The organism is Idiomarina piscisalsi, assembly GCF_002211765.1.
Classification (GTDB): Bacteria; Pseudomonadota; Gammaproteobacteria; order Enterobacterales; family Alteromonadaceae; genus Idiomarina; species Idiomarina piscisalsi_A.
This window is the reverse complement of sequence record NZ_CP022133.1, coordinates 2,129,223-2,244,109: the sequence shown is the minus strand read 5'-3', so window position 1 is coordinate 2,244,109 and position 114,887 is coordinate 2,129,223. Positions and strand designations below refer to the sequence as shown.

110 protein-coding genes and 1 other RNA gene (2 of these 111 cut by a window edge) are annotated in these 114,887 nt (G+C 47.5%); 69 read left to right on the top strand and 42 right to left on the bottom strand.

Going from position 1 to position 114,887, the window contains the following annotated elements; genetic code table 11:
• The 9 genes in view from rapZ to CEW91_RS10665 are tightly spaced (at most 26 nt apart) and all read right to left on the bottom strand, a layout consistent with a single transcriptional unit that may run on beyond the window.
• Positions 1–536 carry the 5' portion of an RNase adapter RapZ gene (rapZ, locus tag CEW91_RS10705; RefSeq protein ID WP_088768938.1) on the bottom strand. It extends 316 nt beyond the left edge of the window, so only the first 536 of its 852 coding nucleotides appear in the window; it begins with the start codon at positions 534–536; its stop codon lies off the left edge, out of view.
• A complete protein-coding gene (gene ptsN / locus CEW91_RS10700; RefSeq protein WP_088768936.1) occupies positions 527–997 on the bottom strand; it encodes a PTS IIA-like nitrogen regulatory protein PtsN in 471 nt (156 codons plus the stop codon). The genes rapZ and ptsN overlap by 10 nt, the downstream gene beginning before the upstream one ends.
• A gap of 3 nt (positions 998–1,000) precedes the next feature.
• Positions 1,001–1,288 (bottom strand): ribosome hibernation promoting factor, encoded by a 288-nt coding sequence (gene hpf, locus CEW91_RS10695; RefSeq protein WP_053953073.1) that lies wholly within the window; start codon positions 1,286–1,288, stop codon positions 1,001–1,003.
• 26 nt (positions 1,289–1,314) lie between these two features.
• Entirely contained in the window at positions 1,315–2,775 is a 1,461-nt protein-coding gene (locus CEW91_RS10690; RefSeq protein WP_088768934.1) for an RNA polymerase factor sigma-54, read from the bottom strand.
• Positions 2,776–2,796: 21 nt separating this feature from the next.
• The gene (gene lptB / locus CEW91_RS10685) at positions 2,797–3,522 is read right to left on the bottom strand and encodes an LPS export ABC transporter ATP-binding protein (RefSeq protein WP_088768932.1); all 726 of its coding nucleotides are present in this window, start codon (positions 3,520–3,522) and stop codon (positions 2,797–2,799) included.
• A gap of 2 nt (positions 3,523–3,524) precedes the next feature.
• Positions 3,525–4,061 (bottom strand): lipopolysaccharide transport periplasmic protein LptA, encoded by a 537-nt coding sequence (gene lptA / locus CEW91_RS10680; RefSeq protein WP_088768931.1) that lies wholly within the window; start codon positions 4,059–4,061, stop codon positions 3,525–3,527.
• The gene (gene lptC, locus CEW91_RS10675; protein WP_088768930.1) at positions 4,030–4,593 is read right to left on the bottom strand and encodes an LPS export ABC transporter periplasmic protein LptC; all 564 of its coding nucleotides are present in this window, start codon (positions 4,591–4,593) and stop codon (positions 4,030–4,032) included. Before lptC ends, lptA begins: the two co-directional genes overlap by 32 nt.
• A complete protein-coding gene (gene kdsC, locus CEW91_RS10670) occupies positions 4,590–5,144 on the bottom strand; it encodes a 3-deoxy-manno-octulosonate-8-phosphatase KdsC (protein WP_088768928.1) in 555 nt (184 codons plus the stop codon). Before kdsC ends, lptC begins: the two co-directional genes overlap by 4 nt.
• 1 nt (position 5,145) lies before the next feature.
• Entirely contained in the window at positions 5,146–6,123 is a 978-nt protein-coding gene (locus CEW91_RS10665) for a KpsF/GutQ family sugar-phosphate isomerase (protein WP_088768926.1), read from the bottom strand.
• Positions 6,124–6,263: 140 nt separating this feature from the next.
• Between CEW91_RS10665 and CEW91_RS10660 the strand changes: the two genes are divergently transcribed.
• The 8 genes from CEW91_RS10660 (at position 6,264) to murA (ending at position 11,555) form a co-directional block, all read left to right on the top strand.
• Entirely contained in the window at positions 6,264–6,851 is a 588-nt protein-coding gene (locus CEW91_RS10660; RefSeq protein ID WP_088768924.1) for a TetR/AcrR family transcriptional regulator, read from the top strand.
• Positions 6,852–6,950: 99 nt separating this feature from the next.
• Positions 6,951–7,751, top strand: coding sequence for an ATP-binding cassette domain-containing protein (locus CEW91_RS10655; protein ID WP_088768922.1), 801 nt, complete (start codon positions 6,951–6,953; stop codon positions 7,749–7,751).
• On the top strand, positions 7,748–8,527 hold the full coding sequence (gene mlaE, locus CEW91_RS10650) for a lipid asymmetry maintenance ABC transporter permease subunit MlaE (protein ID WP_088768921.1): 780 nt from the start codon (positions 7,748–7,750) through the stop codon (positions 8,525–8,527). The genes CEW91_RS10655 and mlaE overlap by 4 nt, the downstream gene beginning before the upstream one ends.
• 2 nt (positions 8,528–8,529) lie before the next feature.
• Positions 8,530–8,997, top strand: coding sequence for an outer membrane lipid asymmetry maintenance protein MlaD (gene mlaD, locus CEW91_RS10645; RefSeq protein ID WP_088768920.1), 468 nt, complete (start codon positions 8,530–8,532; stop codon positions 8,995–8,997).
• A 16-nt stretch (positions 8,998–9,013) separates the two neighbouring features.
• A complete protein-coding gene (locus tag CEW91_RS10640) occupies positions 9,014–9,685 on the top strand; it encodes an ABC transporter substrate-binding protein (protein WP_088768919.1) in 672 nt (223 codons plus the stop codon).
• A complete protein-coding gene (locus CEW91_RS10635; RefSeq protein ID WP_088768918.1) occupies positions 9,685–9,987 on the top strand; it encodes an STAS domain-containing protein in 303 nt (100 codons plus the stop codon). Before CEW91_RS10640 ends, CEW91_RS10635 begins: the two co-directional genes overlap by 1 nt.
• Before the next feature lie 37 nt (positions 9,988–10,024).
• Positions 10,025–10,279 (top strand): BolA family protein, encoded by a 255-nt coding sequence (locus tag CEW91_RS10630; RefSeq protein WP_088768917.1) that lies wholly within the window; start codon positions 10,025–10,027, stop codon positions 10,277–10,279.
• 13 nt (positions 10,280–10,292) lie between these two features.
• On the top strand, positions 10,293–11,555 hold the full coding sequence (gene murA, locus CEW91_RS10625; RefSeq protein ID WP_088768916.1) for a UDP-N-acetylglucosamine 1-carboxyvinyltransferase: 1,263 nt from the start codon (positions 10,293–10,295) through the stop codon (positions 11,553–11,555).
• A gap of 1 nt (position 11,556) precedes the next feature.
• Here murA and CEW91_RS10620 read toward each other — a convergent pair whose 3' ends face one another.
• The 3 genes from CEW91_RS10620 to CEW91_RS10610 all read right to left on the bottom strand — a co-directional run bounded on the left by CEW91_RS10620 (position 11,557) and on the right by CEW91_RS10610 (position 14,578).
• Entirely contained in the window at positions 11,557–12,597 is a 1,041-nt protein-coding gene (locus tag CEW91_RS10620; RefSeq protein WP_198400868.1) for a trypsin-like peptidase domain-containing protein, read from the bottom strand.
• Between the two features lie 70 nt (positions 12,598–12,667).
• On the bottom strand, positions 12,668–14,029 hold the full coding sequence (locus tag CEW91_RS10615; RefSeq protein WP_088768915.1) for a DegQ family serine endoprotease: 1,362 nt from the start codon (positions 14,027–14,029) through the stop codon (positions 12,668–12,670).
• A gap of 87 nt (positions 14,030–14,116) precedes the next feature.
• Positions 14,117–14,578, bottom strand: a complete 462-nt coding sequence (locus tag CEW91_RS10610) for a YhcB family protein (protein ID WP_088768914.1) — start codon at positions 14,576–14,578, stop codon at positions 14,117–14,119.
• A gap of 120 nt (positions 14,579–14,698) precedes the next feature.
• Here CEW91_RS10610 and zapE point away from each other — a divergent pair, with 120 nt between their 5' ends.
• The 8 genes from zapE to CEW91_RS10570 all read left to right on the top strand — a co-directional run bounded on the left by zapE (position 14,699) and on the right by CEW91_RS10570 (position 20,820).
• The gene (zapE, locus tag CEW91_RS10605; protein WP_088768913.1) at positions 14,699–15,793 is read left to right on the top strand and encodes a cell division protein ZapE; all 1,095 of its coding nucleotides are present in this window, start codon (positions 14,699–14,701) and stop codon (positions 15,791–15,793) included.
• A 197-nt stretch (positions 15,794–15,990) separates the two neighbouring features.
• Positions 15,991–16,419 carry a 50S ribosomal protein L13 gene (gene rplM / locus CEW91_RS10600; protein WP_053953056.1) on the top strand — a complete coding sequence of 143 codons (429 nt, stop codon included), beginning with the start codon at positions 15,991–15,993 and terminating at the stop codon, positions 16,417–16,419.
• A 17-nt stretch (positions 16,420–16,436) separates the two neighbouring features.
• Positions 16,437–16,829: a 30S ribosomal protein S9 gene (gene rpsI, locus CEW91_RS10595; protein WP_088768912.1), complete on the top strand. Its 393-nt coding sequence runs from the start codon at positions 16,437–16,439 to the stop codon at positions 16,827–16,829.
• Between the two features lie 225 nt (positions 16,830–17,054).
• Entirely contained in the window at positions 17,055–17,645 is a 591-nt protein-coding gene (gene petA / locus CEW91_RS10590) for a ubiquinol-cytochrome c reductase iron-sulfur subunit (RefSeq protein WP_088768911.1), read from the top strand.
• Positions 17,645–18,913, top strand: coding sequence for a cytochrome b (locus tag CEW91_RS10585; protein ID WP_088768910.1), 1,269 nt, complete (start codon positions 17,645–17,647; stop codon positions 18,911–18,913). The genes petA and CEW91_RS10585 overlap by 1 nt, the downstream gene beginning before the upstream one ends.
• Positions 18,910–19,644 (top strand): cytochrome c1, encoded by a 735-nt coding sequence (locus CEW91_RS10580; RefSeq protein WP_053953052.1) that lies wholly within the window; start codon positions 18,910–18,912, stop codon positions 19,642–19,644. Before CEW91_RS10585 ends, CEW91_RS10580 begins: the two co-directional genes overlap by 4 nt.
• 81 nt (positions 19,645–19,725) lie before the next feature.
• Positions 19,726–20,349: a stringent starvation protein SspA gene (gene sspA / locus CEW91_RS10575; RefSeq protein WP_088768909.1), complete on the top strand. Its 624-nt coding sequence runs from the start codon at positions 19,726–19,728 to the stop codon at positions 20,347–20,349.
• Positions 20,350–20,388: 39 nt separating this feature from the next.
• On the top strand, positions 20,389–20,820 hold the full coding sequence (locus tag CEW91_RS10570) for a ClpXP protease specificity-enhancing factor (RefSeq protein ID WP_088768908.1): 432 nt from the start codon (positions 20,389–20,391) through the stop codon (positions 20,818–20,820).
• A 12-nt stretch (positions 20,821–20,832) separates the two neighbouring features.
• Here the strand turns inward: CEW91_RS10570 and dolP are convergent, their stop codons facing one another.
• Genes dolP through CEW91_RS10550 form a run of 4 tightly spaced genes read right to left on the bottom strand, consistent with a single transcriptional unit; the run spans position 20,833 to position 24,151 of the window.
• On the bottom strand, positions 20,833–21,411 hold the full coding sequence (gene dolP, locus CEW91_RS10565) for a division/outer membrane stress-associated lipid-binding lipoprotein (protein WP_088768907.1): 579 nt from the start codon (positions 21,409–21,411) through the stop codon (positions 20,833–20,835).
• 1 nt (position 21,412) lies between these two features.
• On the bottom strand, positions 21,413–21,955 hold the full coding sequence (locus tag CEW91_RS10560) for an SIS domain-containing protein (RefSeq protein ID WP_232506962.1): 543 nt from the start codon (positions 21,953–21,955) through the stop codon (positions 21,413–21,415).
• Between the two features lie 2 nt (positions 21,956–21,957).
• The gene (locus tag CEW91_RS10555) at positions 21,958–22,308 is read right to left on the bottom strand and encodes a YraN family protein (protein WP_088768906.1); all 351 of its coding nucleotides are present in this window, start codon (positions 22,306–22,308) and stop codon (positions 21,958–21,960) included.
• Positions 22,283–24,151 carry a penicillin-binding protein activator gene (locus CEW91_RS10550; protein ID WP_088768905.1) on the bottom strand — a complete coding sequence of 623 codons (1,869 nt, stop codon included), beginning with the start codon at positions 24,149–24,151 and terminating at the stop codon, positions 22,283–22,285. The genes CEW91_RS10555 and CEW91_RS10550 overlap by 26 nt, the downstream gene beginning before the upstream one ends.
• A gap of 76 nt (positions 24,152–24,227) precedes the next feature.
• On the opposite strand from CEW91_RS10550, the gene rsmI reads away from it, so the two are divergent.
• Positions 24,228–25,079 (top strand): 16S rRNA (cytidine(1402)-2'-O)-methyltransferase, encoded by an 852-nt coding sequence (rsmI, locus tag CEW91_RS10545; RefSeq protein WP_088768904.1) that lies wholly within the window; start codon positions 24,228–24,230, stop codon positions 25,077–25,079.
• Positions 25,080–25,114: 35 nt separating this feature from the next.
• An RNA gene (rnpB, locus tag CEW91_RS10540) (RNase P RNA component class A) lies at positions 25,115–25,464 on the top strand.
• A 29-nt stretch (positions 25,465–25,493) separates the two neighbouring features.
• Here the strand turns inward: rnpB and CEW91_RS10535 are convergent.
• On the bottom strand, positions 25,494–27,635 hold the full coding sequence (locus CEW91_RS10535) for a putative bifunctional diguanylate cyclase/phosphodiesterase (RefSeq protein WP_088768903.1): 2,142 nt from the start codon (positions 27,633–27,635) through the stop codon (positions 25,494–25,496).
• Positions 27,636–27,855: 220 nt separating this feature from the next.
• On the opposite strand from CEW91_RS10535, the gene mraZ reads away from it, so the two are divergent.
• The 16 genes from mraZ to lpxC all read left to right on the top strand — a co-directional run bounded on the left by mraZ (position 27,856) and on the right by lpxC (position 45,580).
• Positions 27,856–28,314 (top strand): division/cell wall cluster transcriptional repressor MraZ, encoded by a 459-nt coding sequence (gene mraZ / locus CEW91_RS10530; RefSeq protein WP_088768902.1) that lies wholly within the window; start codon positions 27,856–27,858, stop codon positions 28,312–28,314.
• On the top strand, positions 28,314–29,261 hold the full coding sequence (rsmH, locus tag CEW91_RS10525; RefSeq protein ID WP_088768901.1) for a 16S rRNA (cytosine(1402)-N(4))-methyltransferase RsmH: 948 nt from the start codon (positions 28,314–28,316) through the stop codon (positions 29,259–29,261). Before mraZ ends, rsmH begins: the two co-directional genes overlap by 1 nt.
• Positions 29,254–29,568, top strand: coding sequence for a cell division protein FtsL (gene ftsL, locus CEW91_RS10520; RefSeq protein WP_088768900.1), 315 nt, complete (start codon positions 29,254–29,256; stop codon positions 29,566–29,568). The genes rsmH and ftsL overlap by 8 nt, the downstream gene beginning before the upstream one ends.
• Positions 29,562–31,295 (top strand): peptidoglycan D,D-transpeptidase FtsI family protein, encoded by a 1,734-nt coding sequence (locus CEW91_RS10515; RefSeq protein WP_088768899.1) that lies wholly within the window; start codon positions 29,562–29,564, stop codon positions 31,293–31,295. The genes ftsL and CEW91_RS10515 overlap by 7 nt, the downstream gene beginning before the upstream one ends.
• Positions 31,292–32,758, top strand: a complete 1,467-nt coding sequence (gene murE / locus CEW91_RS10510) for a UDP-N-acetylmuramoyl-L-alanyl-D-glutamate--2,6-diaminopimelate ligase (protein ID WP_088768898.1) — start codon at positions 31,292–31,294, stop codon at positions 32,756–32,758. The genes CEW91_RS10515 and murE overlap by 4 nt, the downstream gene beginning before the upstream one ends.
• Positions 32,755–34,158: a UDP-N-acetylmuramoyl-tripeptide--D-alanyl-D-alanine ligase gene (locus CEW91_RS10505; RefSeq protein WP_088768897.1), complete on the top strand. Its 1,404-nt coding sequence runs from the start codon at positions 32,755–32,757 to the stop codon at positions 34,156–34,158. The genes murE and CEW91_RS10505 overlap by 4 nt, the downstream gene beginning before the upstream one ends.
• Positions 34,152–35,234 carry a phospho-N-acetylmuramoyl-pentapeptide-transferase gene (mraY, locus tag CEW91_RS10500; protein WP_088768896.1) on the top strand — a complete coding sequence of 361 codons (1,083 nt, stop codon included), beginning with the start codon at positions 34,152–34,154 and terminating at the stop codon, positions 35,232–35,234. Before CEW91_RS10505 ends, mraY begins: the two co-directional genes overlap by 7 nt.
• 5 nt (positions 35,235–35,239) lie before the next feature.
• Positions 35,240–36,616 (top strand): UDP-N-acetylmuramoyl-L-alanine--D-glutamate ligase, encoded by a 1,377-nt coding sequence (gene murD / locus CEW91_RS10495; protein ID WP_088768895.1) that lies wholly within the window; start codon positions 35,240–35,242, stop codon positions 36,614–36,616.
• Positions 36,600–37,826, top strand: coding sequence for a cell division protein FtsW (ftsW, locus tag CEW91_RS10490; protein ID WP_088768894.1), 1,227 nt, complete (start codon positions 36,600–36,602; stop codon positions 37,824–37,826). Before murD ends, ftsW begins: the two co-directional genes overlap by 17 nt.
• Positions 37,823–38,911: an undecaprenyldiphospho-muramoylpentapeptide beta-N-acetylglucosaminyltransferase gene (gene murG / locus CEW91_RS10485; protein ID WP_088768893.1), complete on the top strand. Its 1,089-nt coding sequence runs from the start codon at positions 37,823–37,825 to the stop codon at positions 38,909–38,911. The genes ftsW and murG overlap by 4 nt, the downstream gene beginning before the upstream one ends.
• Positions 38,904–40,370 (top strand): UDP-N-acetylmuramate--L-alanine ligase, encoded by a 1,467-nt coding sequence (gene murC / locus CEW91_RS10480; RefSeq protein WP_088768892.1) that lies wholly within the window; start codon positions 38,904–38,906, stop codon positions 40,368–40,370. Before murG ends, murC begins: the two co-directional genes overlap by 8 nt.
• Positions 40,360–41,289 carry a D-alanine--D-alanine ligase gene (locus tag CEW91_RS10475; protein ID WP_088768891.1) on the top strand — a complete coding sequence of 310 codons (930 nt, stop codon included), beginning with the start codon at positions 40,360–40,362 and terminating at the stop codon, positions 41,287–41,289. The genes murC and CEW91_RS10475 overlap by 11 nt, the downstream gene beginning before the upstream one ends.
• A gap of 2 nt (positions 41,290–41,291) precedes the next feature.
• Entirely contained in the window at positions 41,292–42,038 is a 747-nt protein-coding gene (locus CEW91_RS10470) for an FtsQ-type POTRA domain-containing protein (protein ID WP_088768890.1), read from the top strand.
• Positions 42,039–42,044: 6 nt separating this feature from the next.
• Complete coding sequence (ftsA, locus tag CEW91_RS10465) at positions 42,045–43,277, top strand: cell division protein FtsA (RefSeq protein WP_088768889.1); 1,233 nt, start codon at positions 42,045–42,047, stop codon at positions 43,275–43,277.
• 37 nt (positions 43,278–43,314) lie between these two features.
• The gene (ftsZ, locus tag CEW91_RS10460) at positions 43,315–44,508 is read left to right on the top strand and encodes a cell division protein FtsZ (protein ID WP_088768888.1); all 1,194 of its coding nucleotides are present in this window, start codon (positions 43,315–43,317) and stop codon (positions 44,506–44,508) included.
• A gap of 151 nt (positions 44,509–44,659) precedes the next feature.
• Complete coding sequence (gene lpxC, locus CEW91_RS10455; RefSeq protein ID WP_088768887.1) at positions 44,660–45,580, top strand: UDP-3-O-acyl-N-acetylglucosamine deacetylase; 921 nt, start codon at positions 44,660–44,662, stop codon at positions 45,578–45,580.
• Here lpxC and CEW91_RS10450 read toward each other — a convergent pair whose 3' ends face one another.
• Entirely contained in the window at positions 45,581–46,021 is a 441-nt protein-coding gene (locus tag CEW91_RS10450) for a DUF721 domain-containing protein (RefSeq protein WP_088768886.1), read from the bottom strand.
• A gap of 35 nt (positions 46,022–46,056) precedes the next feature.
• On the opposite strand from CEW91_RS10450, the gene CEW91_RS10445 reads away from it, so the two are divergent.
• From CEW91_RS10445 to mutT, 3 genes are all read left to right on the top strand, one after another.
• On the top strand, positions 46,057–46,983 hold the full coding sequence (locus CEW91_RS10445) for a M23 family metallopeptidase (RefSeq protein WP_088768885.1): 927 nt from the start codon (positions 46,057–46,059) through the stop codon (positions 46,981–46,983).
• Between the two features lie 84 nt (positions 46,984–47,067).
• Positions 47,068–49,785, top strand: coding sequence for a preprotein translocase subunit SecA (gene secA / locus CEW91_RS10440; RefSeq protein WP_088768884.1), 2,718 nt, complete (start codon positions 47,068–47,070; stop codon positions 49,783–49,785).
• A 6-nt stretch (positions 49,786–49,791) separates the two neighbouring features.
• On the top strand, positions 49,792–50,208 hold the full coding sequence (gene mutT / locus CEW91_RS10435) for an 8-oxo-dGTP diphosphatase MutT (protein ID WP_088768883.1): 417 nt from the start codon (positions 49,792–49,794) through the stop codon (positions 50,206–50,208).
• 10 nt (positions 50,209–50,218) lie between these two features.
• On the opposite strand, the gene yacG is transcribed toward mutT, so the two are convergent.
• From yacG to CEW91_RS10405, 6 genes are read right to left on the bottom strand one after another with little or no spacing between them, the layout of a single operon-like run.
• Positions 50,219–50,413 (bottom strand): DNA gyrase inhibitor YacG, encoded by a 195-nt coding sequence (gene yacG / locus CEW91_RS10430; protein WP_088768882.1) that lies wholly within the window; start codon positions 50,411–50,413, stop codon positions 50,219–50,221.
• Positions 50,410–51,174, bottom strand: a complete 765-nt coding sequence (zapD, locus tag CEW91_RS10425) for a cell division protein ZapD (protein ID WP_088768881.1) — start codon at positions 51,172–51,174, stop codon at positions 50,410–50,412. Before zapD ends, yacG begins: the two co-directional genes overlap by 4 nt.
• Before the next feature lie 40 nt (positions 51,175–51,214).
• The gene (gene coaE, locus CEW91_RS10420) at positions 51,215–51,823 is read right to left on the bottom strand and encodes a dephospho-CoA kinase (protein ID WP_088768880.1); all 609 of its coding nucleotides are present in this window, start codon (positions 51,821–51,823) and stop codon (positions 51,215–51,217) included.
• Entirely contained in the window at positions 51,823–52,686 is an 864-nt protein-coding gene (locus tag CEW91_RS10415; RefSeq protein WP_088768879.1) for a prepilin peptidase, read from the bottom strand. The genes coaE and CEW91_RS10415 overlap by 1 nt, the downstream gene beginning before the upstream one ends.
• 19 nt (positions 52,687–52,705) lie before the next feature.
• Complete coding sequence (locus tag CEW91_RS10410) at positions 52,706–53,878, bottom strand: type II secretion system F family protein (RefSeq protein ID WP_088768878.1); 1,173 nt, start codon at positions 53,876–53,878, stop codon at positions 52,706–52,708.
• Entirely contained in the window at positions 53,871–54,767 is an 897-nt protein-coding gene (locus CEW91_RS10405) for a GspE/PulE family protein (RefSeq protein WP_269766175.1), read from the bottom strand. The genes CEW91_RS10410 and CEW91_RS10405 overlap by 8 nt, the downstream gene beginning before the upstream one ends.
• A gap of 64 nt (positions 54,768–54,831) precedes the next feature.
• On the opposite strand from CEW91_RS10405, the gene CEW91_RS10400 reads away from it, so the two are divergent.
• From CEW91_RS10400 to CEW91_RS10385, 4 genes are read left to right on the top strand one after another with little or no spacing between them, the layout of a single operon-like run.
• On the top strand, positions 54,832–55,998 hold the full coding sequence (locus CEW91_RS10400) for a tyrosine-type recombinase/integrase (protein WP_088768250.1): 1,167 nt from the start codon (positions 54,832–54,834) through the stop codon (positions 55,996–55,998).
• Positions 55,995–57,593, top strand: coding sequence for a phage integrase SAM-like domain-containing protein (locus CEW91_RS10395; RefSeq protein ID WP_088768251.1), 1,599 nt, complete (start codon positions 55,995–55,997; stop codon positions 57,591–57,593). The genes CEW91_RS10400 and CEW91_RS10395 overlap by 4 nt, the downstream gene beginning before the upstream one ends.
• Positions 57,590–59,464 carry a tyrosine-type recombinase/integrase gene (locus tag CEW91_RS10390; protein WP_088768252.1) on the top strand — a complete coding sequence of 625 codons (1,875 nt, stop codon included), beginning with the start codon at positions 57,590–57,592 and terminating at the stop codon, positions 59,462–59,464. The genes CEW91_RS10395 and CEW91_RS10390 overlap by 4 nt, the downstream gene beginning before the upstream one ends.
• Positions 59,457–59,852, top strand: a complete 396-nt coding sequence (locus CEW91_RS10385; RefSeq protein ID WP_088768253.1) for a TetR family transcriptional regulator — start codon at positions 59,457–59,459, stop codon at positions 59,850–59,852. The genes CEW91_RS10390 and CEW91_RS10385 overlap by 8 nt, the downstream gene beginning before the upstream one ends.
• On the opposite strand, the gene CEW91_RS10380 is transcribed toward CEW91_RS10385, so the two are convergent.
• A complete protein-coding gene (locus CEW91_RS10380) occupies positions 59,849–60,697 on the bottom strand; it encodes a hypothetical protein (RefSeq protein ID WP_157776074.1) in 849 nt (282 codons plus the stop codon). The two genes, CEW91_RS10385 and CEW91_RS10380, sit on opposite strands and share 4 nt — an antisense overlap.
• 445 nt (positions 60,698–61,142) lie before the next feature.
• Positions 61,143–61,373 (bottom strand): hypothetical protein, encoded by a 231-nt coding sequence (locus CEW91_RS10375; RefSeq protein ID WP_088768255.1) that lies wholly within the window; start codon positions 61,371–61,373, stop codon positions 61,143–61,145.
• Positions 61,374–61,597: 224 nt separating this feature from the next.
• Between CEW91_RS10375 and gapS1 the strand changes: the two genes are divergently transcribed.
• From gapS1 to CEW91_RS10360, 3 genes are all read left to right on the top strand, one after another.
• The gene (gene gapS1 / locus CEW91_RS10370) at positions 61,598–63,229 is read left to right on the top strand and encodes a GapS1 family protein (protein WP_420038559.1); all 1,632 of its coding nucleotides are present in this window, start codon (positions 61,598–61,600) and stop codon (positions 63,227–63,229) included.
• Between the two features lie 383 nt (positions 63,230–63,612).
• On the top strand, positions 63,613–63,978 hold the full coding sequence (locus tag CEW91_RS10365) for a hypothetical protein (protein WP_088768257.1): 366 nt from the start codon (positions 63,613–63,615) through the stop codon (positions 63,976–63,978).
• Between the two features lie 86 nt (positions 63,979–64,064).
• A complete protein-coding gene (locus tag CEW91_RS10360; RefSeq protein ID WP_088768258.1) occupies positions 64,065–65,228 on the top strand; it encodes an AlbA family DNA-binding domain-containing protein in 1,164 nt (387 codons plus the stop codon).
• A gap of 96 nt (positions 65,229–65,324) precedes the next feature.
• Here the strand turns inward: CEW91_RS10360 and CEW91_RS10355 are convergent, their stop codons facing one another.
• The 5 genes from CEW91_RS10355 to nadC all read right to left on the bottom strand — a co-directional run bounded on the left by CEW91_RS10355 (position 65,325) and on the right by nadC (position 70,261).
• Complete coding sequence (locus CEW91_RS10355; protein WP_088768259.1) at positions 65,325–66,068, bottom strand: GNAT family N-acetyltransferase; 744 nt, start codon at positions 66,066–66,068, stop codon at positions 65,325–65,327.
• Between the two features lie 40 nt (positions 66,069–66,108).
• Positions 66,109–67,251, bottom strand: coding sequence for a hypothetical protein (locus CEW91_RS10350; RefSeq protein ID WP_088768260.1), 1,143 nt, complete (start codon positions 67,249–67,251; stop codon positions 66,109–66,111).
• Positions 67,252–67,693: 442 nt separating this feature from the next.
• The gene (locus CEW91_RS10340) at positions 67,694–68,122 is read right to left on the bottom strand and encodes a hypothetical protein (RefSeq protein WP_088768262.1); all 429 of its coding nucleotides are present in this window, start codon (positions 68,120–68,122) and stop codon (positions 67,694–67,696) included.
• Positions 68,123–68,858: 736 nt separating this feature from the next.
• A complete protein-coding gene (locus tag CEW91_RS10330; RefSeq protein ID WP_088768875.1) occupies positions 68,859–69,317 on the bottom strand; it encodes a pilin in 459 nt (152 codons plus the stop codon).
• An 86-nt stretch (positions 69,318–69,403) separates the two neighbouring features.
• Positions 69,404–70,261: a carboxylating nicotinate-nucleotide diphosphorylase gene (nadC, locus tag CEW91_RS10325; RefSeq protein WP_088768874.1), complete on the bottom strand. Its 858-nt coding sequence runs from the start codon at positions 70,259–70,261 to the stop codon at positions 69,404–69,406.
• Positions 70,262–70,327: 66 nt separating this feature from the next.
• Between nadC and ampD the strand changes: the two genes are divergently transcribed.
• From ampD to CEW91_RS10275, 10 genes are all read left to right on the top strand, one after another.
• Positions 70,328–70,876 (top strand): 1,6-anhydro-N-acetylmuramyl-L-alanine amidase AmpD, encoded by a 549-nt coding sequence (ampD, locus tag CEW91_RS10320; protein ID WP_088769407.1) that lies wholly within the window; start codon positions 70,328–70,330, stop codon positions 70,874–70,876.
• Between the two features lie 12 nt (positions 70,877–70,888).
• Positions 70,889–71,725, top strand: a complete 837-nt coding sequence (gene ampE, locus CEW91_RS10315) for a beta-lactamase regulator AmpE (RefSeq protein WP_088768873.1) — start codon at positions 70,889–70,891, stop codon at positions 71,723–71,725.
• A gap of 86 nt (positions 71,726–71,811) precedes the next feature.
• The gene (gene pdhR / locus CEW91_RS10310; RefSeq protein ID WP_088768872.1) at positions 71,812–72,558 is read left to right on the top strand and encodes a pyruvate dehydrogenase complex transcriptional repressor PdhR; all 747 of its coding nucleotides are present in this window, start codon (positions 71,812–71,814) and stop codon (positions 72,556–72,558) included.
• A 25-nt stretch (positions 72,559–72,583) separates the two neighbouring features.
• Positions 72,584–75,256 carry a pyruvate dehydrogenase (acetyl-transferring), homodimeric type gene (gene aceE / locus CEW91_RS10305; RefSeq protein ID WP_088768871.1) on the top strand — a complete coding sequence of 891 codons (2,673 nt, stop codon included), beginning with the start codon at positions 72,584–72,586 and terminating at the stop codon, positions 75,254–75,256.
• 12 nt (positions 75,257–75,268) lie between these two features.
• The gene (gene aceF, locus CEW91_RS10300; RefSeq protein WP_088768870.1) at positions 75,269–77,029 is read left to right on the top strand and encodes a dihydrolipoyllysine-residue acetyltransferase; all 1,761 of its coding nucleotides are present in this window, start codon (positions 75,269–75,271) and stop codon (positions 77,027–77,029) included.
• A gap of 111 nt (positions 77,030–77,140) precedes the next feature.
• Positions 77,141–78,568, top strand: coding sequence for a dihydrolipoyl dehydrogenase (lpdA, locus tag CEW91_RS10295; RefSeq protein WP_088768869.1), 1,428 nt, complete (start codon positions 77,141–77,143; stop codon positions 78,566–78,568).
• Between the two features lie 133 nt (positions 78,569–78,701).
• Positions 78,702–80,771 carry a M13 family metallopeptidase gene (locus CEW91_RS10290; protein ID WP_088768868.1) on the top strand — a complete coding sequence of 690 codons (2,070 nt, stop codon included), beginning with the start codon at positions 78,702–78,704 and terminating at the stop codon, positions 80,769–80,771.
• Complete coding sequence (locus CEW91_RS10285) at positions 80,771–81,127, top strand: hypothetical protein (RefSeq protein ID WP_157776085.1); 357 nt, start codon at positions 80,771–80,773, stop codon at positions 81,125–81,127. Before CEW91_RS10290 ends, CEW91_RS10285 begins: the two co-directional genes overlap by 1 nt.
• A gap of 57 nt (positions 81,128–81,184) precedes the next feature.
• Positions 81,185–82,504, top strand: a complete 1,320-nt coding sequence (locus tag CEW91_RS10280; protein WP_232506961.1) for an efflux RND transporter periplasmic adaptor subunit — start codon at positions 81,185–81,187, stop codon at positions 82,502–82,504.
• Positions 82,504–85,602: an efflux RND transporter permease subunit gene (locus CEW91_RS10275; RefSeq protein WP_088768866.1), complete on the top strand. Its 3,099-nt coding sequence runs from the start codon at positions 82,504–82,506 to the stop codon at positions 85,600–85,602. The genes CEW91_RS10280 and CEW91_RS10275 overlap by 1 nt, the downstream gene beginning before the upstream one ends.
• Before the next feature lie 193 nt (positions 85,603–85,795).
• On the opposite strand, the gene CEW91_RS10270 is transcribed toward CEW91_RS10275, so the two are convergent.
• On the bottom strand, positions 85,796–86,674 hold the full coding sequence (locus tag CEW91_RS10270) for a LysR family transcriptional regulator (RefSeq protein ID WP_088768865.1): 879 nt from the start codon (positions 86,672–86,674) through the stop codon (positions 85,796–85,798).
• 102 nt (positions 86,675–86,776) lie between these two features.
• On the opposite strand from CEW91_RS10270, the gene CEW91_RS10265 reads away from it, so the two are divergent.
• From CEW91_RS10265 to CEW91_RS12310, 4 genes are all read left to right on the top strand, one after another.
• The gene (locus tag CEW91_RS10265; RefSeq protein ID WP_088768864.1) at positions 86,777–87,850 is read left to right on the top strand and encodes an efflux RND transporter periplasmic adaptor subunit; all 1,074 of its coding nucleotides are present in this window, start codon (positions 86,777–86,779) and stop codon (positions 87,848–87,850) included.
• Positions 87,850–90,900 carry an efflux RND transporter permease subunit gene (locus CEW91_RS10260; protein WP_088768863.1) on the top strand — a complete coding sequence of 1,017 codons (3,051 nt, stop codon included), beginning with the start codon at positions 87,850–87,852 and terminating at the stop codon, positions 90,898–90,900. Before CEW91_RS10265 ends, CEW91_RS10260 begins: the two co-directional genes overlap by 1 nt.
• A gap of 151 nt (positions 90,901–91,051) precedes the next feature.
• Complete coding sequence (acnB, locus tag CEW91_RS10255; RefSeq protein WP_088768862.1) at positions 91,052–93,640, top strand: bifunctional aconitate hydratase 2/2-methylisocitrate dehydratase; 2,589 nt, start codon at positions 91,052–91,054, stop codon at positions 93,638–93,640.
• A 233-nt stretch (positions 93,641–93,873) separates the two neighbouring features.
• On the top strand, positions 93,874–94,035 hold the full coding sequence (locus CEW91_RS12310) for a hypothetical protein (RefSeq protein ID WP_157776084.1): 162 nt from the start codon (positions 93,874–93,876) through the stop codon (positions 94,033–94,035).
• A 189-nt stretch (positions 94,036–94,224) separates the two neighbouring features.
• On the opposite strand, the gene CEW91_RS10250 is transcribed toward CEW91_RS12310, so the two are convergent.
• The gene (locus CEW91_RS10250) at positions 94,225–95,967 is read right to left on the bottom strand and encodes a DUF885 domain-containing protein (RefSeq protein WP_088768861.1); all 1,743 of its coding nucleotides are present in this window, start codon (positions 95,965–95,967) and stop codon (positions 94,225–94,227) included.
• Positions 95,968–96,083: 116 nt separating this feature from the next.
• On the opposite strand from CEW91_RS10250, the gene CEW91_RS10245 reads away from it, so the two are divergent.
• A complete protein-coding gene (locus tag CEW91_RS10245) occupies positions 96,084–97,040 on the top strand; it encodes a Dyp-type peroxidase (protein WP_088768860.1) in 957 nt (318 codons plus the stop codon).
• Here CEW91_RS10245 and argR read toward each other — a convergent pair.
• Positions 97,016–97,489, bottom strand: a complete 474-nt coding sequence (argR, locus tag CEW91_RS10240) for a transcriptional regulator ArgR (protein WP_088768859.1) — start codon at positions 97,487–97,489, stop codon at positions 97,016–97,018. The genes CEW91_RS10245 and argR overlap by 25 nt on opposite strands.
• A gap of 185 nt (positions 97,490–97,674) precedes the next feature.
• Here argR and mdh point away from each other — a divergent pair, with 185 nt between their 5' ends.
• A complete protein-coding gene (mdh, locus tag CEW91_RS10235; protein WP_088768858.1) occupies positions 97,675–98,607 on the top strand; it encodes a malate dehydrogenase in 933 nt (310 codons plus the stop codon).
• 584 nt (positions 98,608–99,191) lie between these two features.
• Here mdh and ispB read toward each other — a convergent pair.
• Complete coding sequence (gene ispB, locus CEW91_RS10230) at positions 99,192–100,163, bottom strand: octaprenyl diphosphate synthase (RefSeq protein ID WP_088768857.1); 972 nt, start codon at positions 100,161–100,163, stop codon at positions 99,192–99,194.
• A gap of 169 nt (positions 100,164–100,332) precedes the next feature.
• Between ispB and rplU the strand changes: the two genes are divergently transcribed.
• The 8 genes from rplU to CEW91_RS10190 all read left to right on the top strand — a co-directional run bounded on the left by rplU (position 100,333) and on the right by CEW91_RS10190 (position 106,752).
• A complete protein-coding gene (gene rplU / locus CEW91_RS10225) occupies positions 100,333–100,644 on the top strand; it encodes a 50S ribosomal protein L21 (RefSeq protein WP_053954620.1) in 312 nt (103 codons plus the stop codon).
• 15 nt (positions 100,645–100,659) lie between these two features.
• Positions 100,660–100,917, top strand: coding sequence for a 50S ribosomal protein L27 (gene rpmA, locus CEW91_RS10220; protein ID WP_053954619.1), 258 nt, complete (start codon positions 100,660–100,662; stop codon positions 100,915–100,917).
• A 116-nt stretch (positions 100,918–101,033) separates the two neighbouring features.
• Positions 101,034–102,188, top strand: coding sequence for an Obg family GTPase CgtA (cgtA, locus tag CEW91_RS10215; RefSeq protein WP_088768856.1), 1,155 nt, complete (start codon positions 101,034–101,036; stop codon positions 102,186–102,188).
• A gap of 84 nt (positions 102,189–102,272) precedes the next feature.
• The gene (folA, locus tag CEW91_RS10210) at positions 102,273–102,773 is read left to right on the top strand and encodes a type 3 dihydrofolate reductase (protein WP_088768855.1); all 501 of its coding nucleotides are present in this window, start codon (positions 102,273–102,275) and stop codon (positions 102,771–102,773) included.
• 110 nt (positions 102,774–102,883) lie between these two features.
• Entirely contained in the window at positions 102,884–103,258 is a 375-nt protein-coding gene (locus tag CEW91_RS10205) for a DUF3718 domain-containing protein (protein WP_088768854.1), read from the top strand.
• Between the two features lie 149 nt (positions 103,259–103,407).
• Entirely contained in the window at positions 103,408–104,871 is a 1,464-nt protein-coding gene (locus CEW91_RS10200; protein ID WP_088768853.1) for an alpha/beta hydrolase, read from the top strand.
• A 1-nt stretch (position 104,872) separates the two neighbouring features.
• Entirely contained in the window at positions 104,873–105,607 is a 735-nt protein-coding gene (locus tag CEW91_RS10195; protein ID WP_088768852.1) for an ABC transporter ATP-binding protein, read from the top strand.
• Entirely contained in the window at positions 105,607–106,752 is a 1,146-nt protein-coding gene (locus CEW91_RS10190; RefSeq protein WP_088768851.1) for an ABC transporter permease, read from the top strand. Before CEW91_RS10195 ends, CEW91_RS10190 begins: the two co-directional genes overlap by 1 nt.
• Before the next feature lie 327 nt (positions 106,753–107,079).
• On the opposite strand, the gene CEW91_RS10185 is transcribed toward CEW91_RS10190, so the two are convergent.
• The 7 genes from CEW91_RS10185 to folE2 form a co-directional block, all read right to left on the bottom strand.
• The gene (locus tag CEW91_RS10185; RefSeq protein ID WP_088768850.1) at positions 107,080–108,402 is read right to left on the bottom strand and encodes an NAD(P)/FAD-dependent oxidoreductase; all 1,323 of its coding nucleotides are present in this window, start codon (positions 108,400–108,402) and stop codon (positions 107,080–107,082) included.
• Positions 108,403–108,794: 392 nt separating this feature from the next.
• Positions 108,795–109,364: a GNAT family N-acetyltransferase gene (locus tag CEW91_RS10180; protein ID WP_088768849.1), complete on the bottom strand. Its 570-nt coding sequence runs from the start codon at positions 109,362–109,364 to the stop codon at positions 108,795–108,797.
• A complete protein-coding gene (gene ahcY, locus CEW91_RS10175) occupies positions 109,364–110,743 on the bottom strand; it encodes an adenosylhomocysteinase (RefSeq protein WP_058575990.1) in 1,380 nt (459 codons plus the stop codon). The genes CEW91_RS10180 and ahcY overlap by 1 nt, the downstream gene beginning before the upstream one ends.
• A gap of 32 nt (positions 110,744–110,775) precedes the next feature.
• A complete protein-coding gene (locus CEW91_RS10170) occupies positions 110,776–111,786 on the bottom strand; it encodes an adenosine kinase (protein ID WP_088768848.1) in 1,011 nt (336 codons plus the stop codon).
• A gap of 50 nt (positions 111,787–111,836) precedes the next feature.
• A complete protein-coding gene (locus CEW91_RS10165) occupies positions 111,837–112,793 on the bottom strand; it encodes a cobalamin biosynthesis protein CobD/CbiB (RefSeq protein ID WP_088768847.1) in 957 nt (318 codons plus the stop codon).
• Between the two features lie 24 nt (positions 112,794–112,817).
• A complete protein-coding gene (locus tag CEW91_RS10160; protein ID WP_088768846.1) occupies positions 112,818–113,369 on the bottom strand; it encodes a DUF2726 domain-containing protein in 552 nt (183 codons plus the stop codon).
• Between the two features lie 81 nt (positions 113,370–113,450).
• On the bottom strand, positions 113,451–114,377 hold the full coding sequence (gene folE2 / locus CEW91_RS10155; protein ID WP_088768845.1) for a GTP cyclohydrolase FolE2: 927 nt from the start codon (positions 114,375–114,377) through the stop codon (positions 113,451–113,453).
• Positions 114,378–114,587: 210 nt separating this feature from the next.
• Between folE2 and CEW91_RS10150 the strand changes: the two genes are divergently transcribed.
• Positions 114,588–114,887: the 5' portion of an Hpt domain-containing protein gene (locus tag CEW91_RS10150; protein ID WP_088768844.1), read on the top strand. The gene runs 51 nt beyond the window's last position; only the first 300 of its 351 coding nucleotides appear in the window; its start codon is at positions 114,588–114,590; its stop codon lies beyond the right edge, outside the window.

The window sequence follows — 114,887 nt, the reverse complement described above, 5'->3', positions numbered from 1 at the left end:
AAATCAGCGTCTTTCGGCAGTCCATACTTAAAACCAAAAGACTGAAAAACGATAATCAGTTTTTTGTCTGCCCGGCCGAGCACACGCTCGCGCACTTCTTCACTTAACTGGTGTAACGATAAGTCACTGCTGTCCAGGCGCCATGTGGCGCGCTCCATAATTGGTTCGAGCAACTTTCGTTCTGCCTGAAGCGCATCAACTAAAGGTAACTCTTTTTGTGAGAGCGGGTGCAAACGGCGTGTTTCACCAAAGCGCTTCAGTAAGGTGTTGTCGTCGGCATCAATGAACAGTACTTCTGGTTCGACCCCTTTGGGTAAAAAATTCAGCGAGTCGAGCAGCTCTTCCGAATGTTCAGGCAGGTTTCTAACGTCAATGCTGATGGCAATTTTTGAATATTGCTCCATGACCGCATGAACCAGCGTGGGGAGTAGGCTAATGGGTAAGTTGTCGACGCAGTAAAAGCCAAGATCCTCGAGTACTCGAAGGGCGATTGTTTTACCCGATCCCGAGCGACCACTGACAATAATCAGTTGCATGGCTTATCTTCACCTTCCCCAATAAATAATTGATAGAGTGCGTTGTCACTGTCAGCGTTCCGAAGTGCGCGGGTGCAGTCTTTGTCATTCATGCGACGGGCAACGGCTGCTAATGTCTGCAAATGATTTTCATGCTCTGATTCTGGCACTAACAGCGCAAAAATAATGTCCACAGGTTGGTTATCAATCGCGTCAAACTCGATTGGTTCGTCTAACGTCAATAATACGGCAACCGGATGGCTGGCTTTAGCGAGTCGTCCATGGGGTATCGCAATACCTAAACCAATGCCGGTACTTCCCAAGCGCTCGCGGTTTATAAGGCTTTCAAAAATGTCATGACGAGTAATGCCTGACAGTTTTGGCGCAACAATTTGGCTAATGGTTTCTAATAATCGCTTTTTACTTGCACCCTCGACTGCACACTTGGTGCAGTCGGGGCTTAACAACTCACTTATTTGCATGGACTAATGCTTTTTCATTTTTTCTTTGTGTTTAATAACCTGACGGTCAAGCTTATCGATTAAACCATCAATGGCTGCGTACATATCATCGTGAACAGAGTCAGCGAAAATCTCGCCGCCGTTCAGGTGCACTGTAGCTTCCGCTTTTTGATTCGTTTTTTCAACATTAAGGATGACGTGAACGTTGGTGATATGGTCAAAATGGCGCTCTAACTTAGCAAATTTTGTGTCCACATACTCACGCAGAGACTCAGTGATATCGATATGATGACCAGTAAGATTAATTTGCATAACGTCTTCCTTCTGCAGTTTACAAGTTATAAAAGACTCTTGCGTTGACTCGATGAGGGAATATTCAGTGATTCCCGGTACTTCGCAATTGTCCTCCTCGCTACTTTGATGCCTTGCTCGGCTATCAGTTCAGCGATTTTGCTGTCGCTTAATGGTTTGCTACGGTTTTCTGCAGCGACTAACTTCTTAATTAAAGCACGTATTGCGGTACTTGAACACTCACCTCCACCTTCTGTACTGACATGGCTAGAGAAAAAGTATTTTAATTCAAAAATGCCTCGTGGGCAGTGCAGAAACTTCTGCGTTGTTACCCGTGAAATGGTGCTTTCATGCATTTCCACGGCTTCAGCGACATCATTGAGTACCATCGGTTTCATGGCCTCTTCACCGTACTCAAAAAAGCCCTGCTGGCGCTGAACAATACAGTTGGCAACTTTCAACAGCGTTTCATTGCGACTCTCCAGACTTTTAATAAACCAACGCGCTTCCTGTGTATGGTTTTTAATGTACTGACTGTCTGCCGAGGACTTCGCCGCTTTACTCAGTGCCGCGTATTCTTCATTGACCTTTAATTTAGGTACGCTATCCGGGTTTAATTCGACCACCCAGCGACCATTCTTTTTCATGACCGCAACGTCAGGAATCACGTACTCAACTTCTTGTTGAGCAACTTGTTCGCCCGGGTGCGGGTGCATTTGCTGAATCAGCCGCATGACTTCACGTAAGTCATTTTCGGTTAATTTGAGCTTTTTCTGGATATTGCGGAAGTCTCGGTTGCCCAGCAAGTCCATATGCTCGCTAACCAGAGTGATAGCAGCGAGCTTAAACGGCGTGCTGTCGTCCAGTTGTCGTAATTGAATCGCCAGGCACTCGCTGACGGTACGTGCGCCGACACCGACTGGGTCAAAGTGTTGGATGCGCTTGAGTACCATGCAGACTTCTTCTTCACCAACCTCGGGCAAGTGCACAGACTCAATAATGTCTTCAATATCCGTTGTTAAATAACCATTGTCGTCAATGGCTTCGATAATGGCTTCGCCAATCGCAGTGTCTTCTTCAGAAAAGTGCGACAGTTGCATTTGCCAAATCAGATGGTCTTGCAAAGACTCGCTCGTTGAGCCTTGGTACACCTCATAGTCACCGTCGTAGGATTTGCCGTTTGAGGCCGCTCCGGTAGCAGGAGTCGGCGATGAATAGGTATCATCCCATGTGCTGTCCACAGGGAGATCTTCTGGCATTTCCTGAGTTTTTATAACATCGGAGGTTTCACGCTGACTGTCGTCTTTATTTGACGAGTGAAGGGAATCGGTGCTGTCACCGTCATGAGGTTGTTCGCTTTCAACTTCCAGTAACGGGTTATTGTCCAGCGCGTCCTGAATTTCAGCCTGTAAGTCGAGCGAAGAAAGCTGCAGCAAGCGTATCGCTTGTTGTAACTGAGGCGTCATGGTCAGTTGCTGACCAATTTTTAGCTGCAGACTTTGTCTCATGGTTATCGTCCCGGTATCACGTTAAAGGGTGAACTGCTCACCGAGGTAAACATCTTTAACCTGTTGATTCGATAATATACTTTCTGCATCTCCGCTGGCAATAAGTTCTCCGTGACTAACAATGTACGCATGCTCACAAACGGACAAGGTTTCTCTGACATTGTGGTCTGTAATAAGTACACCAATACCACGCTGCTTTAAATGTTCAACAATTTTCTTAATGTCGATAACCGAAATTGGGTCGACGCCTGCAAAGGGCTCATCCAGAAGAATAAACGTGGGCTCTGCGGCAAGGGCGCGGGCAATTTCGACACGACGTCTCTCACCGCCGGATAAGCTCATCCCCAGACTGTTCGCGATATGACCAATATTGAACTCTTCAAGAAGCGAGTCGAGCTGTTCTTCGCGAGCGTCCGCTGAAAGCTCTTTACGGGTTTCTAATATCGCCATGAGGTTATCGCGCACGGTCAGCTTTCTGAAAATCGATGCTTCTTGCGGTAGATAACCAATTCCGCGGCGAGCGCGCTCATGCATTGGCAGAGACGTTAGGTCGTCTTTGTCTAGTGAAATCTGGCCTTTGTCGCTGTTGATTAAGCCGACAATCATATAAAACGTCGTTGTTTTTCCCGCACCATTGGGTCCTAAGAGCCCAATAATCTGGCCCTGACTGACCTCCAGGCTAACGTCCTTTACAACCTGACGACGCTTAAAGCTTTTGGCAAGATGTTTGACTCGTAAGGTGGCCATAATTAACGGTTCTCGTTGTCGGTTTTGTCGTCTTTTGTTTTCGGCGTAAATATCGTAATTACGCGCCCGTTATCGGCATCAGAGCTGCTTGCAGAGATCGTCTGTGCGGCTAAGTCGTAGACGATCGTATCTCCGCTTGAACTGCTTGTGCCCTGAGAGATTCTCGCGTCCCCGCTGAGCTCGAGACGCTGTTCGACTTGGAAATAGGTTATTTTATTTGCCTGAGCGCTAATATCGTTGCCGTTTTCCAGGGTCTGCGTGTAGGTTGCCGGTGAACCTTCAGCAATAAAGGTGTCCGCCTGCTCGCCGCTTTCGCTGGCAGAGGCTTCGAGTCGATCCGCCTTAATAAGTAGTGTGCCCTGACGGATAACAACATTGTCAGTAAGTACTAACTTATTGTTCTTTATGTCGAATTGCTCGTGGCTTGACTCGACTTCCATCGGCTTTTTAAAGTCAGCCTTTCCTTGCGCCATCGCCGTCAAAGGCAATGCGATAAGCACAAAAAAGCTAAGACTTAGGCTGGAAAACCGTTTTAACATGTCGTTTTAACTCCATCATTTCTGCGCTCATGTCGGCGCTTAAACCATCTCCGCGAACTTCCACTTGCGGACCTCGCATTAATACCGGGTATTCAGTGCTCATTGATTCATTGGCTAAGTCGATAACCAGATATTCTGTCATAACGCGCTGTATGGGAGAACTTTCCTGCAATGCTAATATTTCAACGCTACGCTCCAGAATCAGCGTTTTATCATCGTAAAAGGTACCCTGCTCGGCGGTGACTTGCCAGGTCTCTGTGCCGTCTTCCGAAAATATTGAGTATTGAGGCTGCTTGAGCTCGGTTAAACCTATTTGGTTGTAATGAGCCATTTCTTCTGAGCGAATCTTATGCGCCAGGACGCCATCACTTTCAAATATTTTGGTTTCAAGTCCGTAGGCGGTAAAATCTGGCTGCATCAGTTTTGTCGCCGTGGCAGCGCTTTCTCTGCCATCGTCACTAAAGGGACGCAGAACGAGCAATAGCCCGGCACCAAACAGAAGAACGATAATACCGACGATGCGCCAATTCACACACTGGCTCCTTTGGCATCATGCAAAAGCCCCTGACTTAACATAATCAAGTCACACACCTCACGAACCGCGCCAAAGCCACCGGCACAGCGGGTAATGTATTGAGCCTGCTGCTGAATGGAAGGGTGTGCATCTTTTACAGCAACACCAATGCCGGCTTGCTGTATCAGCGGAAGATCGGGTGTGTCGTCTCCGACATAGGCAGTCTGTTCAGCATTCACGCCGTGATGAGTCAGAAGCTCATTATATGCCTGGGTTTTGTCGGCTTGTCCCTGATAGATGTCAGACACGTCTAAATGCTGCATTCGACGCTCAACGATGTTCGATTGGCGACCGGTGATGACAGCTGTCTGTATGCCCGCATTCTTAAGTGCTTTCATACCAAAGCCGTCCCGAGTGTGGAAAGCTTTCAGCTCTTCACCATCGTTGCCAAGGTATATTCGACCGTCCGAAAAAACACCATCGACGTCGAGAATTAACAGCCGAACCTTTGAGAAGCGCTCAAACAATTGCTTTTCAATGTCCCCATACCAGGTATTAATACACTCCATGTTACAGAACCCCCGCTTGCAGTAAGTCATGCATATTCATTGCGCCGCAAGGACGACCTTCATGGTCGGTAATAATCAGTCCGTTTATTTTGCGATCTTGCATTAGTTTTAATGCTTCGGCAGCCAGCATATCCGCATTCGCGGTTGTGCATGAACGCGTCATCACATCAGCAATAGAGGTGCTGTGCACATCGACTTGATTATCCAGAATACGGCGTAAATCACCATCGGTAAAAATGCCGGCTAATCGGCCCTGGGTATCTGTAATTGCGGTCATGCCCAGACCTTTACGAGACATCTCCAATAAGGCGTCACGAATAATATCGGTTTCTGACACCAGTGGAATACGTTCGCCAGTGTGCATAATATCGTGCAGGCGCAGTAATAAGCGCTTTCCTAGTGAGCCACCTGGATGCGACAAAGCAAAGTCGTCGGCGGTAAAACCTCGCGCATTTAGGAGTGCGACGGCTAACGCGTCTCCCATGACCAATGTTGCGGTAGTGGACGCTGTTGGCGCCAAACCTAATGGACAGGCTTCCTGAGCGACCGCAATGCACACGTGGGTATCTGCAAGCCGAGCCAGAGTGGATTCAGGCTTGCCTGTCATGGCAATCAGTGGCACACCAAGGCGTTTAATCACCGGTAAAATGTTCAGAACCTCTGACGTTTCACCACTGTTTGAAATAGCAATAACCACATCTTGAGCCGCAACCATGCCTAAGTCGCCGTGACTGGCTTCGCCTGGGTGCACGAAGAACGATGGTGTCCCCGTTGATGCCAATGTGGCGGCTATTTTCCCGCCAATGTGCCCTGATTTACCCATACCGGTCACAATAACCCGGCCTTTGCAGTTAAATAATGTCTGACAGGCCGCATCGAAGTTATCATCGAGGTACTCATAAAGCCCTTCAATGGCTTGCTTCTCAATATCCAGGACTTGTTGCCCTAGTTGGCGAAAGTTCTGGGTCACTTGCTTCATTGCTTTTTCCCAATCTTAAGTCTACTGGGGCTATAATACGTTATTCGTTTGGGTTATGCCTACCGCCAAGGCGGAAATCTTGCGATTTTGCCTAAAATTAATTACTATACCAACCAGACGGTTTAGAAAAGGTGTTGTGTATGCAAACCCCAAATGATTCTCAGAACAAAGTCGGTCGCCCCAGTAACAAAGCGCTGATTTTGGATGCTGCGGATAGCTTAGTTGCTAGTGAGGGAGCTTCACACCTGACGTTTGATGCGTTGAGTCAGAAAACCGGTATCAGTAAAGGCGGTTTGCTTTACCACTTCGCCAATAAAGACGCTTTGCTTCAAGCCATGTTGCAGCGTCGTGTTGAGCGTTTTGAGTCGTTGAGAAAAGAGCATCTCAAGCGTCTTGATAGTGACCCAAATAAAGCCCCCAAGAGTATATTATTGGCCGCTTTGGATACGGATGCTGAGTGCGCCCGTTTAGGAAGTGGAATGCTGGCAGCTGCAGCGAGCAACCCTGAATTGCTGGAACCGTTAAAGCGCCATGTTAACGATACCATAAAGCAGATGGAACAGCATTTGGGTGAGCAAGTCGGACGAATGCTTTTTTATTCGGTGCATGGCGCCCGATTGTTCGAGCAATTGAACTTATGCGAGCAGTGTGTAACTGAAAGAGAGCAATTTGCGGAATATTTACTGAATCAAATCGATAAATTAACGGAAACCCACACCGGTAACTGATAAACTTTGCAACAATTATTACGGTGCAGGATGTAACCGGAAACCGTTATACTCTTCAGCTTTAATGAAGCTTAGCGGTCGAGAGAAACAGGAAAGCGTGTGACACAGTTAGTTGAGTTAAAAGACGTTCATTTTGGCCATGGTAACAGACCGCTATACAAAGGTTTGTCGTTAAGTGTGCCAAAAGGAAAAGTGATAGCGGTGATGGGCCCCAGCGGTATCGGCAAAACCACACTGCTGAAACTTATTGGCGGCCAGCTCAAGCCAAGTAAAGGCAGTATTAAAGTGGCTGGTGAAGAGGTGCCTCAGTTAAGCCGGGACAAGCTTTATGAGCTTAGAAAACGCATGAGCATGCTGTTTCAAAGCGGTGCGTTGTTTACCGATATGTCGGTGTTTGACAATGTTGCTTTCCCTTTGCGTGAGCACACTGAGCTTTCAGAAGACATTATTCGCAGCGTTGTTTTGATGAAACTGGAAGCGGTTGGGTTGCGCGGAGCAAGAGATTTAATGCCCTCTGAGTTATCCGGGGGGATGGCACGACGCGCGGCACTGGCCCGGGCTATCGCTCTCGATCCTGAATTAATTATGTACGACGAGCCCTTCGCCGGGCAGGATCCCATTTCAATGGGCGTGATCGTGAAACTGATTAAGTCACTGAATGAATCCTTAGGTTTAACCTCCATCGTGGTCTCTCACGACGTCAAAGAAGTGCTGTCTATCGCTGATTATGCGTACGTCATTGCGAACAAAAAAATTGTTGGTGAAGGTACGCCGGACGAGCTGAGAAATAACAACACCGATATTATTCAGCAGTTTTTACAAGGCAATGCAGATGGTCCTGTGGCGTTTCATTATTCCAATGACGACTTTACGACGGACTTACTGGGGGGCGATAAATGATCCAGTTTTTAGAGAATGTCGGTCGTCGTGTATTAGATAGCGTGGCGGGTATTGGTTTTGCTTTAGCTATGTTTGTCAGCGCTATCATTGGTAAGCCTCAACCGCGCAAATCCTGGCCGTTGTTCATTAAGCAAATGTATGTCGTTGGCGTATTGTCAATGGTCATTATTATTGTCAGTGGCTTGTTTATTGGCATGGTTTTAGGACTCCAGGGCTACACGATATTAGTCGATTACGGTGCCGAACAGAGTCTAGGGCCAATGGTGGCGCTCTCATTGTTGCGTGAATTAGGGCCGGTTGTTACTGGTCTATTGTTTGCCGGCCGGGCCGGCTCAGCGTTGACCGCAGAAATAGGGTTAATGAAGGCGACGGAGCAGTTATCGAGCTTAGAAATGATGGCTGTTGATCCATTACGCCGAGTTATCGCACCGCGGTTCTGGGCCGGTTTAATTAGTATGCCATTGCTGGCACTTATGTTCTCAGCCGTCGGCATTTATGGCGGCTACTTAGTTGGGTCGGGTTGGCTCGGCGTTGACGAAGGTGCGTTTTGGTCTGTCATGCAATCAGCTGTCGACTGGCAGGATGATTTATTAAACGGTGTCATCAAGTCCATTGTTTTTGCTTTTGTTGTTACCTGGATAGCCCTCTACAAGGGGTATCGGGCCGTGCCGACATCCGCAGGTATTAGTGCAGCGACAACCTCAACCGTTGTGACTGCGTCCTTAGCCGTTTTAGGTCTAGACTTTATTCTTACAGCTATCATGTTTGGTGGGTAACCATGGAATCAAGAAAAACACAGTTATGGGTAGGTATTTTTGTTGTACTGGGCGTGTTGGCGCTGTCTTTTATTGCGTTGCGAGCGGCCAGTGGCACCATGACCACATCGGGTGAAACCTACACGCTTTATGCAAAATTCGACAATATTGGTAGCTTGAAAGTACGTTCGCCGGTGAAAGTGGGGGGCGTTGTTGTTGGCCGAGTGACCAATATTTCATTGACCGGAGACTATTACGAGCCGTTAGTTGAAATGTCTATCAGCAAAGAATACGACGAATTTTCCGAGACCAGCTCTGTCTCTGTTCTGACTTCGGGCTTGCTGGGTGAACAGTATTTAGGCTTACAACCGGGTTTTATTGATGACAGTGTCAGCATGCTGGAAGACGGCGATTCAATTACGGATACCAAGTCAGCATTAGTGTTAGAGAACTTAATTGGTCAATTCTTATTTAGTCAGGGCAATGATTAGTATTAAGGAGTCAATCATGTCATTTAAAAAGTGGCTGTTAGCGCTTGTCGCCATGGTGGTTGTGAGCTCAGCAGCAAATGCGGAACTTATTCGTAATGACGACCCGCATGAACTCTTAAAAGAAGTGGCTGAAGTCACGTTTGAACGGATTGAAAACGAGCGAGCCAAAATTGATGAAGATCCAAATTACTTAAAGGTCATTGTGAAAGAAGAGCTCATGCCTTATGTGGATAGCTTGTATGCCTCTAAAAAAGTACTGGGCCGCTACTTAAGAGATACTACCCAAGAGCAGCGGGAAGCCTTTTATCGTGCTTTTTACGACTATTTAGTGGCGACGTATGCGAGAGCCTTTACTCAGTACGATGAGAGCAAACACACGGTATCTTTTGAACCCGCAGCAGAGCTTCCGGATGATGCACGGACGGCGGTTGTAAAAACGCGGGTTAAGGAAACTGGGCGCCCTGAGATACGCCTCGATTTTCGTATTCGTTATGATCGTGATGAAGATATCTGGAAGGCTTATGACTTAGTTGTTGAAGGTATTAGTTTGTTAAATAGCAAACAAAGTGAAATTTCTGCGGTGATTCGCTCCAATGGCATTGATAAAACAATTGAACTTATTGAACAAAAGGCGCAAGAACCTATCAAAGCTGACGAAGAAGTTGATAATCCAGCTGAGGGAATATAATGAGCACGGCACAGGCATCGGTGAGTCGAACAGAAGATAGTGTTATTGCTTTTAAAGGCTCGCTGACGCGTAACAGCGTCCCGGCTTTATGGAAGACCCGCGGACAGTGGCTTGGCGATGAGTTAGTGTCTGTTGATGTCAGCCAGGTTGAGGTTATTGATACTGCCGGTGTTGCGTTTCTGCTGGAAGTAATGAAAGCAACGCAAGGCACTAATGCGCCACTAAAATGCATCGGTGCCTCTGAACAATTGAAGCAAATTGCGTCAGTCAGTGGCGTTGAGTCTCTGCTTTCGTTAAGCTAGTCGCCTTTTGAACAGAACATAAGCGGTCAAATTACAAATGAATGAAGAACAGTTAAAAACATTACTCAACGACGCACTCGATCTCAGTGAACTCTACGTTAAAGTTGACGGCGCCAATGTTGAGATTATTGCCGTCAGTGAAGCGTTCGAAAGCATGAACAAAGTGAAGCGTCAGCAAGCTATTTACGCACCACTGAACCCTCATATTGCCAGTGGTGAAATCCACGCGGTATCCATAAAAGCGTACACGCCGGATGACTGGGCGCGTGATAAAAAACTGATGATGCCTTAAGGCTTGACTGTTGATGGATAAGTTTAAAATCAGAGGTGGGCAGACGTTGTCCGGCACCGTTACTATTTCTGGTGCCAAAAACGCTGCGTTACCTATTCTTATGGCAACCGTATTGCCCTCCGATAAAGTAACACTTTCAAATGTGCCTAACTTGCACGATGTGGATACCTCATTAGAGCTCTTGGATTGCCTTGGTGTCACTCACTCTCGGGTGGGTGAAACAGCAGTGTGCATTGATCCAACCACACTCAATCACTTTAAAGCGCCATATGAGCTGGTGAAGACGATGCGCGCATCCATTTTGGTGCTCGGTCCATTGTTGGCTAAAACAGGTAAGGCCGAAGTCTCTTTACCCGGTGGATGCGCAATAGGCGCTCGACCGGTCAACTTGCACATTGAGGGCCTGCGCAAAATGGGTGCTCATATTGATGTGGAAAATGGCTACATAAAAGCTTCGGTGGATGGGCGTCTTAAAGGCGCTGAGATACTGCTTGATACGGTCAGTGTGACAGGCACTGAAAACTTAATGATGGCGGCGGTATTAGCAGAAGGCCAAACGGTCATAGAGAACGCTGCTCGCGAGCCGGAAATTGTGGATTTGGCGAATTTCCTGAATGCGCTGGGAGCCGATGTCCAGGGCGCTGGTAACGACACCATTTATATTAACGGTGTTGAAACGCTTTCAGGTGGCGAGTACAGCGTCATGCCTGACCGTATCGAAACGGGGACGTTTTTGGTGGCGGCGTTGGCAACGGGCAGTTCAGTTCGCTGCGAGAAAACGGATCCATCCGCCTTGGATGCGGTTATCAAGAAGCTTGAAGAAGCCGGGGCGACCATTGAAAAAGGTGATGACTGGATATCGTTAAAAAGCCCAAAACGGCCAAAAGCGGTCAATATTATTACCGCACCCCACCCAGGCTTCCCGACGGACATGCAAGCGCAATTTTGTACACTCAATACGATTGCTGACGGAACGGCTAATATTCGTGAAACGATTTTTGAAAACCGGTTTATGCATATTCCCGAACTGAGACGCATGGGTGCCAACGTCGACTCTGAAGGTAATACAGCCATTTGTCATGGCATTGATAAATTGACGGGCGCTGAAGTCATGTGTACTGACTTGCGAGCGTCAGCGTCTCTGGTAATTGCCGGACTGGTAGCGACCGGAGAAACCACGGTTGAACGTATTTATCATATTGACCGTGGCTATGAGTCTATTGAGAAAAAGCTACAAGCGCTCGGTGCTGATATTGTTCGCGTCAGCGAAAAGTAAGTTATTTGGGGAGTGCAGCAACGGTGACAGTGGTAACCATTTTCTGTTCTCCCCGGTAAAACTCAACTTCTAACGCTTCGCCGGGCTCAGCATTCGCGACTTTATCGAGCCCCTCTGGTGCTGAATGAACCGGCTGTCCTCCAATAGAAACAATGAAGTCATTACGTCTTAAGCCCGCTAACGCAGCAGGGCTGCCTCTTTCCACCCCAGTCACGTAAATTCCGGATAATGACTGTTGCTCACTAAAATTGGGGTTAACCGTGATGCCGATGTAACCTCTCACTACTTCGCCTTCACGAATTAATGTATCCATAACGGATTGAGCGGTGGCGTAGGGCACGGCAAAATAAATGCCTTCTCCGCCATCGTCGAATGATGAGTTATAGCGAGCGTTATTAATACCGATGAGCTCCCCGGCTGTATTGACTAATGCACCGCCAGACGCACCTTGGTTGATGACGGCATCCATTTGTATCAGATCGGAATAGGAGTTACTCACGCCAACGCGGCCGCCGGTTGCACTAATAATGCCCTGAGTAATGGTTTGGCCAATATTGTAGGGATTACCAATAGCTAACACGATATCGCCAACTTGTACGCGACGATTTGACTGAACCGGAATAACGGGTAAATTATTGGCGTCTATTTTCAACACGGCAAGGTCGGTGTAGCGGTCACTGCCGATGAGTTGCGCTGCGTATCGTCGCCCATCCTGAAGAGCCACTTCAATTTTATCGACGTTGTCGACGACGTGATGTGCCGTCAGAATATAGCCATTTGAGTCCATAATAACGCCAGAGCCAAGCCGCCAAACGCGAGATGACTGAGGCTGGTAGTATGAGCCCTGAATTTCACCCATGCTGTAGATGTTAACAACAGCTGGCGCAGCTTTTTTTACCGCCTGACTAAACGAGATGACGTCGTCCTGAGACTGTCGGAAAGAATTATTCTGACTCCATAAAGGTTGAGTCAGTAACACAATGGCGGCAACGACAAGGCCTAAACCAACCGATTGAAACAAAAACCGTAGTATTGGAGACACGCGTTACTCGCCTTTTATTTATTATTAGGTGGCATCAGCATAGCACTGATGCCACTACAATGTCACAACCTCAGTTAGCGTTACGCAGCACAATGAAGAGTGAGCTGTCGTCACGTTTGACATTCAAAGCGATGACGCCCTGTTTGTCTTCAATAGCCTCTCTTAAATCAGAGACACTCGTAACACGCTTGCGGTTCACGCCTTGAATAATATCACCCTCCTCAAGACCAATACGCGCTGCAGGAGAGCGTTCCTCAAGCTCTGTCACTTCTATACCTTGTTGACCGCTGGCCACCGCTAAGGTTGCCCCTTCAAGCGCCGGGTGAATTGCAGCTGCAGTTACTGAAGTATCCTGAGAGCCTAAAGTGACATCAATGGTCATCTCTTCGCCTTCGCGAATAATGCCCAACTCAATCGCCTGACCAGAGCCAATCGAACCGACTAATGCACCCAGTTCAGAGAATGAGCGAATGGATTGGCCGTTAATTTCAACAATCACATCGCCCGACTCAATACCTGCGTCCGAGGCTGCACTTCCTGGAATAACCTGAGACACAAAAGCACCCCGGTTAACTGGAATATTCAGCGCTTGTGCAACATCGTGAGTGAGGTCGTTACCGCGCACGCCAAGAACACCTCGACGGACTTCGCCGAATTCAATCAATTGCTGAACTAAGTTGTTCATCATGTCAGAAGGAATAGCGAAACCAATACCGATGTTGCCGCCGTTAGGACCTAAAATTGCGGTGTTGATGCCTATGAGCTTGCCATCTAGCGTAACCAGGGCGCCGCCGGAGTTACCACTGTTAATAGCCGCATCGGTTTGAATGAAGTTTTCCAGCTCTTCAATACCAAGGCCGGCACGACCTAATGCGCTGACAATACCTGACGTGACGGTTTGCCCTAATCCAAATGGGTTGCCGATAGCAACAACAAAATCACCAACTCGTAGCTCCGATGATTTACCCAGTTGAATTTCGGTAAGGTTTTTTCCGTTTTCAATTTTCAGTAGCGCAACATCGGAGCGCTCGTCTGTGCCTATCACTTTGGCATCGAACTCGCGTCCGTCTTTTAACGTGACTAAAATTTCGCTTGCATCATCAATGACGTGATTATTAGTAACAACATACCCATTTTCAGCATCAATAATGACGCCCGAACCTAAGCCCTGGAATGGACGTTCACGGACTTGTTCATGAGGGGCGTTTGGGCCAAAGAAGAAGCGCAATGCATCGGGTAGACGCTGTCGGACTTCCCGCTTTCCTTTAACTGAGATGTTGACAACGGCTGGTGTGACTTCTTCAAGCATTGGAGCAAGTGTTGGTTGCTCGTCGTCTTTATCAAAAAATGGAATGCCGGCGTTGGCTGGAGAGCTCAAGGCTGTTGATGCAACAATAACAAGAGCACTGAATAAGGCTAAGACTCGCTTCATGATTAGAGTAACTCCTTAAATAATCACTGACAAACGGTTCCACTTTATGACCGCTTGTCAGTGATATGAGTTCACTCTAAAAATGTTTCAAGATATGTTAGACGGATCTTTTTTGTCTGACTCACGTCGGTCGTCAGAGAAAAGACCGCTAGGTCCTTCCGTATAGTCGCGTGGGATTTGCTCGGCTTCACGACCATCGCGACCCGAACGATGATCTTGATTTAATGAATTCGCAACCCGCAACTGTTTAATTGTGTCTTCCGAGAAGAACGGCAAGTCTCCTTGAGAACCTGGCTGCTGGAGAAGCTCGGCACTTTGGTTCAGGTAGCTTTGTAACTTCTGCTGAGTGTCAGACAGTTGTTCCATCATAGCGTTAGCGGTAGCGAAGTGTTCTGCGACTTCGCGCTGATATTCACCAAGTTGTTGTTGGCTTTTCTCTACCTGCTCTTCAAGATTACCGGACTGACCATTTGTTTGCGTGTAGCGTGCAATGAAAAAGCCAATAATGGCTCCAGCTATCACTAATAAAACTCCAATAATCCAGCTCATAATTGACTCCTCAGCAAATAACAACAGCGTTTTCTTGATTGCTGCATAACACCTTCATGGTAACATAATATTTATTAGGATAATCGCAACTGGGGTGAAGTGGTAGTGCCACAACAGCAAATGTCGCCAATTGATCGTTACCGTTATGACATTGAGCACAATGGTTTTTCAGAGGATGCGGCACAGCTTAACGCTGTCGAGCATTTACAAAGACTTTACGAGGAGCTCTGCGCCTGGAATGACTACCAGCAGGGCTCAGCGTTGAAGCGTTGGTTTTCAAAAGCGCCACCGAAACCAAAAGGGCTTTATTTTTGGGGTGGGGTAGGTCGCGGTAAAACGTATTTGGTGGACACTTTTTTTGAAAGCCTGCCATTTGATGAAAAGTGGCGTATTCACTTTCATCGCTTTATGCATCGTGTCCACAATGAATTAAAGCAGTTAGAGCAGAAAAGCGATCCGTTAGAAATTATTGCGGACAAAATTGCGGATGAAACTCAACTTGTTTGTTTTGATGAGTTTTTCGTGCAGGACATTACTGATGCAATGTTGCTTGGAAAGCTGTTTGAATACTTGTTCGAGCGCGGTGTCATTTTGGTGGCAACATCAAATATTGTCCCGGATGACCTCTATAAAAATGGCCTGCAGCGAGCACGCTTTATTCCGGCAATTAAACTGATAAAAGCAAACTGTGAAGTAGTGAATGTCGATAGCGGAATCGACTACCGGTTGCGTACACTGACTCAGGCCGAGATTTTTCATTCACCGTTAGACCCCCAGGCGGATGATAATCTTTGGCAATATTTTAAGGATCTTGCGCCTGAATGCCGCGATGACTATGAGTCAGACAGTATTGATATCGAAGGTCGGAGGATTGGAATAAGAGCCGAGTGCGATGATGTCGTGTTCTTTGACTTTGAGGATATTTGTAAAACAGCCCGTAGTCAGAATGATTATATGGAAATAGCGCAGCTGTACCACGCCGTATTAGTCAGCAATGTTGAACAAATGGGCGCTGGTAAAGATGATATTGCTCGCCGCTTTATTGCATTAGTTGATGAGTTTTATGAGCGTAAAGTTAAGCTGATTTTGTCAGCAGAAGTACCCATTGAGTCACTTTATACTGAAGGCCAACTGAGCTTTGAATTTCGCCGCTGTGTGAGTCGCCTACAGGAAATGCAGAGCCGTGAATATTTAGCCATGGCACACAAAGCATAAATTTCAAAAAATGCGTGATCTTTGAGCGCATTTTTCCTATAATCCGCGCAGCCCACGTTACAGTCCATTACGTTAACTTCGGTTAAGTAATGGTTGCAGCAAGTAAATTAATGATTTTATTCATTATTTTATTGTTGTGATTCGCGGGGAAGCCCGGAATTACTGTCCGTGAACTTTTAAAATGTAGGTTTTATACAATGAAAACATTTGTAGCCAAGCCAGAAACGGTAAAACGCGACTGGTACGTAGTAGACGCTGAAGGCAAAACTTTGGGTCGTTTAGCTACTGAAATCGCTCGTCGCCTGCGCGGCAAGCACAAGCCTGAGTACACACCTCACGTTGACACTGGCGATTACATCGTTGTTGTTAACGCTGAGAAAGTTGCTGTAACTGGTAACAAAGCTCAGGACAAGATGTACTACTCGCACACTGGATTTCCGGGTGGTATCAAATCAATCAGTTTTGAAAAGCTGATTGCTAAGAAACCAGAAATGGTCATTCAGAAAGCGGTTAAAGGTATGTTACCCCGTGGTCCATTGGGTCGTGCCATGTTCCGTAAACTGAAAGTGTACGCAGGTGCTGAGCATAACCATAATGCTCAACAGCCGAAACAACTGGATATATAATACGGAGCAAGAACACTATGGCAGATAATCAATACTACGGTACTGGTCGTCGCAAAAATTCCACGGCTCGCGTATTTTTGCGTCCTGGTAGCGGCAACATTAAAATTAATCAACGTGAACTGAATGAGTACTTTGGTCGTGAAACCGCACAAATGGTTGTTCGTCAGCCTTTAGAAGCGGTAGAAATGACTGAGAAGTTTGACCTTTACATCACGGTAAGTGGTGGTGGTACTACTGGTCAGGCTGGTGCGATTCGTCACGGTATCACTCGTGCATTAATGCAATACGACGAAGCGCTGCGTTCAACGCTGCGTAAAGAAGGTTACGTTACTCGTGACGCACGTCAGGTTGAACGTAAGAAAATCGGCTTGCATAAAGCACGTAAACGCCCACAATTCTCGAAGCGTTAATCTGCTTTTTGTGTGGTGTCAAAAACCCAGCTTCGGCTGGGTTTTTTTATGCGTACTCCAACAGGGTTACACCTCAGTTGTCGACGCATTACTCTTGTAAAAAGTGTGTCTTTTCTTTATTATCTCAAAGCATTTTCTGTGATCCGCTAAAGCGGACAAAAGCAGCAGCTAATTCCGACTTCGCGGCAATGAATCGTGAAGCGTCCAAAACTGGAGAATAGATGGATGAGCAATGCGCCTGTAGATAAAGGTCGCCGTCGTTTTTTGACTGTCGCAACCTCAGTGGTTGGCGGCGCTGGTGCGGTGGGTGTCGCCGTTCCTTTTATAGCGTCGTGGAACCCGAGTGCGAAAGCGAAAAACGCGGGCGCACCTGTAGAAGTGAATATTCGTAAAGCTGAGCCGGGTCAGTTAATCCGTGTGAAGTGGCGTGGCAAACCTGTATGGGTTGTGCGTCGTACACAGGATATGCTCGATGGGCTGTCGAAAATAGAAGACAGACTTCGTGATCCTAATTCAGAAGAACCACAACAGCCCCCTTACGCACAGAATCAATACCGTTCAATTAAAGAAGAGTTCTTCGTTGCGGTTGGTATTTGTACTCACCTGGGCTGTTCTCCATCTTATTTGCCGAGCGGAATGGGCGAACACGTAGAGGGTGTGGAATCAGGCTTTTTCTGTCCATGCCATGGCTCTAAGTTTGATATCGCCGGACGTGTATTCCAAAGCGTCCCTGCACCATTAAACTTGGTTGTACCGCCGCATTACTTTGTCGACGAGAACACCATTTTGGTGGGTGAAGATAAGGGGCAAGCATAATGTTTAAGCGATTTGTAGAGTGGATGGATGCTCGCATCCCAATGACAAAAACCTGGAACATCCACCTGGCGCAGTACCCAGCTCCAAAAAACTTCAATATGTGGTATGTTTTTGGTTTTTTGGCAACAATAGTTCTTATTAACCAAATACTGACCGGTGTTTGGCTGACAATGAATTATGTACCAAGTGCCGAAGGTGCGTTTGCGTCAGTTGAATACATTATGCGTGACGTTGAATACGGCTGGTTATTGCGTTACATGCACTCAACCGGTGCTTCCGCGTTCTTCGTCGTTGTCTATCTGCATATGTTCCGCGGCATGATGTACGGTTCGTACCAGAAGCCCAGAGAGCTTATCTGGTTGTTCGGTATGTTCATCTTCCTGGTACTTATGGCAGAAGCCTTCATGGGTTACTTATTGCCTTGGGGACAAATGTCCTACTGGGGTGCACAGGTCATCATTTCATTGTTTGGCGCCATCCCGGTTATCGGTGACGACCTGACATTATGGATTCGTGGTGACTACGTTATTTCCGGCGCAACCCTGAACCGATTCTTCGCATTGCATGTTATTGCATTGCCATTAGTGCTGGTTATTTTGGTGTTTTTACACATTGTCGCGTTGCACGAAGTTGGCTCAAACAACCCTGATGGGATTGATACTAAAAAGCCAAAAGGTTCTGTGCCTGACGAAGAAAAACCAAAATTCAAATTCCACGAGCGCTTTACAAGTAAGAAAGACATTGTCGACTCAATACCGTTCTTTCCTTATTACATTATTAAAGATATGTTCGGTTTCGGTGTGTTTCTGTTTGTTTTCTGCTACGTCATTTTCTTTAATCCGGAAATGGGCGGATTTTTCCTGGAGCCACCAAACTTTGAGCCAGCGAACCCTCTGAAGACACCAGAGCATATTGCGCCTGTTTGGTATTTCACTCCGTTCTACGCAATTTTGCGTGCGGTACCCGACAAGTTATTCGGCGTTATTTTAATGTTCGCAGCGATTGTTTTCCTGGCGCTGTTGCCATGGATAGATCGTGGTAAAGTTCGCTCAATTCGCTTCCGTAGCGTATTGCACAAACTGAACTTAACCGTATTTGCGATTAGCTTCATTGTGCTTGGCTATTTAGGTACTCAGCCAGCGACGCCTGTAGCGACTATTTTTGCGCAAATATTTACGTTCCTATACTTCGCTTTCTTCGGGTTACTGTGGTTTTACAGTAAACGTGAGAAGACGAAACCGGTTCCAGAAAGGGTGACGTCGAAATGAAAAAATTGTTAATCGCTCTTATGACTTTGGTCCCGTCGCTGGTTTTCGCGGCGGGTCCAACCGTACCTTTGGACGAAGCTGAGGTTGACCTGCACGATAAAGCATCACTGCAACGTGGCGCACAGTTATACATGAATTACTGCTTGGGTTGTCACCAATTGCAGTATCATCGTTATAACCGAACCTTTGAAGATCTTGGCATTCCACAGGAGCTGGGTGAAGAAAACCTGCAGTTTACTGGTCAAAAAGCGGGTGATCGTATTACCAATAATATGAGCACCGAAGCAGCATCTAACTGGTTCGGCACTGCAGCACCGGATTTAACCAACGTGGCTCGTGTACGTGGAGCGGATTGGATATATACGTATCTGCGTTCGTTCTATACAGACGACAGCCGTCCGTTTGGTGTGAATAATGCCGTGTTCCCGAATGTGGGCATGCCGCACGTATTGCAAGAGCTTCAAGGTGTACCGGAGAAAACATACGAAGAACGTATGATCGACGGGAAGATGAAGGACGTTTATGTAGGAATTAAAACCGATGGTAGCGGTCGCTTATCAGAGAGCGAATATGATCAGGCGGCGCTTGATTTGACCTCGTTCCTGGTTTACATGGGCGAGCCAATGCTATTAGAGCAACGTCGTATTGGATGGTTTGTATTCGGATTCCTACTTATATTTACGCTTTTAGCCTGGTTCTTGAAAAAAGAGTTTTGGAAAGATCTTAAGTAATTGGGTCTGTTTGTCCGCAAAAGCGGAGTTTAAAAGGGTGGCTTGCCACCCTTTTGCCGTTGATATTATCTGGAGAAAGGAATGGCTGTAACAGCAAATAAACGCTCAGTAATGACGTTATATTCAGGAAAAGATGATTTAAAAAGTCATCAGGTGCGTTTGGTTTTGGCTGAAAAAGGTGTTGGTGTTGAAATCACGTTTGTGACGGAAGACTATACACCGGAAGATCTATTGCAGCTTAATCCATATCCCGAGGCGGCGCCCACGCTTGTTGACCGTGATTTAGTGCTTTATAACGCACAAATCATTATGGAGTATTTGGATGAGCGTTTCCCACACCCGCCGCTTATGCCGGTTTACCCTGTCGCACGAGGCACTAGCCGTTTAATGATGTACCGTATCGAGAGAGATTGGTACTCGTTAGCGGACAAAATAGCGGATGGTGATGCACAAGCTAAGCAAGAGTTGAAAGAAGGCATTCTGTCGTTGGCGCCTGTTTTCGCTGACGCACCTTACTTCATGAGTGAAGAGTTCAGCTTAGTCGATTGCTACCTTGCACCGCTACTTTGGCGCTTGCCGGCATATGGCATTGAGCTGGAAGGTCAGGGAGCGAAAGAAATCAAACAATATATGGTGCGCCTGTTTGAGCGTAAGACGTTCCAGGACTCTTTGACTGAAGCTGAAAGAGAGCTTGCGCGCGCTTAATAAACGCGACCATTTGCTTCAAAGGTGGAGGAAGTAACGATGACACCGAAACGTCCTTACTTATTGCGGGCACTGTATGAGTGGATCGTTGACAATGAGCTCACTCCCCATTTGGTGGTTGACGCTACTATTGTGGGGACGGTCGTGCCTCAAAACTTCGTTAGCGACGGACAAATAGTTCTCAATATATCGTCATCTGCAGTACAAGGATTGCAGTTGGGTGATGCTGAAGTTAGGTTTAACGCCCGCTTTGGTGGAAAGCCGATGCAGGTTGTTGTTCCTATGACCGCGGCGTTAGCGATTTATGCGCGTGAAAATGGCGCTGGCGCCATGTTCGAAGCAGAGCCTGAGCTTGACAATATGCCTGAACTTGACGAAGAAGCTGAAGCGTCAACGTCTTCGTCAAAGGAGAGCAGTGACGGCAGCTCAGATAAGCCTAAAAAGCGCAGTCATCTGAAAGTTGTAAAATAAAGTGTTAAGGTATTAACCCTTTATTGTTAATGCCTTAATGACCCTTTCTACACCATCAACATTTCTGGCTATTTCTATAGCCGCATTTGCCTGTTGCTGAGTGACATTACCTAATAAGAAAACTTCCGCGTTCTCAGTCACTACCTTAATACTAGTGGCTGGTACGGCGTCGTTACTGGCGAACTTTAGCTTAATTTTACTGGTTATCCAGCTATCGCCGGCTAACACCCCTGCGCTTGCTTTAGAGCCAATGCGAATTTGATTAAATATCTGATTAATGCCGTTGGTATCGCGAATGGTCTCTTCAGCAAGGCGCTTCAACGCTTCTGTCGGTGCCTGCCCAATAAGAAGGACATTGTTGTTATAACTCACTGCAACCACTCGCGCTTTATTGAGTCTTTCTTCATTACCTAATTTAGCGTTGGCTTTCATTTCAATGGTTTGATCATCGATTTGTGTGCCAATAGTGCGAGGATCGCTGGCAGAGCTAACTCCTACGGCAGCGGCACCAACAGCTACTGCGGCGCAGCCTTGAAGGAGACCTAAACAAAGTGCTGCAATAATTAAACTATGACGACTTTGACTCACCATCTTAATGCTCCTCAGGAAAAATAGTCGACTCAATTTGCTCGCACAGGCTGTGCAGTATGAATAACTGTGTTTCTAGCACTCTGGCTGCGTTTAAACTTGGGACGCGCAGCTCAACATCGTTAGGCCCGAGTAACCCTGATACTAACTCGTTTCCTTCGCCAGTTAGTGCAATAATGATCATCTCCCGGCTAATCGCACTTTCCATGACGCCGGTCAGTTGTTCTGAATCTTTATCCGCAATAACCAGTAGTATATCCCCCGACTGACCAAGTGCCGCCAGTTGCTTTTTGGGATTGGCAGACAAGCTCATGACAGGAAAAGGAGGACGCTCCAACTTCATTCCTTCTGTCATTAAGTGTACAAAATGATCGGCTAACGAGCTGCTTGTATCGGTTCCTGAGATAAAAACACGTTGGCCATTAAGCAAATGCCCAACAAGCAATTCAACAGTTCCCCGCATGTCTTCAGAAAGACTTTCAACTGCTGATATTTGGGTTTGAATGCTCTGTGTAAAAAGCGCTTTTACAGACTCGTCAGTCATCATTGTTAAAATGCGTCCTTAATCCATTCTATTTCAGTAGAGCTTCCGCTAATACCAATCACATCAAACCGAATGGCAGAGGTGTGTTCATCGATATTATGAGTCATTAAATAATGGCGCGCAGTATAGCGAATTCTACGACATTGTTGGGGAGTGATTTGTTCCAGAATTGACGCAAACTTTTCATTCGTCCGATACTTCACTTCAACAAATACCCAGTAGTTTTTGTCTCTCGCGATGAGGTCAACCTCACCGCCGTCAATTCGATAATTTTCCTGTATGGTATCGATGTCATGTTGAGACAGAAACGTTTTCGCCAACGCTTCGGCTTTATTGCCTGCGACTTTTTCCTGCACTGGGCTGTTCCTCTAATACGGTCAGACGTCCATTTCTAAATGCAGCCCATTGTAACTGCCTCTGCACAATTTGTTGCTCCACATTCAGGGTACCGCTTAGACCGTTCAATTGCGTCCCCGGCATGCGTTGCATGATAGTCAGACGCTGTACTAAGTCGACACTGTCGTAGCCCATAGCCGCTAATCTGGCTTGCGACAGACCCCACCCAGGGCGAGCCTCAAGCCATTGATTAAGTAGCACATTTTTCCCATTATTTTGAACTAGCCAAGGAGTCTCGGAAAATATGAGACCGTTCAAATCGTTGTCGCCCAGTTGATTGCTGAGCTCATGCGCAGATGAGGTTCCGTAAACCAGAATACGCTGAGCAAACGGTGATATACTTACATCAATAAAGGGTTTTAACAGACGAACTTGTTGGAGATTACCCGGCAAGTAAATACCACTTATATCACGGCGACTCCGCTCTTGCTCGTCAACGATGATTTTACCTGCCGCAATTTTTACTGCGCGAATACGTTCTTTACTGCCAATAAGCCCCAGCGACGTTTCAACCGCCGACTTCATGTCATCGCGCTGACTAAATAAGCTGACTGAAGGCTCATTAATACCTGACCAGCTTGCCTTGTATCGTTCAACCATTCGCTTTGAACTTGGCGTGTCTGCGGCCAGGACCAGCGGACGCTTAGTTTGGCTCGATGCCGAACTCATAAATTCCGACGCTTGCTCTGCTTCTGTTTCAGGGTTTAGTGCAAAGAAAAGGGCTGTGTCGCCTTCAGCCGATTGAGGTGTATTGTTGTCAAGTTGATTAAGGAATACTTGAGGAATCGCTGAATTTGTCTGGTTGACCCAATGAGTAACAGACTCTTTTAAAAGGGGCCCAATAATGCCGGCCGGCTTTAGCTCTTGTACTTTTGACTGCTGTTGTTCGAAGCTTAATGCATTTGTATCAATAAAGACCAGTTCAGACGAGGTGCTTTCACTGACCTTTGCAATGATACCGTCGCGCACGGCCAAACCTTGAGCTTCATATTGACCGGACAGTGGCAGCAATACCGCAATGGTTTTAGCTGTGTTCATTTCCGGTTCAGCCTGTTCACTATTCGCCTGTTTCCATGAGCGAACCAGTTCTTGTGCAGGATGATTCGGAAAACTGTTTTGCCAGTTATCCAGTAACCTTGCGAAAGACTCCGGCGATGTCATTGCCTGGTGGTGATTATCAATGAGCCGCCACCAACCCGCTAAAATCAGGTCTCTGGGGCGCGCTTCCGGCAGTTGCGATTGGGTAACCCAGCGAGCTGTCTGCCATAACAATTGCGGTGAGGGGTCGTCGGAATAGCGTTGGGCTTCCACTTGCCATATCAGCGCTTGCCAGTACTGCTTCCTCTCGCTGGCGGCAAACGCAAGCAATTCAAGGGTTAAACGTTTGTATTCTTTTTGAGTGAAACGTTCGGGAAGCCCGTTCAGAACGTCGTAAACCAAAGACCATTGCTCATTGTGCGCGTACCAACGACCCTTAGCCAAACGATAATAGCGGTTTGCATCGTTAGTGAGTTGGCTTTTATCTAAGCGGGACAGTATTGCTGCTGACTTTTGCCATTGCTTTTCATCTTGTAGGGTTAATGCTGCCTGCACAAGAGCCGAGTTTTTAGCGATGTCATTGGAAGCCTGCCAAGCGTCATCGAGCCAATCGGCGGAACGTTTAGCGTCTTCTAAATCAAGAGTTTGCTGTTGAACGTCCGGACGCTCTTGCGGCGCCTGGGTGCGTTTAGGCGCTGACGTGCATTGTGTCAGAGCAAAGCAGGCAATAATGGCGATATAAACAAAACGATACGCTTTAAACACAGTAAGATTCCGCATTGACGACTATTCGGTGATACTATAAACCGCATTGCACATGGACACAAACGAAGGCACTCTTATGTCGGATACGGGCACACTCTATATTGTACCCACACCAATTGGAAACCTCTCTGATATTACTGAACGGGCACTATCGGTGTTCAGGGAAGTTGATGCAATTGCCGCGGAAGACACACGTCATACCCGTAAATTACTTGAGCACTATGGAATACAAGTTCCCGTATTTGCATTTCACGATCATAATGAAAAAGCAAAAGCTGAACAGCTTATTGAACGTGTGAAAGGAGGCGATTCTATCGCGTTGGTGTCTGATGCGGGTACGCCGTTGATCAGTGATCCGGGCTATGCGCTGGTGAACTTGTGTCGACAGCAGAATGTAAAAGTCACGTCTTTACCGGGTGCGTGTGCACTGACGGTTGCATTGTCTGGTGCCGGCCTTCCAACGGATAGCTTTCAGTTCGAAGGTTTTTTACCATCGAAGCCAACGCAGCGTCGTGCGACACTGGAAAGTTTAGCGACTGTGGTGAGGACATTGGTGTTTTATGAAAGTCCGCACCGTATTCTCCATACCCTTGAGGATATGCGAGAAATTTTTCAGGAAGACCGGAAAGTGGTGTTAGCGCGAGAGCTAACCAAACAGTTTGAAACGTATTTAACGGGCTCGGCGAGTGAGCTCGTCAAGCGCCTAACTGACGACCCAAATCAACAGCGTGGTGAAATGGTCCTGTTAGTGGAACCTTTTGAAGCGCCAAAGGAAACCTCTGGTCCTGGAGAGGATGCGAAACGAACGTTGCAAATATTGCTTGAAGAGCTGCCGTTGAAAAAAGCCGCTGCATTATGTGCGAAGCTCCACGGTGAGCGTAAAAACGAGTTGTATCAGTGGGCACTCAGCCAGAAAAACAACGATTGAGTTAGTGGACGACACAGCGTAGAATCCGTCGCCGGAGAGTTGGCCAGACAATCGCTGCCTGTTTACAGGGGGAGGAAAGTCCGGGCTCCATAGGGCAGGGTGCCAGATAACGTCTGGGCGGCGTAAGTCGACGACTAGTGCAACAGAGAGCAAACCGCCGATGGCTGCTTGCAGCACAGGTAAGGGTGAAAGGGTGCGGTAAGAGCGCACCGCGCGGCTGGCAACAGTTCGCGGCACGGTAAACTCCACCCGGAGCAAGGTCAAATAGGGGTTCATTGGCGCGGCCCGCGTTGAACCCGGGTAGACTGCTTGAGGGTCAGGGCAACCTGATCACTAGATGAATGATTGTCCACGACAGAACCCGGCTTATCGGCCGACTCTCCCCTTCTTTTCTTATGTCGTTGCCTGATTCTACTAGAACTGCCACTTTTTCAGGAAAGTAATAAGTTCGTCGAGGCTCAAGCCATGGCTGATGTAAAAGCCTTGTGCAAAATCGCATTGCTGGCGTTGCAAGAACTCCCACTGCGCTTTGTTTTCCACCCCCTCCGCAATGACATCAATATCCAGAGCTCGGGCGACACGCAATAGCGCTTCAGTTAACGCCACTTGAATCCGATTCTCTGGTGCGTTATTCAAAAAACTGCGGTCAATTTTAAGATAGTCAACCGGATAACGTTGTAAGTAATTAATGCTTGAATAACCTGTACCGAAGTCGTCGATGGCTATTTTCACGCCGTGGGAGCGTAAGTAGTGAAGAATTTGGATTTGCCGCTGCTTGTTGCTCATAAGCAGTGACTCAGTAATTTCAAACGTTACTTTTTCCGTTGGTAATTGGTGCTGGCTAATACATTCAAGCCATTGTTTTGCTGCGTTTAGGTCGTTTAGTTCGCGTTCGGATCGGTTAATAGATAAGCCGATACGCATGTTGCCCTTATGCAATAAACTCCAATCGGCACATGCCTGCTCCAGAACAAATTGACCAAGCTCGTGTATTAACCCCGTACTCTCAGCGACGGGAATGAATTCAGCAGGAGATACCGTATCGCCGTTATCATCTGTCCAGCGTAAGAGCGCTTCGCATTTTTCTATTTTTCCGTTGGTCAAATTAACAATAGGTTGGTACACCAAACGGAACTCGTTATTTTTTAACCCAAGACGCATGCGGTTATGTATGGAGTTTTGATGCTCGGTGCGTTGGCGTAATTCGTCATTAAAGAAGTAATGGGTACGGCGACCGGCGGCTTTTGCTGCGTACATTGCCAGGTCAGCGTTCTTAAGTAATTGCTCTGTATTAAGGCCATCATCGGGATACAAGGCAATGCCAATGCTACAAGACGTTTGTGTTTGGCTGTGTTTTAACAGGAACGGTTTGGTTAACGCACTATTAAGTTTGAGGGCTAATTGGTTAATGACCTCTTTTGATTTAAGGCGATTAATCACCACGACGAACTCATCACCACCCAACCGAGCGATAAAGTCTTCCGTCCTAAGTTGCTGCTTTAAACGCGAACCAGCAACTTTTAGTAACTCGTCTCCAAAGTCATGGCCTAAGCTGTCATTCACTTCTTTAAAATGATCGAGGTCGATAAATAGTACGGCAAAGCTGTTGTATTTTGAGTCTTTACTCGTTAAACGGTTTAATTGTTTAATGAAAGAGCGGCGGTTGTGTAATTGAGTTAGCGAATCAAAGTTGGCTTGCTCATCTATCGTTTTGAGAGCGGCGCGGAGCCTCACCTGTGTATGAAGCAAGTAGTACATAAAAGCGTTCATGATTAACGCTAATAGCAGTCCTATGCTAACAATACTCCAGTAAAGCGGCCCCCGGGAGACCCAGCCTCCGCTTATCGGGGCTGTTGCGAGTAACCAGCGACCGGAGGTCAGAACGACATTACTGGTCACATGATTTTTATTCCAGACCGATGGATCACCAAATTCAAAATCCCGTTTGCCGGACTCTGATACCTTAGCTAAAGCGCTTGTATAAATACCATTACTGGCGTTAACGCCGCTGTTTTCCATCAATTCGTCAATTTGAATGACAACAGCGATAACTCCCCATAAGTTGTTATCAATAACCACCGGAGCACGTGCTATGAGCGCTAATCCCCCCTGGACCAACTGAACCGGCCCATCAATGACCACGTCACCATTTTCAATGGCTTTTTGCACTCCGGCAAACTGAGCCTCTGAATCCCGGTAATTAAACCCCAGTGCATCTTTGTTGCCTTTAAGGGGGTGCACATATTGAATGATGAGGTTTGGGGCAAGAGCGACGTGGCGGATTGGTAGGTCCGTTGTCATGAGCTCCTGCATTAATGCGACAAAGCGATCGCTGGAAATATTCGGGGAAAGTTTAATTTCGGCGCGTAAGGCGCGCACAGTCACCAAAGAGGAATTGACTTGCCCTTCTAGTGCGGCTCGCAACTTACCCAATCGCTCTGTTGCCGTGCGCTTACGAGCTTCAACCGTCTGGGCATGTTGGTTTTCTGCAAACCAAATGACTCCGGCACTAGATAACGCAAAGCTCAAAATTATAAAAAGCCAAAACCGCTTCATTTGCAACCTTACCCCAAAGTGTCTCGCTCGAGTATTACATAAATTTATTCAACGCTCTATCAGATAGATTTCATATGCTTCTTCAATAGCTTAGTGATTATCGGCCAGAAACCCTGACAAATAGAGCGGTTTTTTCTTGACAGTGGGAAACAGTGGAACCTAGACTGTAACATTGTGGGGATTTGTGGATAATAGTGGATCTTAATGATCAGGTGGGATCATGTTCCGAGGAGCAACAACACTCAGTCTTGACAGTAAGGGGCGCTTAGCAATCCCAGCTAAGTATCGCCAGTCCTTGTCTTTAGACTGTGAAGGGAAAATGGTATGCACGATTGATATTAAACAACCGTGCCTGTTGTTGTACCCGCTTCCCGAGTGGCAAATCATTGAGCAGAAACTCACCCGTTTATCGAGTATGAACCCCGCAGAACGCCGCTTACAGCGGTTGTTACTCGGTCATGCAGACGACTGTGAAATGGATAAAAACGGCCGTTTACTGATATCAGCACCGTTAAGACAACATGCAGGGCTCGAGAAGAAGCTCATGTTGGTTGGTCAGCTGAACAAATTTGAATTGTGGGATGAAGGCGCCTGGCATGACCAAGTGGCTCAGGATATGGACGTTGAGCGCGAGGGCGACTTCACCCTGAATGAAAGACTGGAAGACTTCTCTTTATAATGATAACAACGTCACCGCAACACGTTTCGGTGCTACTGCAAGAGTCCATCAACGCTTTAGTGACTGATACAGCAGGCACCTATATTGACGCCACATTTGGACGTGGTGGTCACACGCGTGCGTTGTTAGAAAAGCTAGGCAGTGACGCTAAAGTTATTGCCTTAGACCAAGATCCGCAAGCCATTGAAGCCGCTAAACCACTGCAAAGCGACCCACGTTTTGATATTGTTCACACCCCTTTCTCAAACCTGCAACAGGTACTGGAACAGCGGCGACTAACCGGAAAAGTCACCGGTATTTTATTTGACCTTGGCGTGTCGTCCCCACAACTTGATGACGCCGAACGAGGTTTTAGCTTCATGCGCGACGGACCGCTCGACATGAGAATGGATACCACGCGCGGTGAAACCGCTGCCGAATGGCTTAACCGAGCCGAAAAAGATGAAATAAGCTGGGTTCTTAAAGAATACGGGGAAGAGCGCTTTGCCCGTAAAATTGCCAGCGCTATTGTGATGGATCGTGAAAAAGAGCCGTTTGTGCGCACTAAGCAGCTAGCGGACATGATCGCTCGTGTTAGCCCTGTCAAAGAGAAACATAAGCACCCGGCAACGCGGACATTTCAGGCCATTCGCATTCATGTGAATAAAGAGCTGGAACAAATAGAGCAAGCTTTAGAAGCTTCTCTGTCAGCTTTGAAGCAAGACGGACGCTTAGTTGTCATTAGTTTCCATAGCCTGGAAGATCGCTTGGTGAAACGCTTTATTCGCAAACACAGTGAAGGCAAGCAAGTGCCGGCGGGCTTACCGGTCACAGACGCAGAACTGAATAAAGACAAATCCTTAGAAAAAGTCGGTAAGGCAATTAAACCCGGTAAAGAGGAAGTGTCGGCTAACCCTCGCGCACGCAGCTCGGTGCTGCGCATAGCACGGAGGGTTTATCATGACTAAACAACGTTATCCAAGCTTAACCAAAATGGTGTTGCAAGATTTAGTGCAGCACAAGTGGGTTGTTTTATTAGGCGCTGTGGTCGTTATGAATGCGCTTAGCATTGTCTATGTTGCTCACTTAAATCGCCAGTTGACGGCAGAGCGTGACGATCTGCTGTCATACCGTGACACGCTGGATCGTGAGTGGCGACACCTGGTCATCGAGCAAAACGCTTTGACGGAACACAGCCGTGTGGAGCGCATAGCACAAGAACAACTCGGTATGCGCGACGTCACATCTGACACGGAGGTTATGGTCTCATGGTAATGGCGAAGCGTAAAAAGCGGACAGAGCCAGCTGGCACTCGCTGGCGCTTTTACACTGCCGTTATCGTATTATTTGGGGTGTTTACCGTTCTGGTCGCACGCGCCGCCTACATTCAAGTTATCAGCCCTGATAGGTTTTCATTGCAAGGCGATATGCGTAGCTTGCGTTCTGATAGCTTGCCGGTTCAGCGCGGCAGCATTGTTGATCGTCACGGCCGCGAACTTGCGGTCAGTGTTCCTGTTGAAACGGTCTGGGCCGATCCGAAACGAATTGATGAACACAATGCACTGGCAGATAGCCGCCGCTGGCAGGCGTTAGCTGAAACGTTCCGTATGAACCGTGAAGCGTTGGTTGAAAAAGTGGATGATCCCAGTAAGCGTTTTGTGTACTTACAGCGAAAAGTGACGCCGTCGGAAGCTGACTACGTCAAGCAACTGAACATTCCCGGGGTTTATTTAAAAACAGAGTCTCGCCGTTACTATCCAACCGGCGAAATTGCGGCGCACGTAGTGGGTTTGACTAACATTGATGGTGAGGGCCAGGAAGGGCTTGAATTACTGTATGACGAACATTTAACCGGGCAACCGGGTAAACGAGTTTATCGCAAGGACGCGCAAGGACGGGTTGTTGAGGAAATTAGCCAGACAGAGGCACAACAACCAAAACAATTGACCTTGAGTATTGATCAGCGGATCCAGGCGACTGCCTATACAGAGCTAAAAAAAGCCGTGCGCTACAATCAGGCAACGTCTGGCTCTGCTATTGTACTCGATGTTGATACTGGCGAAATCCTGGCAATGGTCAACAGCCCGTCCTTTAATCCTAACAATCGCGCCGATTTACAGTCTTATAAAATGAGGAATCGGGCGATTACTGACAGCTATGAACCAGGCTCTACAGTCAAACCCTTAGTGGTACTGAGTGCGCTGGAAAATGGTCGTCACAAAGCGGGTGACGTTATCGACACCAGCCCCGGGTGGCTGCGCCTGGGCGGCCGTCGAGTCAGTGACCCGCGTAACCGCGGAGAACTGACTCTGACAGAAGTGCTTAAGCATTCATCGAACGTTGGGGTGACAAAAATGGCGCTCGATTTAGGCGTTGACCCACTACTACAAACCTATGCTGACGCTGGCTTCGGCAGCGACACAGGAGTGGCTTTATTGGGTGAAGGTATGGGGCTTTTGAGCGATCGTCGCCGTTGGTCCGAGTTTGAACTGGCCACACTTTCTTATGGTTATGGTTTGTCCGTTACAACCTTACAGCTGGCTAAAGCGTACAGTATTATCGCTTCAGGCGGTATCAAACGACCACTGACCATATTCCGACAGGAGTCGCCCCTCCCGGGTGAACAAGTCTTTAATCCGGATAACACGCGTGCGGTCTTGCATATGATGGAAGAAGTGGTGAGTGACGGTACGGCAAAACAAGCCCAAGTTCCAGGCTATCGTATTGCCGGAAAAACGGGAACCACCCGCAAAACCAAAGCAACCGGTGGTTATGGTGACGAATATGTAGCGTTATTTGCCGGCATTGCGCCGGTGAGTAACCCTGAAGTGGTGGTTGTGGTAACAATTAACGAGCCCGGAACGGATGACTATTACGGTGGTACAGCAGCGGCACCCGTATTTTCTAGTATCGTGGCGCAAACGATGCGTTTGCTCAATGTCCCGCCTGATAACCCGAATGATACTGAAATTAGAGCCGCAGGCTTTGGAGGTCAGCAATGAAAGCATTGTCTGAACTTCTAACCATGTTGCCGGCCTCGCTGAACATTCCGGAGGTCACTGTTTCGGGTGTTAAACTGGATAGCCGTCAAATCGCCAATGGCGACTTGTTTATTGCTGTTCCTGGTTATGAAACTGACGGACGCGCCTATATTGATGCAGCAATTGACCAAGGTGCAGTTGCCGTTGTTGCTGAATCTCCGGGGTTGGCCGTAGAGCAGCGGCGAGGTGCCGTTGTTGTCGGCTTTAGTGGGGTTCGTGAGCACTTATCTGAAATTGCCGGCAACTTTTTTGATCACCCTTCAAAAGAGATGACCGTTGTTGGCGTTACCGGTACTAACGGTAAAACCTCTGTGACTCATATTATTGCGCAGCTGGCTCAGCGAATTGGAAAAGAATCTGCCGTTATCGGAACAACCGGCAGTGGCTTAATTGGTCGACTGCTGCCGGAACGGCACACGACGCCTGACGCCGTTACCATTCAACAGCGATTAGCCACGTTAAAAGCAGAAGGCGCAGAGTTAGTGGCCATGGAGGTGTCTTCGCATGCGTTAGTGCAGCGTCGGGTCGACGCTCTGAAATTTGCCGCTGCGGCCATCACAAATATCAGTCGTGACCATTTGGATTATCACGGCACTATGGACAATTATATTGCCGCGAAGCAGCGTTTATTTACCGATTTTGGTGTTCAGCACCGAATTGTCAATGCCGATGACGCTGTGCTGACCCGTTGGCACAAAGACAACGGTGCAGAGCTTTGGGTGACATTAAACCCGTCATCGTTAGCGCCATCGCTAACAGCATCTGGGCTGCAATTCCATGAACAAGGTTCGACGTTTGATATCAGTTGGCAAGGCCTGTCGTATGCCGTTGAGACACCGCTATTAGGTCGTTTCAATGTCTATAACGTGTTAACGGCTGTGGCAACGTTGCTTTCGCTTGGGTATGAGCTGAGCGAATTAGCTGGTGCCTGCAAACAGTTAATGCCGGTGCCGGGACGGATGGAAGCTTTCCATAATCAGCATTCGCCACTTGTCGTTGTGGATTACGCGCATACACCGGATGCGCTCGATCAAGTGCTAAAAGCGCTGCGCTTGCATTGTAAAGGGCAGCTTTGGTGTGTGTTTGGTTGTGGTGGTGACAGAGACCGAGGCAAACGACCTCAGATGGGGAAAGTGGCTGCTGACTCGGCCGATGTTGTTGTTGTCACGGATGATAATCCACGCACAGAGCCCAGCGAACAAATTATTGATGACATCCTTGCCGGTATTGCTGAAAAAGACAAAGTTAAGGTATGGCCTGGCCGTCGTGAAGCGGTGCTTAAAGCCATGCATGAGGCGAAGCCGGATGATGTTGTCCTCCTGGCCGGAAAAGGGCATGAAGATTATCAAGTCATTGGTACACAACGTATTGATTACAACGAACGAGCGGTTGTCAGCGAGTGGCTGCAAGGAGACTGCGCATGATTTCTGTAACCTTAGCCTGGATAGCGGAAAAAGTTGGTGGACGTCTTGTCGGTGAAGACAAAACCATTAATAAGGTATCAACGGATACGCGTGACGACTTAACCGGGGCGCTATTTATTGCGTTAAAAGGGCTGAACTTCGATGCGCATCGATTTACCGAACAAGCCAGACAAGGTGGTGCTGAAGCCTTACTTGTTGAGAAGCCGCAGCAAACCGAATTAAGCCAAATTGTCGTTGAAGATACGCGTTATGCACTGGGGTTGCTCGGTGCGGCAGTGAAAGCAGAAGTCGCTCCGAAAACCGTTGCTATTACGGGCAGCAACGGGAAAACCACCGTTAAAGAAATGCTGTCGTCAATACTGTCTTTGAAAGCCAGCACCCTGGCGACCGCGGGCAACTTTAATAACGATATTGGTGTGCCACTGACCCTGTTGCGCCTGGAAGAGCATCACCAGTACGCGGTCATTGAATTGGGAGCGAATCATCCCGGAGAAATAGGCTATACCACCAATTTAACCAAACCGGACGTGGCAATATTAAACAATGTCAGTGCTGCGCATGTCGAAGGTTTTGGCAGTGTGCATGGCGTTGCACGAGCCAAAACTGAGATTTTCCGTGGTCTGGGGTGCCAGGGAGTGGCGATTACCCCACTAGAGTCTGAATACAGCTCGAGCTGGGAGTCAGTATGCGCTAACTATCGCTGGCAGACGTTTGGTTTATTAGAAGAAGCCGATGTATACGCAACGGATATTACATTGAATGAAGAGGGTCAGCCAACCTTCAAATTACATGTTAACGGCGAGGCTGAGACCGTCACCTTACAGCTAAGCGGCCATCATAATGTGCTCAATGCGCTGTCAGCCACAGCGGCAGCTTATCAGTTGGGTATCTCGGTAAAAGATATTGTTCGCGGCTTAAATCAGGTGACGCCAGCGAAAGGGCGCCTAACTATTCTTAAGGTAAGTGAACACTTACGTATCATTGACGATACGTACAATGCGAGTGTCGCCTCAACCAAAGCCGCGCTCGACTTACTCGGTAGCTACAGCGGCTATCGAATTTTTGTGTTGGGCGATATGGGCGAACTCGGCGCTGATGCTCGAGCTTATCATGAAGAAATAGGCGAGCATGCTATAGGCACCGGCATTGATAATTTATACAGCCTGGGAGTGCTTAGTCAGAGTGCTAGCGAGGTATTCAATGGTCATGGTGGTAAGCACTTCAGTCAATTAGATGCGTTAGTTCAGGCGATTTTACACAGACTTACAGAACAACAAGGAACGCAGCCGGTCACAGTGCTGGTTAAAGGCTCACGTTCGGCGCATATGGAGCGCGTCGTCGCTGCGTTGCAAAGCGCAGTAGCGAGCCACAGCAGTATAGGGGATAAACACGCATGTTAGTTTGGTTGGCCGAGTACCTAATGCAATTTGAAAGCGCGTTTAACGTGTTTTCTTACCTGACGTTGAGAGCCATTTTAAGCATCTTGACGGCATTGGTACTGTCGCTCTGGTTAGGTCCAACATTGATTCGTCGCCTGCAGCGTTTGCAAATCGGCCAAACAGTGCGTGACGACGGTCCGCAAAGTCACTTAAGCAAAAGTGGAACACCGACTATGGGCGGGGTTCTGATTCTCGCGGCGGTGCTTGGCTCTTCGCTGCTTTGGGCTGACTTAGAAAACCGTTACGTTTGGGTTGTGTTACTGGTCATTACAGGCTTCGGCATTATTGGATTTATCGACGACTATCGCAAAGTCGTGCGTAAAGATCCGAAAGGACTCATTGCTAAATGGAAGTATTTTTGGCAGTCCGTTATTGCCAGCGCGGCGGCGGTTTACCTGTACTGGAGCAGCACAATGGGGGCTGAGACCGCGCTGCTCGTTCCGTTTTTTAAAGATGTGATGCCGCAATTGGGCATGCTTTATATCTTGATGGCGTACTTCGTCATGGTAGGCACCAGTAACGCAGTAAACTTAACCGATGGACTTGATGGCTTAGCAATTATGCCAACGGTAATGGTTGCGGCAGCCTTGGGTATATTTGCCTACGCCTCGGGTAACGTGAATTTTGCCGATTATTTGCAAATTCCTTATTTACCATTAACCGCAGAGCTATTGGTCGTGTGCGCTGCCATTGTTGGCGCCGGGCTTGGCTTTTTATGGTTTAACACCTACCCGGCATTGGTCTTTATGGGCGATGTCGGCTCGCTGGCGCTTGGTGCTGCGCTTGGCATTATCGCGATTCTGGTACGTCAGGAGCTGGTTTTATTTATTATGGGTGGCGTGTTCGTCATGGAAACGGTGTCGGTCATGCTCCAGGTTGGCTCCTACAAGCTCAGAGGAAAGCGAGTTTTCCGTATGGCGCCAATTCATCACCATTATGAACTGAAAGGCTGGCCAGAGCCGCGAGTTATCGTGCGCTTTTGGATATTGTCTTTAATTTTCGTGCTAATTGGTTTAGCAACACTGAAACTTCGGTAACAACAATGACAACAATAAACTGGCAGAAAATAAAACACATTGTGGTACTCGGTCTTGGTAAGACGGGTGTCTCAGTTGTGCGTTTTCTTGCCAGTAAGCCATCGTTGATTGCGGATGTGCGAGTGTTTGACTCACGCGAAAATCCGCCCGGTCTGGAAGATGCGAAAGCGATAATGCCAGGCGCTGAATTCAACACGCGCCACTGGGAAATAGAGGACACGTTAGCCGCCGACTTAATTATCACGAGTCCGGGCATTGATTCTCGAGAAGAGCCGCTGACGTTAGCTCGAGACGCGGGTATCCCTGTCGTTGGTGATATCGAGATATTTGCTCAAAATGTCGATTTCCCGTTGGTTGCTGTGACCGGCTCAAATGGTAAGTCGACCGTCACCCGATTAGTTGAGTTTATTGGTCAGCAAACTGGGAAAAATATCGTTGCAGCGGGCAACATTGGGTTACCGGTGTTAGACCTGCTGCAGCTTGATAGTAAACCTGATGCGGTTGTACTTGAGCTATCGAGTTTCCAGCTGGAGCTAACTGAAAAATTAAGACTAAAAGCGGCGGCGTTGCTGAATATTAGTGCCGATCACCTTGATCGCTATAATGCGCTTGAAGACTATATTGCCGCTAAGCAACGCATATTTTACAACGCTGATACCTGGGTACTGAATCGTCAACAGCAGGATACCTGGCCTCACCCCATCACGGGGAACGTATTGAGCATTGGCAAAGATGCGCATCCAAACGATTTTGGTTTGCTGGGAGGCAATGTCGATAAGTCGAGCGGTCCTGTTGCTATTACCTATGCAGGAGAAGTGGTTTTAAGGGCAGACCAGCTTCAGTTACAAGGCGTTCATAATTTATTAAACGTACAAGCGGCACTGGGTCTGGCATTGTCACTTGGTATCTCTATAGAAGACGCCGTAGAAGCGGCGAAAAGCTTTGATGGTTTAGCGCACCGTTGTCAGTTAGTAAGCCAGGAATTGGGTGTGCTTTGGGTTAATGATTCAAAAGCTACCAATATTGGTGCAACGGCTGCGGCTGTGGAAGGTCTGCGTCCCGCAATTACCGGACGGCTGTTACTGATTGCCGGTGGCGATGGTAAAGGGGCGGACTTTAAAGAATTAGCCGGCACATTAGACAAAGTCGACATACTGCTGACCATCGGGAAAGATGGTCCGAAAATCGGTCAGCTGTTTAATGGGTCGAGGCAGGTTAACGATCTTGTGCAGGCGGTAGAACTTGCTAAATCACTGGTACAGCCCGGAGACATGGTATTGCTATCGCCAGCGTGTGCAAGTTTTGATCAGTTCGATAACTTCGAGCATCGTGGTGACGTATTCTGTCAAGCGGTGGAGGCAGCGAATGGCAACCGTGCGTGAAGAACAGTTAGCGCTTGATATGCCAGCCGCAGCAATGCCGCGGTGGCAGCAGCTGGTTGAATGGCTTAAGCCATCAACGAGCCAGGCCCTTTATGATCGCGTGTTGCTGACGGTATCGCTGGCGTTGTTGGCGTTTGGATTTATTATGGTATCTTCGGCCTCATTACCGACCGCTGATCGCTTGACCGGTAACCCCTTTCATTTTGCGATCCGTCATGGCATTTACATTACGATAAGCCTATTCGTTATGTTGGTGTCGTTGCGCATTCCAACGAATTTGTGGAATGAGCACAGTGGCAAATTACTATTAGTCGGACTCGCTATGTTGTTGGCGGTGCTGGTTATTGGCCATGAAGTGAACGGTTCGCAACGATGGATAAAAGTCGGTCCTATTACGGTGCAAGTGGCCGAAATGGCGAAGCTATTTTTCTATGTCTATATGGCCAGCTATTTAGCTCGGCGCGAAGACGAAGTTCGGGAAGCGATTAAGGGCTTTATCAAACCTCTGGTCTTGTTGTTTATTGCGGCGGTGCTGCTGCTCATGCAACCGGACTTCGGTACGGTTGTTGTATTGTCAGCGACAACTGTCGCCATGCTGTTTTTAGCGGGCGCGAAGTTATGGCAGTTTTTCGCCGTATTTATTACCTGTGTGCTGGCAATGATACTGCTGATTATTGTTGAACCTTACCGTATGCAGCGCTTTTTAACCTTCCTTGAACCGGAGAAAGACCCATTTGGCGCCGGTTATCAGCTTATGCAGTCACTTATTGCCTTCGGTCAGGGGCAGTTCAGTGGCGCAGGCTTAGGTAACAGCATTCAAAAATTACAATACCTTCCGGAAGCTCACACCGACTTTATCATGGCCGTTGTTGCTGAAGAACTGGGCTTTATTGGCGTCATTGCTGTCATTGCTGTGGTGTTAATGCTGGTTTGGCGAGCACTCATCATCGGCCGTCGCTGCCTGATGGTTGACCAGCGTTACGGCGGTTACTTAGCGTATGGCATTGGCGTGTGGTTTAGTATTCAGGCGTTCGTCAATATTGGTGTGGCGTCAGGCGCATTGCCTACCAAAGGGTTAACCTTGCCATTAGTGAGTTACGGTGGCACGAGCTTAGTGGTATCGGCGCTGGCCGTCGGTCTATTATTGCGAATTGACCACGAGCGTCGCATGAGTGGGCGTAAAGTGGCGCCGCGCGGAGGTGCCGAATGAACCGAGTACTCATTGCGGCAGCCGGTACCGGCGGTCATATTTTCCCGGCACTGGCCGTGGCAGAAAACTTACGAGACAGCGGCTGGCAAGTTGACTGGCTGGGTACCCGTGAAGGTCGACTTGAATCCAGAGTCATTCCGGAAGCCGGGTTTAGCCTCCATAGTATTAGTATGACCGGCGTGCGTGGGCATGGACTTATGCGCAAGTTGATGATGCCACTCACACTGGCCAAAGCTGTTATGCAATGCCGACAGTTACTGAAACAATTGCAGCCCAATGTGGTGGTCACTTTTGGTGGCTATGTATGTGCGCCGATGGGCATTGCCGCAAAAATGATGGGTATTCCGCTTCTTGTGCATGAACAAAACGCAATACCCGGTATGACGACTCGATTGTTAGCTTCCAGAGCCACAAAAGTTTTTCTTGGCTTGCCGGTCGCCATGCCTCAGTGGCAGCAATATCCAGTGATAGGCAACCCGCTGCGACACGCCTTTACCGACGTTGTGAAAACGCATCAGGAAGATAAAAGTATTGCTGGTCCGCTAACCATACTGATTGTTGGTGGCAGTTTGGGCGCAAAGGTGCTCAACGAGCAGGTGCCGCAAGCCATTAAGACGTTATCAGACGCTGAGTTAAATGTGGTTCATCAATGTGGTCAGGCGAACCAGGCCTCAACAAAACAGGCGTATGCGGACGCCGGTACGGTTAAGTCTTTACAAGTACGAGAATTTATCGATGACATGGCAACTGAGTTTACCCGAGCCGACTTGGTTATTTGCCGCGCCGGGGCGCTTACCGTGTCCGAATTAGCCGCCGTTGGTGTGGCGTCAATTTTAGTGCCGTTACCGCATGCGGTGGATGATCATCAAACGGCGAATGCAAAGGTTTTGGAAAGTTGTGGTGCGGCTCTGTTAATGCCGCAAAAAGAGTTAGAAAATGGGGCATTAGCCATCCACTTAAAACGTTTATTGCATGACAGGCAACAACTGTGGACAATGGCGCGTTTCGCCCGCGAGCGTGGTATGCCGGAAGCAACCCAACGCTTAGCGAATGAATGTAAAAGATTTGAGAAGAGCGATGACTAGCATGACCACGACCAAAGCACAGCCTTTTACCATAGTGAATGTACCTGAAATGCGCCGGGTGCAGCGTATTCACTTTGTGGGTATTGGTGGTGCCGGTATGGCGGGTATTGCTGAGGTATTGCTGAATCAAGGCTATCAAATATCGGGCTCTGATATTGCAGAGAACACCAATACTGAGCGCTTACGGGAACTGGGTGCGACCATCGTGTTGGGCCATATGGCGAATAATGTGGAAGGCGCCAGTGTGGTTGTCGTTTCCAGCGCCATAAAACAGGACAATGCAGAGTTATTGGCTGCTCATCAGTTACGAGTGCCAGTGGTCCGCCGTGCCGAAATGCTGGCTGAATTAATGCGCTTCCGACATGGTATTGCCGTGGCCGGTACGCACGGAAAAACAACCACGACATCGTTAGTGGCGAGTATTTTTGCGGAGGCCGAACGGGACCCGACTTTTGTTATTGGTGGTTTGTTGAATAGTGCCGGTTCAAATGCCCGTTTAGGGAGTAGCAAATATTTAATTGCAGAAGCCGATGAGAGCGATGCGTCTTTCCTGCATCTGCAACCCATGGTTGCGATAGTGACCAACATTGAAGCCGATCACATGGACACTTATGAAGGTGACTTCAACAAATTGTTGGACACCTACGTAGAGTTTTTGCACAACCTCCCGTTTTATGGCTTAGCGGTTATGTGCGCCGATGACGAGGTTGTGTCTGAGCTGATTCCGCGCGTGGGACGTCAGGCAATCACTTACGGTTTTAGCGAGTCCGCGGATGTTCGAGCCGTTGACTATGAACAAACCGCAAGCCAAAGCTGTTTTACGATTTTACGTAAGGACCGCGAACCTTTCCGTGTATGCCTTAATATGCCGGGTAAACACAATGCGTTAAATGCATTGGCGGCGGTGGCCGTTGCCACGGATGAGGGCATCGATGACGACTCCATTAAGCGCGCCTTGACGAAATTTGAGGGCATTGGTCGCCGCTTTCAGCACTACGGCAATTTCCCAGTACCTTCTGACTCTGGCGATAATGGCGAGGTGATGTTAGTCGACGACTATGGGCACCACCCATCAGAAGTGGCTGCGACAATTAAAGCGGCGCGTGAAGGTTGGCCTGAGAAACGCTTAGTGATGGTCTTTCAGCCACATCGTTACTCGAGAACGCGCGATTTGTATGAAGACTTTGTGAATGTGTTATCGCAGGTCGACGTGCTTATTATGTTGGAAGTCTATAGTGCCGGTGAAGCAGCTGTGCCTGGCGCAGACGGCCGGTCGTTGTGTCGCTCCATTCGTCAGCGAGGACAAATTGATCCGGTTTTTGTGGCAACCCCCGAGGAAGTACCACAAGTGCTTAAGTCGGTACTGGCAAACGACGATTTACTACTGACGCAGGGGGCCGGTAACGTTGGTGCTTTAGCGAAGCGTATTGCTTCAGAGGTATTGAACAATGACGCCTGAAGCTTTTGGAAAAGTTGCGGTCATGCTTGGCGGCTACTCGGCCGAGCGGGAAGTGTCATTAAAGTCAGGCATGGCGGTGTTAAAAGCGTTAGTGGCGAGAGGCATTGATGCGCATGCGTTTGACCCGGCCGCACATGACCTGCATGAACTGATCGATGAGGGTTACGAGCGGGTATTCATTGCGTTGCATGGTCGGGGCGGTGAAGACGGCAGTATGCAAGGCGCTTTGGATGTATTGGAAATGCCTTACACCGGCAGTGGCGTTTTAGGTTGCGCTTTAGCCATGGATAAAGTGCGTTGTAAGCAAATCTGGCACGCACTTGAATTGCCGACAGCGCCGTGGCGTGTGGTTAGAGCGGCGGAGCTTGATAGCGTTAATAGCGAGGAATTAATAGCCGAGCTTGGTGGGCGTGTCATTGTGAAGCCGGCGCGAGAGGGCTCCTCTATAGGCATGAGCATAGCGGACACCGGTCAACATTTAGAGTCAGCATTAAAACACGCGGTCCAGTTTGATGAGCACGTTTTAGTTGAAAAATGGATAGAAGGTAAGGAATACACCGTCGCTTTGTTGGATAATAACGCGCTGCCGGTTATTCGCTTGGAAACACCACATGAGTTTTACGACTTTGAAGCCAAGTATCAGGCAAACGATACCTTGTATCACTGTCCGTCTGGCTTAAACGAGCAGGATGAAACGTACTTGAAAACTCTGGCCGAGGAAGCGTTTAAAGCGATAGATGCGAAAGGTTGGGGACGTATCGATGTGATGCGTGCAAAAGAGGGTAACTGGTACTTGTTAGAAGCGAATACTGTGCCCGGTATGACAGAAAAAAGCTTGGTGCCTATGGCAGCAAAAGCATCGGGTATTGATTTTGGTGAGCTGGTGCAGCGCATATTGGCGCAGACACTGGAGCAGTAGACATGGCCGCTGAGCAGCGCCTTAAGTTGGTTAACTTTTGGTCTGGTGTCATCGTGTTTTGCCTGACGTTAGTCGGTCTCGGCGTTGGTATTTATCAGTTAAATGACGTGCTGACAGATGAACAACAAGTGCCCATAGCGAGCCTGAGTGTACAAGGCGAATTGGTTTATACCGACAAAAGCGAGATAAGACAGGCGCTTTTGTCAAAGCCGCTGGGCAGTTTTTTTACGGCGGACGTGAACGGTTTAAGGCAGCGTGTTGAAGCACTGCCATGGGTAAAAAAGGTGTCAATACGCAAAGTATGGCCGGATCGGTTGTCGGTGTTTGTGTCGGAACATCAGCCACAAGCGCTATGGAATGCCGACCGGCTAATTAACGAGCACGATGAGGTGTTTCGGGCGGATGTCACTAAAGTGAGTACTCAGTTGCCCCAATTGTTTGGGCCTGAGCATGCGGTGGAAGAGACACTGAGTGAATTTTACCGTTTGCAAAAGATGTTGTCGGTGAATGGTTTTTCGATAAGAGCCTTACGTTTAACCGACCGCTTTGCTGTCAGTTTAGTGTTGACGCAAGGCATAGAGATAAAGCTGGGTAGGGAAGCGACGTTGGAGCGAATTAAACGTTTTATTGATTTGTTTCCAAGCATGATGAACCACGAAAACAGTGAAAATAAGAAAATAGATACAGTGGATTTACGATACGATACCGGGGCTGCAGTGGCCTGGCGTGAAGCAAAAAGTGAGAGTTAGGCAGATATGTCGAAAACATCGGAACGCAATATGGTAGTAGGTCTGGACATAGGCACAAGTAAAGTCACCGCGCTTATCGGTGAGCTTTTGCCAGACAATGAAATCAGCGTTGTTGGCGTTGGTACCGCCGTTGCGCGTGGCATGGATAAAGGCGGCGTTAACGATCTGAACCTGGTTGTACAGTCTGTGCAAAGAGCTGTCGATGAAGCCGAGCTGATGGCCGACTGCCGTGTCGCGTCTGTTTACCTGAATATCTCAGGGCGCCATATTTCATGCCAAAACGAAAGTGGCATGGTGCCGATTAATGAAGCGGAAGTGACACAAGACGACGTGGACAGTGTTATTCACGCCGCGCAGTCCGTGCCGATTGCGAAAGAGCGTCGCATTCTGCATGTGCTGCCGCAGGAATACGTGATTGACTCGCAGGAAAGTATTCGCAGCCCCATTGGCATGTCGGGCGTGCGTATGGAGTCAAAAGTCCACATCATTACCTGCGCCAATGACATGGCCAAGAATATTACCAAAGCGGTGGAGCGCTGTGGTTTGTCAGTCGACAAACTGATTTTTTCTGCGTTGGCATCGAGTATCTCGGTATTGACCGATGACGAAAAAGACTTAGGCGTAGCGTTGGTCGATTTAGGTGGCGGCACTATCGATATCTGCATCTACGCGGGCGGCGTGTTACGTCATACCGCAGTGATTCCGGCCGCCGGTAATCAGGTGACCAGCGATATTGCCAAAATATTCCGTACGCCGACCAATCATGCGGAAGAAATTAAGACCAAGCATGCTTGTGCGTTGCGTCAAATGGTCAGTATGGAGGACACCATTGAAGTGCCTTCTGTCGGTGGCCGGCCGTCACGAGTGATGTCGCGCCATACGCTGGCGGAAGTGGTAGAGCCACGCTATCAGGAGCTGTTTGAATTAGTCAGAGATGAAATTCAGCAAAGTGGTTTAGACGAGCAGATTGCAGCGGGTGTGGTTATCACTGGTGGTAGCGCAAAAATGGAAGGCTGCGTTGATTTTGCAGAAGAGATATTCCAAATGCCGGTGCGCGTAGGCGTACCGCTTGGTATGAAAGGTTTACGGGACTACGTAGAAGACCCGGTTTATGCGACAGCGGTTGGACTGTTACGGTATGGACAGGAAGACGCCGCTGTATCACAAAAAGAAAGCTCTAAAACTGACGTGATCGGACTCTGGCAGAAAGTGCAGAGTTGGTTCAAAGGTGAGTTTTAACTTGGGGTAGCAAAAAAAGCAGGTAGGGAGAATTATTATGTTCGAACTGATGGATAATTACGAAAGCGAAGCCGTCATTAAAGTGATTGGCGTCGGTGGTGGTGGCGGTAACGCTGTCCAGCACATGGTTAAAGAGTCAATTGAAGGTGTGCAGTTTATCGCGGCGAACACCGATGCGCAGGCACTGCGTAATCACACCGCAGACGTGACCATTCAATTAGGTCAGGACATCACTAAGGGGCTTGGCGCGGGCGCTAACCCGGAAGTGGGTCGCCAATCGGCGGAAGAAGACCGCGAAAATATCCGTATTCAATTAGAAGGCGCGGATATGGTCTTTATTGCAGCCGGAATGGGCGGTGGCACTGGCACCGGTGCAGCACCTGTGGTTGCTGAAGTCGCCAAGGAGCTGGGAATTCTTACGGTTGCGGTTGTTACTAAACCCTTCCCGTTCGAAGGTAAGAAGCGCATGGCCGTTGCCGACGAAGGCATCCACGCACTTGAACAAAGTGTTGATTCACTCATTACCATTCCTAACGAGAAACTGCTGAAGGTGATGGGTAAAGGCACGTCGCTGTTAGACGCCTTTAGCGCCGCCAATAACGTTCTTTTAGGTGCGGTACAGGGTATTGCTGAGCTGATTACCCGTCCGGGTCTTATCAACGTCGACTTTGCTGACGTTCGTGCCGTAATGAAAGAAATGGGTACGGCAATGATGGGGACTGGCGCCGCAAGCGGTGAAGATCGTGCGCAGGAAGCGGCGGAAATGGCTATCAACAGTCCGCTTCTGGAAGATATCGATCTGTCTGGCGCGCGTGGCGTGTTGGTTAATGTAACCGCCGGCATGGACATGAGCATTGACGAGTTCGAAACGGTAGGTAACACCGTCAAGGCGTTTGCGTCAGATAATGCCACCGTTATTGTGGGAACCGTTATCGACACTGAGATGTCTGATGAATTAAGAGTCACTGTTGTGGCAACGGGTATTGGTGCTGAGCGCAAACCGGACATTTCGTTGGTTAACAACGCACAAAGCGCACCAAAACGTGAGCCTCAGCCAACGTATCGTGCTGATCTTGACCGCGGTGCGGCGGCTCCTCGTTATGAAGAGCAAGAAGAAGCGCAAGCTGAACCTAAGCCGGAAGCTAAGCGCCAAGCGGCGACGAAGCCAAAGCAAGAGAAAGAGTTGGATTATTTAGATATTCCGGCATTTTTGCGTAAACAAGCGGACTAAATAACTGCTAAGCCAGTGTAATTATGCGTAAAATTTGATCGGAACATGACAAATGTCGTATAATATGCGGCCGCTTTGGTTTGAATGGTCGTTTTTTGACCAGTCACCGTATAAAGCGAACCGATTTTATTAAGGTAGGTGAATAAAGCTCATGATTAAGCAACGTACATTGCAACAAGCGATATCAGCGACAGGGATTGGCTTGCACAAGGGCAACAAAGTGAATTTAACTTTGCGTCCGGCGGCGGCTAATACTGGGTTGATCTTTCGCCGTACTGACTTAGAGCCGGCAGTAGATATTCCTGCGCGTGCTGACTGGGTTCGTGATACGCAGCTTTGTACGTGTTTAATTAATGAGGAAAACATTCGCATATCGACAGTCGAACATTTACTCGCTGCGCTTGCCGGGGTTGGCATTGATAATGCTATTATCGAAGTCGACTCGCATGAAATTCCAATTATGGACGGTAGCTCTCACCCGTTTGTTTACCTGCTACAAAGTGCGGGCATTGAAGAGCAGTCAGCAGCGAAGAAGTTTATCCGAATCAAAGAGCCGGTGCGTGTTGAAGACGGTGACAAGTGGGCGGAACTGCTACCCCACGATGGTTTCCGTATCGACTTTGCTATCGACTTTGACCACCCGGCTATCGCAGACACTGGGCAAACCGTCAGCATGGATTTCAGTGCTAACGCGTTCATTAAGGATATTAGCCGTGCGCGGACGTTTGGCTTCATGAAAGACATTGAGTACTTGCGTAAAAACAATCTGGCACTCGGTGGCAGCTTTGATAACGCTGTGGTGCTTGATGACTTCCGTGTATTGAACAACGACGGCTTGCGCTACGATGATGAATTTGTGAAACACAAGATGCTGGATGCTGTGGGCGACTTATACATGGGCGGTCACAGTATTCTGGGTCACTTGCGTGCTTATAAATCAGGCCACGCGCTGAACAACCAATTGCTTCAGGCTGTCCTGGAGCATGAATCTGCCTGGGAGTTTGTGACCTTTGAAGATGAACAGGCAAAAGAGCCTATTGCCTTTTGGTCACCGGCTAATACAACCGCTTAGTTAGCTCTTATTGTCGGCGGCGTCGTTATCAAACTTCGCCGCCAACGCTTCTAACTGAAGACGCAGTGGTTCGCTGCACCCCTCCGCCATATTTCTTAGCCTTTGCGCGCTGTCATTTGTTGTGTTTACATTCGGTGACACTTTCACTGAGAGCTTGTTGACCGGCACCGTCGCATTGTTTTGAAAATACGTTATAATGGCCGCTTGTTGGAATTTAAGTTTTGTTGACCAGCTGCCGCTGCCAGCTTTTATGATGAGCGCTCCGTCGCGAATGTTCACGAGCTGACAATGCTGTGCTGTCGCTTTGTCCACGCAGTTTTTAAACAACTGTTGCCATTCTGAGAGTTGAGCGGCAAACTGTGCATAATGTCGCAACGTTTCAGCCATAGGTTGCTGACCCGTACGTAGCAATTCTGATGGCGTTTTGGGTTGTCGTGACATAAGTGGTGTAGTCAACAAATAATAAGAGAGTTCAGATGAGTTTATCAGTCTTTTATCGAGGCTCCAAAATTCGTTTTCGCGTTAAATTAAGTCGTAGACGGATGTTGTCTTTCGCCGGTGTTGCTGCGTTTATTGGGCTTGTCACGTGGCAGCCATGGGAATACCGCGGGGTTGATCCCGAGTTTGCGCAAGCGCAAATTACCAAAGAGCAAAAGAACCTTATTCTTCAGCAAAAAGCCGTAAAAGCCTTAAGAGAAGATACCCAAAAGCAATTGGGGGCAATGAAGGTATATTTAGGCGAGTTACGTGCTCAAATGCGCCGTTTAGATGCCCTAGGTGAACGCTTAGCAGGCGTTGCTAACCTTGATAATGGCGAGTTCAATTTCCAGCAGGAAATGCCGATTGGCGGACCTGAAATAGAAGTGGCTGAATTACCGCAGGCTTCCGGGACTGACGTACTCACTGATATCGAAGACATGTTGTCAAAGATATCGGACAAACAAAAACAGTTATCTCTCCTTGAATCTGTGATGATGAATCACCAACTTAATAATGATGCTTACATTGCCGGACGTCCAATCTCTGATGGTTGGTTGTCTTCGCAATACGGTATTCGTAAAGATCCCTTCAACGGTACGCCAGCCATGCATAAGGGGCTGGACTTTGCGAGTTACAACGAAGACGTGCAAGTGGTTGCTACCGGAGCCGGTGTCGTCACTTGGGCGGGAGATAGGTACGGTTATGGTCAGCTGGTTGAAATTGACCATGGTGGTGGTTTGAAAACCCGTTACGGTCACAACCACGAGATATTAGTGAACGTCGGCGACGTTGTTACACGCGGTCAGCAAATAGCGGAAATGGGGAGCAGTGGTCGTTCAACTGGGCCTCATGTGCATTACGAAGTTTTACGTAATGGTAAGCAGATTGATCCAAACCAATTTGTGTACCGGGAAGCCGATTAATACATTTGAACATTAAGAGAATACACGCAAGCGGTACTGGGTACCGCTTTTGTTGTTAAAAGTAACACAGGATATATCAAACTCATGCTAGGCAGTCTGTTTCGAAAAGTTTTTGGAAGTCGCAACGATCGCATCCTCAAAACCATGCAAAAAGATGTTGATCGGATAAATGCGTTAGAACCCGAATTTGAAGCATTGAGTGATGCCGAATTAAAAGAAAAGACCGCTGAGTTTCGTAAGCGCCTTAACGAAGGCGAAAAACTCGATAAATTACTAACTGAAGCGTTTGCAACGGTTCGCGAAGCCAGTAAGCGCGTCTTTAAAATGCGTCACTTCGACGTGCAGCTGATTGGCGGTATGGTTTTGAACGAAAACCGTATTGCGGAAATGAAAACTGGTGAGGGTAAAACCTTAACCGCCACACTAACCGCCTATTTGAATGCGCTACCGGGCAAAGGCGTACACATTATTACGGTGAACGATTATCTGGCTAAGCGTGATGCCGAATTCAACCGTCCTTTATTTGAATTTTTAGGTCTGAGTGTTGCTTTCAATATTCCAGGTATGAACCCGGAAGACAAAAAAGCGGCGTATCAGGCGGATATTACCTACGGTACGAATAACGAATTTGGCTTTGACTATTTGCGCGACAACATGGCGTTTTCGCCGCAGGATCGTGTGCAACGTGAGCTTTACTACGCGTTGGTCGATGAGGTTGACTCAATTCTCATTGATGAAGCCAGAACACCGCTGATTATTTCGGGACCTGCGGAAGACAGTTCTGAAATGTACCGCAAGATGAATGAACTGGTACCACACTTAGTGCGTCAGGAAAAAGAAGATACGGAAGAAGAGAAGGGCGACGGTCACTTCACTATTGATGAAAAGGCTAAGCAGCTTCATTTGACCGAAAATGGCCAAGAACATATAGAGTCATTGCTAAAAGAAAAAGGCATGTTGGCTGAAGATGACTCTTTGTATTCAGCTGCTAATATCAGCCTGTTACATCATATTAATGCGGCGTTAAGAGCGCATCATTTATTTCAAAAAGATGTCGACTACATTGTTAAAGACGACCAGATTATTATCGTTGATGAACATACTGGTCGTACAATGGAAGGGCGTCGTTGGTCTGAAGGTCTGCACCAAGCCGTAGAAGCCAAAGAAGGCGTACCCATCCAGAACGAAAACCAAACACTTGCCTCCATTACTTTCCAGAATTATTTCCGTCTGTATGACAAATTGGCGGGTATGACAGGTACCGCAGATACGGAAGCCTTTGAGTTTCAGTCGATATACGGACTTGAAACCGTTGTTATTCCAACAAACAAGCCAATGGTACGTGATGACCGAGCGGATCTTATCTATCTGACTGCTCAAGAAAAGTACGAAGCGATTGCGGAAGACATTGAAGAATGTCGTAAACAGAAACGGCCCGTGCTGGTCGGTACGGTATCTATTGAGAACTCCGAGCTGTTGTCACGCCTTTTGAAGAAAAAGAAAATTCCACATGCGGTACTGAATGCGAAATTCCACGCACAAGAAGCCGACATTATTGCTCAGGCGGGTCGCCCTGGTGCCGTAACGATAGCCACTAACATGGCCGGTCGTGGTACCGATATCGTCTTGGGCGGTAACTGGATGGTTGACGTTGAGAAGCTTGAAGAGCCATCGAACGATAAAATTGACTCCATTAAAGCAGAATGGCAGAAAGTCCACGACGACGTTATCGAAGCGGGTGGCTTACATATTATTGGTACCGAGCGCCATGAATCCCGTCGTATTGATAATCAGCTGCGTGGTCGTGCTGGTCGTCAAGGTGACCCTGGCTCCTCACGCTTTTATCTGTCATTAGAAGACCCGCTGATGCGTATCTTTGCCTCTGATCGTATTGGTACCATGATGAAACGCTTGGGTATGAAAGAAGGGGAAGCGATTGAGCATCCTTGGGTGACTCGTGCTATTGAAAACGCACAACGCAAAGTGGAAGGTCGCAACTTCGATATTCGTAAGCAATTACTTGAGTATGATGATGTTGCCAACGACCAGCGTTCAGTTGTTTATGAGCAGCGCAACGAACTGCTTGATGAAGGCGATATTTCAGAAACCATTACCGTCATCCGTGAAGATGTGGTCAATGCGGTTATTGATGAATACGTGCCACCACAGTCATTGGCTGAGTTATGGGACTTGAAGTCGCTGGAAGAACGCTTACGTGCTGATTTCCAAGTAGAGTTACCGCTACAGCAGTGGTTGGAAGAAGAAGAGCACTTCCACGAAGAAGTGTTGCGTGAGCGGGTATTGGAAGAGCTTGTTAAGACGTATCAGGAAAAAGAAGACTTGGTCGGTCCTGAAGTTCTGCGTCGCTTTGAAAAATCGATTATGTTGCAAAGCCTTGATCAGCACTGGAAAGAGCACTTGGCCGCGATGGATCATTTACGCCAGGGCATCCACTTGCGTGGTTATGCACAGAAAAACCCTAAGCAGGAATATAAGCGTGAAGCGTTCGAGTTATTCAGTGAAATGCTTGAGAACTTGAAGCTGGATGTGGTGACTATTCTAAGTCGTGTGAAAGTGCGTGCTCAGGAAGATGTTGATGCGGTTGATGAACAGCGTAAAGCCGCTGATAGTGCTCCGCGAGAGTTTAAACATGAGCAGACAAAGCCTGCAACTCAAGGTGAGCAACCCCGCCAACAAGGACAGTCTCAGCAACCGGCCCGCAATGAACAAAAGGTGGGGCGAAACGAGCCTTGTCCTTGTGGATCAGGTAAAAAGTACAAACATTGTCACGGTAAACTGTAGGTTAATATGACCACCCAAAAATCTCCCGCTGTGCATGTCGCGGTGGGAGTTATAGAAAATTCGAATGGCGAAATCTTTATTGCACAACGTCTACCGGAGCAGCACCAGGGCGGTAAGTGGGAATTTCCCGGCGGTAAAGTGGAGTCAGACGAAAGCGTTCAGGAAGCGTTAGTCAGAGAGCTTAAAGAAGAATGCGGTATTGATGTGACCGATATGGCTCCGTTGACGGTTATCGAACATCAATATTCCGATAAGCGGGTATTATTAGATGTTTGGTGGATACTGTCTTACGATGGCGAAGCCACTCAACTGGAGGGGCAAAAGTGGTGCTGGGTTGATAAAAACCAGTTAGATGCCTTTCAGTTCCCTGATGCAAACCAACCCATTGTGGACTGTATCATGCAGTCGATGAATGCGTATTAAATAGACGGCTTCAGAAGCCGTCGCCTTCGTTAATGTAGTCATCGTTGGCGACAGGGGCAGGCTCTCCCGGAATACTCTTTTCTTCGTTAGCCCATTCGCCTAAGTCAATCAGCTTACAGCGTTCGCTGCAAAACGGACGAAATTCTGAGGTCTCTTTCCACTCGACTTCGGTTTCACATGTTGGGCAGTTGACCGTTAAACTCATTGCGCACACCTGGCTATTTCAAATTGAACAGATTGAATTGATTGACTGGAACCGGCACCCGGCAAGGGCATGAATCTTACCGTAAAGCGTTGCCGATGCCCACTAATAACCGGATAAATAGAAGCCTCTTTAGGTACTTTAATTCTTAGCATCGCAAGAGGCTGTTCTGAGCTCTCCTGCATAAAGCCGCTGGTGAGTGTCAGGGTAGAAAAAGCGGCTTGTTCACGCATTAACGTCAGCTTTAGCTGCACTGCTTTTTCGATAGGTTTAAAGGCGTTACACCAACTATCACATGCTTGTTGTTGAGCATTACGGTTTTGATTTAACCAAAGCTGCAGTTGTGGTAGCTCGAAAAGACCACTGATACCCGGTTGGCTGAAGCGCTGTCTTATACTGGCAAGTAGCGCGTCATCTTTAATTTCGCGTAACACTTTTGGGATATCGGGTAAAAACTGCTGGCAGTCATCAATTTCCTGAATGGTGGCTCGCAGTGCTTGTCTGTCAACTTCCGGGTGTTGTTCCCATTGTTTAAGTCGCTGCTGCTGTGCCTCGAGATCTTTCGATAATTCCGTTCGAATGTCGACGCGCTCCAGTAAGTCACTGAGAGAAAAGAGCGACTGAAAAAATGCATCCGGCTGCTGTTGGAATAAGCCTTTACTGACGCTGAGCTGCTCAAAGCCATGTTCGAGTCTTAGGTAAGTGCGCACACGCTCCTGAAGCGGATATTCATAAATAATGTGCTGGTTATCCGTGAACGCCATAGTGTCAGTAAGTAAAGGGTAATGCGCCTATAATAGCGCATTAGCCTCCGTGTGCAATGGCTGCTTCCAGATACTGCTTATGTAAAGCCTGAACCTGCGAGTGAAGTGCTGCCAACGTTGTATCGTTGAGAATAATGTCATCTGCTGTTTGGCGGCGTTGGTCACGGGTCATTTGAGCGCTCAAAATGGCCTCAACCTGCTCCGCAGAGGTGTCGTCACGAGCAATAGTTCGCTCAACTTGCAGCGACTCTGGCACATCGATAACCAGCACACGGTCGCAGTACTTGTCTAAACCATTTTCCAGCAGGAGAGGGGCCGACAATATGACGTAGTCAGAGTTTGCGTGATTCAATTGGTGGAGAATTTTCTGTCGAATTTTCGGGTGAAGCAGTTTGTTCAACCACTCCTTTTCGGTGTGATTACTAAAGACTTTTTCACGGAGTGCTTTGCGATTCAAATTTCCGTCAGGTTGAATCATTGCTTCGCCAAAGTGCTCACGAATTTTTTCAAGGCAATCAGAGCCGGGTTCGACAACCTCACGAGCAACTTTATCGGCATCGACGACAACAATGCCAAGACGCTCGAACTCGTTAGTCGCCGCTGTTTTTCCGCTGCCAATACCGCCGGTAACACCAACAACGTACGTCATTACGATGTTCCCCCCAGCCAGGACCAATACGCGTATAACAGCTGGTGCCCCCAGAAATAACTAATGAGCCCACCACCAATTAAGAAAGGACCAAAGGGAATCGGCTGAGCACGGCCACTGAGTTTTATATAAATAACCCCTATTACCGCGCCGCATAAAGAAGCGGCTAATACGGTAACCGGTAACACTGTCGCACCGGTAAATGCGGTTAAGGCAGCCAGTAACTTGAAGTCGCCATAGCCCATACCTTCTTTTTTAGTGAGCAGCTTAAAGATCCAGTAAACCGACCATAAGGCAAGGTAGCCGATAACTGCGCCAACTATTGACTGTTCAGGTGTTACAGGACTCTGGTCGCTAAGAGACCAGAGTAGCCCGAGCCAAAGCAACGAATAATTGAGTACGTCAGGCAGTAACTTGTGATGTAAATCGATAACAAAAAGACAAATCAACAGTCCGGCAACGGCGCTGTAAAACAGTGCCGGTAGACTGATACCGTATTGCCAACCGATAAAACCAAAACTAACTGCAGTAACTATTTCCACCAACCAGTAGCTGATTGAAATGGGCGTCTTACAATGACGGCAACGGGCTTTTAAAAACAGAAAACTTAAAAGAGGAATGTTGTCATACCAAGCAATAGCGGATTGGCACGTTGGACAATGTGAAGCAGGAAAAGCTAAATTAAAGGGCTCCATCTGTGCATGAGGCGTGCCATTTGCTTCAGCGCACTCCTGTTGCCATTGCCGCTGCAATTGAATAGGCAAACGGTGAATAACAACGTTTAAAAAACTGCCAATAACAGCTCCTAATACGACGGACAAGAGCAACATAGCCGTTGTGTGAGCGGCGAATAATTCGGTCATTTGATAGCGTCCTGCTTCATTAAAATTGTTCACCCAGTGAAAATAACGGCAAGTACATTGCCACTAAAAGAGTGCCTATAATGCCGCCTAAAATAAGCATCAGCAAGGGCTGTGCGTAGGTTGATAGTCGCTCAGTATAAATCTCGAGTTGTTTTTGTTGATAAGATCCCAGCTGCTTAAATGCTTGAGCTATCCGCCCGGACTTCTCTGCCGCCTGAATCAAACTCATGGTCTTCGCCGAGTTTAAGGTCGACAGGTTGAACGCCTGTGACCATCCCAGACCACGTTGCAGATGGTAACCAATAAGCTCGAGTTGCGCTTTGTAAACCGGACAATTGAGGTTGTTCGTGGTAAGCCGTAGCGTATTTACAGCGTCAATCCCGGCGTCGAGGGACAAGCCTAACTGATAAAATACTTGTTGTTCGCGAGCACCAGTGAGGAGCTGGCGATAAATTGGCAACTTGAGCGTCATCCGTCGCCAGAATGCGGGACAATAATGTCGAACCAATTTTGTCATTACGTACATCAAACAAAGAGCTCCGATAAACACAAGCGCATGTTGACCAAAAAACGCCGATATCGCTAATACGTTTTTAGTGAGTGCCGGTAATCCTGTGCTACCGAATAGCTTTTCAAATTGTGGCAGTACCCAGGTCATCATCAATAGGGCGACAGCACAGGCTACTGCAGCAATAATAAGTGGATAGCGAAGCGCTTTTGTCAGCTGTTCCTTCATTGCCATTTGTTGCTGCTTTAGCGTGAGTATATTTTGTATCCCTTGCGTCAATTGTCCACTGGACTCAGCCCACTCAATGGTTTGCAAATCGGAAGACGGTAGCCAGTCTGAGTAGTGGTGCAGGGCACTGGACAATCGATGGCCTTGCTCAATAGCTTCCTGACAGTCATTAACCAGCCATTTCATCGAGCGAGAGGAATGACGATGAATGCTATGCTTTAATGCTTCAGGCAACGGTAGGCCGCAATTGAGCAATTCCAGCCACTGACTCATTGTTTGCAGCCATTCTTTGCGGCTTGGCGCCGGTGTTTTTATGAAATGTTCATGATAAACAGTGATATGTCGCAGGCCTCTGTCTGAGAGTCGCTTTACCGCCTGCAATTGACTGGCCGCGTGTATCAGGCCGCTATTGTCTGAGCTTTTCCAGCGCCAACGCATCACGGTCGTTTTAGTCATTAAGGTTCACCTGATTTTCCCAGTAGGTTTTAGCCTGTTCGAAACTGGGCAAGCCTAAATCTTGTAAATAGTTGGCCTTGTCAGTATCGGAGGATCCGGGCTTAAGTAGTGCATGGGCTTGCGGTTGCCAGGGAAGAATTTCAAAAATAGCGTGTCGCCTAATGTTATTGTGTCCCCGTTCAAATGAAAGCAAGCGCTGACTGACAATGAGGTTTAAAGCACTGGCAATGTCTAATGGATTGACACCAAGTGACTTCAAACGTGCCAATGTTTCCAGAGTACCGTTGGTATGCATTGTTGTTAAAACAAGGTGTCCGGTTTGTGCGGCCTGAAGCGCAATTTGGGCGGTTTCCGCGTCCCGAATTTCACCAACCATAATCACGTCTGGATCTTGTCTCAGTAATGCTCGTAACAGTGACGCAAACGAAAGCCCTTTGCGCTCATTTACCATAAGCTGCGTGCATCCGTTTAAAGGTGTCTCGACGGGGTCCTCTACGGTACAGACATTGAGCGTCTGAACATTGATAGACTTCAATGCGCTATATAAAGTTGATGTTTTCCCACTGCCGGTAGGCCCGGTCACAATGATAAGCCCTTGAGATTGTGACAATGCGTGCTGAAAGCTCTGGTACTGACAGGCCATTAATCCGGTATCTGCTAAGGGTAAAATGTGTTCAGAGGACTTAAGGCAACGTAAAACCAGTTTTTCTCCGTTCAATACGCAGCAGCAATTCAAACGAAATTCCAGGTATTGTCGAGTCGATGATTGAGTGACGGTAAGGCGTCCGTCCTGTGGTAACGGCTGTTCCGTCAAGTCGAGATCAGCCATCACCTTAATACGGGCTACCACTTGTTTGGCGAACGAGACACTGAGGACATCTTTTGTGATATGTAGCTGTTAATTCCTTACTATCAATGTATAGTTGAATTATATACTTAACTATACGTTCTTTATGAGATTAATTAAGGCAACAACAGACTTCCGACTACACGGGCACTCCTACGAAGACTTCCCTTTGATTGTTGACTCTGAAATGAATCTGGTGAGAGAAGCTCATCAGTTTTTAATCTACTTTTGCATTACGAGAGGAAGGGTCGAAAGTAAAAATACATGGTGGCGGTACGGACAGGATCTCTATGACTACTTTGGTTACCTGGAAGGAAGCGGCTTAGATTGGCGTTCACGATTAGCTACTTCTCAGCACTCGGTAATTGCTGCTTATCGAGACTGGTCGGTAAGCCTCGGACTATCGTCTAAAACTATCAATGGACGTTTAAGAACTATTATTCAATTTTATCAGTTTGCTTATAGAAAGCACTGGGTTGAGTGTGTGCCTTATGACATTGAAACGGTTGTTATTAATAAGCAAAAAGGTTTTTGGGCTCATACCGATAAGTCAGGTAATCAGAAGAGCACTGCCAATGTGATGCTGAAAGAGAAAGTAGCTGCTTTGCAGATTTTGACGAAACAAGAAGTCAAGACTTTAATGAATCACCCTTGTTTTATCTCTCAGCATTTAATTTATAGGTTAGCCCTTCAAACCGGAATGCGTAAAGAAGAGCTGCTCACTTTTCCGGATAGCTATATTCAAGACCCAAAGGCAAAGCGTGGCAAGGCGATAGTGCCCGTGGTTCTGCGCTCTAAAGACATGGTAGTTAAAAGTGGCCAAGGCGGTACAAAAGGCAATAAAGAGCGCACCATACATATCCCGATAGGTTTGTATGAGCAACTTTGGCAATACAAGCTTCATGAGCGAAATCATCTGCTTATGATAAATGAAGTCAGCGACCAGAAGGCTTTACTATTGAACCGGTTTGGTCAACCGTATTCGGTTAAAGGCACAATACTTAATAACGAATTGAAAAAGATTGTTGGGCGGAAAGAGGTTAGCTTGCACAAGCTACGTCACACCTACGCTACGTTTAAGCTGTATGGATTAGGAAACAACCCGAATTATCGTGGAGACCCGCTGGTTTATGTTCAAGACCGCTTAGGGCACTCAAGTATTATCACCACCCAAGTTTATCTGCATTACCTTGAAGATCTAGAAGGTGACTTGATGACTGAATATGAGCAGGATATTGACCTAATCTGTGAAGAAGCGAAGGCTTTAGCATGAAAAAGCGCAAAAACTTTAAACAAGCCCTATCAGCACCGGTCAAAGACCAAGATGGTGTATTGATGACGATGCCTATTTTAAAGTCCGGTATCCCTGAAAATAAAGTCCTATCCTTGCCGAAAAATTATAGTTCTCTTAGAAGTTACGACTTTACCAAGTACTATGGGCGAGGCTTTGACGCCATTACCAACGCCATGCAGCAAACCATTGACATCATGTTGTCTGAGTCAGTCGTAGAGCCGAGCACGATATCAGGTTATTGCAGAAGTGGATTCAAATACTTTGCCGACTATTTAAAGATTTATACTCAGGCACTAGGTCGGGATTTAACACTGTCAGATGTGAACGTTGAGTTGATTGAGTGTTACATTCAACATATGAAGTTGCATACCCCTAACAGTGTGAGTGCTAGAACCCAATACACCCACATAAAATCTATTTTAGTCAAAATGCAGCAAATAGGGTGGCTTGAACGTTTCGATTTCCCCAAAAACCCCTTTCCGAACTCCAATCGAAAGAAAAAGGGACAACCTGCTTTTTCTAAAGCTGAGCGTAAACGTTTGGTTCACGCGCTTCGCGTCGATGTGAACCATATCCTTGAAAAAAGTCAGCCACTGACGAGTTATGAGCTAACCATTTTTATAATGGCAATTGCGCTTCGCAGCGGAATGAACACCACCCCGCTTTTGGAGATGACCACCGACTCAATCCAAGCACATCCACTCAAGGATAACCGCAAACTACTGGTTCTTTATAAGCGTCGTGGAAATGCGACTCACATCCAGAGTATTCGTCGCTCATCTAGTGTAGAGAACGTGCAAACGGTTCTGGCAGATGTTGCGGTTATGGTTCAGCATATTATTGAAATGAACCAATCGGTGCGAGTGCAAAGCGGTACGGATTTAGTGTTTACTTATCGTCCAGACGCGAACAGTAATTATGTTGAAATCACCACTTTAGAAGCTACTAGACTATCTCATAATATCCTAAAGTGGGTCAAAAAAAAGGGACTTAAAAACGACAATGGAGACCCACTGAAAGTCAATGTTTCACGCTTTAGAAAGACCTTTGAAAACCGAATATGGGAGCTCTCCGGTGGTGACCCTTTTGTGACCGCCGCACTGTCTAACCATACAGTTAAAGTGTCGCAAACCCACTATCTCAAAGCCCCAAAAGAAGCAGAAAAAAACTTCAACTATATGGGCAAGGTGCGTACCGAAGAGTTACTTATTAATGTTGAGGTTGTTGAAAACAACACGCCCGTGTCCAAATGCTCAGACTCCTCAAAGCGTTTAGACGAGCATGGAAAAAAAATCTACTGCACCAACTTTCTCAGCTGTGTTCGCTGTCGAAATATGGTGGTAACAAAAGAAGACTTATATCGCCTGTTCTCGTTCTACTGGTTAATTGTGCATGAGCGTGACCAAGTTGGAGCGAAGCGTTGGAGTCGATATTTTGCGCATATAATTCGTATCATTGACAGAGACATTGCCTCCCAGTTTGATGAAGTGTATGTGCAAACCATCAAAGCTGAAGCACACGTCAATCCTCATTCGGCATGGAAGCATCGCAGTCAGTTAGAGGAGGTCGCATGAGCCAAGTCCTGGCTATCAGTGCTATCGATTATTGTCGACCTAAAAAATTGCATGAAATGGATAATGCCCAGCTTCTGGCCTTGCCTGTATCGTCTTACCAGCTTCCCGATGGGACGTATCAGGTTATCAGTCAATATCGAGATAATACCTGGCGGTTAGAAGATGGGCGCTTTCCATCGAATGTAAAAGATTGCCGAAAAAAACTCCGTTTCTATACCCTACCGAGTCAGTTTGTCGATGCAGTAAAATTCGCCCTAAAGCACTATGATATTAAGCACAGCCCATCAGGGTTTACTTTGTGTAATGCTTTCATATTTTTAGAACCCTTTCTGAATTATTTATCCATCATTAATGTGAAAAGCACCGCAGCGATAACCGCTCTGCATTGTGCAAACTATGTTCATCAATGCAAGCAAACCATCTCTAAAAAGACCCAAAAGCCTCTGTCTAAAAGTGCACTAATGCAGAGGTTTTCAGCGGTTGAACGTCTTTATCACAATCTCAATGGCACGCAATGGGCATTTGAGCACCCCTGGGTTGATAGTTCAGCAGGTTACCTCGCCGGCACAATGGGGCAAGGTAAGCGAATTGCCAAAACCAAAATCATACCTGATGGTGAGCTAAAGGTTTTAATTAACCATTGCAATAAGGTTTTAAATCAGGCGAGTGACCTGATAAAGCTTCAAGCAGAAATAGCGCGCGAAAGAGGTGTGTTGGTTAAGACCATTAATTCGGAAACGAGTATAATGAATGCCATCAGCAATCGTTTTCTCAAACCCAAAGGCTACACCGGGCTGAGAGAATTTAACAGCTCACACGAAAGTATTCCCGATGCAACAGCCATCATTATTCTGACATTCAGTGGTATTCGCGCTCACGAACTATGCGCTATTGAAACCGATGCGTATCGAATTGAAGATAATGACGAGGATATCTATTATTGGTTGAAGTCCCACTCCAGAAAAACCGGTGAAGGCTATACCGAGTGGCTGGTGCCGGAGATTGTGATCAAAGCGATTGAAGTACAAAAGGCCTATGTCAAACCATTTCAGGAGCGGTTATTACACGAGCAATCGACATTATTAAAAGAAGACCCGCATGACCCACGTGGATTAAAAATTGAACGGTTCAAACATCATCTTTTTTTAACTAGTTCACCGAGCCAGGGCAACCAGGTGAATGTGATTACTGGCAGTGCTCTTTATAAGCGTTTAAAAGCTCTTGGTAATGTATTAAAAGTGAAGGGATTGACCGCTCACCGCTTTAGACGCACCTTTGCTGTCTATGTGGCCCGATCGGCTTATGGGGACTTACGCTACCTTAAGCAACATTTTAAGCATTGGGGAATGGATATGACCTTACTCTATTCTGCAAATAATAGCCAAGACGAAGAGCTCTATGATGAGATTGCGATACAGATAAAAAATTACAAAGTCGCTCGCGTTGAAGAATTTTTAGATGAGGATACGATCATTACAGGCGGGCTTGCTAATAAGCTCATTTCATATCGTTCAAGCAATGAAGCGGTGAAAACCTTTGATAGCCGTGCAAAAATGGCAGAGCATATTTCAGATACCGTTCATTTACGTTCAACGGGACATTCGTGGTGTACATCTGATAACGCAGGATGCGGTGGCCGGTCGTTAATAGAGGGAACTGCCTGTGTCGATTGTTCGGAGTCCATTATTGAGAAAAATCGCCATGGTGCGTATTTCAAAGGTGTCTACATGCAACAAATAGAGCTAAGGCAGATAGATGATATAGGTGAGGCAGGAAAACAACGTGTAGAGCGAGACATTGAGCGTTGTGAACGTGTGTTAAAGGATATTGGTCTGTGGGATGAAGTGAAAAAGGTATTGTCTAATGGTTAGTTCAACCGAAAAAGAACTCCAGAACGCTCTAAAGCGCCTCAAACATGGCAGACCTAAGGTGGTCGATAAAAAACGCAAAATTAGCATCTCTGCGCTTGCAGAAGAAGCAGGCGTCTCGGACTCTGCTATTCATAACCGTTATCCAGAAATAGCAGCAAAGGTACGCGAAATCACCGGTAAAGCGCATAAGGTTCAACGGGATGAAAAAAATGAAAAGCTAAAGTCTGAGAAAACGAAGAACAGAGAGCTTAGAGAATACATAGAGCAGCTTGAATCAGACATATGTAAATTGACTTCTATTAACGCCACGCTGAATAATGAAAATGCTCAGTTAAAAGCTGAATTGAGAAGCGGTAACGTTGTAAAAATTGGCAACGGAGTAAGTTAAATTATTTTGTCTATTTGCTGATTAAAGCCGCCGTCATCTGTTTTAAGCGCCAAGTTAAATACGACCTGACTGATGATTGATTGTGGCATATTATAATTGCGACTAAACGCTTTTACATCCCAACCGTTTGCAAGCGCTCGTTCGTATTGTTTTTGGATATTCCCAACAATTGTATTTGCAGCATGAATTCGGGTTACACCAGATCGCAGATAGAATGCAGCAGCATCCTTTGCCGCGCGCCATATGAAATTATAGACTTGAGCGACTGAAAATTTTTCGAGAGCACTATTCAAAACTAACTTCGTCTTCTCCCCCACTTTAAAGCTTAGATAATGCTCTTCTATAACGTGGTCTAGATATTCCAAGCATTCTAGTAGACAAAGCTCTTGGCAGATTTCTTTTACTGACTCGTACTCGCTGTCTATGTATTCCATTTCCTCAAACTTTTTCTCAATCCTAGTTATAACCTTTGAGAGTGAATCATCATCTTTGAGCGGTACTTCCCATGCGACTTGATCGAGGTAAAATTCGAGCCCTCCATCTTCATTTAGCTCTAATGCATCTAAAGGCGAAAGAGGGCTAATAGCTATAACTCCTTCTCGATACAGGTGCTTGACTATTTTGATGTCGAAATCAAATTGAGGACTAAGTAAGCCCTTTTGACGAACGCTGAGGGGACTAATCTCTGTTAAGTTTTCATTTGCTGAATATCTGACTAAAGCCAAGAAAAAAGTAGCACTCATAAATCCGATTTCATCAGTATTTAGCGGATTTAATAAGGCTGTTTTAAGAGATCTCCCAAGCAGTTCACGTTTCTTTTCATCTAATGAAAGTTCTCTTTCCACACTACAGTAACTGCATTCCCAACTGAGATTAGGTTTACTTGCTTGATACTCACTTCGGGATGCAAACTTCCTTGGTTTTTTGCATACGCAGCATAGAGTTTTGGGTGAGTACGTTACACAGGAACTTTTGACTATCTTTGTTATATCTGATTGTTTGACTCCGAACATTTTGGCTACTTCAGAAACTTTGAGCAAAAATTTACCCTCGTCGGTAACCTCCCAGTAAAGTCTGCATAGCTCTTCATGGTTAGAGTCGTAAATGTCTAAGTGAAGGTGCTCCATGTCGCTTCCAAGGTAATTTAACAATGTTTTAGCTGGACCTCGTCAGGCTTTGAGCTATGAAAACTAGATTACCGTGTAATGCCAACAAATCCAACAGCCGCTTTCGGGCGTTGCTGAACTTCGGTTTCGTGCCAACAGCGGACGTTAACGTTTGAACCATGCATCAGAGCTTATTCCATTCGTTTGACTCAGGAAGTTTATCAAGCGCTTTTTTACTGGCGAAGAAACGAGTAAGTCCGCAGTCGACACACACAACCACTCTGAACTTGGCGCTCGAAAGAAAAGAGCCCAGTCCTGGCAGATAGTTGGGGGCATAGCCGCCTCCAGACGAGATATCCTTGCTGAGGTACAAGTTTGAGCGTCCACATTCCGGACAAGTAGAATCATTACTCATGAATACTCCTCGATGGTAAAACGTGATATTCGTCAACACTTTCCCTGCGTCAGACCTACCATAGCAATCTTTAACCTAGTATGCGATTTAGTAAATCGAACTTCTGCTCCTCGCTCAAAGCGGACAGACTTTAAAACGTTTCCTGACTGAAGTTTGTTTGCTTGGCTCTGGGTTTTATAGCAATCTAGAAGTCATAAAAATCAGTTAGGACTTAGACGGCACCCATGAGCTTCACGAATAAAGTCAATGCGATAAAGCGTAGGCTATCAAAATTTACTAGGTCCTCTCTCATCGAAAATTTAATGAAGAGGTTGCACTCGCCAGATTCATCATTTGTAGAGGAAGCGAGCCTCCCTTGGTTAAGCTGTATCATGCTGGAGTTCATATTAGAAGTAGATGAAGCGCGAGGCGCCCGAAACGCAGACTCCAGGAAGGTATCAGAGTTGCTAAACGACTTATGGGAGCTTCAAAATGAGGCTCTCCAATTTCAAGATGATAAAAACATACTGCTCACAATGCGTCCTTTCATGATTCAGCAATTGCGGTTTCAATCAGGTCAGGTTACTCACCTCTATTTTCTATCTCGAATGCGACTTATCTTAATGGATTACAACACAAGTCCGAAACCGATTCAGGCTTTCGAAAAAAATACAGGTATAAAGCTTAAGGATTTCTTCACGCTCTCCCTATTTTTCGCTGTAATTTTCAGCAACATTTTAGAAAAAAAACAAAGCAAAATTACGTATGAGTTCATTTTAACTAAGCTTTACCCAAGCTATAGCTTGGATACCCTTGCTAGATTTCTAAGTATGGTGGGAGGTGATTTTGAGACATTGTCAAAAATAGTGAGGTCTAGAAAAGCACATGCTGGGCCTGCGCGCCCCGAAAGGTATTTCTCGGAGTCATTACTTTTTGATAAGCCGCTTTTACTACTTCCGTCAGGAATATCAACAACTCATTCCTACATTGCATGTATTGGTTTATGTGAGTTTGTCCTGCGAACTTTAAAGAGTTGTGATAACAGCGGTAATGTCTTTAGAAAACCGTTTAGTATGGCGTTTGAAAAGTACATCAACCAACTGTTTATTGAATACGACCTTAACGTAGTTCCAGAGCACGTATTGAAAGGTAAGTATGACGAGGATATGAAAAACAATAAAGTCGTTGATTTTTTTTACAGTACTGATGATAAAAATCTATTCGTCGACGCAAAGTCCGTTGAACCCAAACAAGAAGTTTTATCGACACAAGAGCCTAGGCGCATAAAGGAGAGGCTAAGAGATCACCTGATAGGGGCTTTAGTTCAAGCTCAAGTTTGTGCCTCTACTCTAGAGCAGTCAGGCTACGAAAACATAGTTTCAAGGTCACGTCGCTACATACTAGTTATCAGCCATCAAGACTTTTTTGTTGGAAGCGGTCTACGTCTTCGCAACTTACTTGGAAATGATTATGGACCGACAATTGATGAAGCGATCGGCGATGAATTTGAATTAGAGAATGTGTTCTATATTGCTATAGCAGAGTTTGAAGGTCTCATGAAATTGTTGCAAAACAGTCAAAAGACAATTTTCGACTTTTTAGATTTTTGCAAAGAGCGTGAGGCTGAGCAGTTTTTATTCGATATGAGGCAGTATATCAGTGAGTTTGGGCAAGTACTGGAACTAGAAAATCCCTCGCCGATAGGTAGCGAACAAGTACAAGAGTCGTTTGATTTTACATATGAAGACCTAAAATCAGTTTGGAAATACAGCTCTGACTACTGGCGTAAGAAGGGAAAGGTAGATCCTTTACTAGCAACAAACGAATTCATTAGTGTAAGCAGATATTTTAGAAATGTACTTTTGATGTCCAAATGACATGAAAAATAATAAGGTATAAAACTAAACTTTGATTACTCTTAAGCTGATGTATCAAATAACATTTAGCATGAAGTGGGCAGTCTGCTATGAGCGAGGATCGGACCGTAGGATTTTTGACTAACTGAACTGGCTACTCGCCTTCCTGTCATTAGTAAGTGCGGGCGCGAATCAACCACGAAACAATTATCCTATCCCTGCGTTATTGTACGTTTTGTTATTGAGCTGTGTATTTAAGTAGTTTACTGTCAATGACATAACGAAAACAAAAGTTAGCTCAGTTGGTTAGCGAGCCGGGTAATTCATAACAAATCAAGGCACTGGAACACAGCAAGCTGTACCTCTGTTTCAGACGTTAGGCATATCAAACGAGGGAATCATAGATGGCAAAAGTTGGTTGGAACGATTTTGTCGGAAAACACTCAAAGAGAATTACTTTCATAGCTAGGGTTTCGGCTAGCCTCCCGAAAGGTCAAGAGCTTGATAAAAATGGTAGAAAGCTTCCTACACCATACGCCCTATTTGTTGAGTGGTGCAAAGCCTATCTGACCGGAGAGTGGGCAGCAACGAAGGTTAGTGGTGGGTTTTTATTAAGCGTTTCTACAAATGAAGACGCTAAAGCCATACAGGATGAATTTAAAATAATTGGGGAAGCTAAGCGCACTCCAGCAGGGAAAAGTACTTACCCAATTGGGTATAGAGATTCACAATATGGAGCCCTTGCAGGTGACCTAGGGTATGTCTTGTGAGCATGCCTAACAAAGTCATTACATTCATTCCCTTCGGTCACCGGACCTCGTTTCGCTCGGCCGTTTATGGCGGGCGTTAGAAGTATATGAACACTGAAGAACTTATTGACAGCCTTCTATATGAAGAAGAAAGCACCACTCTTGATTTCAAGTCTGAGCAATATAAGTTTGTGAAGGCTCAGGACTCGGAAAAGGCTGAATTCCTAAAAGATATTGTTGCGTTCGCAAATGCCTGGAGGCGTTCAGATGCGTATATACTTATCGGAGTCAAAGAGATAAAAGGAGGAAAATCTTTAGTTGAGGGGATTTCTGATGATCTTGATGATGCTCAATTGCAGCAGTTTGTTCAGTCAAAAATCAATAAGCCAGTACATTTTTCCTACCTAACCACAGAAGTGGAAGGTAAGAAAGTAGCCCTCATTACGATACCCGTTCAAGGCAGGCCAATTTTTCTTAAAAAGGATTTTTCTAGTCTCAAGGCTAACACTGTTTATGTCAGGAGGGGATCATCCACTTCGATTGCACTTCCAGACGAAATAGCAAGTATGGGCTCAAGCGACAATAGTGAGGTAAAAAAATCACCGAAACTAGAGGCTTTTATTGTTAGTGGTGAGCATGATGAAATACAACTAGATAGTATCGAACAGTCAGTAATACTTGCAAACATTCCAGGAAAAGACGAGTTTCCGAAATATGGAGAGCCCGCTTATCCAACCCAATTTCGCCCACTTGCGATAACGTCTTCTCTTTTAGGAGGTAAAAACAAAGGGTATTACTCTGAATTCGCAGAGTACTTCAGGCAGATGCAATCGTTTTTTGCCCTAAAAATCGGGGTGAAAAATGACGGGAATTTGGTTGCTCGAGATGTAAGAGTAGTAGTGGACTTCCAAGGATTACCAGAAGGCAGTGCTGTTTTTCATGAGCGTCAATTACCGGATCGCCCAAAAGCAGAAACTGACATTCCATATTTACATAATTTAAATATGTCGCCTGCCATTTATTATTTAAGCATAAAGACTATCCCTGAAGGTTATCGTGCCAATTTTGACTTTGGGAAGCTGCAGTCTAAAGATTCTCTAGTATGCTCTGAACATCTATGCCTTAAGATCTCGCGGTCATGCCAAATATCAGCAAGTGTAACTATATATTCTGATGATCTTGAAATTCCTGAAAAGTTGAATTTGATGATTAATGTTAATGCTGAAGCGAAGAACTACTCAGTTAGTGAACTAATGGAGTTGGCCGAGTGATTTCTAACAAGGCGCTTAGCTTAGGTTTTCGGGTCTCTGCTGTTCGCTCATTGCTGACCTTCGGCTTTGTGCCAAGAAGGGACGTTAGCACAGCATTCAGCGGCTTTTCCGCTGCAATGATTTGTAATGCACCTTGTCTATGTAAAAGGCGCCTGAGTTATAGGTAATCCCTACTGCCCTTGCTTCGGAGTACTTGGCTTTATCAAAATAAAGAGGCTCACTATCTACGCATATTTTAATCACCGCATCGCCGTTATAGTTTCCACTCCCCACATAGGCTGCCACGCGATTTCGAAGGTGTATAGTGCCCTGGTGATCTAGCACAGCGGTTCGGGAATATAACTTTATCGGTAACGTTTCTGTAATCCATTTTACTTGTTCTGGATAAAACATTATCTCTACGTCTACGGGTGAACCGTCGGCAGGAACATCCAAGGATTTTTCAAAAACAAATGACGCCTTGTTTTCATTGTGGAATTCGAAGCCCATTTTTTCCCAAAAAGGAATAGACGATTCGGGGTTACACTCGATGGAAACAGCCACTTTGCCATTGCTGATAGCACATTGCATTGCATATTCTACAAGCCCTTTTCCAATCCCCTTCTTTCTAAAGTCTTCACGAACCTCGAGTATGCCAAAATTTCCCCATATATAGGCAACCGGCTCATCCTCGATAGTGGCGACGAAGAGCTGATGGTCGTCATGAACTTGCTGCGTTAATTCCCAATTGCATAAAAATGAGCCATGCACATCCCGGTGGGCGTGCTCTAAAAGCCATGAATATATTGCTTCCAAATCATGTTCAGTCGCCAATCTAAATGATAAACCTGACTCTCTCATTTTCCAGCCTCAATGGTTCTAAGTTTCATTGCATAACCTCTCAATCATCCGACACGGTATCGTTTAACTGCATTGGGTTGTTAGCTTCATTCATTAATGTTTTTACGAAAGACTTTGCGCCACCAAAACTGAAGGTAATGTTTCTATTACCGAAAAACTTTTTCCAATGACTCTCTAATTCCTCTCTTTCTTCTGATTCACGGTAGTCAACAATGTGAATCTTTGCGTTTTTCCTTGTCATCCTTGACAGAAGCTGTCGCATTTCAAAGTCCGCGTAAGGCAGTGAATAACCGATAAAAACTATCTCATCAGCTTCAGAAAGCTCTATACCAGCATTTTGCCAAATAATTCGATATTGAGGATTAGATAAATCCTTTAAATATGTAGGCATTATCAAGTTGGCAGCTAGGGTATGGTTGCCTCCTTCTTCTGGAAAGTTTCTATCGCAATGTCGGCATGAAGTTGGGTTATCATAATTTATCATTGCCTCCTTGCTTGAGAACTTTGAATAAAGCCTAGAGCATCGAGGACATTGCAACCAATTCAGTGAACCATGCAGCTTTAGCAATTTAACATTAAATCCTCCTTGCCCCAGTTTTTCTAACCCTGGCTTTACCGTACCATCATTCTCATCTTTCGAGCTTATGTAACAACAGTAATCGACTACGCCGTCATATTCCGGGTTACTCTGAAGAGTCTTATAAATTGAATTATCAAGAAGAATGTCCCAATTAGTACTTATCACACTTACTGGATCTTTTCTTCTATAGTTAACGTCTGCGCGCACTGAAGATTTCTTGGTTAAGAATTCGGCAAATTCATTTATATAATCTTTCGATTTATCAGTTTTATTCAATAATATTTGAATCGTCTTTCCAACAACATAGAAAACCGATTCACGGACTTTCATTATTTTATCTAAACCAATTCCTCTGAATTGAGAGCTTTCACCTAAGCACCTATCTAAAGGGGTAAAAATATCTTCCAAATCTACGCTAGCGAATTTATCTTCGGATATATTAAGCTGCTCCTTGAGGAAGCCGGTAAATTCCGAGAATTTAGCATCATCATAGTAATTTCGATGTTCCTGACGCAGCTTAAAGGCTTCACGGATAATTTCAGCTTGAGTAGGACCGCCTGCATCAATCGAAAACCCCGCACCTAAGACATATACAGTTTTCATAATTTCCCTTAACGCTATCTACAGTAGAGAGCCAACGCTCAGCCAGCAAATGGGGCGCAGCGAAATTTCTCCGCTGCAGCAGCTTGTTGGCGACGCCCACTTATCTTGCTTAACTATCACTATTCGCGTCCCTACCTTCGGGCACTACACCCCCCAAAAAAAATCAACGACTGTGCCAGGAAAAAGAACCCTGAGGCTATTGTTAGCTTTGTTCCTGCCTAAGTCGCGTTGCGGCATGAAAATCTCTACCTGTTCCCGAATTTTGGGCTGAATCCCAGACAATACATACTCAATGAAATCCTCTAACACTGAAATGTCTTGAGACACTTTGTGAATACCGGATGATTCAATTTATACATTCACAGACTGCGCCCACATTGAACGGTACTCCCTGAAAACAGGGACCTTACCGTTGAAGAAGACTTCATTGAATGGTTAGGCCTTACTTTTTCACGAAGCCCAAGTGTAGGGCTTTTGTTTCCTCAACAACAAGCTGTAGACATTCGGATAGTTCATCTTCAAGGTAGAAAAACTCGCCATGCTTCTCCTGAACGACTTCTTTGTTGTATTCAGAGCCTGTTACGATGATGAGAGACTCATGCGCCACATGGTTCCTTTGCGCTCTGAGCTTGTTCAAGCGCTTCAGGAGTTCTTTGTTGCCGTTTAGCTTGCCGAAAACATTTAACAGCCTTTCGAGGGGAAAGTTCTCAACGTCTGATATCGAATAATCAAAGTGCATACGACCATTCAGAGATAAGTCGATAAACTCATAGGCTCGCCCTATATAGAGCTTAAGCGTCAGCTCCAGTAACTGGAAATTACTGAGAATACGCAATGTCATTTCTTTGTATGATTCGCGCACATCAATCATTTCGGTTCCTAAGAGTGTATTGTACCGATCGTGTGAGATCAGCTCCCTTGCAAGCTACATTACCTTGTAAGGTCAGAAAATCCAATGTCCTCTTTTGGCACATAGCAGGCTTTCGACTTTCATTAGATGCGTACATTTGATCTGTAATCCTCGGTTCCAACTGAACTCTTACAACACGATATCTAGCAAGTCGGTGGCGACTCAGTCGAGCGGAAATTAAGTTAATGAAGAAGCAAAAAAATAGAGGTTCTTAAAGTCATGAAAAAACAAGTAAAGTCTTACTTTAATCAGAAGTCAAATATTTCAATGACTTACATAAAAGTAAGTCTTACAATGATTGTATAATTTATGTCTAATCGTCCCCCGCTGCGCATTCTAACCCGGTAATTGCCTTGATATGGCTCTATGTGAATGTCGGAACCACCGTCAACGGCGCATGAGGATAAAAGACTATCAACGTATTCAACAGCTGACTCTTGAAGAGGCTTATGGGCTGAAAATGAACCGGAACCTCTGACAATCAGCGCGTGTTTGTGGCTAAACAAACTTAATAAAACCGAGTCAACGGGGTCATGGCCTGGATCCTGTGACAGCAGCACCCACGAGCTACCCTCGGTGAGTAGTGTCAATCCGTGCTGCTTTAGGAATCGCTTGTTTTGTGTTGCTTCTGTTAGATTTTCGTTTGCAAGCAACGCCAAGTCGAGCTCTGTGGTGAGGCAAGATCCAATATAAGACATTATTGAGCAATACCTCGTTGACAGTCACTGACCACACTTCGGCTTTGCTGGTAATCAGAGCAGCTGATGCGCCATTTCAGATGGGTGCTTGAAGGCACTGATGTTAGCTCAACAGACAACGGCTGTTCATCAATGGTCACTGAAGCTAACTGGAGGCTAATACGAGAGTCGTTGCCAATACTGAGGCTAGTCAATTCCGCTGGTAATGGCGATGGGACATTCGGTAGCCCATTCTGACCGGCCTGTGCGCAGTCAGATAACTGCCCTTCCGTTTGCCAACATAGCGCTATTGCTAATTGAAAGGGTTGAGCGTGCGCCATCGCCTTCGTGACTTTTGCTTGCTGGGTGTAATAGGTATAGGACGGCACAGCAATGGCCGACAATATCGCGATGATAGCGACCACCACCATCATTTCTATAAGACTAAAACCGTTGTAATGAGTGTTTGCATCCTGCATAAGACAGCTCCTGATAAAAAGTCAGGAAACTGTCGTCTATTAAGCAGATTTTGTCGAATGTATTTATTTGTAAGCTATTGGCGGATTCAGGAAATTCTCATTGATAAGTCAATGGCTTGAATGTTTTTCGTTAAAGCACCTGAAGAGATAAAATCAACGCCGGTGGCCGCTAACTCAGCCAAGCGCTCATCGGTAATGTTGCCTGACACTTCCAGTTTGGCTTGATGCTCCGCGTTATTATTCGTTGCGACAGCTGTTTCTATATCGGTCAAACTGAAGTTATCCAGCATAATAATGTCAGCTTTCGCTTTCAGTGCCTGTTCAAACTCGTCTAAGTTTTCAACTTCCACCTCAACTGTTTTTCCTGGGTTAAGCTGCTTAGCTTTGTTAATGGCTTGCTCGATGCCGCCACAGGCCATGATATGGTTCTCTTTAATTAAGTAGGCGTCGTACAAACCAATTCGGTGGTTTGCACCACCACCGCAGCGAACCGCAAATTTTTGCGCCAGTCGCATGCCGGGTAGGGTTTTACGGGTATCCAGCAGTGTCGTATTGGTGCCTTCCAGTAAACGACTGTACTGGTGTGTCAACGTTGCTGTGGCTGACAGTGTCTGTAAAAAATTCAGAGCGGTGCGCTCGCCGGTTAATAATACGCGGCTTGGGCCTTCTAAGTCACACAGTGTGGTATTGGCTTCTACCATATCGCCATCCTTGACGTGCCAGTTTAACGCGACGTCCTGACCAAGTTGTTTAAACACTTCATTAACCCACTCAACACCACAGACAACCGCCTTGTCGCGAGTGATAATGGTCGCTTTAGAATGACTGGTAGGGCTAATTAGCTGCGCGGTAATGTCCAGACTGGCATCTTTTTCGGACAAATCTTCCACCAACGCGTTACGAACACCTTCCTGAATGGCGAGTTGCAATTCATGCTGACTCATATTGGCTTTACCTTTTTACAGACAATACGGATACTAGGGGGCAAACTTTACCGTTTTGTTGAGCCTGTGAAAAGCGAACAACTGAAAAACCATAAAATAACTCACGCTATGCAACACGCGTCGCCGCACTTTGACGAGCGGCCCAGTGATGTTGATATTAACCTGTTAGTTATTCACTGTATTAGCTTGCCTGAAGGCGACTATGGTACGCCTTACGTCAAAGACTTATTTATGGGGGAGCTCGATAGCAGCGCACACCCCGACTTAGCACCACTGCAAGGGCTGCGCGTATCCGCGCATTGTGTTATTCGCCGTGACGGCACGCTGGAACAATATGTGCCCTTTGATAAGCGAGCTTGGCACGCGGGTCAGTCCCGGTACTGTGGGCGCAAACGTTGTAATGACTTTAGTATTGGTATTGAGCTAGAAGGCACGGACAAGACTGCCTATACTGACAAGCAGTATGAATGCTTGGTGGGGGTCACAAAGTTGTTGTTGAAGCACTATCCAAAACTGAATCGGCACCGCATTGTTGGCCATGAGGATATCGCGCCGGGTCGAAAGACGGATCCAGGCATTGGTTTTGACTGGTCAAAATACCTGAATCAATTGTAAAAGGAGCACTAGATGGTTCTCATCGCGTTGCTAATCGCATTGAGTATCGAGCGGCTTTACCATAGTCCGGATGCGTTACATTGGCAGTTTTACTTAAACCGCTGGCAACGCTGGAGTGCCGCAAAGCTCAACGATGAAAAATGGCAAAGTGCTCCGGCAAGCTTTTTACGAATGATGGTGCCTGCGTTCTTTGTTGGTGTGCTCGTATTGCTACTTGATAACTTGTTGGTGACGTTTCTTGTCAGTATTGGCGCGCTGCTTCTGGCCATTAACTGTGAGCCCGCCCGCATTCATTATAAAGCGTATTTAAACGCCGCAAACCGTGGCGATGACGCGGATAGTGAGCGCCACCGTCAAGCGCTTGCAGACGACTCCGGTTTGAATAAGAGCGCGTTAATTAATCAATCTCTGATATGGATCAACTACCGACAGTATTTAGCCGTCCTATTTTATTTCGTGCTGTTTGGTAGCTTTGGCGCGTTAGTTTATGCCACTTTCCGGATCGCTTCTGATGCAGAAAAGAGGCAAGAATCACCCGATAACTCAACGAGTTACTGGACACGTCTGCTGTGGTTCGCTGACTGGATTCCCGTTAGACTAGCGGGGTTTGGTTTGCTGATCGTCGGTCATTTCTCACGCGCACTGCCGGTCTGGATTCGGTTAACAACCATGCCTTACAGCGAGCCTAAAAACCTGTTATTTGAAGTGGCAGAAAATGCAGAGGATACGCCACAGCATCCGGATGACAAGACAGAGCACGCGACCTGCCAACTTAAACTGATGCGCAGGCAACAAATCTTCTGGGTGACAGTGATTGCGGTATTAACGCTTTTCGGCACCATTTTGTAGCTGGTTGTACCAGCGCAGAAAAATTTGGGCTACTGCTCTAAATGATTTAGAATAACAGCATCTTTTGGTCTGACCAATTTACCGAAATGTCTGAATTGCCTATTAAACAAACGAAACTATCCGATACAATCGTTGCTCATTTAGAGCAAATGATTGTGGATGGTCGTTTGCGCGCAGGTCAGAAACTGCCGTCAGAAAGACAGCTGGCGCAACAGTTTAATGTGTCCAGACCCTCTTTACGTGAAGCCATTCAGAAGCTTGAAGCGAAAGGCGTTGTTGAGCGCCGGCAAGGCGGTGGCACTTATGTGGTGAATACGGTTAACGAGCAACTGACCCAGCCTTTATTTGAGTTATTGGCAAAACACCCTGAATCGCAGTTTGATTTGCTGGAATTTCGTCATGCACTGGAAGGCATTTCGTCATTTTATGCGGCACTGAGAGGTACCAAAGCCGATCTAGAACGCATCGAAGAGAGTATTAAAGGAATAATGCAAAGCCAGAGCGACCCAATTAACGAGCAGGTGGACGCTTTGGTTGAGTTCTACCACCGTATAGCTGAAGCCTCTCACAATGTGATTCTAATGCACGTTGTGCAGGGCATGCAGGAATTATTAGCGGAAAATATTCGCCAAAACTTAGACATTATTGGCGGTCGTAAAGAATTACTGGAAAAACTGAATCAACACCGTCAGCAATTGGTTAGCGCCATTGTTGATGGACAACCGGAGCAAGCGCGGGATGCGTGTCACCAACATTTGACCTATATTGAACAGATATTGTTAGAGTTAGGCAAAGAACAGTCTCGTATTCAGCGTTCGCTGCGACGTTCCTGAATTGATAAGAAGGTAAGGAATTGCTATGAGTGATCAATTAACACAAGATGTCGACACACAGGAAACTCAGGAGTGGTTAGATGCTCTTGAGGGTGTGCTGGATGCAGAAGGTCCGGAGCGCGCTCACTTCCTGTTAGAGCAGTTAGTCGATAAGGCTCGCCGAAATGGAGCCTACCTGCCTTATAAGCCAACCACGGCCTATTTGAACACGATTCCTGCCAGCCAGGAACCGACCATGCCGGGTAATCAAACGATGGAAGCGCGCATTCGTTCAGCAATTCGCTGGAATGCGGTTATGATGGTCTTGCGCGCCTCACAAAAAGGCGAAGAATTGGGCGGGCATATCGCCAGCTTCGCCTCATCAGCAATGCTTTACGATGTGGGCTTTAACCACTTCTTCCGTGCGCCAAACGACAAAGACGGTGGTGACTTCCTATTCATTCAGGGTCACGCGTCGCCAGGTATTTATGGTCGAGCGTTCTTAGAAGGCCGTTTGACCGAAGAGCAGCTGAACAATTTCCGTCAGGAAGTGGAAGGTAAAGGTCTACCTTCGTATCCTCACCCAAACTTAATGCCTGATTTCTGGCAATTCCCGACCGTATCAATGGGCTTAGGACCAATTCAGGCAATTTACTTAGCCCGTTTCCTGAAATACCTGACAGACCGTGGCATTAAAGATTGCTCAAATCAGCGTGTTTACTGCTTTATGGGTGATGGTGAGACCGATGAGCCAGAAAGCTTGGGTGCTATTGGCCTGGCCGCACGTGAAGAGTTAGACAACCTAACCTTTGTCATTAACTGTAACCTGCAGCGCTTAGATGGTCCGGTGCGTGGTAACGGTAAAATCATTCAGGAACTGGAAGGCACGTTCCACGGCGCAGGCTGGGAAGTGATTAAGGTTATCTGGGGTCGTTATTGGGATCCACTGTTGTATCGTGACACCGAAGGTAAGTTGCAGCAGCTGATGGAAGAAACCGTTGACGGTGACTACCAGAACTTTAAAGCCAAAGGCGGTAAATTTACCCGTGAAAACTTCTTTGGTAAGTATCCTGAAACCGAAGAAATGGTTGCCAACTTGTCAGACGAAGACATCTGGCGCCTGAACCGTGGTGGTCACGATCCGGTCAAAGTGTACTCGGCCTACCATAAAGCCGCGAACACTAAAGGTCGTCCGCAGGTTATTTTGGCGAAAACCGTGAAAGGTTATGGCATGGGCGCCGCCGGTGAAGGGAAAAACATTGCCCACCAGGTGAAGAAAATGGACATGGATGCCATTAAGCATCTGCGCGACCGCTTCAACATTCCGTTTAAAGACGAAGAGTTAGAAGACTTACCGTATTACAAGTTTGAAGACGACAGCGACGAAATGAAGTATATGAACGAACGTCGTGAAAGTCTGAATGGCTACATGCCAGTACGTCGTCCTGAATCGGACGTTGAACTTGAGCTGCCATCGCTGAAGGCGTTTGATGCAGTCTTGAAAGGCTCTGGCGACCGTGAGATTTCGTCGACCATGGCGTTTGTGCGTGTTCTTACCGCATTGCTGAAAGACAAGAAAATTGGTAAGCGTATTGTTCCTATTATCCCGGATGAGGCTCGTACCTTCGGTATGGAGGGCTTATTCCGTCAGGTTGGTATTTATGCCCACCATGGCCAGAAGTACACGCCGCAGGATAAAGACCAGGTTGCCTATTATCGTGAAGATAAAAAAGGCCAGGTGATTCAGGAAGGTATTAACGAATTGGGCGCAATGGCGTCATGGGTGGCAGCGGGTACCAGTTACTCGTTGAACAACGAACCGATGATTCCGTTCTACATTTATTACTCGATGTTCGGCTTCCAGCGTGTCGGCGACTTAGTCTGGGCAGCCGGCGACAGCCAAACTCGCGGCTTCCTGGTCGGCGGTACAGCCGGTCGTACAACGCTGAACGGTGAAGGCCTGCAGCACCAGGACGGGCACAGCTTAGTGCACTTTGGTACGGTGCCAAACTGCATCAGCTACGACCCAACCTACGGTTATGAAATTGCTGTCATTGTTCAGGACGGCCTGAAGCGCATGTTTGGCGATCAGGAAAATGTGTTCTACTACATTACCGTCATGAACGAAAACTACCATCAGCCGGAAATGCCAGAAGGCGTTGAAGAAGGCATTCTGAAAGGTATTTACGAGCTAGATAAGGTAAAAGCCAAGAAGAAAGCCAAAGGTGATGTGCAGCTCTTAGGTAGCGGCACCATTTTACAGCAGGTACGCAAAGCAGCTGATATTCTTGCTGAGGACTACGACATTAACTCAACGGTATACAGCGTAACCTCGTTTAACGAGCTGGCGCGTGACGGTTTAGACACCGACCGTTGGAACATGCTGCATCCTGAGAAGAAAGAAAAAGAAGCTTACATTACACAAGTGATGAAGAAAGCCAAAGGTCCTGCGGTTGCGGCAACTGACTACGTGAAGCTGTATGCCGATCAGGTTCGTGCCTGGGTACCAACACCATACCGCGTGCTGGGCACCGATGGTTATGGTCGTTCTGACAGCCGTGCGAACTTGCGTAAGCACTTTGAAATTGACCCGCAGTACATTGTGGTTGCGGCGTTAAAAGAGCTGGCAGACCAAGGTGATATCGATAAGAAAGTGGTGGCAAAAGCTATCAAAGACTACGGTATCGACACTGACAAACTGAACCCACGTTTGGCGTAAGGAGGTACTGAGATGGCCGATCAAATCGAACTCAAAGTCCCCGACGTGGGCGGTGAAGAAGTAGAAGTCATTGAAATTCTCGTCAGTGAAGGCGATACCGTTGAACAAGAAGACGGTATCGTGACGGTTGAAAGTGACAAAGCGTCAATGGATATTCCGGCGTCTTCAGGTGGCAAAATTGTTGAGCTGAAAGTCAAAGAAGGCGACACCATCAGCGAAGGCGATGTACTCGCTATTGTTGAAGCTGCCGGCGATTCTGACTCTTCTGATGATGAAGAAGAGAAAGAAGACGAAAAGTCCGAGGAAAAAGAAGACAAGTCTGACGATAAAGACGAGGAAAAAGCGTCTGAATCGAAAGATGAGGACACAGAAGAAGAGAAAGAAGAATCTTCTGAGCCGAAGAAAAAGTCTTCTGGCGGTAGCAAAGTCATTGATGTAGAGGTACCGGATATCGGTGACGAGGAAGACGTTGAAATCATTGAAGTCTTGGTGTCTAAAGGCGATTCCGTAGCCGAAGAAGATGGCTTAATTACCTTAGAAACCGACAAAGCGACAATGGATGTGCCTTGTCCACAAGACGGCGAAATCGAAGAAATGCTGGTTAGTGTTGGCGACAAGGTGTCACAGGGCTCAGTGATCGCTAAACTGAAGGTATCAGAAGGGGCTGACGATAGTGATGACTCAAGTGACGAGTCAGACAAAGAAGCGGCACCGAAAGAAGAAAGCAAGTCTGACGATGCTGATAAGCAGGAGTCAAAAGGCGACAGCGGCAAAAGTGCTAAGCCAAGTGGCGAACGTCAGCCGCCCGTGCCTGATCACCCAAGCCAACGTAGCGATCGTAAAGAAGGCGTATTGCATGCATCACCAGCAGTACGTCGTGTGGCTCGCGAATTTGGCGTTGACTTGTCACAAGTCAAAGGCTCAGGCCCGAAAAATCGTATCCTGAAAGAAGATGTACAGGACTTCGTTAAATACGAACTGTCTCGTCCGAAAGCCGTTGCTGGTGCAACCGGACAAGGTGGCGGTGGACTGCAGGTTATCGACCCACCGAAGGTCGACTTCAGCAAGTTTGGTGAAGTGGAAGAGGTGCAACTGTCACGCATTCAGCGTAAGTCTGGGCCAAACCTACACCGCAACTGGGTGACGATTCCGCATGTCACGCAATTTGACGAAGCGGATATCACCGAGCTGGAAAAATTCCGTAAAGCCGAAAATGAAGTGGCGAAGAAGCAGGATTTAGGCTTCAAGATAACGCCGCTGGTGTTCATCATGAAAGCTTGTGCGAAAGCGCTGCGTGAATTCCCAACCTTTAACTCATCACTTTCTGAGTCTGGTGAGTCGTTGTACATGAAGAAATATGTACACATTGGTATTGCGGTAGATACACCAAACGGGTTGGTGGTTCCGGTTATTCGTGACGTTGACAAGAAAGGTATTTACGAGCTGTCTGAGGAATTGGTAGAAATTAGCTCGAAAGCCCGTGACGGTAAGTTGAAAGCTGCAGATATGCAAGGTGGCTGCTTCTCAATTTCCAGTCTTGGTGGCATTGGTGGCACAGCGTTTACGCCAATTGTGAACGCACCCGATGTGGCTATCCTTGGGGTTTCAAGAAACGAAATGAAACCTAAGTGGAATGGTAAAGAGTTTGAGCCTCGCTTAACCTTACCGTTGTCATTGTCTTACGATCACCGTGTTATTGATGGTGCTGAGGCTGCTCGCTTTACAGCCTACTTAAGCGGTGTATTGGGAGATATCCGAAAATTGGTGCTTTAAGCACCAATTTGCACGGGAAATACGAATTAATTCGCGCTACAATAGCGCCACATTTAGCGTTGACTGACCGCGGCCAGTGGCTCAACTGGTCGTGACAAAAAAGGGGTTAACATGAGCGACAAAATTACAACACAGGTAGTAGTGTTAGGGTCGGGCCCGGGTGGATATTCAGCGGCTTTCCGTGCGGCTGATTTGGGTCTGGATGTTGTTTTGATTGAGCGTTACAGCACCTTAGGCGGCGTTTGCCTGAACGTTGGCTGTATCCCGTCAAAAGCACTGCTGCACATGACCAAACACATTGAAGAAGCACAGCATTTAGCCGCAGAAGGTATTGAGTTTGGCGAGCCGAAGATTGACCTGGACAAGCTGCGTAAGCATAAAGAGAAAGTGGTTGGGCAATTGACTGGCGGCCTTGGTCAAATGTCAAAAATGCGCAAGGTGAAAGTCGTTAACGGTTACGGAAAATTTACCGGCAGCAACACCATTAAAGTTGAAGGTGACGACGGCGAAACCGAAGTTAAATTTGATAATGCGATTATCGCTGCGGGTTCTCAGGCGATTAAATTGCCGTTCATTCCTCATGATGACGATCGTATCTGGGACTCTACTGATGCCCTTGAACTGAAAGAAATTCCAAAGAAAATGCTGTTGCTTGGCGGCGGTATTATCGCTCTGGAAATGGGTCAGGTTTACGCATCATTAGGCTCTAAAGTCGATGTGGTTGAAATGACGGACCAACTTGTGCCGCCGGCGGATGCGGATATTATCAAGAGCTTTAACAAGCAAATTAAAGGCCGTTTTGAAAATGTGATGTTAAACACCAAAGCGACCAACGTAGAAGCGAAGAAAGATGGTGTTTACGTTACCTTTGAAGGTGATAAAGCGCCAAAAGATCCGGTCAAGTACGATGCGGTTCTGGTCGCCGTTGGCCGCGCGCCAAATGGTAACAAAATTGATGCCGACAAAGCGGGTGTTAACGTTGACGACCGTGGTTTCATTAAAGTCGACAGTCAAATGCGTACTAACGTTGACCACATTTTCGCTATCGGCGACATTGTTGGGCAACCAATGCTGGCGCATAAAGCGGTACACGAATCGCATGTTGCGGCTGAAGTTATTGCTGGTAAAAAGCATTTCTTCGAACCTAAAGTCATTCCTTCTATCATGTATACCAACCCGGAAGTTGCCTGGGCTGGTGTAACCGAAAAAGAAGCGAAAGAACAAGGCATTGAGTACGACGCAGTGACTTTCCCATGGTCTGCATCAGGCCGTGCAATTGCGTCAAATGCACAGCAGGGTATGACGAAACTTATCTTTGATAAGAATAATCGTATTATTGGTGGTGCTATGTGTGGTAGCAATGCCGGCGAGCTGTTGGGCGAAGTTTGCTTAGCCATTGAAATGGGCTGCGACGCGGAAGACATCGCGTTGACGGTTCATGCGCACCCAACCTTACATGAGTCTGTTGGTTTAGCCGCAGAAATTCAGGAAGGGTCAATTACCGATATGCCGAATCCTAAGGCGAAAAAGAAGAAGTAACATTTTGTTACGATAAACTATCGGCAAAACGGCTACATTCAGCGCGAATGTGGCCGTTTTTTTTGCGCTGAATTTCACAATGCGCTAGTTTAATGGGGCTAAAATAACGAACACTATAAAAAGGTGACGACCAATGAAAAAATTGACCGCTGTAGCGCTAGGCGTATCTATGGCATTGACTCTGGGCGCTTGCTCACCGCAGCAAGAGCAAAATAACCAGCAGTCCCAGCAAGTAGAAGAAACCCAACAGCAACTGACGTCGGGCGTTATTCTTGAGAATTTCGACCACAGCGTGAAGCCTCAGAATGATTTGTTCCGCTACGTCAACGGTAGCTGGATTGAGAAAACAGAAATACCGTCGGACCGTTCTTCTATTGGTGCATTCTACGATTTGCGTGAACTGAATCAGAAACGCTTGCGTGACATTATAGAAGGCGCCGCAGCGGCAAACCCGGAGCCGGGTACTCCTGAGCGTAAAATTGGGGACTTTTTCAATGCATACATGGACACTGAAACCCTGAATGAACTAGGCGCTAAGCCAATCGCTAATGACCTTGAAGCCATTCAGGCGTTAGACAGTCATGAAGCGGTTGCTGAGCACATGGCGCGTATGTTCCGTAGCGGCGTTTCCATTCCGTTCGGTTTCTACGTCTACCCTGATGCGAAAGATCCACAAACTAACGCCATGTATATGTACCAAGCGGGTCTTGGCTTGCCCGACCGTGACTACTACCTAAAAGACGAAGAGAAATTTGAAGAGATTCGCGCAGAGTACGTTAGTTACATTACTGACATTCTGGGAATGGTTGGTTTGGAAAATACCGATGAGGCTGCCGAGCGCATTCTGGACTTGGAAACCAAGCTTGCTGAGGTACAGTGGAGCCGTGTAGAAAGCCGTAATGCGGATAAAACCTACAACAAGAAAACCGCTGATGAAGTCGCTGGTATGTTCTCAAACTTTGACTTCAAACGTTTCATAGAAACGTCTGAACTGTCACACGTTGAAGAAATGGTCATTCGCCAGCCGTCGTTCTTCGAAGATTTCGGTAACCTATTTGCTGACGTTGACTTACAAACCTGGCAGGACTATTTGAGCCTGCGTGTCGTCAATGAATATGCATCGGCTCTGAGCGAAGAAATTGGTCAGCGCCGTTTTGATTTCTATGGCACTGTTTTACGTGGCACCCCGGAACAAGAGCCTCGTTGGAAGCGCGCAGTGGACGCAACAAACAGCGTGCTGGGCGAAGTGCTGGGTCAGGTCTACGTTAAAGAATACTTCCCGCCAGAAGCGAAAGAGAAAATGGAAGGTCTTATTGAGAACCTTCGCGAGGCTTATGGTGAGTCCATCAAAAACCTTGAGTGGATGACGGAAGAAACGAAAGAGAAAGCGCTAGAGAAGCTTGCCAAATTTGATCCGAAAGTTGGTTACCCGAATGAATGGCGTGACTACAGCGAGCTGGAAATTTCAGCAACGGACTTAGTGAGCAATTACAAAGCATACGCCGAGTTTAACTACCAGGAAGAGATTGCCAAAATTGGTGGTCCGGTAGATGAAGAAGACTGGGGCATGACACCGCAAACGGTCAATGCTTATTACAGTCCTGTGCGTAATGAAATCGTATTCCCTGCGGGTATTTTACAGCCTCCGTTCTTTGATATGGACGCAGAAATGGCAGTGAACTACGGTGGCATTGGTGCGGTTATCGGTCACGAAATGGGTCATGGTTTTGATGACCAGGGTTCTAAATACGATGGTGACGGCAACCTGCAAAGCTGGTGGACTGACGCCGATCGTGAAGCGTTCGATGAGCGTGGTCAAAAGCTGTCTGAACAGTTTAGCCAATATGAACCTATCGAAGGCTTGAACGTGAATGGCGACCTGACACTGGGCGAAAACATTGGTGACTTAGCCGGTCTGACTATCGCTTATGAAGCGTACAAAATGTCACTGGAGGGTGAACAAGCCCCCGTATTGGATGGCTTTACCGGTAGCCAGCGCGTGTTCATTGGCTGGGCACAAGTATGGCGCGGTAAGTACCGTGAAGACGCGATTCGTCAACAGGTCATGAGCGACCCTCATTCACCAGCTGAATATCGTGTTAACGGCACGGTTGTTAACGTACCAGCGTTTTACGAAGCGTTCGACGTGAAAGAAGGTGACGAGCTGTACGTAGCACCAGAAAATCGTGTTACTATTTGGTAATGATGAAAACGCTAACGGTAATTTTGACATTAATAACGGTGTTGTTGGTGGGGAGTTTCTCCTCACCAATAGCGCACGCTATGCCAATGTCAGATGCCGTTAGCGCTTCTACTCATGACATGTCCGGGCATGATTGTTGCGATGAAACGAACGCGGCTATGCAACAGAGCAGCTGTGACGAAGAAAGCTCATTTTGCCAGCATTGTGAACAACACTGTGCTGGCCAAATTGGCTTGACCAATGTATTCAATGTTATTGAAAATACCTCTCTTTCACAAAGCTACACAATGAGTGAACTCTCCTTGTGGCAGCGCACAGAACGTCTTATTCGGCCGCCAAAATTGACCACAGCTTAATAAAAAGAAATCCGCTTTCTTAGTAAAGTTTGTTGTCATTATTTTAGGTGGTAAACCATGCGAATTTTATTACTGGCGCTAATTGCGCTTATTTTCAGTACGCCAACATTCAGCTCATTCGCCGCAGCGTTGCAAGACCATAGTGAGCATCAGCATCAGAGTCAGCACGACAGTGATAAGAGCCCCTTTGATGCTGGAACCGAATACGTGTGCCCTATGCATAGTCAGATCGTAAAAGACGAGCCAGGCACTTGCCCGATATGCGGTATGGACTTGGTGGAGCGAGAGAAAAAGCAGGAACCTCAAATGGCTGAGGATGGTCATAGCGGACATGACATGAGCGCTATGTCTTCACAAAAGAGCTTTCATGTCCCCAAGGCGCAGCAACAGGCGATACGTGTCACCACGGCGAAAGCCACTCGTAAAGATCTGCAGCCCATGCTAAAGGCTCAGGCGCAGGTACGCTGGCAACAGTCGGCAAAGTATCATGTGCATTCTCGCGCCGAGGGTTGGGTTGAAGAATTATATGCCGATGTTGAAGGTCAGTGGGTAGAGCAGGCCGAAAAACTTTACCGAGTGTATGCGCCTGATTTAGTCGTTGCTCAAGACGACTATCTTCAACTTCTTAACTCACTAAACGAAGTAGGCAACGCCGAAAGTCAGCGGCAATTCAAACGTCGGGGGAAACAACGCTTACTGCTGCTGGGGATGAATGAGCAACAAATTAGCGAGCTGGAAAAAACAAGGCAAGCGTCCTACGAAGTGGACTATTATGCGCCGCAGTCGGGCTATGTCACTGAACTTAATATTCAGCAAGGCATGTATGTGAGTCCGGGGTTAGAATTAATGACCATTACTGACGACCAACAGCTCTGGTTTATGCTCGATATTCCAGTGCGCTATGCTGACCAACTCAGTACCGGTCAAATGGTCCACTTAAGTTCGGATCAGGTAAGTGGCCACTGGATGAACAAAATTGACTACGTTTACCCGCAAGTAGACCCACAGACTCAAACACTCACCGCTCGTGTGCCTATTGATAGTTCCATAGATAGCCTTCGAGAGGGACTATGGGCAACCGGCCATGTTGAGCTGTCGCCCGTAAAAAACGCCTTGGCTGTTCCGGTTAAAAGTTTAATTACGACGGCTAAAAATAATCGGGTCCTGGTACAAGTGGGTGAACAGGCGTTTGCTGTAAGGGAAGTTAAGACCGGCCTGCGCGTTGACGATGAAGTGGTGATAACAGACGGTCTTTCTGAGGGTGAGCGAGTGGTTACTAACGGTCAGTTCCTTTTAGATTCTGAAGCGTCACTGCGAGGGATGCAGCCAGACGGTGAGAAAGCACCTGCCATGTCTCATGAACATGGAGGCCACTAATGCTTACCCGAATTATACAAGCTTCGCTGCGTAACCCATTGCTGGTATTGCTGTTGTTCGCTGCGTTAAGCTATTTAGCGTGGCAGTCGCTGCAGCAAACCAAATTGGATGCGATTCCTGACTTGTCTGACGTGCAGGTCATTGTCAAAACCAACTATCCGGGGCAGGCACCTGCGGTGGTTGAAGAACAAGTCACTTATCCGCTTTCCAGCGTGATGTTGTCAGTACCCAATACAAAGTCGGTGCGTGGCTTTTCTTTTTTTGGCGATTCTTACGTCTACGTTATTTTTGAAGAGGGAACGGACCCTTACTGGGCTAGAAGCCGGGTAATAGAGTATTTGGATCAGGCTAAGAGTCAGTTGCCGGCTGACGTGCAGCCCAGCCTCGGTCCTGACGCCACCGGTGTTGGTTGGATTTACCAATACGCCCTGGTTGATAACAGTGGTGAACATAATCTAGGAGAGCTCACACGGTTACAAAACTGGTACCTTCAGCAAGAGTTGCAAAGTGTTGAGGGGGTTGCCGAAGTCGCCCGCGTTGGCGGCATGGTGGAGACTTACCAAGTTGTTGTTGAGCCCAGCAAATTGCATCAGTATGAATTAACACTGACAGACATTGAGCGCGCTATTCAACAGGCCAATGCCGAAGTCGGTGGTTCTGTGGTGGAAATGGCCGAAGCCGAGTATATGGTGAGAGGGCTTGGTTACATTCAATCTATCGAAGACTTGCGCCAACTGCCATTAGTGAAGCGTTCAGAGAACGATGGAGTGCTGTTACTGGAAGATGTCGCTCACGTTCGTCTAGGCCCACAGGTACGTCGGGGCGTTGCTGATTTAGATGGCGAAGGTGAAGTGGTTGGCGGTATTGTGGTGATGCGTTACGGCGCTAATGCATTGCAGACCATTGATAACGTCAAAGCAAAACTCGATGAGTTAAAACAAGGTTTACCCGAAGGCGTTGAGCTTGTCACTACTTACGATCGATCGCAGCTGATTCAGGCATCGGTTGATAATCTTACCTCGAAGCTCATTGAAGAAATGGCATTGGTCGCGATTGTCTGTGTCTTGTTCTTATGGCACGCGCGCTCAGCGTTAGTGGCGGTTATTAGTCTGCCGCTGTCAGTGTTACTCGCTATTTGGATAATGAACGGGCTGGGTATCAGCGCCAATATTATGAGTCTAGGTGGCATTGCCATAGCTATTGGTGCTCTGGTCGATGCCGCTATTGTAATGATAGAAAATGCGCATAAGCATTTGTATGCGTATCAGGAACAGCACAAAGAGCCAGCAAAAGGTGCTCATCGTTGGCGCCTCATTACCGATGCGTGCAGCGAAGTAGGCCCATCTCTGTTTTTCTCTTTGCTGGTCATAACCGTGAGCTTTATTCCGGTCTTTGCGCTGCAAGGTCAGCAGGGTAGGTTATTTGAACCGTTAGCGTATACAAAAACGCTGGCGATGGGGGCGGCCTCTATTCTGGCGGTAACACTCATTCCCGTGCTCATTGCGCTACTCGTCAGAGGAAAAATTCCATCGGAAAATGCCAACCCGTTAACTCGGGGACTCATTTGGCTCTATCGGCCGTTTTTAAATCTCACGCTGCGCTGGCCGAAAGTGCTTATCATTTTGTGTGTCGCTGTGACGGCAACCGCTTGGTATCCGTGGCAAAAGCTTGATTATGAACTTATGCCGCCGTTGTATGAGGGCGACTTAATGTATATGCCGACGACATTACCGGGTATCAGCGTCAACGAAGCCGGAGAGCTGCTTCAACAAACCGATGAGCTGATAGCACAGCATCCGCAAGTTGAACGTGTCTTTGGCAAAATCGGACGGGCAGATACCGCGACGGATCCGGCACCGTTAACCATGATTGAGACCAGTATTACTCTGACACCGGAGTCGGAATGGCCTGAGGGTAAAACGGTGGATGACATCATTGCGGAGCTGGATGACGCCGTTCAGATTCCGGGGCTGACAAACGCCTGGGTTATGCCCATAAGAACTCGCATAGAAATGTTGGCAACGGGAGTTAAAACACCGTTGGCGATAAAGGTGAGCGGAGCCGAGTTCGGTGAAATACAAACGTTGGCAACCACTATTGAAAAGCGTCTAGCGGAGCGACAAGAAACGGCATCGGTTATTGCGGAACGGGCCGCCGACGGACGCTATATTGAAGTGACTCCAAAGCTGCGTGAGGCAGCTCGCTTTGGTTTAACGCAAGCGGATATTCAAAAGCATCTGACTCAGGCTATTGGAGGAGCGAAGATAGCCACCTCAGTGCAAGGCAATGAGCGTTTCCCGATTAACTTGCGCTATCCGCGTAATGCACGTGACCATATTGATAAGTTGCGAGAGCTGCCGATTAGGGCCGATGGGCGCTGGTTAACCTTATCGGATGTGGCAACCGTTGAGCTGAGCTCAGGACCTGCTGTGTTAAAAAGCGAAAATGCGCGTTTAAGCAGCTGGGTGTTTATTGAACCTGCCGCTGGTGTGACGGTGAGTGAGTACATCGCAGCGGTGAATGATGAACTTAGCCAACTGGAAATGCCAACCGGTTATAACTGGAGCTGGACGGGACAGTACCAGGCCATGCAACAAGTCGAAGCCGATCTGAAAGAGATTATTCCGCTGACATTAGCGCTGATTCTTATACTGTTGTATTTGACGTTTCGCTCCATGAACCAGGCATTGTTGGTTATCGCTACTTTACCACTGGCGTTAACTGGGAGCTTATGGTTGCTCTACTGGCTTGACTATAACCTGTCGCTGGCGGTTGTGGTCGGCATGATAGCCCTTGCGGGTGTTGCTGCAGAATTTGGTGTGGTGATGCTGCTTTACCTAAATAATGCCTGGAAAGGCGTTGGTGAAAAGCGCGAACAGCTGGAGTCCGCTATTGTTGAAGGGGCTGTGCTGCGAGTGCGGCCCAAAGCGATGACCGTAGCAACCATAGTGATTGGGCTCCTGCCGATTATGCTGGGTAGTGGCATTGGCAACGAGGTCATGCAGCGCATTGCCGCGCCAATGGTCGGCGGCATGATTTTGGCGCCATTGGTCTCTATGTTGCTCATTCCTGCTGTGTTTTATCTTGGGAGGAAGTAGCTTAGGGAATACCGGCCGCTGAGAGGATGTTTCGCCTGAGCAATGAAGGGCTTTATGCCAGAGACTCTGCAAGTTCATCCATGAACGCTTGACGAAGGCCATCCATGGCCTTCGACACTCTGTCATAAAGCCCTTCATCACTCGTAACGCTTACCTCCCCTCAGCGGCCGGTTGTTATTAACGTCGTTCTGAACTAAGAAAACTCTTGCCAAATAGTGTTTGCAGCGGGGCCTAATGTTCTGTTCGCCGAGCGCACCAGGTGAATCTCCAGGCGTACCTGTTGGATGAAACCGGGAATGCTTATTTCAACCAGTTCACCGGACTCCAGTGCGCTTTCGGCAATATGTCGGGGAATAATCCCCCACCCAAAGCCGGCTTTTAACAGTTCATATTGAGTATTCACTTCATTGACTCGTATGCGCTGTTGGCTGGGCAAGCGCAGCACTGCATCTAAATTTATACCAATTTCTAAGTTTTGTGGGATTAGCATCGGGAGTTCGAGCAAATCCTGTCGGCTTGATGGTATGCGTCCGAAGTCATCCACTAAAGAGGAGGCAATGGCCACAGTGAGCTCGAAAGGTGCCACGGGTAACGTTTCAAAGTCTCCATACTGACGAAATAAGGGCAGCCACGGACACAGCGCTAAATCAGCGGAGCCGTTATCTATTCGTTTGAGCGCCCGCATTTGTGATTCGCCGTCAATGTGAATTTCGGTGGCGGGGTAATACTGTTGTATATGCTCAATACTGGGCAGCCACAACTTACTGTCGCAGGTATGGTCATAGCAAAGCGTCAGCAAGGGTTCGGCCCCGTATTTTAGTTTTTCAGTCAGAGACTGTAGACGCTCTTGCTGGCGCACGACCTCTTCGGCCTGTCGTAAAAAATGCTGACCTTGTTCGGTTAATTGCAGTCGGTAGCCTTGCCGGTTAAACAGTTCAAAACCCGCGCTTTGTTCGAGCTTTTTTAAGGCCATGCTGACGGCCGATTGCGTTCGGTTTAAATGCTCTGCTGACTTTTGTAGGCTGCCAAGCTCTGCGACCGCAATCAGCATTTTTAAGTGTGATAAATTCATTAAGTTATGCTGATTAAGTTTTTAATTTTAATTCAATATAATTGTAACTGTACGTGCAGTAAACTATTTATCAATTGAATACTCCGTTATTAGGAACTTGGTATGCGTTGGTTAGTCGTTACATCTCTTATCTTACTCATTGCTGCTTGCGGTGAAGCACCTGCACAAAGCGAAAAAACACAGGATGCCCGTCCGGTTAAATTGCTGACGGTGACCGAAAATAGTGGCGCGCAACTTCGTGAGTTCCCGGGCGTGGTGGAAGCCGCTAAAGTGGCACAGCTGACGTTTCGTGTTGCGGGTGAAATTACCGAACTTCCGGTAAGGCCTGGTGCGGAAGTTAAGCAAGGTGAGCTTATTGCAAGGCTGGATCCGACCGACTATCAACTGGCTGTCGACCAGGCAAAAGCGCAATACGAGTTAGCTCAGTCTCAATACCAAAGAAACAAGGTGCTGGTAAGCGAGGGCGTTATGTCAGAGGCTCAGTTTGACCAAATTGAGTCGCAGCGAGCGGTAGCGAAATCGAACTATGAAACGGCAAAAGCGAATTTAGAGTATACCGAGCTGAGAGCGCCTTTTGACGGAGTTATTGCGAGCCTGGCTGTAGAAGCTTATGAAAATATCCAACCGAAACAGCCCATTGTTACCTTGCAAATTAATAACGCGGTGGATGTGAGTATTCAGGTGCCGGAGCAGCTTTTTGCGAGAGTTAAGAAGCAGACAGACTATGAGCCAATGATTCGGTTTGATGCTGCGCCAGAATTTCAATTCCGGGCGCATCTTAAAGAGTGGGATTCGCAAGCGGGTCCTGCAACCAACACGTATGAAGTCGTGTTCACTTTACCGAAACCCGACAACCTGAATGTTCTTCCGGGTATGACCGCGACTGTCGTCGTCGATATGTCACAAGTGCTGCGCTCGACCATCACCGGTATTTTGGTACCTACAAAAGCCGTATTTACTAATGGCAGCGATACCGAACAGCGCCCTTCTTATGTGTGGGTCGTGGGCGATGACATGACCGTTGAAAAGCGCAAGGTAGTGGTTGGTACGGCGACTAATGACGGACTGACTATCGTCAGCGGCTTAGAAGAAGGTGAAACCATAGTAGTTGCCGGCGTTCATCAGCTTCGGGAAGGTCAAGAAGTTCGTGAATGGCAACGCGAACGGGGGCTGTAATGGATATTGCACGCTATAGCATGACCCGAAAAACCACCAGCTGGATGTTTTTGCTGTTGTTGTTGGTCGGAGGAATCGTCGCTTTAACTCAGCTGGGTCGTCTGGAAGATCCCGAGTTTACGATAAAGCAAGCAATGGTCATAACGCCGTATTCCGGCGCTTCGGCTCGACAAGTGGAAGAGGAAGTAACGTATCGTCTTGAAAATGCGATTCAGGAATTGAGCTACGTAGACAATATTCGCTCCATATCTAAGCCAGGACTATCGCAAATTACGGTCGAGATGAAAAGCATTTACCGGGCGGATGATCTCGAACAAATTTGGGATGAACTTCGGCGCAAGGTCAATGATACGAAACGACGCTTACCGCCGGGCACCGGCGAGCCTATTGTTCGTGACGACTTCTCCGACGTGTATGGTGTCATGTTGGCGATTACCGGACCTGACTATTCGTACAAAGACATTGAGCACTATGCGGACTTTCTCCGGCGTGAACTGGTCTTAGTCGACGGTGTCGGCAAAGTTATGCTGTCAGGTGAGCGCCAGGAGCAGGTGATTGTCGAAGTGTCCCGAGCCCAGCTGGGAAATTTTGGTATCCCGCCTAAGCAAGTGGCCAATTTACTGCAAACACAAAACGCCGTGGCAAATGCAGGCCGTGTGACGATTAATGAAGAGTCCATGCGCATCGCCACGAACGGAGAGTTTTCCTCTGTCGAAGACATGGAAAAGTTGGTCATTAGTAATCCAGGGGCCAGTGAGCGTATTTATTTGCGCGACGTTGCTGACATCTATCGTGAGACAAAAGATATTCCGGATCACGTGGTGCGTTATAACGGAAAGCCGTCGCTCTGGCTAGCGCTGTCTTTCGCCGATGATGTGAACGTTGTGGAAGTTGGTGAGCGCCTTGAGCAGCGTTTGAATGAACTTTCCTATGCTCAGCCAATTGGCATGAGCGTTGAGCGCATTTATGACCAACCCCACGAAGTTGAAAACTCCGTTAATAACTTTTTGCTGAACTTAGTCGAGGCGGTCGCCATTGTGGTTGTGGCGCTGCTGCTGTCCATGGGCTTCAGAAGCGGTTTGCTGATTGGTTCGGTGTTGCTGCTGACGGTACTCGGCACGTTCATTTTCATGAGGCTTGGCGATATTAACCTGCAGCGGGTGTCGTTAGGTGCGTTGATTATTGCATTAGGTATGCTGGTCGACAATGCCATTGTGATTGCCGACGGCATCATGGTGGGCATGCGTCGGGGGCAGAGCAAACTTCAAGCCGCTACGCAGGTAGTTAAGCAAAACCAATGGCCGCTGTTAGGAGCGACCGTCATTGGTATTATCGCCTTTGCACCAATTGGCCTCTCTTCTGACGCCACGGGTGAGTTTGCGGGCAGCTTGTTTTGGGTCTTGCTTATTTCTTTATTGCTCAGTTGGGTAACGGCATTAACGCTGATCCCGTTTTTAGCCGACCGACTCTATTCCGAAAAAGACATTGGCGATGAGAACGACGATGCCTTTAAGCACCCACTCTATGTAAAGTATCGAAGTGCGTTGCGTTTTTGTTTAACGCATCGCGCAGCCAGCATGTCGGCAATGGTCATTATGCTGGTACTGGCGGTGGTGGGTTTCGGGCAGGTAAAACAAGCCTTTTTTCCACCTTCCACAACGCCACTGTTTTATGTGGACTTATGGTATCCACAAGGGACTGACATTCGCCACACCGAGCAGGACTCAAAACGTCTGGAAGATTATCTGCTGGATAAGCAAGAGGTGGTTTCCGTGGCAACGACCGTCGGTCAGGGCGCCCCGCGTTTTACGTTGACTTATTTGGTTGAAAAAAGCTACGAAAGCTATGCGCAATTGCTGATTCGCGTGAAAGACAAGGAGTCTATGTCAGCGCTCATGGCGGATATTCGGCAACGCATTAAAAACGCTCACCCGGACGTTGAAGACAAATTAATTCGGGTCGAGATAGGTCCGGCAACGCCAGCTAAAATTGAGGCACGTTTTTCAGGACCAGACATTCAGGTGTTACGTCAGTTGAGCGAGAAAGCACAAGCGGTAATGAGGGACGATGCAGGTGCGGTCAATATTCGCTCTGATTGGCGGCAGCGAACCAAGTTATTACAGCCTCAGTATGACGAAGCGGCAGGACGACGAGCAGGTGTCACTAAAGAAGATGTGAACAACGTATTGCTCGGTAATTTCGTTGGTCAGCAAATAGGTATTTATCGTGATGGTACGGACCTGCTGCCGATTGTAAAACGGGCCCCGGCGGCTGAACGCGTTGACTTGAATAACTGGCAGGAGCTGCAAATATACAGCCCCGTGTTGGATCGCTTTATACCGTTGGCGCAAGTCGTTCGAAGTATTGAAACGACATGGGAAGATCCCCTCATAATGAGACGTGACCGTAAACGAACACTGACGGTGATGGCCGATCACGACATTTTGAGTAATGAAACCGCGGCTCAGGTGTTCGAACGAGTTCGGCCCAAAATAGCAGCGATTGAATTACCTTTGGGTTACGAATTGAGCTGGGGTGGTGAGCACGAAGCCTCAAGCAAAGCACAAAAGGCCTTGTTCGGGGCGTTACCGTTAGGCTTTCTGGTCATGTTTATTATTACCGTGCTGCTGTTTAACAGCATTCGACACGCCGCTGTTCTATGGACGACAGTACCGCTGTCGATAATTGGTGTGACGGTTGGTCTGTTGCTGCTGAATAAGTCCTTTGGGTTTATGGCGCTGTTAGGCTTTTTAAGCTTGTCTGGTATGCTGATTAAAAATGGCGTGGTGTTACTTGAGCAGGTCAACGTTGAGCTCGAAACCGGTAAGTCGCGAGTCGAAGCGCTAGTTGAGGCCGCTGTAAGCCGTGTAAGGCCGGTCGGCATGGCGGCGGCAACCACCATACTGGGCATGCTGCCACTGCTGTTTGATGACTTCTTTGCCAGCATGGCGACGGTCATCATGTTTGGTCTCGGGTTTGCGACAGTACTGACGCTGTTCGTCGTGCCCGTTATGTACGCGATTGTTCAAAAAGTGGAGCGTCCTCAATGAGGGCGCAACCACGGCATCCATTCACCTTGTTTATACCCTGAATTATCTGATTTATAGTCCTCTCGCATGGGAATTTCAGCGTAAAATCCGTATAATACGCCGCACTAGTGAACCGTCTTGAATTCATGCAAGCAAATGAGAGGTAATACGAGTGCTTAAAGAGTATCGTCAGCACGTGGAAGAGCGTGCCGCAGAGGGCATCCCTCCGAAGCCATTAAACGCCGAACAAGTAGCCGATCTTGTTGAACTACTGAAGAATCCACCCGCAGGTGAAGAAGACTTCTTAGTCGAGCTATTGTCTGAGCGTGTACCACCAGGTGTTGATGAAGCGGCTTATGTAAAAGCTGGCTTTTTAAGTGCACTGGTAAAAGGCGAAATACAAAGCCCGGTTATCAGCAAAGAAGACGCTGTTAAATTGCTGGGCAATATGCACGGTGGTTACAACATCGAAACGTTGGTTGCTCTGTTAGACGACGCTGAACTGGGTCGCTTAGCCGCCGAAGAATTAAAACACACCATTTTGATGTTCGACGCTTTCCATGACGTCGAAGAAAAAATGAAAGCCGGCAACGAACTGGCCAAAGAAGTGGTTGAGTCATGGGCTGAAGGTGAGTGGTTCACCAGCCGTGATAAAATGGCAGGCCAGATTAAAGCGACCGTCTTTAAAGTGACTGGCGAAACCAATACTGACGACTTGTCTCCAGCGCCAGATGCGTGGTCACGTCCTGATATCCCGCTGCACGCTAAAGCCATGTACAAAATGCCGCGCGAAGGCATTACAGATGCCGGCAAGCAAATTGAAGAGCTGAAAGAAAAAGGTCACCCGGTTGCTTTCGTCGGTGACGTCGTAGGTACCGGTTCTTCACGTAAATCAGCAACCAACTCGGTTCTTTGGAACATCGGTGAAGACATGCCGGGTACGCCGAACAAGCGTGCGGGCGGTATCTGTATTGGCGGCAAAGTCGCTCCTATCTTCTTCAACACCATGAAAGACGCCGGTGCGTTGGTATTTGAAGCCGACGTCGAAAAAATGAATATGGGTGATGTCATTACTATTTACCCATACGAAGGCAAAATTGAAAACGAAGCGGGCGACGTTATCGCTGAGTACGACTATGCGTCACGCGTTATTCTTGACGAAGTGCGTGCTGGTGGCCGTATCAACCTGATCATTGGTCGTGGCTTAACCGCTAAGGCGCGCGAATCACTGGGCCTTGGTCACAGCGACTTATTCCTGACCCCGGAACAGCCGGCTTCAAGCGACAAAGGCTTCAGCCTGGCACAAAAATTGGTTGGCAAAGCGTGTGGCATGGACGGTGTTCGCCCGGGCACATACGTTGAGCCGAAGATGACGACCGTAGGCTCGCAGGATACCACCGGTCCAATGACTCGTGACGAGTTGAAAGACCTGGCTTGTCTTGGCTTTAACGCTGACTTGGTGATGCAGTCTTTCTGTCACACGTCAGCCTATCCGAAGCCAGTCGATGTTGAAACTCAGCATACACTGCCAGACTTCATCATGAACCGTGGCGGCGTTTCGTTGCGCCCGAACGACGGTATCATCCACAGCTGGCTGAACCGTATGTTGTTGCCGGATACCGTCGGTACTGGTGGTGACTCGCATACACGTTTCCCGCTGGGTATTTCGTTCCCGGCAGGCTCTGGTTTGGTTGCCTTCGCAGCGGCGACCGGTGTTATGCCGCTGGATATGCCAGAGTCAGTATTGGTGCGTTTTAAAGGTAAAATGCAGCCAGGTATTACCCTACGTGACCTGGTTCACGCAATTCCTGCGTTTGCCATTAAAGACGGTCTGTTGACTGTCGAGAAACGTGGCAAGAAAAACGCGTTCTCAGGTCGCATCCTGGAAATCGAAGGTCTTGAGCACTTAACCGTAGAGCAAGCGTTCGAATTGTCTGACGCCTCGGCAGAACGTTCTGCAGCGGGTTGTACCATCAACTTGTCAGAAGATTCAGTCAGTGAATACCTGCGCTCTAACATCACTATGCTGCGTTGGATGATCAACGAAGGCTACGGCGATGCGCGTACGCTTGAGCGTCGTGCTCGTAAGATGGAGGAGTGGTTAGAGAACCCATCACTGACGCGTGCCGATAAAGATGCAGAATACGCAGAAGTTATCGAAATTGACTTGGACGAAATCAAAGAGCCAATCGTTTGTTGCCCGAACGATCCTGACGACGCTAAGTTCTTAAGCGAAGTTGCCGGCGACAAAGTGGACGAAGTATTCATTGGTTCGTGCATGACCAACATTGGTCACTTCCGTGCGGCAGGTAAACTGTTAGAGAAGAACTCTGATCCGCTGAACACGCGTTTGTGGATTGCACCACCAACGAAGATGGACAAAGCACAGCTGGAAACTGAAGGCTATTACGATATTTATTCGCGTAACGGCGTTCGCACCGAAATGCCGGGCTGTTCACTGTGTATGGGTAACCAGGCTCGTGTAGAAGCGGGGGCAACCGTACTGTCAACGTCGACTCGTAACTTCCCGAACCGCTTAGGTGACGGCGCGAACGTTTATCTGACGTCTGCAGAGCTGGCCGCTGTTGGTGCTATTGTAGGCCGCCTGCCAACGCCTGAAGAGTACCTCGAGTACGCACAGGACATTAATTCGATGGCTGGCGAAGTTTATAAATACCTGAACTTTGACCAAATGGATGCTTTCCGCGACGCAGAAAAAGCGGCCAAGGAAAACATCATCCCAACCATCAACGTGGCTTAATGCTTGGGAATGAAAACATAATGGCCAGTAACCGGAAGACGCCTGCGAGTACATCCCTGTAAGGCTTGGCTGGCGCCATCCATGGCGCCAGACACTTCCGGTTACCGACCATAATGTTGTTTCCATTCCCTGCTTAAAGTCTCCAAAACCGCTTCGGCGGTTTTTTTGTGCCCAGTTTTAGGTGGTTTCTTAATGGGCTATAGTTAGGTTGGTTGTTCAGGCAGGAGTTAATTATGCAGATAAAAACTATCCATCATATTAAGCAAAACACAGCATCACTAAATGTCGAAGAAGCTATCGGCACACTTAAGTTAATGAACCTAGCTGAGCGGGATATCCGAAACCAGAACTTGCTGTCTCTTAGTGAGGCAAAAGAAAGGTTAGCGCGTGCGTAAGAAAGGGGCAGGTTCTTCACTTGTGAGCGTTATGAGTGTTGAGTACTTCTGTGGCGGAGTGTCGAAGGCCATGGAAGGCCTTCGTCAAGCCCTCATGGATGAGCTCGTAGCGTCTCCGTCACAGAAGTACTCAATGCGCAAGCGAAATAAGTGAATAACCTGGCCCTACCTGATAGCGGGGGTTCTGTTCTATTTCTGCTCAGCAATCCAGTTGTTGATGTGTTGCTCGAGTACTTTCAGTGGCACGCTGCCGTTTTCCAGTACTGCATCGTGGAACTCACGAATGTCGAACTTATCACCTAACTGCTGCTCTGCCTCAGCGCGCAAACGCTTAATGGTTAACTCACCCAATTTGTATGAAAGCGCTTGCGCAGGCCAGGTAATGTAACGGTCAATTTCGGTTTTGACGTTATGCAACGACAACGCTGTGTTGTTGGCCATAAAGTCCATTGCCCGCTCACGGCTCCAGCCTTTAGCATGCATGCCCGTATCAACAACTAAGCGTGCGGCACGCCACATTTCATAGCTTAAACGACCAAAGTTACTGTAAGGGTCTTCATAGAAACCGGCTTCCAGGCCTAAGTATTCAGAGTACAAACCCCAGCCTTCACCAAACGCGGAAATATAAGTCTGCTGACGGTACTCAGGTAAGTCTTCTAACTCTCCTGCAATGGCGTTTTGCAAATGGTGACCCGGTACTGCTTCGTGCAACGTCAGCGCTTCCATCTGGTATAGCGGACGACGGTCTAATGCATAAGTGTTTACCCAATAAAAGCCAGCGCGGTCATCGCGGTTACTGCCTGAGTAACGGCCTGTGGTGTACTTCGGCGCAATCTCTTCCGGAACCGGCGCAATGCCATACGGTTTACGCGGTAAGGTTTTGAACAGCTTAGGTAACTGTCCATCCATCTTCTTCGCTATCCAAGCCGCATAGTGCAATAATTCTTCTGCAGTTTCAGGATAAAACTGGTCGTCCGTACGTAAAAACTCGACAAACTCGTCAAAGTCTCCGTCGAAACCACTGGCTTCAATAGCCTCCAGCATTTCACCGCGAATACGCGCTACTTCCTGCAGGCCTATTTCATGAATCTCGTCAGCGGTCATATCCAGTGTGGTGTAATGTTTAATACGGTTTTGGTAAAACGCTTCACCATTAGGCAGTTCACTGGCACCAACGCTTTCGCGTGCATTGGGTAAGTATTCGGTGACCATAAACGTAAAATAGTCGTCGTATGCTGGCATAACCTGCTCGTCAATGGCGGTCACGGCGTCGGCTTTTAATGCTTCCCACTCAGCGTCGTCGACAAAGCCGGGCTGCTGTGCGAATGGCGAAAAGTAAACGCTTTCTTTGGCGTCCTGAACAATATAAGCCAAAATACTCTCTTCGAAACCGGCCATAGCCGCAGCTGGTTGTGTGTAGCCTTCCTCAATCGCTTTTCTTAGCCAATGGGTTTGTTGCGCCATGTAGCGCGGAATGCTGCGTAACTTTGAAATATAGTGTTGATAATCCTCAACTGAGTTAAAAGGCGTGTATGACGGCATAAACGCCAGTGAACTATGGAAGCTGCCTTCGGCGGTTAGCGGCATGTAATGCGCATTAAAGCGGTATTCGTCGACACGGTTTTTTAGCGAATAGCGAATCATCGCGTGGTTAATTTTATCTTCGTCGCTTAACTGACTCACGTTAATGGCGTCCAGTTGTTCCAGCCACTTTGATTGTTTCTCGTATCGAGCCTTAAGCGCTTCCGGAGACATATCGGTCAGTTCGGTATCGCTGGATTCATTCATACCTTCCCAGATGCTGTCTGCCAACTGATGAAATTGCTCAGCAACGCTCTGTTGTGCAACGTTTTGTTGGGTCGGTTGCTGTGACGTTGTTGTCGCGCAGGCGGTTAACCCTAATAAACTTCCAATAAGAATCAGATTACGCATGATTTTTCCTTGCGGTGTCATAACGAATACAGGCATTCTATAATGCCTTTTGCATGAGTTAATGTAAAAAACAATGCAGTGAACTCACAATAATAATAGTTAAACGGGAGAAAAGGGTGGATAAAGCGCAATCAGGGATATACGCCGAGCCAAATTTGCACGGCTTAACCTTGTTTTGTCATGTCATGAGTGACGATGTTGAGAGCTTACGCCGCAAGTTGTCGCGGTTTCCTTCTATTGTCCAGGACCTCGATGCCCGTTTCTCGGAAGCCATGCTGACGGGATTTGTCGGTATAGGGGCGGAATATTGGGACATACTGTATCCGCATAAACGACCGTTACACTTACAGACGTTTCCTGAGCTCAGTGATGCCGACCGTGAAGCACCGCGGCAACCATTCGATCTTATTATCCATATTCGATGTGACCGCTTTGACGCCAATTATCTCGCTGGCAGAACCATTATGGAATGGTTTGGTTATGACATTGAGGTGGCAGAGCAAATCCGCTCTTTTCGTTATTTAGACGGGCGTGACCTGCTGGGCTTTATTGATGCGCCGGATAACCCAAGGGGTATGCGTAAACGTCAGGCCGCGCTTATTAATACAAACGACGATAGCGACTTTGTTGATGGCAGTTATTTGTTTGTCCAGAAAATTCGTTATGACCTGCGCCGATGGGATTATTTAGGCCCTGAAAAACAAGAGCAGATCATGGGGCGGGAAAAAGTCTCCGGTGAACGGTTGCCGGAGGCAATGATTGATGGCGTTACCCACGCCGCTAAAGCGAAGTTGATGGACAAGAAAGAGCAGCCAATACCTTTGTTGCGGCAGAACATGCCCTGGGGAGACTTACGTGAACAAGGGTTATTGGGTATGTATTTTTCTCACGCGCCAAAGAGTGTGGTCGAGTGGCTGAAGACTCGTTACTACGCCGATGAACAAGGGCAGTATGATCCGGTGCTGGATTACTCTCAGGCGGTGTTAAATTCAAGTTTCTTTGTGCCGTCGATACGGTTTTTATCTGAAAACCGTGAGTTACCGAGCACTCAAGAAGACGGCAGTACAGACTGATTCGCAAACAGTTCTTTGACTTTTTGCAGCGTGAAGTCAATATCCTGTACTTTCACCGGTGCGATAAAAATAGTGTCGTCGCCGGCAATGGTTCCCAGTACGCCTTCTTTTTTACCAACCGAGTCGAGTAAACGAGCAATGAGTTGAGCGGCGCCGGGACTGGTGCGAATAATGACCATCACATCATTATGCTGAATATCCAGTACAAGTTGGCTTAATGGTGCTTTAGTAGAGGGCACTGCTAAATCGGGCGGCAGACAGTAAACCATTTCCTGCTTGGCGTTACGGGTTCGGACGGCGCCGTACTTGCTCAGCATGCGCGACACTTTCGACTGGCTAATACTCTCAAAGCCTTGCTCTTTCAGTACGTTAACTATCTCGCCTTGTGAGCCGTAACGTTCTTCACGCAGTAACGTTTTGAAGGCGTCAATTAATTGATCTTTCACCATTATCGTGCCGCTTCCTGACTGTCATTTTATGCTATAATGCGACCAGTTTACTGCATTCTGTGACGCTATTCGAGCTTTGTTATAAAAGGCGGGTCAGTTGTATTTAACAGCGTATTCAAGTACAGTTTTGCACCAAATTCTGCATGTTTATGCAGTTCTAATCGACAAACAAAACGGAGTCTGAGATGAAAGTAGCCGTATTAGGTGCGGCCGGTGGTATCGGCCAGGCATTGTCATTACTTTTGAAAACACAACTTCCAGCAGGTTCAGAGTTATCTTTGTATGACGTTGCGCCAGTAGTTCCGGGTGTAGCGGTTGACTTAAGTCATATCCCTACCGACGTGAAAGTCACAGGCTTCGGTAAAGACGACTTAGCATCAGCGCTGGTTGGCAGCGACATCGTATTAATTCCTGCCGGCGTACCACGTAAGCCAGGTATGGATCGTTCTGACCTGTTCAACATGAACGCAGGCATCGTTAAAAACTTAGTACAAGGTGTTGCCGACAACTGTCCTGACGCTTGTGTTGGTATCATTACCAACCCGGTAAACACCACGGTTCCTATTGCTGCTGAAGTCCTGAAAAAAGCAGGCTGCTACGACAAGCGTAAGCTGTTCGGTGTCACTACTCTGGATGTTATCCGTTCAGAAGCGTTTGTTGGTGAGCTGCGTGGTCTGAATCCGGAAAACGTAAACGTACCGGTTATTGGTGGTCACAGCGGTACAACGATTCTGCCATTGCTGTCTCAGGTTGAAGGCGTTGAGTTTACCGAGCAAGAAATCAAAGACTTAACTCACCGTATCCAGAACGCAGGCACGGAAGTTGTTGAAGCAAAAGCCGGCGGCGGTTCAGCAACCCTGTCTATGGGCCAGGCTGCAGCGCGCTTTGCTCTGTCATTGCTGAAAGGCCTGCAAGGTCAGGATACTATTGAATGCACTTACGTAGAAGGCCCAGGCGATAACGCTAAGTTCTTCGCACAGCCAGTACGCTTAGGCAAAAACGGCGCTGAAGAAATTCTGTCTTACGGTAAGCTAAGTGCTTTCGAACAAAAATGCATGGACGACATGCTCGACGGCCTGAAAGGCGATATCCAAAAAGGCATCGACTTCGCCAGCTAAGCTTTCAGCTATCCGCTTCTGAAAATATTGGGGCAGGCCAGCATTGGCTGGCCATTGCAGGTTATCTTCCGAAAGACGCCTGCAAGTACGTCCCTGTAAGGCTTGAGCAGCGCCATCCTTGGCGCTGCACACTTTCTCCAGATAAACCTGCAATGGCGTATCGCCAATACTGACCCACCCTAATATTTCCAAGCTATTAGCTGAAAGTTATCTCAGCACTTTCTCCAGATAATCCTGCAACGGCTTCACGCCAAGACTGACCCACCCCAATATTTCCAAACTACATGCTGAAGAGTGCTTCTCAGGCTCAATGTTTAAATATTTCAACTGAAACAGAGTGTTGGTTGTGAGTTATCAGGCTACGGAAATAGTTGATGGGGCAGGCTGCTGGATTGCGAGCGTTACGAGTGTTGAAGGTTTTCATGGCGGAGTGTCGAAGGCCATGGATACTTATTAGAAATGCCCAAAGCGGGAAGGGTTCTGTTTCGGAGGTGTGTAGCGCCATGGATGGCGCTACCCAAGCTCTACAGGGATGTATTCACGGGCGTCGTCCGAAACAGAACCCGATCCCCCCAAAGCATTTCTTACGCCACTCGGTCGACTGCCAGATGGGTTAGAGCGAGTAAAGCTTGTTTATAGTCGGAGTCGGGGAGTTCGCTTAGGGATTCGCGCGCTTGTTCGGCGGCTTTTAATGCTTTGTCGCGGGTGTACTGTAAAGCACCCGTTCGCTCCATAGCGGTTAGTACGGTTTGTAAGTGCTCACGTCCGTCACCTTGCTCAATCGCTTCACGAATCAGCTTTTGCTCGGTTTCGTTGCCGTGCCACATGGCGTATAGCAACGGCAGCGTTGGTTTACCTTCGGCTAAGTCATCCCCGGCATTTTTGCCCATTGAATCACTATCGGCAGTGTAATCTAATAGGTCATCGACCAGTTGGAAAGCCGTGCCTAAATAGCGACCGTAGTCCGCTAATTGAGCGGTGAGCTTTTCATTCTGACCCGTAAGTACGCCCGCCAGCTCTGTTGCAGCTTCAAACAGCTTGGCTGTTTTGCCGTAAATAACGTCGAAGTAGCTTGCTTCTGAGGTGTCGGGATCGTTGCAGTTCATTAACTGTAAGACTTCGCCTTCGGAAATAATGTTGGTGGCGTCCGCTAAAATACGCAATATACGCAGAGAGTCTAAGTCGACCATTAGCTGGAAGGCGCGGGTATAGAGAAAGTCACCCACTAGTACGGCGGCTTCGTTACCGAATACAGCGTTTGCAGTTTTGCGTCCGCGACGTAAATCAGACTCATCGACGACATCGTCATGCAGGAGTGTTGCAGTATGAATAAATTCTATAATGGTGGCGAGTTTTTGGTGATCGTTGCCGTCATAGTTCAGTGCACGGGCGGTTAATACGGTCAGCAAAGGGCGCAGGCGTTTACCGCCGCTATTGACGATATAAATACCCAGCTGGTTAATTAAGGCAACGTCGGATTTTAGTTGTTCACCAATAAGCGCATTAACACCTAACATGTCGTCTTTGGCTAATGCGTTAATGGACTGCATATCCATCATAGATATCTGAAATTTACAAAATTTAACGGAAACCAGATGGTACACTAATTCGACGAGCTCGGAAACTCTAAAGGCGGCAAATTAGGACTTGCGATCGTTGGCGGGATTACGTACAATTCGCGCCCTGATTTGAATTTGGATACCCAATAGGGTTGTGGAGAATAATATGTACGCAGTATTCCAAAGTGGCGGTAAGCAGCACCGTGTGTCTGAAGGCCAAATCGTCCGCCTGGAAAAACTGGAAGCAGCTACCGGTGATGTAGTTGAATTCGACCAGGTTTTGATGGTTTCTGACGGCAGCGATGTAAAAATCGGTGCTCCGTTCGTATCCGGTGGCAAAGTGAAAGCAGAAGTGGTTGATCACGGTCGTGGCGATAAAGTTAAAATCGTTAAGTTCCGTCGTCGTAAGCACTCTCGTCGCCAACAAGGCCATCGTCAGTGGTTCACTGAAGTGAAAATCACTGGTATCAATAGCTAATTAAGGAGTAACGACATGGCACATAAAAAGGCTGGTGGTTCTACTAAAAACGGTCGCGATTCAGAGAGTAAACGCTTAGGTGTTAAGCGCTTCGGTGGTGAATCGGTTCTTGCAGGTAACATCCTGGTTCGTCAGCGCGGTACACGTTTCCACGCTGGTAGCAACGTTGGCATCGGTAAAGATCACACGTTGTTCGCGACTTCTGAAGGCAAGGTATCTTTCGAAACGAAAGGTAAGAACAACCGTAAATATGTGAGCGTTATTACTGACTAGTAACCTCGACATAAACTGAAAAGTTTCGGTTCGAAAGCCCTGCCATTACGGCGGGGCTTTTTCTTATGTGCTAGAATTTTGCACAATATTTAATGAGTGATAAGTAGCAGATTGCGATGAAATTCGTTGATGAAGTAGAAATTCGTGTCGACGCCGGCGACGGCGGTAATGGCTGTATCAGTTTTCGCCGCGAAAAATATATACCGAAAGGTGGTCCAGACGGAGGCGACGGCGGTGATGGTGGTGATGTCTACCTGCAAGCCGATGAAAACCTGAATACGCTTATCGACTATCGTTTTGAACGTTTCCATAAAGCGGAACGTGGTCAAAACGGTATGGGTAAGAATTGCACCGGTAAACGAGGCAGTGACATTACGTTGACGGTTCCTCCGGGAACTCGTGCGACTGATATTGATACCGGCGAAGTCATTGGCGATTTGACCAAACATGGACAAAAACTGCGGGTTGCTAAAGGCGGCTTTCATGGCTTGGGAAACACCCGTTTTAAAAGCAGTGTGAACCGCGCGCCACGCCAAAAAACAGACGGCACGCCCGGAGAAGTGCGTAACCTGAAACTGGAGTTGATGCTGCTAGCCGACGTTGGTCTGCTAGGTATGCCAAATGCGGGTAAGTCGACATTTATTCGTTCGGTATCTGCGGCAAAACCGAAAGTCGCCGACTATCCGTTTACCACCTTGGTTCCTAACCTGGGTGTTGTAACGCCGGCGCCGGGACAGAGTTTTGTGATAGCTGATATTCCCGGACTTATCGAAGGGGCTGCAGAAGGTGCTGGGTTAGGCATTCGTTTCTTAAAACACCTTGAGCGCTGCCGGCTGCTATTGCACTTAGTTGATTTAGCACCGTTTGATGAAACGGATCCGGCTGAACAGGCTCGTATCATTATTGATGAGTTAGAAAAATACAGCCCGAAGCTGGCAGAAAAGCCACGCTGGCTGGTTATTAATAAAGTTGACTTGGTCTTAGATGAAGAAGTCCAGGAGCAAGTCGATGCATTGGTGAAAGAGTTGAACTGGGACGGTCCTGTGTTCCAGATTGCGGCGTTGGAAGGCAGGGGCTCGCAAGAACTTTGTCGCGAAGTCATGAACTATATTGAAACGTTGCCCGTACCGCATATGGAAGAGCAAGAAGAGGCCGATCCGGTTGAATTTAAGTGGGACAGTTACCACGAAGATGTTATGGATGAACACTTTGATGATGATGAAGACGACGACGACGACGATCATGGCGTCGAAGTCATTTATCAGAAGTAGCCTGACGTTGTTACGTCAGGTCCGATATTGAAACTTAAATCGCGCCTCATGCAATAGCATTAGGCTATACGAAGGTAATTTTGGATGAAAATATCGCTTGTAGTTGCAATGGCAGATAATCGGGTCATAGGAAAGGACAATAAAATGCCGTGGCATTTGCCTGACGAGCTCCAATATTTCAAAAAAATTACCTTGGGTAAGCCAATTGTTATGGGGCGAAATACCTTCGAATCAATTGGTCGGCCATTACCCGGGCGTAAAAATATTGTCCTGAGTAGAACGTCAGAAGCTCGAGAAACCCATGATGGTCAAGTACTTTGGGTTAATGGACCGCAACAAGCGATAGCTGCAGCTGGTCCGGTAGAAGAAGTCATGATCATTGGTGGTGGAAAAATTTATGAAAATTTTTTACCGCTGGCAGACCGCTTATATGTTACTAAAATAGACCTAAATGTTGACGGTGATACTTTCTTTCCTGACTATGAGAAAGTCGCTGACTGGCAAGAGGTAGAGCGGCAAAACTTTGCCGCAGATGGTCGTAATTCCAATGACTTTACTACCCTTATTTTCGATAGGAAACGTTAATAAGACGTTATAATTTCAGTTACTTACATCACTTGTTGCCCATTGCAGAGCGGTTCATATCGTAGTATCATCTTGATGAATTTTTGAACAATCTTGTGATGGGGTTTTAGATGAAAGCGATTGTATTAGGCACCTTGATGGCTGCGGTTGCAGCAACTGGCGCAACTTTTTCAAAAAGCGCAGAAGCGAATGAGCTAGCGTTAAGCCTTTGTACATACGTACAAGGTGATGACACTATGCGTATGCGTAAAAAGTTACGTGACTCACGTGTGCGTGTCCGTGACATCTACTCAGGTATCCAGTGTAACGGTCAAAGTCTATTGCAATTCGCAATGTCAAATGGCTCACAAGACATTGGCGAGTTCATTGTTGGACGCTTATCAGTAGACGAGTTAAAAAGCTCAGGCGATTATGAGTGGGCTCAGTCTAATGGTCATGCAGGGTCGCCTATTGCTGCAGCAATTAAAGAGCGCGCAGGCCTTTAATAGCCAGTTAATTTGAGTATTTAAAAGCCCGCAAGCTAAGTTTGCGGGCTTTTTTACATCTACTAACAATTCTTTCAGTTACTTACCTTTTATTTTTTTCACTTCTCAACGACAATAACTCACTGTGATTCAATTCAATTGGACTGATTATGAAACAGTGGATGCTAGTTTCCCTACCGCTGCTGGTATTGGCTGCCATAAGTGGTAGCGCATACGCTCAACAGCAACACGAAGTGACGGACTCAACCGACAGCGAATGCTATTTGCCGGGAATACAGGAACGACTTGAATGCGGTATTGTTCAGGTGCCTGAAAATTATGAAAAGCCGCAAGGCAGGCAAATTGGCATACATTACGCGGTACTACCGGCTATTCAGGAAGGTGCAAAGCCGGATCCAATGCTTATCTTAGCGGGTGGACCAGGCCAGGCAGCCACTGAGCTGGCGCCGATGATATCCCGCATGTTCGATACCGTTCGTCAAAAGCGTGACATTCTGCTCATTGATCAGCGCGGTACGGGAAAGAGCCATCCTCTTGAATGCGACATAAGCCGTCCTGATGAACTCATAAGAAGTGACGACGAGCAAGAGCTGGCGCAGCTCACCAGCGACTGCCTTAAGCAATACCCAGACACAGACACCACGCAATACCATACGGTCAACGCCGTTAAAGACTTCGAGAAAGTTCGTGAGCATCTGGGCGTTCAGCAAGTAAATTTATATGGAGGCTCTTATGGAACAAGAGTCGGGTTGACTTATTTACGGGAAGCTCCCGAGTCTGTGCGGACCGCAACGTTAGACGCCGTAGCGCCGCCGCAGGTGGTCATTGGCCCGTTCGGGCAGCATGGTGCCCAAGCTTTTGATGCGATGTTACGTAATTGCGAAGAGCAAGTAGCGTGTCACGAAAAATTCCCGACGTTAGAACAAGATTATCACGACGTGATGAATGCTTTAGAAGGACAGGATGTTCTGCTGGATGCACACGACCCGCTTTCCTTTGAACCGATAACGATCAATTTAACACCGGGACGCTTCAGCTCAATTGTTCGCATGGCACTGTATCATCCAAATACGCGTCAGCTTTTACCTTATGCTATTCACTCGGCCGCTCAAAGCAATTACAAAGCCGTATTGGGCTTAATGGGGGGCACTATGTCACAAAGTAGTATTTACCTGGGTTTAATGCTCTCGGTGGTTTGTAGTGAAGATTTGCCTCGCGCAACGGATCAGTTGTTAGCAAAAGACGGCGACAATGACTTTATTGGAGGGCGCACCGGTGACGCCTTTATTGATATGTGCAGCGGTTGGAAGTCGGCTCCCGTGCCTTCTTACTGGTCGGAGCCCGTCGTTAGTGATAAGCCGGTTTTATTGTTGTCGGGTGAACTGGATCCGGTGACACCTCCAGCCTGGGGTGACTTGGCAGCAAAAACGTTACCGAATAGTAAGCACCTGACTGCACCCAACGCCAGTCATACTATTGCCAGTCATACCTGTGCCAATAGGCTCATTGCTGAGTTTATCGAAAAGGCTGATGTGACCGCCATTGATGGCAGTTGCTTACAAAAACAACGCTTGAAACCGTTTGTGCTTAACCAAAATGGAGCGGGGCTGTAGGATGATTAATGTCGATAAACTGAGTAAGACTTTTAAAAGTGTACAGGCGTTAAATTCCCTCAGCTTTCAGGCTAACGATGGTGAAATCACGGGTCTATTGGGGCCAAACGGTGCTGGTAAGACAACGTGCCTCCGTATTATTTATGGCCTGCTTCAGGCAGACCAAGGGAAGGCGGAGATAGAAGGCGTGGATGCTAACGTTAACCCTATGGGGGCCCGTAAGAATTTGGGGATCTTCCCGGATAAATTCGGTCTTTATGAACGCTTGACTGTACGTGAGCAGGTCGCTTACTTCGCGGAGTTGCATGGTTTAACTGGCAATGTTCGAAGAGACGCGGTTGAGCGAGTGATTAAGAAACTTGATATTGAAGAACTCGCAGACCGTCGCACCGGGGGCTTTTCTCAGGGACAACGCATGAAAGTGGCGCTTGCCCAAGCCTTGGTGCATAACCCCAAACACCTTATTTTGGATGAACCAAGCCGTGGCTTAGACGTCATGAGCACACGTATTTTACGCGACGTGCTGCGTGAACAAAGAGCCCAGGGAACTTGCATTTTGTTTTCCAGCCACGTTATGCAGGAAGTGGCTGCGTTGTGTGACCGAGTTGTGGTTATGGCATCTGGGAAAGTGGCTGCTGAGGGTACTCCGGAAGAGCTCTGCCGGATGACAGGAGAGGAACAACTCGAGGACGCTTTCGTAAAAATTATAGGAACGGACGAAGGAATTGCGGCGTAATGAGTGCTTTAACAACCGTATGGAAAAAAGAGTTTCGCGACGCAATACGTGATAAACGATCCGTGTTCGCGGCAATGTCTTACGCTTTCTTTGGGCCAATGCTTATGGCCGTTGCGTTTTTCTTTTTAATTTCACAGTTAACCGACCAGGCGGATGTTGGTATCAACATCGAAGGTAAAGAGCACGCACCGCAGTTGGTCAACTTCTTAAATGAAAATGGTATTGTCGAAAAGCAAGGCGAATGGTCAGAAAATGAAACGCCTATCGTGTTGAGCTTGCCAGCTAACTGGGCGGATAAAATCGCCGCCGCTGAACCGGTTGAAATAGAGCTGAAAGCGGACTGGTCTTCACAAAAACAGCAAACCGACATTAAACGAGTCGAAAAAGCGGTACAGGCCTACAGTAGCCAAATAGCCAGCTACCGGCTTATTCTTCGGGGAATCGACCCTCGCGTTGTACAGCCCATTCAGCTACAAAAACAGGACGCGGCAACTAAAGGCTCTAAGGCTGCATTAATCATGGGCTCCGTTTTAGTGTTTATCATTTTGTCGGTGTTTTGGTCCGGTATGAATGTCGCCATCGATATTAGTGCCGGCGAGCGCGAGCGGAATTCTCTCGAGTTCTTATTAAGCCAGCCTTTAAGTACTTGGGACATTGTGGCGGGTAAGACGTTGACGGCTTCTACTTTTTCGCTGTTTGGTGCGGCTCTGTCGCTGATAATCATCCCTATTATTTTTGCTTATGTGCCACTTCACGAAATAGGCATGAATGTGAATTTTAGTGTGGGCATGATGCTGCTTATGTTCCTGCTGCTCGTACCGCTGGCCGTGTTCGCAACTGCACTGCAATTGTTTGTCTCGTTCCGGGCCAAAAACTTCAAGGAAGCACAAACCTATATCAGCTTTTTGCTGATCATTCCCATGGCCGCTTCTTTCGGAGTCGAGTTTGCAAGGCTTAAAAATCCGATACTCTATTACCTGCCGCTTACCGGACAGCACCAAGCGTTCTTGTCGTTGATTCGCGGTGAGTCAATTAACGTCATGGGCACCGTGGTAAGCGCCATTGCAACCCTGGCTGCCGCATTGCTGCTCATCAAATACATAGCCCGTCTCCTCAAAAGTGAGAAAATAGTCTTCGGCCTATAGGGAGGGGACAGTCAAGCCGCAGGCGTCGCTTGAGAGTTAAGGCCTCTGTGTCGGAGACGCGACGAGCTCATCCGTGAGGGCTTGACGAAGGCCATCCATGGCCTTCGACACTCCGTCACAGAGGCCTTAACTCTCATAACGCTTGCCAGCGACTGGTCTGTCCACTGCGCCTGTAATAAGTAGGTAACTAGAGAGCGCGCACAAAGGTTGTAAGAGGCACTATGGAGGTGTGCAGCGCCAAGGATGGCGCTGCCCAAGCCCTACAGGGATGTATTCACGGGCGTCCTTCATAGTGCCTCTTACAACCTCAGCGCTCTTTAGTTACAGCTAATCAAGCAGGCGACCGTAGTGGTAGTAGAGCCATTGTCCGAGGCGTCGGAATTGGGGAAGGGGAAATGGTTTTAATTGAGACTGGTAGTATGGAAGCTCCGGTAGCGTCTCTCCCATGGCGCTTTCGGCTAAACGCTGCCCGGCTAGTGCGCTAAAACTAACGCCTGCCCCGCAGTAGCCCATGCTGGCGTATATATTGTCATTGAATTTGCCGACGCGCGGATAGTCATCAAGTGATACGCTCACCCAGCCACTCCAGAAGCTGTCCCACCGCGTGATGTCTTTGAGTTGCGGGAAGGTCTGATGTAATGCCTTTAATAAGCGCTTGGCGAACGTCGGGTTTTCAGCATTTTTTCCCTGAATCGCGCCGCGACCGCCGAATAGCAGGCGGTTGTCCGGTAGTAAGCGAAAGTAGTACTTCAGCACCCGTGTATCCATTACCGCGTACTCAGGCGACAAACGAATGCTGTCGACTTGCTCTGGTGACAACGGTGGTGTCGTAATAATGCTCGAGAGAACCGGTAAAGAGCGGCTGGCCAGCTCAGGGAGCAACTGCTGGGACGTATAGCCATTGGAGCAAATTAATAGCTTACGAGCCCGCACGTTGCCTTTAGCTGTTTTTAAATACACACCTTTGTCGCCCAGTGAAACAGCAGATGTTACCGGGCAATGCTCAACGAGTTGCACTCCAGCGCTGGCCGCTCTGCGAGCGGTTGCGGCGGCCAATAGCAGTGGATTAACGGCAAAGCAGTCAGTGAAGCGCAGCGCTGAGTGCGCTTGTGGGCTATTGATCATCTGGCTTAATGCGTCTTTCTCCAGCCATTCAACGGGTTGTTCAAACTGCTTAAGGCTTTGGTATTGCTCGTGTAATGCTTTAATAGCCTCAGGTTTATGGGCAACTTTCAAATAGCCACCACTTTGGCGTTGGCATTGCTCAGGACAGTGTTGAGTGGTTTCTGTTATAAGCTGCAGTGCCGTCAGATGCTCGCCGGCTATTCCTTTTGCCACCGTTTCACCAAAACGCTCTGCCCAGGCAGACAGACCTAAACGCCCCGTACTTTTCATGACAAACCCGGCATTACGAGATGAGCAGCCCCAAGCCAGGTTGTTTGCTTCAAAGACAGCGATGGAGTGACCGTGTTCAGCCAACGTCCGAGCCGCGTTTAAGCCAGTATAACCCGCACCAATAACGGCAAACTCGACGTCCTCCGGCACGTCGTCGACACACTCCGGAAACTCAGCTTGAGTAGACTTCTGCCAATAACTTGTCTCAGGAGCATCATGCGGCCCCGGAGGTGCATTAACCAAAGGATCATACATAATCACCACCTATTAAAGCAGAGAAGGACAGGTAGTGAGCGCTGAGGTTACAAGGACTATTATGGAGGACGCCCGTGAATACATCCTTGTAGGGCTTGGGCAGCGCCCTCCATGGCGATGCACACCTCCATAATAGTCCTATGCAACCGTTAGCGCGCTCACTATCCCAGTCTCAGATAAAAAGCAAATCTAGCCGTTATAGAAGAAGAGGCAAAAGGGACAGACTGTTCACTTGTGAGTGTTACGAGTATTGAAGGCCATGGATGGCCTTCGTCAAGCCCTCATGGATGAGCTCGTCCCGTCTCCGCCACAGAGGCCTTCAATGCTCAAGCGAAGCAAGTGAGTAGCCTGTCCCAACCCCAGTGCAACCAAAGCGCTCGCTATTCGCCGCCTTACGTATCGAACTTCAGCAGCATTTCGCCGGCGTCGCAGTAGCAGGTGCCGTCGCACACTGGGCAATAGTAGCCGTCTTCGACGGAAGCCTGATACCAACGCTTACCGTGTTGTTTTATCATTTCACCACCGCAGCGTGTGAAATATTCGTACGCGCTGTTTTGCGGGCTTTGCATCCAAATATGCGCTAGACCGCCTTGGCAGCCAAGCTCTTTAGCGCTGTCGATACTGCGTTGCAATAAGGTTTTGCCAATGCCTAAGCCGCGTGCTTTTTCTGAAACCGCCGCACACTTAAAATAGCACAGCTTGTCTGCAGGAAATGGCCACTCAGATGGCGTACAGAAGCTATCAATGGGCCATTGGCCGGACGCTAGCGTCAGTCGAACACCGAGCATTTCACCGTCTTTTATTGCCAACCAGTTAAGTTGAACATTACCGGCAGTGCCTGCTGATAAATAATGCTGGAAACTCTCTGGTGTTAAGTAGTTGTCACCATGAACTTCGTTGGCTAGATCAATAACGGCCGCCTCATCGGCAGCCGTTATTTGACGATATATCACGTCGCTCATTAGTAACGATACTCGTCAGTTTTAAATGGACCTTCAACATTAACATGGATGTAATTGGCTTGCTCTGGCGTCAACTGAGTCATGACACCACCGAAGCCTTGCACCATATAACGTGCCACTTCTTCGTCCAGTTGTTTCGGCAGAACTTCAACTCGAAGATATTCTTCCTGCTGCTTAATTTCCATGTCAGCGAACTTCTGCTCAAACAAGTGAATTTGAGCCAGTACTTGGTTGGCAAATGAGCCATCCATAATGCGACTTGGGTGACCAGTTGCGTTACCTAAATTCACCAAACGACCTTCGGCTAACAAAATCAGGTAGTCGTTATCATCGTCTGAACGATAAATTTTATGTACCTGCGGCTTAATTTCTTCCCAGCGCCAGTTCTTGCGCATAAAGGCTGTGTCAATTTCGTTATCGAAGTGACCAATGTTGCAAACCAGAGCCGTAGGCTTAAGCGCTGCCAGCATATAACGGTCGCATACATCCATATTACCGGTGGTGGTCACAATAAGGTCGGTATTACCCAGCAAGTCTTTATTAATGTTTTCGCCGTTGCCTTTGTTTTTACCGTCAATATAAGGCGAAACCACTTCGAATCCGTCCATACAAGCTTGCATAGCACAGATTGGGTCAATCTCACTGATTTTAACAATCATGCCTTCCTGACGGAGGCTGGCGGCAGAACCTTTACCCACATCGCCATAGCCAACAACCAGCGCTTTTTTACCCGACAACAAGTGGTCAGTCGAGCGCTTAATGGCGTCATTCAGGGAGTGGCGGCAACCGTATTTGTTGTCATTTTTTGACTTAGTGACGGCGTCGTTCACGTTAATAGCCGGAACCTTCAATGTGCCTTTTTCCAGCATATCCAGCAGGCGGTGAACACCCGTGGTGGTTTCTTCGGTAATGCCATGAATCTTCTCAAGCATTTGCGGGAACTCGTCGTGGATCATCAGCGTCAAGTCGCCGCCGTCGTCCAGAATCATGTTCGCATCCCAAAGTTCGCCGTCTTTATGACAGGTTTGCTTCAGACACCACTCGTATTCTTCTTCTGTTTCACCTTTCCAGGCGAAAACCGGAACGCCAGCGGCAGCCATAGCGGCAGCTGCGTGGTCCTGAGTCGAGAAAATATTGCACGAAGACCAACGCACTTCTGCGCCCAGCTCAAGCAATGTCTCAATTAACACCGCCGTCTGAATCGTCATGTGAATACAGCCGATAATACGCGCGCCCGCCAAAGGTTTGCTGGCTGCATATTTACGACGAATAGTCATTAATGCCGGCATTTCCGACTCAGCGATAGCAATTTCTTTGCGGCCCCATTCGGCGAGGCTAATGTCAGCGACTTTATAGTCTTGCGAATTTTCTACACTCATAACGACTCTCTTTTCAGTAATTTTCGTGAATTCTATGCGGTTTCAGCGTTCATAACGCGTTCAATCAACTGCTGCTGGCGTGCTTTATCTAAGCGTGCGCCAAATTCAGTGACCAGCTCGGCCGCCGCATGGCTTGCTAAACGGCCAGCGTTCTCTAATGACATACCTTGAGTCAACCCGTACAGCATAGCACCTGCAAACATATCGCCGGCACCATTGGTATCAATGGCTTTAACAGGCACACCGGGTATATGAACCTGACGCTCCTTATTGGCAATAATGGCGCCGTCTTTGCCCAGTGTTATAGCGACGGTGTCAGCTTTCTCTAATAATACGCTCAATGCTGCTTGAGGATCTTCTTTACCCGTCAGTAATTCCGCTTCTTCGCGATTACAGAACATTAAATCGACGCCGCCGTCCAGAATCTCGTCAATGCCGTCTCGGAAAAACTTAACCATGGCCGGATCTGAGCAGGTCATGACCAGTTTGGTATTGTTTTCACGGGCGACTTTTTTCGCATGCTGAATAGCGCCACGGGCGATATCGGAGGTAATCAGATACCCTTCAATATACAAGTAGTTGGCGGCAGCAATCGCGTGATCATCGATTTCTGTCGTCGACAGGTCCGCTGTAATCCCTAAATGCGTGCGCATGGTGCGCTCTGCGTCGGGAGTGACCATCACCAGGCAGCGTCCAGTAATACCCGGGTTTTGCTGGTTTTTAAGGCTGGTTTCAATGCCGACGTCTTCTAAGTCTTGACGATAGAACAGGCCCGCTTCGTCGTCTGCGACCTTGCAGCAGTAGTAGGCGTTACCGCCAAACTGGGCAAAAGCAACCAGTGAATTAGCGGCTGAGCCACCACCGCACTGCTTTTTTAATTCGCCAAGTTCGGAAAGTTCGGCTATGAGAGTATTTTGAGCGTCTTCGTCAATTAACTCCATCATGCCTTTTTTAAGGTTGTGTTTTTGCAGGAAGTCGTCAGTGACTTCAAATTCCTGATCCACCAGCGCGTTGCCAATGCCGATTACATCAATGGTTTTCATAGTTTCAAATGGTTGCCTTATTAGGGCGCGTAGTATACCCGATGAGTCTGTCAGGGTCGATAAATGAACAGCGTAAAAAGTCCAATTAACAGACAAGCAATAATGAAACCTTGCCATAGCCTTTGCCAGTGGGCGGCGTAAGGCAATAACAACTCCGCCGGCCGGCCGCCAAAACGCTGTCGGCTAATACGAATGCCGGCCGCTTGTATAGGGCCGCCCAGAGTGACCTTATGGCAATAACTGAAGCTTTGCAGCCAACTGAGTACGATGGTCGGGAATACCGGGTTACGCTTTAATGGCTCAAGCTTCGGGGTGTTTCGGCGGAATAAACCAACCGCACGTGCAAACACAGAAAGAAAAAATGACGGTAAAAAGTGTGTAATAGCGTATAGCCAAGCCGTAGCCTGACCGAAATTACGGTAGCGGGCTTGAGCGATGGGCCACACTTCCTTGAGTTCAGCGACAACACGCACCCCCAGGGCGGCTAAGGGGCCTCCTACGCACCAGAATAGCAGTGGTGCAAAACGGCTTTCTAACAGACTGGTCGCCCGCAACTCTATGATGGTTTTCGCTATGCCGTGCTCGCTGAGTAAGTCGCAATCGCGCCAGGTTACCCGGCTTAACCATGAGCGTGCGGCGTTTTTACGGCTTTTTGCTAAATGTTGTTCGGCGAGTTGCGTCGCTTGTCGAGTGCTTTGTTGGCGCAGGCTTACTAACAGAATCAGCCAACCAATGGCCAGGGAGACTTCGGCACCTGCAAAAACGATGGCGGCGGGGAGAAGCACTAATAGCAGCATCGTCAACAATCCCAGAAACCCTGCTATTTTCTGCTGACCGGAAGGACGGCCTTGTTTGTTCACTTTGCCGCTCATGTAGGCGGCCATTAGCCGCAGCACGGCAAAAGGATGCCATTGTTCCGGCCACGGAAACCAGCGCTCTGCCAGCAATGCCAGCAGAGCGAGGCCAAAAGGGGAAAACAGTAACTCTTTAAACAGTTCAGCGGTCATGCCGCTATATTGCCATGGCAAGGCTTACGCGGCAATCGGCTGGCTGTTCTTGTCCTTGTTATTAGGTACGGCAGCGCGAACGTGCTCAGCCTGACGAATTTTCCCGTGAATATAGTCATGCAACTCGGCCACACGGTAACCCGGTTTTGCCTTAAAGCGCAGGAAAGGAAGCCCTGCTGCGGCGAGTGTGTTTTTCAAAAATAGGTTACGCTTCTGTTGTTGCAGCGATGACTGGTTAGGCTCAAGCTCAATAGCAACTTTAACTTGCATGGTATCGATATCGCACAACACGTAGTCCAGAATACGCTGACTGGCTTTTTGCTGGGCGTCTTTTCGCGCAGAAGACGAAAGCCCTGAACGCACTGTTACGATATCGCTCAGACGGACTTTAGTGAAAATGCGGAACTCATTGCCCACCGACTTCTCAAGCAGTGTTAAAAACTGATCTTCCTGAGCCGTACACAAGGACACATCTTTTAGTTTGTAAGGGTAGGGGACGTAGTTCTCGGACATGCGACTGGCAATAACAGCGACCGCAATAAGAACCACAACAAACAACAACAGGATAATTTCCATTTTCACACCTCATCAGAAAATTGACGCTCTCTGAGGTATGAAGCAAAAGCTGTGCCACAAAATATGACACAGCTTTATTTTTTAGGCTTTATAACCGCCCGGTACACCTTTCGTGGTGACACTGACGGCATCGTGCGCGTGCAGGGACTCGTAGTGATTGACTCGCAACCAAAAGTCGCGGAAATTTTGCATTTGGTTAAGCTTATGCTGTAAGCGACGTGACGCATCTTCACAGAACATCAAATTCTGACCGTTTAAGCGTGCAAATTCTTGTTCGTCTTCCCGTTTCACCGCGGCCTGAACGGGCGTTTTTAATGCATCCTCTACCGCGTCGATAAGCTCAACAATTGGGAAGTCGGTGACATTCTCACTCAGCTTAACTTTGACTTCTGCGACTGAACGCTGGCTGTGTGGAGTTGCCACAATACCTTCGGTAGAACCAAGCCATTCGTGCATCGTAGCGGCGTCTACGGTTTCTTGACCGGCAAACTTTTCACTAAAGGCGTCCTGTATTAACTGACGCGCAAGTGCCGCTGAACAGGGGCAAGTGGATGAATAAGGAACATCGACAGAAAGCTCAAGATTCAGCGTGCCAGCATCGTAGCGGCCAGTTAGGCTGACTGGATACGCTTTCCAGCCCTGCTTCTTGCTGATTAACGATTTACGACGCAGGTGATAGTCGAAATCAAACTTAATAAACGCTTGATTGCTGATGTCTTTGTGACTTTCGATAAAGTCATTCAATAATTGTTTTAGAGATTCGTGACTGAGCTCACCGTTGGTTGATAACTCATCCAACAGTAAATAAAGACGCGACATGTGAATGCCTTTGGTCTTTGGGTCTTTCAAGTTAACAAAAGCTTCCACCTTCGCTGCTACAGGGCGTTCAGACGCACCGGCCGCTGCCACCATCAATGGAACTTCAATATTGCTCATGCCAACCCAATCCAGGGTTCCCTCTGTCTGGGCCTGTGTTTGGTTGGCTACGTCGGGCATAACTGTTGGCATTCGTTGTGAACTCCAAAAATTTCGTGAATATTGTCAGGGCCGAGTTGATCTTTATCAATTAGGCTCAGTCTTAAAGTCGGGCATTATAGCGCAGAATTCCATCGGGTGACACCGATTGCCCTAATCGATTCTCCCTGACAAACAAGCCGGGGAGTTGACTAAAACAGTAATTACGCCGAGGATAGAGTTTTGGATTGACGGAGTAAGAAAATGTCAGAAAAATCGGTCATTGATACCGAATTATTGCAGCAGTACGTTGACTCATTGGGTGTGGACGGCTTAAAAACGACGTTAGCTACTTTTGATGGGGTGATTCAAGAGTACGCTAAGCTGATTCATACGGCAGCCAAAGAGCGCAAAGAAGACGAGCTTCGCAAACAAGCGCATAAAGTGAAAGGTGCGTGCAGCTCTGTTGGCTTATCTCAGCTTGCAGAAATGATGAAACGAGTTGAAAAGGAAAAATGGGAGTGGCCGCAAGTAGAACGTTGGCTGATAGAGTGGGCCGACGCG

What these genes read in the sequence shown, in the direction of transcription:
- ptsN (WP_088768936.1), bottom strand. Translation starts at nt 997, where the DNA reads ATGCAAATAAGTGAGTTGTTAAGCCCCGACTGCACCAAGTGTGCAGTC.
- hpf (WP_053953073.1), bottom strand. Translation starts at nt 1,288, where the DNA reads ATGCAAATTAATCTTACTGGTCATCATATCGATATCACTGAGTCTCTG.
- CEW91_RS10690 (WP_088768934.1), bottom strand. Translation starts at nt 2,775, where the DNA reads ATGAGACAAAGTCTGCAGCTAAAAATTGGTCAGCAACTGACCATGACG.
- lptB (WP_088768932.1), bottom strand. Translation starts at nt 3,522, where the DNA reads ATGGCCACCTTACGAGTCAAACATCTTGCCAAAAGCTTTAAGCGTCGT.
- lptA (WP_088768931.1), bottom strand. Translation starts at nt 4,061, where the DNA reads ATGTTAAAACGGTTTTCCAGCCTAAGTCTTAGCTTTTTTGTGCTTATC.
- kdsC (WP_088768928.1), bottom strand. Translation starts at nt 5,144, where the DNA reads ATGGAGTGTATTAATACCTGGTATGGGGACATTGAAAAGCAATTGTTT.
- CEW91_RS10665 (WP_088768926.1), bottom strand. Translation starts at nt 6,123, where the DNA reads ATGAAGCAAGTGACCCAGAACTTTCGCCAACTAGGGCAACAAGTCCTG.
- CEW91_RS10660 (WP_088768924.1), top strand. Translation starts at nt 6,264, where the DNA reads ATGCAAACCCCAAATGATTCTCAGAACAAAGTCGGTCGCCCCAGTAAC.
- mlaE (WP_088768921.1), top strand. Translation starts at nt 7,748, where the DNA reads ATGATCCAGTTTTTAGAGAATGTCGGTCGTCGTGTATTAGATAGCGTG.
- mlaD (WP_088768920.1), top strand. Translation starts at nt 8,530, where the DNA reads ATGGAATCAAGAAAAACACAGTTATGGGTAGGTATTTTTGTTGTACTG.
- CEW91_RS10640 (WP_088768919.1), top strand. Translation starts at nt 9,014, where the DNA reads ATGTCATTTAAAAAGTGGCTGTTAGCGCTTGTCGCCATGGTGGTTGTG.
- CEW91_RS10635 (WP_088768918.1), top strand. Translation starts at nt 9,685, where the DNA reads ATGAGCACGGCACAGGCATCGGTGAGTCGAACAGAAGATAGTGTTATT.
- CEW91_RS10630 (WP_088768917.1), top strand. Translation starts at nt 10,025, where the DNA reads ATGAATGAAGAACAGTTAAAAACATTACTCAACGACGCACTCGATCTC.
- murA (WP_088768916.1), top strand. Translation starts at nt 10,293, where the DNA reads ATGGATAAGTTTAAAATCAGAGGTGGGCAGACGTTGTCCGGCACCGTT.
- CEW91_RS10615 (WP_088768915.1), bottom strand. Translation starts at nt 14,029, where the DNA reads ATGAAGCGAGTCTTAGCCTTATTCAGTGCTCTTGTTATTGTTGCATCA.
- CEW91_RS10610 (WP_088768914.1), bottom strand. Translation starts at nt 14,578, where the DNA reads ATGAGCTGGATTATTGGAGTTTTATTAGTGATAGCTGGAGCCATTATT.
- zapE (WP_088768913.1), top strand. Translation starts at nt 14,699, where the DNA reads ATGTCGCCAATTGATCGTTACCGTTATGACATTGAGCACAATGGTTTT.
- rplM (WP_053953056.1), top strand. Translation starts at nt 15,991, where the DNA reads ATGAAAACATTTGTAGCCAAGCCAGAAACGGTAAAACGCGACTGGTAC.
- rpsI (WP_088768912.1), top strand. Translation starts at nt 16,437, where the DNA reads ATGGCAGATAATCAATACTACGGTACTGGTCGTCGCAAAAATTCCACG.
- petA (WP_088768911.1), top strand. Translation starts at nt 17,055, where the DNA reads ATGAGCAATGCGCCTGTAGATAAAGGTCGCCGTCGTTTTTTGACTGTC.
- CEW91_RS10585 (WP_088768910.1), top strand. Translation starts at nt 17,645, where the DNA reads ATGTTTAAGCGATTTGTAGAGTGGATGGATGCTCGCATCCCAATGACA.
- CEW91_RS10580 (WP_053953052.1), top strand. Translation starts at nt 18,910, where the DNA reads ATGAAAAAATTGTTAATCGCTCTTATGACTTTGGTCCCGTCGCTGGTT.
- sspA (WP_088768909.1), top strand. Translation starts at nt 19,726, where the DNA reads ATGGCTGTAACAGCAAATAAACGCTCAGTAATGACGTTATATTCAGGA.
- CEW91_RS10570 (WP_088768908.1), top strand. Translation starts at nt 20,389, where the DNA reads ATGACACCGAAACGTCCTTACTTATTGCGGGCACTGTATGAGTGGATC.
- dolP (WP_088768907.1), bottom strand. Translation starts at nt 21,411, where the DNA reads ATGGTGAGTCAAAGTCGTCATAGTTTAATTATTGCAGCACTTTGTTTA.
- CEW91_RS10560 (WP_232506962.1), bottom strand. Translation starts at nt 21,955, where the DNA reads ATGATGACTGACGAGTCTGTAAAAGCGCTTTTTACACAGAGCATTCAA.
- rsmI (WP_088768904.1), top strand. Translation starts at nt 24,228, where the DNA reads ATGTCGGATACGGGCACACTCTATATTGTACCCACACCAATTGGAAAC.
- CEW91_RS10535 (WP_088768903.1), bottom strand. Translation starts at nt 27,635, where the DNA reads ATGAAGCGGTTTTGGCTTTTTATAATTTTGAGCTTTGCGTTATCTAGT.
- mraZ (WP_088768902.1), top strand. Translation starts at nt 27,856, where the DNA reads ATGTTCCGAGGAGCAACAACACTCAGTCTTGACAGTAAGGGGCGCTTA.
- rsmH (WP_088768901.1), top strand. Translation starts at nt 28,314, where the DNA reads ATGATAACAACGTCACCGCAACACGTTTCGGTGCTACTGCAAGAGTCC.
- ftsL (WP_088768900.1), top strand. Translation starts at nt 29,254, where the DNA reads ATGACTAAACAACGTTATCCAAGCTTAACCAAAATGGTGTTGCAAGAT.
- CEW91_RS10515 (WP_088768899.1), top strand. Translation starts at nt 29,562, where the DNA reads ATGGTAATGGCGAAGCGTAAAAAGCGGACAGAGCCAGCTGGCACTCGC.
- murE (WP_088768898.1), top strand. Translation starts at nt 31,292, where the DNA reads ATGAAAGCATTGTCTGAACTTCTAACCATGTTGCCGGCCTCGCTGAAC.
- CEW91_RS10505 (WP_088768897.1), top strand. Translation starts at nt 32,755, where the DNA reads ATGATTTCTGTAACCTTAGCCTGGATAGCGGAAAAAGTTGGTGGACGT.
- mraY (WP_088768896.1), top strand. Translation starts at nt 34,152, where the DNA reads ATGTTAGTTTGGTTGGCCGAGTACCTAATGCAATTTGAAAGCGCGTTT.
- murD (WP_088768895.1), top strand. Translation starts at nt 35,240, where the DNA reads ATGACAACAATAAACTGGCAGAAAATAAAACACATTGTGGTACTCGGT.
- ftsW (WP_088768894.1), top strand. Translation starts at nt 36,600, where the DNA reads ATGGCAACCGTGCGTGAAGAACAGTTAGCGCTTGATATGCCAGCCGCA.
- murG (WP_088768893.1), top strand. Translation starts at nt 37,823, where the DNA reads ATGAACCGAGTACTCATTGCGGCAGCCGGTACCGGCGGTCATATTTTC.
- murC (WP_088768892.1), top strand. Translation starts at nt 38,904, where the DNA reads ATGACTAGCATGACCACGACCAAAGCACAGCCTTTTACCATAGTGAAT.
- CEW91_RS10475 (WP_088768891.1), top strand. Translation starts at nt 40,360, where the DNA reads ATGACGCCTGAAGCTTTTGGAAAAGTTGCGGTCATGCTTGGCGGCTAC.
- CEW91_RS10470 (WP_088768890.1), top strand. Translation starts at nt 41,292, where the DNA reads ATGGCCGCTGAGCAGCGCCTTAAGTTGGTTAACTTTTGGTCTGGTGTC.
- ftsA (WP_088768889.1), top strand. Translation starts at nt 42,045, where the DNA reads ATGTCGAAAACATCGGAACGCAATATGGTAGTAGGTCTGGACATAGGC.
- ftsZ (WP_088768888.1), top strand. Translation starts at nt 43,315, where the DNA reads ATGTTCGAACTGATGGATAATTACGAAAGCGAAGCCGTCATTAAAGTG.
- lpxC (WP_088768887.1), top strand. Translation starts at nt 44,660, where the DNA reads ATGATTAAGCAACGTACATTGCAACAAGCGATATCAGCGACAGGGATT.
- CEW91_RS10450 (WP_088768886.1), bottom strand. Translation starts at nt 46,021, where the DNA reads ATGTCACGACAACCCAAAACGCCATCAGAATTGCTACGTACGGGTCAG.
- CEW91_RS10445 (WP_088768885.1), top strand. Translation starts at nt 46,057, where the DNA reads ATGAGTTTATCAGTCTTTTATCGAGGCTCCAAAATTCGTTTTCGCGTT.
- secA (WP_088768884.1), top strand. Translation starts at nt 47,068, where the DNA reads ATGCTAGGCAGTCTGTTTCGAAAAGTTTTTGGAAGTCGCAACGATCGC.
- mutT (WP_088768883.1), top strand. Translation starts at nt 49,792, where the DNA reads ATGACCACCCAAAAATCTCCCGCTGTGCATGTCGCGGTGGGAGTTATA.
- yacG (WP_088768882.1), bottom strand. Translation starts at nt 50,413, where the DNA reads ATGAGTTTAACGGTCAACTGCCCAACATGTGAAACCGAAGTCGAGTGG.
- zapD (WP_088768881.1), bottom strand. Translation starts at nt 51,174, where the DNA reads ATGGCGTTCACGGATAACCAGCACATTATTTATGAATATCCGCTTCAG.
- coaE (WP_088768880.1), bottom strand. Translation starts at nt 51,823, where the DNA reads ATGACGTACGTTGTTGGTGTTACCGGCGGTATTGGCAGCGGAAAAACA.
- CEW91_RS10415 (WP_088768879.1), bottom strand. Translation starts at nt 52,686, where the DNA reads ATGACCGAATTATTCGCCGCTCACACAACGGCTATGTTGCTCTTGTCC.
- CEW91_RS10410 (WP_088768878.1), bottom strand. Translation starts at nt 53,878, where the DNA reads ATGACTAAAACGACCGTGATGCGTTGGCGCTGGAAAAGCTCAGACAAT.
- CEW91_RS10400 (WP_088768250.1), top strand. Translation starts at nt 54,832, where the DNA reads ATGAGATTAATTAAGGCAACAACAGACTTCCGACTACACGGGCACTCC.
- CEW91_RS10395 (WP_088768251.1), top strand. Translation starts at nt 55,995, where the DNA reads ATGAAAAAGCGCAAAAACTTTAAACAAGCCCTATCAGCACCGGTCAAA.
- CEW91_RS10390 (WP_088768252.1), top strand. Translation starts at nt 57,590, where the DNA reads ATGAGCCAAGTCCTGGCTATCAGTGCTATCGATTATTGTCGACCTAAA.
- CEW91_RS10385 (WP_088768253.1), top strand. Translation starts at nt 59,457, where the DNA reads ATGGTTAGTTCAACCGAAAAAGAACTCCAGAACGCTCTAAAGCGCCTC.
- CEW91_RS10375 (WP_088768255.1), bottom strand. Translation starts at nt 61,373, where the DNA reads ATGAGTAATGATTCTACTTGTCCGGAATGTGGACGCTCAAACTTGTAC.
- gapS1 (WP_420038559.1), top strand. Translation starts at nt 61,598, where the DNA reads ATGAGCTTCACGAATAAAGTCAATGCGATAAAGCGTAGGCTATCAAAA.
- CEW91_RS10365 (WP_088768257.1), top strand. Translation starts at nt 63,613, where the DNA reads ATGGCAAAAGTTGGTTGGAACGATTTTGTCGGAAAACACTCAAAGAGA.
- CEW91_RS10360 (WP_088768258.1), top strand. Translation starts at nt 64,065, where the DNA reads ATGAACACTGAAGAACTTATTGACAGCCTTCTATATGAAGAAGAAAGC.
- CEW91_RS10355 (WP_088768259.1), bottom strand. Translation starts at nt 66,068, where the DNA reads ATGAGAGAGTCAGGTTTATCATTTAGATTGGCGACTGAACATGATTTG.
- CEW91_RS10350 (WP_088768260.1), bottom strand. Translation starts at nt 67,251, where the DNA reads ATGAAAACTGTATATGTCTTAGGTGCGGGGTTTTCGATTGATGCAGGC.
- CEW91_RS10340 (WP_088768262.1), bottom strand. Translation starts at nt 68,122, where the DNA reads ATGATTGATGTGCGCGAATCATACAAAGAAATGACATTGCGTATTCTC.
- CEW91_RS10330 (WP_088768875.1), bottom strand. Translation starts at nt 69,317, where the DNA reads ATGCAGGATGCAAACACTCATTACAACGGTTTTAGTCTTATAGAAATG.
- nadC (WP_088768874.1), bottom strand. Translation starts at nt 70,261, where the DNA reads ATGAGTCAGCATGAATTGCAACTCGCCATTCAGGAAGGTGTTCGTAAC.
- ampE (WP_088768873.1), top strand. Translation starts at nt 70,889, where the DNA reads ATGGTTCTCATCGCGTTGCTAATCGCATTGAGTATCGAGCGGCTTTAC.
- pdhR (WP_088768872.1), top strand. Translation starts at nt 71,812, where the DNA reads ATGTCTGAATTGCCTATTAAACAAACGAAACTATCCGATACAATCGTT.
- aceE (WP_088768871.1), top strand. Translation starts at nt 72,584, where the DNA reads ATGAGTGATCAATTAACACAAGATGTCGACACACAGGAAACTCAGGAG.
- aceF (WP_088768870.1), top strand. Translation starts at nt 75,269, where the DNA reads ATGGCCGATCAAATCGAACTCAAAGTCCCCGACGTGGGCGGTGAAGAA.
- lpdA (WP_088768869.1), top strand. Translation starts at nt 77,141, where the DNA reads ATGAGCGACAAAATTACAACACAGGTAGTAGTGTTAGGGTCGGGCCCG.
- CEW91_RS10290 (WP_088768868.1), top strand. Translation starts at nt 78,702, where the DNA reads ATGAAAAAATTGACCGCTGTAGCGCTAGGCGTATCTATGGCATTGACT.
- CEW91_RS10285 (WP_157776085.1), top strand. Translation starts at nt 80,771, where the DNA reads ATGATGAAAACGCTAACGGTAATTTTGACATTAATAACGGTGTTGTTG.
- CEW91_RS10280 (WP_232506961.1), top strand. Translation starts at nt 81,185, where the DNA reads ATGCGAATTTTATTACTGGCGCTAATTGCGCTTATTTTCAGTACGCCA.
- CEW91_RS10275 (WP_088768866.1), top strand. Translation starts at nt 82,504, where the DNA reads ATGCTTACCCGAATTATACAAGCTTCGCTGCGTAACCCATTGCTGGTA.
- CEW91_RS10270 (WP_088768865.1), bottom strand. Translation starts at nt 86,674, where the DNA reads ATGAATTTATCACACTTAAAAATGCTGATTGCGGTCGCAGAGCTTGGC.
- CEW91_RS10265 (WP_088768864.1), top strand. Translation starts at nt 86,777, where the DNA reads ATGCGTTGGTTAGTCGTTACATCTCTTATCTTACTCATTGCTGCTTGC.
- CEW91_RS10260 (WP_088768863.1), top strand. Translation starts at nt 87,850, where the DNA reads ATGGATATTGCACGCTATAGCATGACCCGAAAAACCACCAGCTGGATG.
- CEW91_RS12310 (WP_157776084.1), top strand. Translation starts at nt 93,874, where the DNA reads ATGCAGATAAAAACTATCCATCATATTAAGCAAAACACAGCATCACTA.
- CEW91_RS10250 (WP_088768861.1), bottom strand. Translation starts at nt 95,967, where the DNA reads ATGCGTAATCTGATTCTTATTGGAAGTTTATTAGGGTTAACCGCCTGC.
- argR (WP_088768859.1), bottom strand. Translation starts at nt 97,489, where the DNA reads ATGGTGAAAGATCAATTAATTGACGCCTTCAAAACGTTACTGCGTGAA.
- mdh (WP_088768858.1), top strand. Translation starts at nt 97,675, where the DNA reads ATGAAAGTAGCCGTATTAGGTGCGGCCGGTGGTATCGGCCAGGCATTG.
- ispB (WP_088768857.1), bottom strand. Translation starts at nt 100,163, where the DNA reads ATGGATATGCAGTCCATTAACGCATTAGCCAAAGACGACATGTTAGGT.
- rplU (WP_053954620.1), top strand. Translation starts at nt 100,333, where the DNA reads ATGTACGCAGTATTCCAAAGTGGCGGTAAGCAGCACCGTGTGTCTGAA.
- rpmA (WP_053954619.1), top strand. Translation starts at nt 100,660, where the DNA reads ATGGCACATAAAAAGGCTGGTGGTTCTACTAAAAACGGTCGCGATTCA.
- cgtA (WP_088768856.1), top strand. Translation starts at nt 101,034, where the DNA reads ATGAAATTCGTTGATGAAGTAGAAATTCGTGTCGACGCCGGCGACGGC.
- folA (WP_088768855.1), top strand. Translation starts at nt 102,273, where the DNA reads ATGAAAATATCGCTTGTAGTTGCAATGGCAGATAATCGGGTCATAGGA.
- CEW91_RS10205 (WP_088768854.1), top strand. Translation starts at nt 102,884, where the DNA reads ATGAAAGCGATTGTATTAGGCACCTTGATGGCTGCGGTTGCAGCAACT.
- CEW91_RS10200 (WP_088768853.1), top strand. Translation starts at nt 103,408, where the DNA reads ATGAAACAGTGGATGCTAGTTTCCCTACCGCTGCTGGTATTGGCTGCC.
- CEW91_RS10195 (WP_088768852.1), top strand. Translation starts at nt 104,873, where the DNA reads ATGATTAATGTCGATAAACTGAGTAAGACTTTTAAAAGTGTACAGGCG.
- CEW91_RS10190 (WP_088768851.1), top strand. Translation starts at nt 105,607, where the DNA reads ATGAGTGCTTTAACAACCGTATGGAAAAAAGAGTTTCGCGACGCAATA.
- CEW91_RS10185 (WP_088768850.1), bottom strand. Translation starts at nt 108,402, where the DNA reads ATGTATGATCCTTTGGTTAATGCACCTCCGGGGCCGCATGATGCTCCT.
- CEW91_RS10180 (WP_088768849.1), bottom strand. Translation starts at nt 109,364, where the DNA reads ATGAGCGACGTGATATATCGTCAAATAACGGCTGCCGATGAGGCGGCC.
- ahcY (WP_058575990.1), bottom strand. Translation starts at nt 110,743, where the DNA reads ATGAGTGTAGAAAATTCGCAAGACTATAAAGTCGCTGACATTAGCCTC.
- CEW91_RS10170 (WP_088768848.1), bottom strand. Translation starts at nt 111,786, where the DNA reads ATGAAAACCATTGATGTAATCGGCATTGGCAACGCGCTGGTGGATCAG.
- CEW91_RS10165 (WP_088768847.1), bottom strand. Translation starts at nt 112,793, where the DNA reads ATGACCGCTGAACTGTTTAAAGAGTTACTGTTTTCCCCTTTTGGCCTC.
- CEW91_RS10160 (WP_088768846.1), bottom strand. Translation starts at nt 113,369, where the DNA reads ATGGAAATTATCCTGTTGTTGTTTGTTGTGGTTCTTATTGCGGTCGCT.
- folE2 (WP_088768845.1), bottom strand. Translation starts at nt 114,377, where the DNA reads ATGCCAACAGTTATGCCCGACGTAGCCAACCAAACACAGGCCCAGACA.